The sequence below is a fragment of the Microbispora sp. H10670 genome (assembly GCF_014161385.1).
Classification (GTDB): domain Bacteria; phylum Actinomycetota; class Actinomycetes; order Streptosporangiales; family Streptosporangiaceae; genus Microbispora; species Microbispora triticiradicis.
On sequence record NZ_JABBWW010000004.1, the window covers coordinates 228,534 to 342,666 of the forward strand.

The 114,133-nt window shown below is 70.9% G+C and carries 108 protein-coding genes, 2 tRNA genes and 1 pseudogene (2 of these 111 only partly in view); 38 read left to right on the forward strand and 73 right to left on the reverse strand.

Features of this window, described 5'->3' with window-relative positions; all coding sequences use genetic code 11:
• The 19 genes from rplD to HHX33_RS08530 all read right to left on the reverse strand — a co-directional run.
• On the reverse strand, positions 1-367 hold the 5' portion of the coding sequence (rplD, locus tag HHX33_RS08440; RefSeq protein ID WP_111699910.1) for a 50S ribosomal protein L4. It extends 284 nt beyond the left edge of the window; only the first 367 of its 651 coding nucleotides appear in the window; the start codon lies at positions 365-367; the stop codon falls past the left edge of the window.
• Entirely contained in the window at positions 364-1,020 is a 657-nt protein-coding gene (rplC, locus tag HHX33_RS08445) for a 50S ribosomal protein L3 (protein WP_111699911.1), read from the reverse strand. The genes rplD and rplC overlap by 4 nt, the downstream gene beginning before the upstream one ends.
• Positions 1,021-1,033: 13 nt before the next feature.
• Positions 1,034-1,342 carry a 30S ribosomal protein S10 gene (gene rpsJ, locus HHX33_RS08450; protein ID WP_012887830.1) on the reverse strand — a complete coding sequence of 103 codons (309 nt, stop codon included), beginning with the start codon at positions 1,340-1,342 and terminating at the stop codon, positions 1,034-1,036.
• 244 nt (positions 1,343-1,586) lie between these two features.
• Positions 1,587-2,780, reverse strand: a complete 1,194-nt coding sequence (gene tuf / locus HHX33_RS08455) for an elongation factor Tu (protein ID WP_036328531.1) — start codon at positions 2,778-2,780, stop codon at positions 1,587-1,589.
• Between the two features lie 97 nt (positions 2,781-2,877).
• Positions 2,878-4,926: an elongation factor G gene (gene fusA / locus HHX33_RS08460; protein WP_220498784.1), complete on the reverse strand. Its 2,049-nt coding sequence runs from the start codon at positions 4,924-4,926 to the stop codon at positions 2,878-2,880.
• A gap of 84 nt (positions 4,927-5,010) precedes the next feature.
• On the reverse strand, positions 5,011-5,481 hold the full coding sequence (gene rpsG, locus HHX33_RS08465) for a 30S ribosomal protein S7 (RefSeq protein ID WP_030508317.1): 471 nt from the start codon (positions 5,479-5,481) through the stop codon (positions 5,011-5,013).
• A gap of 1 nt (position 5,482) precedes the next feature.
• Entirely contained in the window at positions 5,483-5,857 is a 375-nt protein-coding gene (gene rpsL / locus HHX33_RS08470) for a 30S ribosomal protein S12 (RefSeq protein WP_030508316.1), read from the reverse strand.
• Between the two features lie 568 nt (positions 5,858-6,425).
• Positions 6,426-10,301 (reverse strand): DNA-directed RNA polymerase subunit beta', encoded by a 3,876-nt coding sequence (locus HHX33_RS08475; protein ID WP_182874088.1) that lies wholly within the window; start codon positions 10,299-10,301, stop codon positions 6,426-6,428.
• A gap of 19 nt (positions 10,302-10,320) precedes the next feature.
• Positions 10,321-13,794 (reverse strand): DNA-directed RNA polymerase subunit beta, encoded by a 3,474-nt coding sequence (gene rpoB / locus HHX33_RS08480; protein ID WP_182874089.1) that lies wholly within the window; start codon positions 13,792-13,794, stop codon positions 10,321-10,323.
• A gap of 422 nt (positions 13,795-14,216) precedes the next feature.
• A complete protein-coding gene (locus HHX33_RS08485; RefSeq protein ID WP_310737948.1) occupies positions 14,217-14,723 on the reverse strand; it encodes a hypothetical protein in 507 nt (168 codons plus the stop codon).
• Positions 14,720-15,208, reverse strand: coding sequence for a hypothetical protein (locus HHX33_RS08490; RefSeq protein ID WP_111699916.1), 489 nt, complete (start codon positions 15,206-15,208; stop codon positions 14,720-14,722). Before HHX33_RS08490 ends, HHX33_RS08485 begins: the two co-directional genes overlap by 4 nt.
• Before the next feature lie 188 nt (positions 15,209-15,396).
• A complete protein-coding gene (gene rplL, locus HHX33_RS08495) occupies positions 15,397-15,792 on the reverse strand; it encodes a 50S ribosomal protein L7/L12 (RefSeq protein ID WP_111699917.1) in 396 nt (131 codons plus the stop codon).
• A gap of 76 nt (positions 15,793-15,868) precedes the next feature.
• Positions 15,869-16,393 (reverse strand): 50S ribosomal protein L10, encoded by a 525-nt coding sequence (gene rplJ / locus HHX33_RS08500; protein ID WP_111699918.1) that lies wholly within the window; start codon positions 16,391-16,393, stop codon positions 15,869-15,871.
• A 211-nt stretch (positions 16,394-16,604) separates the two neighbouring features.
• Positions 16,605-17,444, reverse strand: a complete 840-nt coding sequence (locus tag HHX33_RS08505; protein WP_182874090.1) for an LppX_LprAFG lipoprotein — start codon at positions 17,442-17,444, stop codon at positions 16,605-16,607.
• Between the two features lie 201 nt (positions 17,445-17,645).
• Positions 17,646-18,359 carry a 50S ribosomal protein L1 gene (gene rplA, locus HHX33_RS08510; protein ID WP_111699920.1) on the reverse strand — a complete coding sequence of 238 codons (714 nt, stop codon included), beginning with the start codon at positions 18,357-18,359 and terminating at the stop codon, positions 17,646-17,648.
• A 204-nt stretch (positions 18,360-18,563) separates the two neighbouring features.
• A complete protein-coding gene (gene rplK / locus HHX33_RS08515) occupies positions 18,564-18,995 on the reverse strand; it encodes a 50S ribosomal protein L11 (protein WP_182874091.1) in 432 nt (143 codons plus the stop codon).
• A 93-nt stretch (positions 18,996-19,088) separates the two neighbouring features.
• Entirely contained in the window at positions 19,089-19,862 is a 774-nt protein-coding gene (gene nusG / locus HHX33_RS08520; RefSeq protein WP_111699922.1) for a transcription termination/antitermination protein NusG, read from the reverse strand.
• Positions 19,863-19,918: 56 nt separating this feature from the next.
• Complete coding sequence (secE, locus tag HHX33_RS08525) at positions 19,919-20,176, reverse strand: preprotein translocase subunit SecE (RefSeq protein ID WP_111699923.1); 258 nt, start codon at positions 20,174-20,176, stop codon at positions 19,919-19,921.
• Between the two features lie 76 nt (positions 20,177-20,252).
• Positions 20,253-20,325: transfer RNA gene (locus tag HHX33_RS08530), tRNA-Trp, on the reverse strand.
• Positions 20,326-20,559: 234 nt separating this feature from the next.
• On the opposite strand from HHX33_RS08530, the gene HHX33_RS08535 reads away from it, so the two are divergent.
• Positions 20,560-21,765 carry a pyridoxal phosphate-dependent aminotransferase gene (locus tag HHX33_RS08535; RefSeq protein ID WP_111699924.1) on the forward strand — a complete coding sequence of 402 codons (1,206 nt, stop codon included), beginning with the start codon at positions 20,560-20,562 and terminating at the stop codon, positions 21,763-21,765.
• Positions 21,766-21,873: 108 nt separating this feature from the next.
• Here HHX33_RS08535 and HHX33_RS08540 read toward each other — a convergent pair whose 3' ends face one another.
• The 3 genes from HHX33_RS08540 to HHX33_RS08550 form a co-directional block, all read right to left on the reverse strand.
• The gene (locus tag HHX33_RS08540) at positions 21,874-23,115 is read right to left on the reverse strand and encodes an ATP-binding protein (protein WP_220501617.1); all 1,242 of its coding nucleotides are present in this window, start codon (positions 23,113-23,115) and stop codon (positions 21,874-21,876) included.
• Positions 23,116-23,270: 155 nt separating this feature from the next.
• Positions 23,271-24,281 carry a PASTA domain-containing protein gene (locus HHX33_RS08545; RefSeq protein WP_182874092.1) on the reverse strand — a complete coding sequence of 337 codons (1,011 nt, stop codon included), beginning with the start codon at positions 24,279-24,281 and terminating at the stop codon, positions 23,271-23,273.
• Positions 24,278-24,778, reverse strand: coding sequence for a SigE family RNA polymerase sigma factor (locus tag HHX33_RS08550; protein WP_111699927.1), 501 nt, complete (start codon positions 24,776-24,778; stop codon positions 24,278-24,280). Before HHX33_RS08550 ends, HHX33_RS08545 begins: the two co-directional genes overlap by 4 nt.
• A gap of 73 nt (positions 24,779-24,851) precedes the next feature.
• Here HHX33_RS08550 and HHX33_RS08555 point away from each other — a divergent pair, with 73 nt between their 5' ends.
• Positions 24,852-25,871 carry an adenosine deaminase gene (locus HHX33_RS08555; RefSeq protein WP_182874093.1) on the forward strand — a complete coding sequence of 340 codons (1,020 nt, stop codon included), beginning with the start codon at positions 24,852-24,854 and terminating at the stop codon, positions 25,869-25,871.
• A 23-nt stretch (positions 25,872-25,894) separates the two neighbouring features.
• Here the strand turns inward: HHX33_RS08555 and HHX33_RS08560 are convergent, their stop codons facing one another.
• Positions 25,895-26,038 carry a hypothetical protein gene (locus tag HHX33_RS08560; protein WP_182874094.1) on the reverse strand — a complete coding sequence of 48 codons (144 nt, stop codon included), beginning with the start codon at positions 26,036-26,038 and terminating at the stop codon, positions 25,895-25,897.
• A gap of 259 nt (positions 26,039-26,297) precedes the next feature.
• On the opposite strand from HHX33_RS08560, the gene HHX33_RS08565 reads away from it, so the two are divergent.
• On the forward strand, positions 26,298-27,692 hold the full coding sequence (locus HHX33_RS08565; RefSeq protein WP_182874095.1) for a WD40 repeat domain-containing protein: 1,395 nt from the start codon (positions 26,298-26,300) through the stop codon (positions 27,690-27,692).
• Between the two features lie 34 nt (positions 27,693-27,726).
• On the opposite strand, the gene HHX33_RS08570 is transcribed toward HHX33_RS08565, so the two are convergent.
• Both HHX33_RS08570 and HHX33_RS08575 read right to left on the reverse strand, forming a co-directional pair.
• The gene (locus tag HHX33_RS08570; RefSeq protein WP_182874096.1) at positions 27,727-28,566 is read right to left on the reverse strand and encodes a hypothetical protein; all 840 of its coding nucleotides are present in this window, start codon (positions 28,564-28,566) and stop codon (positions 27,727-27,729) included.
• Positions 28,550-29,092: an RNA polymerase sigma factor gene (locus tag HHX33_RS08575; RefSeq protein WP_182874097.1), complete on the reverse strand. Its 543-nt coding sequence runs from the start codon at positions 29,090-29,092 to the stop codon at positions 28,550-28,552. The genes HHX33_RS08570 and HHX33_RS08575 overlap by 17 nt, the downstream gene beginning before the upstream one ends.
• A 196-nt stretch (positions 29,093-29,288) precedes the next feature.
• Between HHX33_RS08575 and HHX33_RS08580 the strand changes: the two genes are divergently transcribed.
• From HHX33_RS08580 to HHX33_RS08595, 4 genes are all read left to right on the forward strand, one after another.
• Complete coding sequence (locus HHX33_RS08580; protein ID WP_111699931.1) at positions 29,289-30,020, forward strand: class I SAM-dependent methyltransferase; 732 nt, start codon at positions 29,289-29,291, stop codon at positions 30,018-30,020.
• Positions 30,021-30,108: 88 nt separating this feature from the next.
• Positions 30,109-30,807 (forward strand): response regulator transcription factor, encoded by a 699-nt coding sequence (locus HHX33_RS08585; RefSeq protein ID WP_111699932.1) that lies wholly within the window; start codon positions 30,109-30,111, stop codon positions 30,805-30,807.
• Entirely contained in the window at positions 30,807-32,192 is a 1,386-nt protein-coding gene (locus tag HHX33_RS08590; RefSeq protein ID WP_182874098.1) for a sensor histidine kinase, read from the forward strand. Before HHX33_RS08585 ends, HHX33_RS08590 begins: the two co-directional genes overlap by 1 nt.
• Before the next feature lie 40 nt (positions 32,193-32,232).
• Positions 32,233-34,110 (forward strand): acyl-CoA dehydrogenase family protein, encoded by a 1,878-nt coding sequence (locus HHX33_RS08595; RefSeq protein ID WP_182874099.1) that lies wholly within the window; start codon positions 32,233-32,235, stop codon positions 34,108-34,110.
• A 105-nt stretch (positions 34,111-34,215) separates the two neighbouring features.
• On the opposite strand, the gene HHX33_RS08600 is transcribed toward HHX33_RS08595, so the two are convergent.
• From HHX33_RS08600 to HHX33_RS08625, 6 genes are all read right to left on the reverse strand, one after another.
• Entirely contained in the window at positions 34,216-34,374 is a 159-nt protein-coding gene (locus tag HHX33_RS08600) for a hypothetical protein (protein ID WP_182874100.1), read from the reverse strand.
• A gap of 597 nt (positions 34,375-34,971) precedes the next feature.
• Entirely contained in the window at positions 34,972-36,117 is a 1,146-nt protein-coding gene (locus tag HHX33_RS08605; RefSeq protein WP_111699935.1) for an acetyl-CoA C-acetyltransferase, read from the reverse strand.
• A gap of 103 nt (positions 36,118-36,220) precedes the next feature.
• Positions 36,221-37,294: a hypothetical protein gene (locus tag HHX33_RS08610; RefSeq protein WP_182874101.1), complete on the reverse strand. Its 1,074-nt coding sequence runs from the start codon at positions 37,292-37,294 to the stop codon at positions 36,221-36,223.
• Between the two features lie 81 nt (positions 37,295-37,375).
• The gene (locus HHX33_RS08615) at positions 37,376-38,290 is read right to left on the reverse strand and encodes a class F sortase (protein ID WP_111699937.1); all 915 of its coding nucleotides are present in this window, start codon (positions 38,288-38,290) and stop codon (positions 37,376-37,378) included.
• Between the two features lie 9 nt (positions 38,291-38,299).
• Entirely contained in the window at positions 38,300-39,208 is a 909-nt protein-coding gene (locus tag HHX33_RS08620; RefSeq protein ID WP_182874102.1) for a hypothetical protein, read from the reverse strand.
• A 156-nt stretch (positions 39,209-39,364) separates the two neighbouring features.
• A complete protein-coding gene (locus HHX33_RS08625) occupies positions 39,365-40,531 on the reverse strand; it encodes a hypothetical protein (protein WP_182874103.1) in 1,167 nt (388 codons plus the stop codon).
• A gap of 151 nt (positions 40,532-40,682) precedes the next feature.
• On the opposite strand from HHX33_RS08625, the gene HHX33_RS08630 reads away from it, so the two are divergent.
• Entirely contained in the window at positions 40,683-41,495 is an 813-nt protein-coding gene (locus HHX33_RS08630) for a hypothetical protein (RefSeq protein ID WP_182874104.1), read from the forward strand.
• A 55-nt stretch (positions 41,496-41,550) separates the two neighbouring features.
• Here HHX33_RS08630 and HHX33_RS08635 read toward each other — a convergent pair whose 3' ends face one another.
• Both HHX33_RS08635 and HHX33_RS08640 read right to left on the reverse strand, forming a co-directional pair.
• Positions 41,551-42,558 carry a class F sortase gene (locus HHX33_RS08635; RefSeq protein WP_182874105.1) on the reverse strand — a complete coding sequence of 336 codons (1,008 nt, stop codon included), beginning with the start codon at positions 42,556-42,558 and terminating at the stop codon, positions 41,551-41,553.
• Positions 42,559-42,569: 11 nt separating this feature from the next.
• The gene (locus HHX33_RS08640) at positions 42,570-43,973 is read right to left on the reverse strand and encodes a hypothetical protein (protein WP_182874106.1); all 1,404 of its coding nucleotides are present in this window, start codon (positions 43,971-43,973) and stop codon (positions 42,570-42,572) included.
• 238 nt (positions 43,974-44,211) lie between these two features.
• Here HHX33_RS08640 and HHX33_RS08645 point away from each other — a divergent pair, with 238 nt between their 5' ends.
• Positions 44,212-45,357, forward strand: coding sequence for an acyl-CoA dehydrogenase family protein (locus tag HHX33_RS08645; protein WP_182874188.1), 1,146 nt, complete (start codon positions 44,212-44,214; stop codon positions 45,355-45,357).
• Here HHX33_RS08645 and HHX33_RS08650 read toward each other — a convergent pair.
• The gene (locus HHX33_RS08650) at positions 45,354-46,880 is read right to left on the reverse strand and encodes an FAD-dependent oxidoreductase (protein ID WP_182874107.1); all 1,527 of its coding nucleotides are present in this window, start codon (positions 46,878-46,880) and stop codon (positions 45,354-45,356) included. The genes HHX33_RS08645 and HHX33_RS08650 overlap by 4 nt on opposite strands.
• A gap of 73 nt (positions 46,881-46,953) precedes the next feature.
• On the opposite strand from HHX33_RS08650, the gene HHX33_RS08655 reads away from it, so the two are divergent.
• Positions 46,954-47,691: a TetR/AcrR family transcriptional regulator C-terminal domain-containing protein gene (locus HHX33_RS08655; RefSeq protein ID WP_182874108.1), complete on the forward strand. Its 738-nt coding sequence runs from the start codon at positions 46,954-46,956 to the stop codon at positions 47,689-47,691.
• On the opposite strand, the gene HHX33_RS08660 is transcribed toward HHX33_RS08655, so the two are convergent.
• The 3 genes from HHX33_RS08660 to HHX33_RS08670 form a co-directional block, all read right to left on the reverse strand.
• Positions 47,657-47,818, reverse strand: coding sequence for a hypothetical protein (locus tag HHX33_RS08660; protein WP_165900601.1), 162 nt, complete (start codon positions 47,816-47,818; stop codon positions 47,657-47,659). The genes HHX33_RS08655 and HHX33_RS08660 overlap by 35 nt on opposite strands.
• A gap of 75 nt (positions 47,819-47,893) precedes the next feature.
• On the reverse strand, positions 47,894-50,116 hold the full coding sequence (locus HHX33_RS08665) for a SpoIIE family protein phosphatase (RefSeq protein WP_111699945.1): 2,223 nt from the start codon (positions 50,114-50,116) through the stop codon (positions 47,894-47,896).
• Positions 50,117-50,235: 119 nt separating this feature from the next.
• Complete coding sequence (locus HHX33_RS08670; protein WP_111699946.1) at positions 50,236-50,940, reverse strand: metal-dependent transcriptional regulator; 705 nt, start codon at positions 50,938-50,940, stop codon at positions 50,236-50,238.
• 75 nt (positions 50,941-51,015) lie between these two features.
• Here HHX33_RS08670 and HHX33_RS08675 point away from each other — a divergent pair, with 75 nt between their 5' ends.
• Positions 51,016-51,321 carry a uracil-DNA glycosylase family protein gene (locus tag HHX33_RS08675; protein WP_182874109.1) on the forward strand — a complete coding sequence of 102 codons (306 nt, stop codon included), beginning with the start codon at positions 51,016-51,018 and terminating at the stop codon, positions 51,319-51,321.
• On the opposite strand, the gene pdxH is transcribed toward HHX33_RS08675, so the two are convergent.
• A complete protein-coding gene (gene pdxH / locus HHX33_RS08680) occupies positions 51,299-51,943 on the reverse strand; it encodes a pyridoxamine 5'-phosphate oxidase (protein ID WP_111699948.1) in 645 nt (214 codons plus the stop codon). The genes HHX33_RS08675 and pdxH overlap by 23 nt on opposite strands.
• A 170-nt stretch (positions 51,944-52,113) precedes the next feature.
• On the opposite strand from pdxH, the gene HHX33_RS08685 reads away from it, so the two are divergent.
• The gene (locus HHX33_RS08685) at positions 52,114-53,220 is read left to right on the forward strand and encodes a citrate synthase 2 (RefSeq protein ID WP_111699949.1); all 1,107 of its coding nucleotides are present in this window, start codon (positions 52,114-52,116) and stop codon (positions 53,218-53,220) included.
• 92 nt (positions 53,221-53,312) lie between these two features.
• Here HHX33_RS08685 and HHX33_RS08690 read toward each other — a convergent pair whose 3' ends face one another.
• Together HHX33_RS08690 and HHX33_RS08695 are read right to left on the reverse strand one after the other, a co-directional pair.
• The gene (locus HHX33_RS08690; protein WP_182874110.1) at positions 53,313-56,063 is read right to left on the reverse strand and encodes an ABC transporter substrate-binding protein; all 2,751 of its coding nucleotides are present in this window, start codon (positions 56,061-56,063) and stop codon (positions 53,313-53,315) included.
• A 96-nt stretch (positions 56,064-56,159) separates the two neighbouring features.
• Positions 56,160-57,344 (reverse strand): RNA-guided endonuclease InsQ/TnpB family protein, encoded by a 1,185-nt coding sequence (locus tag HHX33_RS08695; RefSeq protein WP_182874111.1) that lies wholly within the window; start codon positions 57,342-57,344, stop codon positions 56,160-56,162.
• Between the two features lie 281 nt (positions 57,345-57,625).
• Here HHX33_RS08695 and serC point away from each other — a divergent pair, with 281 nt between their 5' ends.
• A complete protein-coding gene (gene serC / locus HHX33_RS08700) occupies positions 57,626-58,738 on the forward strand; it encodes a phosphoserine transaminase (RefSeq protein ID WP_182874112.1) in 1,113 nt (370 codons plus the stop codon).
• A gap of 42 nt (positions 58,739-58,780) precedes the next feature.
• Here the strand turns inward: serC and HHX33_RS08705 are convergent, their stop codons facing one another.
• The 8 genes from HHX33_RS08705 to HHX33_RS08740 form a co-directional block, all read right to left on the reverse strand.
• Positions 58,781-59,401 (reverse strand): rhomboid family intramembrane serine protease, encoded by a 621-nt coding sequence (locus HHX33_RS08705; RefSeq protein WP_220501618.1) that lies wholly within the window; start codon positions 59,399-59,401, stop codon positions 58,781-58,783.
• A gap of 73 nt (positions 59,402-59,474) precedes the next feature.
• Positions 59,475-60,272 carry a crotonase/enoyl-CoA hydratase family protein gene (locus HHX33_RS08710; protein WP_220501619.1) on the reverse strand — a complete coding sequence of 266 codons (798 nt, stop codon included), beginning with the start codon at positions 60,270-60,272 and terminating at the stop codon, positions 59,475-59,477.
• 14 nt (positions 60,273-60,286) lie between these two features.
• On the reverse strand, positions 60,287-61,066 hold the full coding sequence (locus tag HHX33_RS08715) for an SDR family NAD(P)-dependent oxidoreductase (protein WP_111699954.1): 780 nt from the start codon (positions 61,064-61,066) through the stop codon (positions 60,287-60,289).
• 33 nt (positions 61,067-61,099) lie between these two features.
• Positions 61,100-61,444: an STAS domain-containing protein gene (locus tag HHX33_RS08720; RefSeq protein WP_111699955.1), complete on the reverse strand. Its 345-nt coding sequence runs from the start codon at positions 61,442-61,444 to the stop codon at positions 61,100-61,102.
• 38 nt (positions 61,445-61,482) lie between these two features.
• Positions 61,483-62,235, reverse strand: a complete 753-nt coding sequence (locus tag HHX33_RS08725) for an energy-coupling factor ABC transporter ATP-binding protein (protein ID WP_111699956.1) — start codon at positions 62,233-62,235, stop codon at positions 61,483-61,485.
• Positions 62,232-62,996, reverse strand: coding sequence for a cobalt ECF transporter T component CbiQ (cbiQ, locus tag HHX33_RS08730; protein WP_111699957.1), 765 nt, complete (start codon positions 62,994-62,996; stop codon positions 62,232-62,234). Before cbiQ ends, HHX33_RS08725 begins: the two co-directional genes overlap by 4 nt.
• A gap of 184 nt (positions 62,997-63,180) precedes the next feature.
• Entirely contained in the window at positions 63,181-64,230 is a 1,050-nt protein-coding gene (locus tag HHX33_RS08735) for an energy-coupling factor ABC transporter permease (protein WP_182874113.1), read from the reverse strand.
• A gap of 75 nt (positions 64,231-64,305) precedes the next feature.
• On the reverse strand, positions 64,306-66,189 hold the full coding sequence (locus HHX33_RS08740) for a glycosyltransferase family 2 protein (protein ID WP_182874114.1): 1,884 nt from the start codon (positions 66,187-66,189) through the stop codon (positions 64,306-64,308).
• 178 nt (positions 66,190-66,367) lie between these two features.
• Here HHX33_RS08740 and HHX33_RS08745 point away from each other — a divergent pair, with 178 nt between their 5' ends.
• The 3 genes from HHX33_RS08745 (at position 66,368) to HHX33_RS08755 (ending at position 69,108) form a co-directional block, all read left to right on the forward strand.
• Positions 66,368-66,589 (forward strand): EF-hand domain-containing protein, encoded by a 222-nt coding sequence (locus HHX33_RS08745; protein ID WP_111699959.1) that lies wholly within the window; start codon positions 66,368-66,370, stop codon positions 66,587-66,589.
• A gap of 94 nt (positions 66,590-66,683) precedes the next feature.
• A complete protein-coding gene (locus HHX33_RS08750) occupies positions 66,684-67,316 on the forward strand; it encodes a TetR family transcriptional regulator (RefSeq protein ID WP_310741271.1) in 633 nt (210 codons plus the stop codon).
• Positions 67,317-67,533: 217 nt separating this feature from the next.
• Positions 67,534-69,108 (forward strand): FAD-dependent monooxygenase, encoded by a 1,575-nt coding sequence (locus HHX33_RS08755; protein ID WP_182874116.1) that lies wholly within the window; start codon positions 67,534-67,536, stop codon positions 69,106-69,108.
• A 12-nt stretch (positions 69,109-69,120) separates the two neighbouring features.
• Here the strand turns inward: HHX33_RS08755 and HHX33_RS08760 are convergent, their stop codons facing one another.
• The gene (locus tag HHX33_RS08760; protein ID WP_220501622.1) at positions 69,121-70,398 is read right to left on the reverse strand and encodes an MFS transporter; all 1,278 of its coding nucleotides are present in this window, start codon (positions 70,396-70,398) and stop codon (positions 69,121-69,123) included.
• Positions 70,399-70,501: 103 nt separating this feature from the next.
• Complete coding sequence (locus HHX33_RS08765; protein WP_182874118.1) at positions 70,502-71,434, reverse strand: nitroreductase/quinone reductase family protein; 933 nt, start codon at positions 71,432-71,434, stop codon at positions 70,502-70,504.
• 558 nt (positions 71,435-71,992) lie between these two features.
• On the opposite strand from HHX33_RS08765, the gene HHX33_RS08770 reads away from it, so the two are divergent.
• From HHX33_RS08770 to HHX33_RS08785, 4 genes are all read left to right on the forward strand, one after another.
• Positions 71,993-72,541 (forward strand): GNAT family N-acetyltransferase, encoded by a 549-nt coding sequence (locus tag HHX33_RS08770; RefSeq protein WP_182874119.1) that lies wholly within the window; start codon positions 71,993-71,995, stop codon positions 72,539-72,541.
• A 105-nt stretch (positions 72,542-72,646) separates the two neighbouring features.
• Positions 72,647-74,497 (forward strand): flavin monoamine oxidase family protein, encoded by a 1,851-nt coding sequence (locus tag HHX33_RS08775; RefSeq protein ID WP_182874120.1) that lies wholly within the window; start codon positions 72,647-72,649, stop codon positions 74,495-74,497.
• A gap of 98 nt (positions 74,498-74,595) precedes the next feature.
• Positions 74,596-75,621 carry an ATP-binding cassette domain-containing protein gene (locus HHX33_RS08780; protein ID WP_182874121.1) on the forward strand — a complete coding sequence of 342 codons (1,026 nt, stop codon included), beginning with the start codon at positions 74,596-74,598 and terminating at the stop codon, positions 75,619-75,621.
• Positions 75,618-76,454: an ABC transporter permease gene (locus HHX33_RS08785; RefSeq protein WP_182874122.1), complete on the forward strand. Its 837-nt coding sequence runs from the start codon at positions 75,618-75,620 to the stop codon at positions 76,452-76,454. Before HHX33_RS08780 ends, HHX33_RS08785 begins: the two co-directional genes overlap by 4 nt.
• Before the next feature lie 1,731 nt (positions 76,455-78,185).
• Here HHX33_RS08785 and HHX33_RS35715 read toward each other — a convergent pair.
• Positions 78,186-79,649 (reverse strand): annotated as a pseudogene (locus HHX33_RS35715) (BTAD domain-containing putative transcriptional regulator); the annotation flags it as partial.
• Positions 79,650-80,022: 373 nt separating this feature from the next.
• Between HHX33_RS35715 and HHX33_RS08795 the strand changes: the two are divergent.
• Entirely contained in the window at positions 80,023-80,604 is a 582-nt protein-coding gene (locus tag HHX33_RS08795; protein WP_182874123.1) for a hypothetical protein, read from the forward strand.
• Between the two features lie 281 nt (positions 80,605-80,885).
• Positions 80,886-81,104 (forward strand): hypothetical protein, encoded by a 219-nt coding sequence (locus tag HHX33_RS08800; protein WP_182874124.1) that lies wholly within the window; start codon positions 80,886-80,888, stop codon positions 81,102-81,104.
• An 89-nt stretch (positions 81,105-81,193) separates the two neighbouring features.
• Here the strand turns inward: HHX33_RS08800 and HHX33_RS08805 are convergent, their stop codons facing one another.
• Positions 81,194-82,015, reverse strand: coding sequence for a 5'-nucleotidase C-terminal domain-containing protein (locus HHX33_RS08805; protein ID WP_182874125.1), 822 nt, complete (start codon positions 82,013-82,015; stop codon positions 81,194-81,196).
• A 569-nt stretch (positions 82,016-82,584) separates the two neighbouring features.
• Between HHX33_RS08805 and HHX33_RS08810 the strand changes: the two genes are divergently transcribed.
• Both HHX33_RS08810 and HHX33_RS08815 read left to right on the forward strand, forming a co-directional pair.
• Positions 82,585-83,040, forward strand: a complete 456-nt coding sequence (locus HHX33_RS08810) for a DinB family protein (protein ID WP_220501623.1) — start codon at positions 82,585-82,587, stop codon at positions 83,038-83,040.
• A gap of 268 nt (positions 83,041-83,308) precedes the next feature.
• On the forward strand, positions 83,309-83,701 hold the full coding sequence (locus HHX33_RS08815) for a hypothetical protein (protein WP_182874126.1): 393 nt from the start codon (positions 83,309-83,311) through the stop codon (positions 83,699-83,701).
• A 430-nt stretch (positions 83,702-84,131) separates the two neighbouring features.
• Here HHX33_RS08815 and HHX33_RS08820 read toward each other — a convergent pair.
• From HHX33_RS08820 to cysS, 3 genes are all read right to left on the reverse strand, one after another.
• Positions 84,132-84,204 (reverse strand) — tRNA-Thr (locus HHX33_RS08820).
• Between the two features lie 50 nt (positions 84,205-84,254).
• The gene (rlmB, locus tag HHX33_RS08825; protein ID WP_182874127.1) at positions 84,255-85,214 is read right to left on the reverse strand and encodes a 23S rRNA (guanosine(2251)-2'-O)-methyltransferase RlmB; all 960 of its coding nucleotides are present in this window, start codon (positions 85,212-85,214) and stop codon (positions 84,255-84,257) included.
• A gap of 22 nt (positions 85,215-85,236) precedes the next feature.
• Positions 85,237-86,631 (reverse strand): cysteine--tRNA ligase, encoded by a 1,395-nt coding sequence (gene cysS, locus HHX33_RS08830; protein ID WP_182874128.1) that lies wholly within the window; start codon positions 86,629-86,631, stop codon positions 85,237-85,239.
• A 295-nt stretch (positions 86,632-86,926) separates the two neighbouring features.
• Between cysS and HHX33_RS08835 the strand changes: the two genes are divergently transcribed.
• Positions 86,927-88,468, forward strand: coding sequence for a DUF2637 domain-containing protein (locus tag HHX33_RS08835; protein WP_182874129.1), 1,542 nt, complete (start codon positions 86,927-86,929; stop codon positions 88,466-88,468).
• Between the two features lie 116 nt (positions 88,469-88,584).
• Here HHX33_RS08835 and HHX33_RS08840 read toward each other — a convergent pair whose 3' ends face one another.
• The 3 genes from HHX33_RS08840 to HHX33_RS08850 form a co-directional block, all read right to left on the reverse strand.
• Positions 88,585-88,854, reverse strand: coding sequence for a GlsB/YeaQ/YmgE family stress response membrane protein (locus tag HHX33_RS08840; protein WP_182874130.1), 270 nt, complete (start codon positions 88,852-88,854; stop codon positions 88,585-88,587).
• Positions 88,855-89,045: 191 nt separating this feature from the next.
• Positions 89,046-89,504 (reverse strand): 2-C-methyl-D-erythritol 2,4-cyclodiphosphate synthase, encoded by a 459-nt coding sequence (gene ispF, locus HHX33_RS08845; protein WP_182874131.1) that lies wholly within the window; start codon positions 89,502-89,504, stop codon positions 89,046-89,048.
• A gap of 17 nt (positions 89,505-89,521) precedes the next feature.
• The gene (locus HHX33_RS08850) at positions 89,522-90,004 is read right to left on the reverse strand and encodes a CarD family transcriptional regulator (RefSeq protein WP_030510364.1); all 483 of its coding nucleotides are present in this window, start codon (positions 90,002-90,004) and stop codon (positions 89,522-89,524) included.
• 256 nt (positions 90,005-90,260) lie between these two features.
• Between HHX33_RS08850 and HHX33_RS08855 the strand changes: the two genes are divergently transcribed.
• Complete coding sequence (locus HHX33_RS08855) at positions 90,261-90,917, forward strand: copper chaperone PCu(A)C (RefSeq protein WP_182874132.1); 657 nt, start codon at positions 90,261-90,263, stop codon at positions 90,915-90,917.
• Positions 90,918-91,022: 105 nt separating this feature from the next.
• On the opposite strand, the gene HHX33_RS08860 is transcribed toward HHX33_RS08855, so the two are convergent.
• Positions 91,023-91,712, reverse strand: coding sequence for a response regulator transcription factor (locus HHX33_RS08860; protein WP_111697679.1), 690 nt, complete (start codon positions 91,710-91,712; stop codon positions 91,023-91,025).
• On the reverse strand, positions 91,709-92,899 hold the full coding sequence (locus tag HHX33_RS08865) for a sensor histidine kinase (protein ID WP_182874133.1): 1,191 nt from the start codon (positions 92,897-92,899) through the stop codon (positions 91,709-91,711). Before HHX33_RS08865 ends, HHX33_RS08860 begins: the two co-directional genes overlap by 4 nt.
• A gap of 104 nt (positions 92,900-93,003) precedes the next feature.
• Between HHX33_RS08865 and phoU the strand changes: the two genes are divergently transcribed.
• Positions 93,004-93,663, forward strand: a complete 660-nt coding sequence (phoU, locus tag HHX33_RS08870; RefSeq protein ID WP_111697758.1) for a phosphate signaling complex protein PhoU — start codon at positions 93,004-93,006, stop codon at positions 93,661-93,663.
• 110 nt (positions 93,664-93,773) lie between these two features.
• A complete protein-coding gene (locus tag HHX33_RS08875; protein ID WP_182874134.1) occupies positions 93,774-95,222 on the forward strand; it encodes a hypothetical protein in 1,449 nt (482 codons plus the stop codon).
• Positions 95,223-95,306: 84 nt separating this feature from the next.
• On the opposite strand, the gene HHX33_RS08880 is transcribed toward HHX33_RS08875, so the two are convergent.
• Genes HHX33_RS08880 through mshA form a run of 3 tightly spaced genes read right to left on the reverse strand, consistent with a single transcriptional unit; the run spans position 95,307 to position 97,907 of the window.
• Positions 95,307-96,050: a phosphoglyceromutase gene (locus HHX33_RS08880; RefSeq protein ID WP_138460544.1), complete on the reverse strand. Its 744-nt coding sequence runs from the start codon at positions 96,048-96,050 to the stop codon at positions 95,307-95,309.
• A 39-nt stretch (positions 96,051-96,089) separates the two neighbouring features.
• Positions 96,090-96,575 (reverse strand): YbjN domain-containing protein, encoded by a 486-nt coding sequence (locus tag HHX33_RS08885; protein ID WP_150930995.1) that lies wholly within the window; start codon positions 96,573-96,575, stop codon positions 96,090-96,092.
• 9 nt (positions 96,576-96,584) lie between these two features.
• Positions 96,585-97,907 carry a D-inositol-3-phosphate glycosyltransferase gene (mshA, locus tag HHX33_RS08890; RefSeq protein ID WP_182874135.1) on the reverse strand — a complete coding sequence of 441 codons (1,323 nt, stop codon included), beginning with the start codon at positions 97,905-97,907 and terminating at the stop codon, positions 96,585-96,587.
• Between the two features lie 114 nt (positions 97,908-98,021).
• On the opposite strand from mshA, the gene HHX33_RS08895 reads away from it, so the two are divergent.
• From HHX33_RS08895 to HHX33_RS08905, 3 genes are read left to right on the forward strand one after another with little or no spacing between them, the layout of a single operon-like run.
• On the forward strand, positions 98,022-98,798 hold the full coding sequence (locus HHX33_RS08895; RefSeq protein ID WP_182874192.1) for an SDR family NAD(P)-dependent oxidoreductase: 777 nt from the start codon (positions 98,022-98,024) through the stop codon (positions 98,796-98,798).
• Positions 98,795-99,631, forward strand: coding sequence for a class I SAM-dependent methyltransferase (locus tag HHX33_RS08900; protein WP_182874136.1), 837 nt, complete (start codon positions 98,795-98,797; stop codon positions 99,629-99,631). Before HHX33_RS08895 ends, HHX33_RS08900 begins: the two co-directional genes overlap by 4 nt.
• Positions 99,632-99,641: 10 nt before the next feature.
• The gene (locus HHX33_RS08905; protein WP_182874137.1) at positions 99,642-100,169 is read left to right on the forward strand and encodes a GNAT family N-acetyltransferase; all 528 of its coding nucleotides are present in this window, start codon (positions 99,642-99,644) and stop codon (positions 100,167-100,169) included.
• 16 nt (positions 100,170-100,185) lie between these two features.
• On the opposite strand, the gene HHX33_RS08910 is transcribed toward HHX33_RS08905, so the two are convergent.
• A complete protein-coding gene (locus tag HHX33_RS08910) occupies positions 100,186-100,716 on the reverse strand; it encodes an O-acetyl-ADP-ribose deacetylase (protein ID WP_182874138.1) in 531 nt (176 codons plus the stop codon).
• A 51-nt stretch (positions 100,717-100,767) separates the two neighbouring features.
• Between HHX33_RS08910 and HHX33_RS08915 the strand changes: the two genes are divergently transcribed.
• The 5 genes from HHX33_RS08915 (at position 100,768) to HHX33_RS08935 (ending at position 103,434) form a co-directional block, all read left to right on the forward strand.
• The gene (locus tag HHX33_RS08915; protein ID WP_111697688.1) at positions 100,768-101,124 is read left to right on the forward strand and encodes a BlaI/MecI/CopY family transcriptional regulator; all 357 of its coding nucleotides are present in this window, start codon (positions 100,768-100,770) and stop codon (positions 101,122-101,124) included.
• The gene (locus HHX33_RS08920; RefSeq protein ID WP_182874139.1) at positions 101,121-102,047 is read left to right on the forward strand and encodes a M56 family metallopeptidase; all 927 of its coding nucleotides are present in this window, start codon (positions 101,121-101,123) and stop codon (positions 102,045-102,047) included. Before HHX33_RS08915 ends, HHX33_RS08920 begins: the two co-directional genes overlap by 4 nt.
• A gap of 101 nt (positions 102,048-102,148) precedes the next feature.
• The gene (locus HHX33_RS08925) at positions 102,149-102,583 is read left to right on the forward strand and encodes a helix-turn-helix domain-containing protein (RefSeq protein ID WP_182874140.1); all 435 of its coding nucleotides are present in this window, start codon (positions 102,149-102,151) and stop codon (positions 102,581-102,583) included.
• A 3-nt stretch (positions 102,584-102,586) separates the two neighbouring features.
• The gene (locus HHX33_RS08930; RefSeq protein WP_182874141.1) at positions 102,587-102,973 is read left to right on the forward strand and encodes a hypothetical protein; all 387 of its coding nucleotides are present in this window, start codon (positions 102,587-102,589) and stop codon (positions 102,971-102,973) included.
• A 131-nt stretch (positions 102,974-103,104) separates the two neighbouring features.
• Entirely contained in the window at positions 103,105-103,434 is a 330-nt protein-coding gene (locus HHX33_RS08935; RefSeq protein WP_182874142.1) for a DUF2516 family protein, read from the forward strand.
• Positions 103,435-103,447: 13 nt separating this feature from the next.
• Here the strand turns inward: HHX33_RS08935 and HHX33_RS08940 are convergent, their stop codons facing one another.
• Positions 103,448-104,419: a magnesium transporter CorA family protein gene (locus HHX33_RS08940; RefSeq protein WP_182874143.1), complete on the reverse strand. Its 972-nt coding sequence runs from the start codon at positions 104,417-104,419 to the stop codon at positions 103,448-103,450.
• A gap of 60 nt (positions 104,420-104,479) precedes the next feature.
• On the opposite strand from HHX33_RS08940, the gene HHX33_RS08945 reads away from it, so the two are divergent.
• Positions 104,480-106,159, forward strand: a complete 1,680-nt coding sequence (locus tag HHX33_RS08945; protein WP_182874144.1) for a DUF2207 domain-containing protein — start codon at positions 104,480-104,482, stop codon at positions 106,157-106,159.
• Between the two features lie 156 nt (positions 106,160-106,315).
• Here the strand turns inward: HHX33_RS08945 and HHX33_RS08950 are convergent, their stop codons facing one another.
• Complete coding sequence (locus HHX33_RS08950; protein ID WP_182874145.1) at positions 106,316-107,257, reverse strand: asparaginase; 942 nt, start codon at positions 107,255-107,257, stop codon at positions 106,316-106,318.
• A gap of 45 nt (positions 107,258-107,302) precedes the next feature.
• On the opposite strand from HHX33_RS08950, the gene dtd reads away from it, so the two are divergent.
• A complete protein-coding gene (gene dtd, locus HHX33_RS08955; RefSeq protein ID WP_111697694.1) occupies positions 107,303-107,728 on the forward strand; it encodes a D-aminoacyl-tRNA deacylase in 426 nt (141 codons plus the stop codon).
• 119 nt (positions 107,729-107,847) lie between these two features.
• On the opposite strand, the gene HHX33_RS08960 is transcribed toward dtd, so the two are convergent.
• From HHX33_RS08960 to HHX33_RS08990, 7 genes are all read right to left on the reverse strand, one after another.
• On the reverse strand, positions 107,848-108,939 hold the full coding sequence (locus tag HHX33_RS08960) for a YgfZ/GcvT domain-containing protein (RefSeq protein ID WP_182874146.1): 1,092 nt from the start codon (positions 108,937-108,939) through the stop codon (positions 107,848-107,850).
• 84 nt (positions 108,940-109,023) lie between these two features.
• Positions 109,024-110,598: a fused response regulator/phosphatase gene (locus HHX33_RS08965; protein ID WP_182874147.1), complete on the reverse strand. Its 1,575-nt coding sequence runs from the start codon at positions 110,596-110,598 to the stop codon at positions 109,024-109,026.
• Positions 110,591-112,276 (reverse strand): ATP-binding protein, encoded by a 1,686-nt coding sequence (locus HHX33_RS08970; RefSeq protein ID WP_310741272.1) that lies wholly within the window; start codon positions 112,274-112,276, stop codon positions 110,591-110,593. Before HHX33_RS08970 ends, HHX33_RS08965 begins: the two co-directional genes overlap by 8 nt.
• Complete coding sequence (locus HHX33_RS08975; protein WP_182874148.1) at positions 112,273-113,268, reverse strand: ATP-binding SpoIIE family protein phosphatase; 996 nt, start codon at positions 113,266-113,268, stop codon at positions 112,273-112,275. Before HHX33_RS08975 ends, HHX33_RS08970 begins: the two co-directional genes overlap by 4 nt.
• A 32-nt stretch (positions 113,269-113,300) precedes the next feature.
• Positions 113,301-113,684, reverse strand: a complete 384-nt coding sequence (locus tag HHX33_RS08980; protein WP_182874194.1) for an anti-sigma regulatory factor — start codon at positions 113,682-113,684, stop codon at positions 113,301-113,303.
• Between the two features lie 14 nt (positions 113,685-113,698).
• On the reverse strand, positions 113,699-114,064 hold the full coding sequence (locus HHX33_RS08985; RefSeq protein WP_208758908.1) for an STAS domain-containing protein: 366 nt from the start codon (positions 114,062-114,064) through the stop codon (positions 113,699-113,701).
• Positions 114,064-114,133, reverse strand: the 3' end of a protein-coding gene (locus HHX33_RS08990) for an STAS domain-containing protein (RefSeq protein ID WP_182874149.1). The gene runs 764 nt beyond the window's last position; 70 of the gene's 834 nt are visible here — the last part of the coding sequence; the start codon falls outside the window, past its right edge — the gene reads right to left on this strand; the stop codon is at positions 114,064-114,066. Before HHX33_RS08990 ends, HHX33_RS08985 begins: the two co-directional genes overlap by 1 nt.

The window sequence follows — 114,133 nt, forward strand, 5'->3', positions numbered from 1 at the left end:
GGCCGCCGCCGGCGCGGTCGGACAGCGCGCCCTTCAGGGCCGCCGCCTTCATCTTCTTGGGCGTCCGCTGCTCGTACGAGCGCGGCTGCGGGCCGTGGACGACGCCGCCACCGGCGAACTGCGGAGCGCGGGTCGAACCCTGGCGCGCGCGGCCGGTGCCCTTCTGCCGGTACGGCTTCTTGCCGCCGCCGGAGACGTTGCCGCGGGTCTTGGTGGCGTGGGTGCCCTGCCGGCGCGCGGCGAGCTGGGCGACGACCACCTGGTGGATCAGCGGGACGTTGACCTTGGCGCCGAAGACCTCCTCAGGGAGGTCGACGGTCCCCGCCTTGGCGCCGCTGGCGTCGAGGACGTCGATGGTCGTGGTCACTTGGCAGCAACCCCCTTCTTGGCGGCGGTGCGGAGGAGAACCAGGCTGCCGTTGGCGCCGGGGATCGCACCCTTGATCAGGATGAGGCCCTTCTCGGCGTCCACGGCGTGCACCTTGAGGCTCTGGACCGTCGTGCGCACGTTGCCCATCCGGCCGGCCATGCGCAGGCCCTTGAAGACGCGGCCCGGGGTGGCGCATCCGCCGATGGAACCCGGGGAGCGGTGCTTGCGCTGGGTACCGTGCGAGGCGCCGAGACCGCGGAAGTTGTGGCGCTTCATGACACCGGCGAAGCCCTTGCCCTTGCTCTTGCCGGTGACGTCGACGTACTGCCCGGCCTCGAAGGCGTCGGCGAGGATCTCCTGGCCGAGCGTGTACTCGGAGGCGTCGTCGGTGCGGACCTCGGCGAAGTAGCGGCGCGGCGTGATGTCGTGCTTGCGGAGGTAGTCGCCCAGGGGCTTGTTGACCTTACGAGGGTCGATCTGCCCGTAGCCGAGCTGGACGGCGGAGTAGCCGTCCTTCTCCGGAGTGCGGACCCGGGTCACCACGCACGGACCGGCCTCGACGACGGTGACCGGGATCACCCGGTTCGTCTCGTCGAAGACCTGGGTCATGCCGAGCTTCTTGCCCAGGACGCCCTTGATCTGCTTAGCCATGTCAGTGCGTTCCTTAGAGCTTGATCGAGATGTCGACACCGGCGGGAAGGTCGAGACGCATGAGCGAGTCGACCGTCTTCGGCGTCGGGTCGATGATGTCAATCAGCCGCTTGTGCGTACGCATCTCAAAGTGCTCGCGGCTGTCCTTGTACTTGTGCGGCGACCGGATGACGCAGTACACGTTCTTCTCGGTCGGCAGCGGCACCGGGCCAGCGACCTTGGCGCCGGTCCGCGTCACCGTCTCGACGATCTTCTTGGCCGAGCTGTCGATGACCTCGTGGTCATACGCCTTGAGCCGGATGCGGATCTTCTGTCCCGCCATAATGGCCTCGGTGTCCTTCGCTGTCGTCCTATAAAGCTTCACGCGGCCTGGTGCCGCAGGTCGTTTCCACGCGACCGACGCCCCGGAATTTGTCCGGTGTTCCGTGATCTGGCAGTGGCTTCGGTCGAAGTGCGGCCGAAAGCACTGCGAGATCACGGTCTCGTCGTCCGTGGGGAGCCGTTTCCGGCCCCTCGTGGTGCGGCGGTCAGGCCCTCACGGGCCCGACCGCCACCCAGCGGTGCTACTACTTGATGATCTTCGTCACACGGCCGGCGCCGACGGTGCGGCCACCCTCGCGGATCGCGAACTTGAGGCCCTCCTCCATCGCGATCGGCTGGATGAGCTGGACGGTCATCTCGGTGTTGTCACCGGGCATGACCATCTCGGTGCCCTCCGGCAGGTTCACGACACCGGTCACGTCCGTGGTACGGAAGTAGAACTGCGGCCGGTAGTTGTTGAAGAACGGCGTGTGGCGGCCGCCCTCGTCCTTGGACAGGATGTAGACCTGCGCCTCGAACTCGGTGTGCGGGGTCGTCGTGCCCGGCTTGATGACACACTGGCCGCGCTCGACGTCCTCGCGCTTGATGCCACGGAGGAGCAGACCGACGTTGTCACCGGCCTGGCCCTCGTCGAGGAGCTTGCGGAACATCTCGACACCGGTGACGGTGGTCGTGGTGCTCTTCTCCTTGATGCCGATGATGTCGACGGTCTCGTTGACCTTGACGACACCGCGCTCGATACGACCGGTGACGACGGTGCCGCGACCGGTGATCGAGAACACGTCCTCGATCGGCATGAGGAACGGCTTGTCGGTGTCACGAACCGGCTCGGGGACGTTCTCGTCCACGGCGTTCATGAGCTCGATGATGGAGTCGCCCCACTTCTCGTCGCCCTCGAGGGCCTTGAGAGCGGACACGCGCACGACCGGCAGGTCGTCGCCCGGGAACTCCTGGGCGGACAGCAGCTCGCGGACCTCGAGCTCGACGAGCTCCAGGATCTCCTCGTCGTCGACCATGTCGGCCTTGTTGAGGGCCACGACGATGTAGGGAACGCCGACCTGGCGGGCCAGGAGGACGTGCTCCTTCGTCTGCGGCATCGGGCCGTCGGTCGCGGCGACCACCAGGATCGCGCCGTCCATCTGGGCGGCACCGGTGATCATGTTCTTCACGTAGTCGGCGTGACCGGGGCAGTCCACGTGGGCGTAGTGGCGCTTCTCGGTCTGGTACTCGACGTGCGCGATGGAGATGGTGATTCCGCGGGCCTTCTCCTCGGGCGCCTTGTCGATCTTGTCGAACGGGGTCGCCTCGTTGAGCTGCGGAAAACGGTCGTGAAGCACCTTGGTGATCGCCGCGGTCAGAGTGGTCTTGCCGTGGTCGATGTGCCCAATGGTGCCGATGTTCACGTGCGGCTTGTTCCGCTCGAACTTGGCCTTGGCCACTGGTCTGTCTCCTTAGAGATTCTGACTTGACTTGCGTCCTGCAACTCAGGCTGTGCGCGGCGGAGGGATCGCTCCCCCCGCCGTGCACCGAGCGGAACTATTCGCCCCGAGCCTTCGCGACGATCTCCTTGGCGATGCCCGGGGGCACCTCCGAGTAGGAGTCGAACTGCATGCTGTAGCTCGCCCGCCCCTGGGTGCGGCTGCGCAGGTCGCCCACGTAGCCGAACATCTCAGACAGCGGCACAAGCGCCTTGATGACACGGGCGCCGGACCGTTCGTCCATCGCCTGGATCTGTCCGCGACGACCGTTGAGGTCGCCGATGACGTCTCCCATGTAGTCCTCGGGCGTGGTGACCTCGACGGCCATCATCGGCTCGAGGAGTACAGCGTCCGCCTTGCGCGCGGCCTCCTTGAAGGCCATCGAGCCGGCAATCTTGAACGCCATTTCCGACGAGTCGACCTCGTGGAAGGCGCCGTCCTGGAGCGTGACCTTCACGCCGACCATCGGGTAGCCGGCGAGCACGCCGAACTCGGCCGCCTCCTGCGCGCCCGCGTCCACCGACGGGATGTACTCCCGCGGGATGCGGCCACCGGTGACCTTGTTCTCGAACTCGTAGCCGTCGTTGCCCTCGCCCAGCGGCTCCAGGTTGATGATCACGCGAGCGAATTGGCCGGAACCACCGGTCTGCTTCTTGTGCGTGTACTCGACCTTCTCCACCTTGCGGCGGATGGTCTCGCGGTAGGCGACCTGCGGGCGGCCGACGTTCGCCTCGACCTTGAACTCGCGGCGCATCCGGTCGACGAGGATCTCCAGGTGGAGCTCGCCCATACCCCAGATGACCGTCTGGCCGGTCTCCTCGTCCCGGCGGACCTGGAAGGACGGGTCCTCCTCGGCCAGCCGCTGGATCGCGGTGCCCAGCTTCTCCTGGTCGCCCTTGGTCTTGGGCTCGATCGCGACGTTGATGACCGGCGCGGGGAACGTCATCGACTCGAGGACGACCTGCTTGACCGGGTCCGACAGAGTGTCGCCGGTGGTGGTGTCCTTCAGGCCCATGACGGCCACGATCTGACCAGCGGTCGCGGACGGGCGCTCCTCGCGCTTGTTCGCGTGCATCTGGTAGATCTTGCCGATCCGCTCCTTCTTGCCCTTGACCGAGTTCACCACGGTGGTGCCGGTCTCGAGCGTTCCGGAGTAGACGCGGATGTAGGTGAGCTTGCCCAGGTGCGGGTCGCTCATGATCTTGAACGCCAGCGCCGCGAAGGGCTCGTTCGGGTCCGCGTGACGCTCGACGATCTCCTCCTCCTTGCCCACCGCGTGGCCCTTGAAGGCCGGGATGTCGGTGGGGGCGGGGAGGTAGGCGACGATCGCGTCGAGCAGGGGCTGCACGCCCTTGTTCTTGAACGCGGTGCCACACAGGACCGGGTTGATCGCGCCGGCGACCGTCGCCCGGCGGATGGCCGCGACGAGCTGCTCCTCGGTGGGCTCGACGCCCTCCAGGAAGAGCTCCATGAGCTCGTCGTCGTTCTCGGCGACCGTCTCGACCAGCTTGTCGCGCCACTCGCGGGCCGCGTCGGCGTGGTCGGCCGGGATGTCGACGGTGTCGTACATCTCGCCCTTGGCCGCCTCGGCGCTCCAGAGCAGGCCCTTCATCTTCACCAGGTCGATGACGCCCTTGAAGTCGGCCTCGACGCCCCAGGGAAGCTGGATGACCGCCGGGCTGGAGCCCAGCCGGCTGATCATCATGTCGACGCAGCGGTGGAACTCCGCACCGACCCGGTCCATCTTGTTCACGAAGCAGATGCGGGGCACACCGTAGCGGTCGGCCTGACGCCACACCGTCTCGGACTGCGGCTCCACGCCGGCGACGCCGTCGAACACCGCGACCGCGCCGTCGAGAACACGCAGCGACCGCTCGACCTCGATGGTGAAGTCCACGTGTCCGGGCGTGTCGATGATGTTGATCGTGTGATCAAGCCAGCTGCAGGTGGTCGCGGCGGAGGTGATGGTGATGCCGCGCTCCTGCTCCTGCTCCATCCAGTCCATGGTGGCAGCGCCCTCATGGACTTCACCGATCTTGTAGTTGATGCCGGTGTAGAACAGGATGCGCTCAGTCGTCGTGGTCTTGCCCGCGTCGATATGGGCCATGATCCCGATGTTGCGGACCCTGGCCAGGTCAAGAGCGGTCGTGGTGGCCACTTCTTCGCGTCCTTAACTCGTCGTCGGTGCTCACTACCAGCGGTAGTGGGCGAAGGCCTTGTTGGACTCGGCCATCTTGTGCGTGTCCTCGCGCCGCTTGACGCTGGCGCCGAGGCCGTTGCTCGCGTCGAGAAGCTCGTTCATGAGCCGCTCGGTCATGGTCTTCTCGCGGCGCGCCCGGGAGTACTGGACGAGCCACCGCAGGGCCAGCGTGGTGCTGCGCGAGGCCTTCACCTCGACGGGCACCTGGTAGGTGGCGCCACCGACGCGGCGGCTCTTCACCTCGAGCGTCGGCCGGACGTTGTCGAGAGCGCGCTTCAGGGTGACGACCGGGTCGTTGCCGGTCTTGTCCTTGCAGCCCTCGAGGGCGCCGTAGACGATCGACTGCGCGAGGGAGCGCTTGCCGTCCAGGAGAACCTTGTTGATGAGCGCGGTGACCAGCGGCGAGTTGTGCACCGGGTCAGCGACCAGCTGGCGGCGGCCAGGGGAACCCTTGCGCGGCATGTCAGCTCTTCTCCTTCTTCGCGCCGTAACGGCTGCGGGCCTGCTTGCGGTTGCGGACGGCCTGGGTGTCCAGCGAACCACGGATGATCTTGTAGCGAACACCCGGCAGGTCCTTCACACGACCACCACGCACGAGCACCATCGAGTGCTCCTGGAGGTTGTGACCCACCCCAGGGATGTAAGCCGTGACCTCGATGCCGTTGGTGAGCCGAACACGGGCCACCTTGCGCAGCGCCGAGTTGGGCTTCTTGGGGGTGGTCGTGTAAACGCGGGTGCAAACGCCGCGCCGCTGCGGGCTCCCCTTGAGGGCAGGAGTCTTGGTCTTGCTGACCTTGTCCTGCCGGCCCTTGCGGACCAACTGCTGAATGGTGGGCACCGCGTCTCCGTTTCGTGCCTAGCCGGTGATACGTCGTCCCGATCCTGGCGATGCCGCCCCTCACGGGTTTGCAGGTGCTGCCGGTGTCATGACCTGCGGATTTTTCATCCCCGCCGACCCACGCGCTCGGGCGTGTCGCGCTCTGCGCGCCCCACACCCGGACAGACCCGGTCGATCTGGAGGATTCACACGGCGCCCCCGCCCGCCTCCCACATGGGAGAACGGCTGTCAAGCGCACGCATGCGAGCCCACGAACCCATGGGCACGAAGGAAAAGACTACCCAGCGGTTCGCAAGTCGTCAAAACGACCGCCGCCGGATCGTCGGGTCCGTGTCATGGTTCCCGCCGCCTGCCGGGTGGCAGACAGCCAGAGGGCTCGGGAAGAGTGTACTCGCCCACCACCCCTCCCCTCGCCATTTCCGCCCTACCCCACACGGCTCCAACGGAAAACCCCGACCAAGCCGGAGGGGACGTGAGCGCCCCGACGAGCGAAGCGGGAAACACAGAACCGCCCGGAGAGCGGGTGCTCTCCGGGCGGTTCGGCGTTCGGGACTCAGCCGTCCGGGACTCAGCGGCCGTACTGGCCGAAGTCGTACTCCTCCAGCGGGACGGCCTCGCCGCTGCCGGAGCCGAAGGTGTAGTCCGCGGCGGAGCCGTCGTAGCCGCCGACCGTGTACATCGCGGCCTTGGCCTCCTCGGTGGGCTCCACCCGGATGTTGCGGTACTGGGGCATGCCCGTACCGGCCGGGATGAGCTTACCGATGATGACGTTCTCCTTGAGGCCGAGCAGCGAGTCCGACTTGGCGTGGATCGCCGCGTCGGTGAGGACTCGCGTCGTCTCCTGGAAGGACGCCGCCGACAGCCAGGACTCGGTGGCCAGCGAGGCCTTGGTGATGCCCATCAGGACCGGACGGCCGGAGGCCGGCTGGCCACCCTCCGCCACGGTCTGCCGGTTCATCGCCTCGAAGCGCGGCCGCTCGACCAGCTCGCCGGGCAGCAGCTCGGTGTCGCCCGACTCGAGCACGTTCACGCGCTTGAGCATCTGCCGGACGATGACCTCGATGTGCTTGTCGTGGATCGACACACCCTGCGAGCGGTAGACCTGCTGCACCTCGTCCACGAGGTGGAGCTGGACGGCCCGCGGGCCGAGGATCCGCAGGACCTCGTTCGGGTTGCGCGCACCGGCGATCAGCAGCTGACCGACGTCCACGCGCTGTCCCTCGGAGACCAGCAGCCGCGACCGCATCGAGACCGGGTACGCGATCTCCTCGGAGCCGTCGTCCGGAGTGATGACGATCTTGCGGGTCTTGTCGGTCTCGTCGATCCGCACCCGGCCCGCGACCTCGCTGATCGGGGCGACACCCTTGGGGATGCGCGCCTCGAAGAGCTCCTGGACACGCGGCAGACCATGGGTGATGTCCGCGCCCGCCACACCACCGGTGTGGAAGGTACGCATGGTCAGCTGGGTGCCGGGCTCACCGATCGACTGGGCCGCGATGATGCCGACGGCCTCGCCGACGTCCACGAGCTTGCCGGTGGCCAGCGAGCGGCCGTAGCAGGTCGCGCAGACACCGATCTTGGCCTCGCAGACCAGCGTGCTGCGGGTCCGGACCGTCTCGATGCCGGCGTTGACCAGCGCGGTGACGGTGTCGTCGTTGATGTCGACGCCCGCCGCGGCGACGAGCTTGCCGTCCACCTCGACGTCCTCGGCCAGGATGCGGCCGTGCACGTTGCTCTCGGCGTTCTCGGCCTTGACCAGGGCGCCCTGGGAGTCGCGCTCGCCCACGTGCAGCGGGACGGCGCGGTCGGTGCCGCAGTCGATCTCGCGCACGATGACGTCCTGGGCGACGTCGACGAGACGACGCGTCAGGTAGCCGGAGTCGGCGGTCCGCAGGGCGGTGTCCGCCAGACCCTTCCGCTGGCCGTGGGTCGAGATGAAGTACTCCAGCACCGACAGGCCCTCGCGGAAGGAGGACTTGATCGGCCGCGGGATCGTCTCGCCCTTGGTGTTGGACACCAGGCCGCGGATGCCGGCGATCTGCCGCACCTGCATGCGGTTGCCGCGGGCACCGGAGTTGACCATCATCCAGACCGGGTTGGTCGCCGGGAACGCGTTGACCATGTCGGTCTCGACGTCCGCCGTCGCGTGGGTCCAGATCTCGATGAGCTCCTGACGGCGCTCCTCGTCGGTGATCAGACCACGGTCGTACTCCCGCTGGACCTTGTCGGCGCGCCGCTCGTACGACTCCATGATGGCGGCCTTGTTCGGCGGCGCCACGACGTCCTCGATGGAGATCGTGACACCGGCGCGGGTCGCCCAGTGGAAGCCGGCGTCCTTGAGCGCGTCGAGCGCGTTGGCCACGTCCACCTTCGGGTACCGCTCGGCCAGCTCGTTGACGATCGCCGAGAGCTGCTTCTTGCCGACCTGGTAGTTCACGAAGGGGTAGTTGGCGGGCAGCGTCTGGTTGAACAGGCACCGGCCCAGCGTGGTCTCCAGCCGGATCGCGTCACCGGCCTCCCAGCCCTCCGGGGCCTCCCAGCCGCGCGGCGGCGGGACGTCCTTGAGCCGCACCTGGATCTTGGCCTGGATGTCCAGCTCGTGCCGGTCGTGGGCCATGAGGGCCTCCGACACGGTGGTGAACACCCGGCCCTCGCCCTGGCCGCCCTCCTTCTCGGTGGTCAGCCAGTACAGACCGATGACCATGTCCTGGGTGGGCATCGTCACCGGCTTGCCGTCCGCCGGCTTGAGGATGTTGTTGGTGGACAGCATCAGGATCCGCGCCTCGGCCTGGGCCTCGGCCGACAGCGGCAGGTGCACCGCCATCTGGTCGCCGTCGAAGTCCGCGTTGAACGCGGTGCAGACGAGCGGGTGGATCTGGATGGCCTTGCCCTCGACCAGCTGCGGCTCGAAGGCCTGGATGCCCAGGCGGTGCAGTGTGGGCGCGCGGTTGAGCAGCACCGGGTGCTCGGTGATGACCTCTTCCAGCACGTCCCACACGACCGGCTTGGACCGCTCGACCATCCGCTTGGCGGACTTGATGTTCTGCGCGTGGTTGAGATCGACCAGGCGCTTCATCACGAACGGCTTGAACAGCTCCAGCGCCATCTGCTTGGGCAGGCCGCACTGGTGCAGCCTGAGCTGCGGGCCGACGACGATGACCGAACGGCCGGAGTAGTCGACGCGCTTGCCGAGCAGGTTCTGCCGGAAACGGCCCTGCTTGCCCTTCAGCATGTCGCTCAGGGACTTCAGCGGGCGGTTGCCGGGGCCGGTGACCGGACGGCCGCGGCGGCCGTTGTCGAACAGGGCGTCGACGGCCTCCTGGAGCATCCGCTTCTCGTTGTTCACGATGATCTCGGGCGCGCCGAGGTCGAGCAGACGCTTGAGCCGGTTGTTCCGGTTGATGACCCGGCGGTACAGGTCGTTCAGGTCCGAGGTGGCGAAGCGGCCACCGTCGAGCTGGACCATCGGCCGCAGGTCCGGCGGGATCACCGGGATGCAGTCGAGGACCATGCCGCTCGGGGAGTTGCGGGTGTTGAGGAACGCCGCGACGACCTTGAGCCGCTTGAGTGCGCGGGCCTTCTTCTGGCCCTTGCCGCTGCGGATGGTCTCCCGCAGGTTCTCCGCCTCGGCCTCCAGGTCGAAGCCGCCCAGCCGCTCCTGGATGGCCTGGGCGCCCATGCCGCCGCGGAAGTAGCGGCCGAACCGGTCGCGCATCTCGCGGTAGAGCAGCTCGTCGCCCTCCAGGTCCTGGACCTTGAGGTTCTTGAAGCGGCTCCAGACCTCCTCCAGCCGGTCCAGCTCGCGCTGGGCCCGGTCACGGAGCTGGCGCATCTCACGGTCGGCGCCCTCGCGCACCTTGCGGCGGGCGTCGCCCTTGGCGCCGGAGGCCTCCAACTCGGCCAGGTCGGCCTCGAGCTTCTTCTGGCGGGCCTCGATGTCGGCGTCACGGCGCTGCTCGACGTGCTGCCGCTCGACGGAGATCTTCGCCTCCAGCGACGGCAGGTCGCGGTCACGCATCTCGTTGTCGACATGCGTGATCATGTAGGCCGCGAAGTAGATGACCTTCTCCAGGTCCTTCGGGGCCAGGTCGAGCAGGTAACCGAGGCGCGACGGGACGCCCTTGAAGTACCAGATGTGGGTGACCGGGGCGGCCAGCTCGATGTGGCCCATCCGCTCACGGCGCACCTTGGCGCGCGTGACCTCGACGCCACAGCGCTCACAGATGATGCCCTTGAAGCGGACGCGCTTGTACTTACCGCAGTAGCACTCCCAGTCCCGGGTCGGACCGAAGATCTTCTCGCAGAAGAGCCCGTCCTTTTCCGGCTTGAGGGTGCGGTAGTTGATGGTCTCCGGCTTCTTCACCTCGCCGTGCGACCACTGCCTGATGTCGTCGGCGGTCGCGAGGCCGATGCGCAGCTCGTCGAAGAAGTTGACGTCGAGCACTAGATAATCCCCTTTTGAATCAGACCTCGTCGACGGTCATCGCGCCCTCGTGGGGACGCCGGGACAGGTCGATGCCAAGCTCTTCTGCCGCGCGGAAGACATCCTCGTCGGTGTCCCTCATCTCGATCGACATGCCGTCGCTCGAAAGGACCTCGACGTTCAGGCAGAGCGACTGCATCTCCTTGATGAGAACCTTGAAGGACTCGGGAATGCCCGCCTCTGGGATGTTCTCGCCCTTGACGATGGCCTCGTAGACCTTCACCCGGCCCAGGACGTCGTCGGACTTGATCGTCAGCAGCTCCTGCAGGGCGTACGCCGCGCCGTAGGCCTCGAGGGCCCACACCTCCATCTCGCCGAAGCGCTGGCCGCCGAACTGCGCCTTACCACCCAGCGGCTGCTGGGTGATCATCGAGTACGGGCCGGTCGAGCGAGCGTGGATCTTGTCGTCGACCAGGTGCAGCAGCTTGAGGATGTAGATGTAGCCGACCGAGATCGGGTGCGGGAACGGCTCGCCGGAGCGGCCGTCGAACAGCCGGGCCTTGCCGTTCTCCCCCACCATGCGGGAGCCGTCCCGGTTGAGCAGTGTGCTGTCGAGCAGGCCGACGATCTCCTCCTCGTGGGCGCCGTCGAAGACCGGCGTGGCGACCTTGGTCCAGGGCTCGACCCTGTCCATCTCCTTCTCACGCAGGCGCTCGGCCCAGGCCTCCTCGATGCCGCTGACGTCCCATCCGCGGGCGGCGATCCACCCGAGATGGGTCTCCAGCACCTGGCCGACGTTCATCCGGCCGGGCACGCCCAGCGGGTTGAGGACGATGTCGACAGGGGTGCCGTCCTCCAGGAACGGCATGTCCTCCACCGGAAGGATCTTGGAGATGACACCCTTGTTGCCGTGGCGGCCGGCGAGCTTGTCGCCGTCGGTGATCTTGCGCTTCTGCGCCACGTACACGCGGACCAGCTCGTTCACGCCCGGAGGAAGCTCGTCGCCCTCCTCGCGGCTGAACACCCGGACGCCGATGACCTTGCCGGACTCGCCGTGCGGCACCTTCAGGGAGGTGTCGCGGACCTCGCGGGCCTTCTCACCGAAGATCGCGCGAAGCAGGCGCTCCTCGGGGGTCAGCTCCGTCTCACCCTTGGGGGTGACCTTCCCGACGAGGATGTCGCCGGTCACCACCTCGGCGCCGATGCGGATGATGCCCCGCTCGTCGAGGTCGGCAAGCGCGTCCTCGGAGGCGTTGGGGATGTCCCGCGTGATCTCCTCGGGGCCCAGCTTGGTGTCGCGGGCGTCGACCTCGTGCTCCTCGATGTGGATCGAGGAGAGCACGTCGTCCTGCACCAGGCGCTGGGACAGGATGATCGCGTCCTCGTAGTTGTGGCCCTCCCACGGCATGAACGCCACGAGCAGGTTCTTGCCGAGCGCCATCTCGCCGTTGTCGGTGCACGGACCGTCCGCGATGACCTGGCCCTGCTCGACCCGGTCGCCCTCGGCCACGATCGGCTTCTGGTTGAAGCAGGTGCCCTGGTTCGACCGCTTGAACTTCGCGACCCGGTACGTCGTACGGGTGCCGTCGTCGTTCATCACGGTGACGTAGTCGGCGGAGACCTCCTCGACCACACCGGCCTTCTCGGCGCTGATGACGTCACCGGCGTCGGTGGCGGCGCGGTACTCCATGCCGGTGCCGACCAGCGGGGCCTCGCTCTTCAGCAGGGGCACCGACTGGCGCTGCATGTTCGAGCCCATGAGCGCGCGGTTGGCGTCGTCGTGCTCGAGGAACGGGATCATGGCGGTCGCGACCGACACCATCTGGCGCGGCGAGACGTCCATGTAGTCCACCTCGGACGGGTGGACGGCCTCGAACTCGCCGCCCTTGCGGCGGGCGAGCACCCGGGACTCGGCGAAGCTGCCGTCGGCGTTCAGGACCGTGTTGGCCTGGGCGACGACGTGCCGGTCCTCCTCGTCGGCGGTGAGGTAGTCGATCTCGTAGGTGACGCGGCCGTCCACCACCCGGCGGTACGGCGTCTCGACGAAGCCGAACGAGTTGACCCGCCCGAAGGACGACAGCGAGCCGATCAGACCGATGTTCGGGCCTTCCGGCGTCTCGATCGGGCACATGCGGCCGTAGTGCGAGGGGTGCACGTCGCGGACCTCGAAGCCGGCCCGCTCACGGGACAGACCACCGGGACCGAGGGCCGACAGACGCCGCTTGTGCGTCAGGCCGGCCAGCGGGTTGGTCTGGTCCATGAACTGCGACAGCTGGGAGGTGCCGAAGAACTCCTTGATCGACGCCACGACCGGGCGGATGTTGATCAGGGTCTGCGGCGTGATCGCCTCGACGTCCTGGGTCGTCATGCGCTCGCGGACGACGCGCTCCATGCGGGCCAGGCCCAGCCGGACCTGGTTCTGGATGAGCTCGCCCACCGTGCGCAGACGGCGGTTGCCGAAGTGGTCGATGTCGTCGGTCTCGACGACGACCGACCCGTTCTCGCCCATCGTCTCCTCGCCGGCGTGCAGCCGGACGATGTACTCGATGGTCGCGACGATGTCCTCGTCGGTCAGCGTGCCCTGGGTGATGTCGGAGCCGACGCCCAGCTTCTTGTTGATCTTGTAGCGGCCGACCTTGGCGAGGTCGTAGCGCTTGTGGTTGAAGTACAGGTTCTCCAGCAGCGCCTGCGCCGACTCCTTGGTCGGCGGCTCGCCCGGCCGCAGCTTCCGGTAGATGTCGAGCAGCGCGTCGTCCTGGCCGGAGGTGTGGTCCTTCTCCAGGGTGGCCCGCATCGACTCGTACTGGCCGAAACGCTCCAGAATCTGGTCGCTGGTCCAGCCCAGCGCCTTCAGCAGCACGGTGACCGGCTGCTTGCGCTTGCGGTCGATGCGCACGCCGACGCTGTCCCGCTTGTCGATCTCGAACTCGAGCCACGCGCCGCGCGACGGGATCACCCGGCAGCCGAACAGGTCCTTGTCGGAGGTCTTGTCGACAGAGCGGTCGAAGTAGACACCCGGCGACCGGACGAGCTGCGAGACCACCACGCGCTCGGTGCCGTTGATGATGAAGGTGCCCTTCGAGGTCATGAGCGGGAAGTCGCCCATGAACACCGTCTGGCTCTTGATCTCACCTGTGGTGTTATTGATGAACTCCGCCGTGACGAACATCGGGGCGGAGTAGGTCATGTCCTTGTCTTTGCACTCATCTACGGAGTACTTGGGTGGCTCGAACCTGTGATCCCGGAACGACAGGGACATGGTTCCGGAGAAGTCCTCGATCGGACTGATCTCCTCGAAGATCTCTTCGAGACCTGATTGGGCCGGAACGTCCTTGCGCCCGGCCTGGCGAGCCGCCTCGACCCGGCCCTTCCATCTCTCGTTCCCGAGCAACCAGTCGAACGACTCGGTCTGCAGGGCGAGAAGGTCGGGTACTTCGAGCGGCTCCTCGATTCGTGCGAATGACACGGTACGGGGACCGGCGGGTACGGCGGAGGCGTTGCGCGAGGCTGCCAACAGATGTCCTTCCGAGGGCTCGCGGACTGACTACACGCACGCCAGACGACCAAGATCAGAGGTTACTCAGAGAAGCGGTCGTCAAAGGGCAGCGCAAAGGGGCAGTGTAGCCGATCGGCATACACCTGTCCACTCCGCTCTCGCTCTGCGCTCCACGTTGCTGGCAGCATCACCCGTCCGCGCCGAAACGTCAAGCCCGAGAGCCGACATTTCGCCTAACCGACAGGGGTCACGCTGGGTTTTCCCGCCCTCGGGACCATAGCGAACGCCGGGGATCCAGTCCCTACCCGGGACCGGAGACGGGTAACGCTCAGTCACGCGAACGGCCCAACGCTGACCGTGGGTCTACGCTGCCGTGCCCTTGAATACCCATCTACAACCCTGGCTCAAACGCCTTCTTTGCTAACAATTTAGCCACGCGCTCAGGGGGCGGGCGTGTCCCCCAGAAGGGTGGACAGCCGGGAGGCCCGCCAGCCGTCGCCCTGCGTCACCATCACCAGACGCGCCCTGCCCTGGCTGACCTGCTGCTTCGGCTCTTCCTCGCCCCCGCCGGACCGTGTCGTGACCATGTTCACGAACAGCAGCACGCGGACCTCGTCGGGCGTCGCCGACTCCACGCCCGCGGCCGCCACGACGGTCTGCTGGACCGTCCGCCGCTCCCGCGCCTCCGGGCCCAGCGTCGCCGCGAGCGTGCGGTAGTGCTCGGCCAGCTCCCCGGTCGCGTGGCCGCCCGCCCGCGCCATGTCCCGGTCGATCGTACGGTAGTCGTACGACAGCATGTCGGGGGCGTACGACCGGGCGGCCGCGAGGGCCTCGCGGGCGGCCGTGTCGGCGGCCTGGAGACGGCGCAGGTCCAGCAGCAGCCACACGGCGGCGACGGCCAGCCCCACGGCGGCGAGCGCCGGCAGCGCCCGAAGCAGGCGCCTCACTGCACCAGCTCCGCCCGGGAGACCAGCCACAGACCCGACGCCTTGGTCACGTCCATCCGCCAGCGGAAGAAGCGCTCCTCCGGCGCGGCCTTCCTGCCGTCCTCCCAGTGGATCACCGCGTCGGCGACGACCAGGACCTGCGCCGTACGCCGGTCCCCGGCGATGGAGGCGAGCGCGGAGGCCCGCAGGACGCCCGTCTGGACGGCCTTGTTCTTCAGCGTGGCGGACCTCAGGGCCGCCTGACCCGCGGCGTAGCGCGCCCTCTCCGTGCCGGTGGAGGTGGCCAGCGCGCGTTTGATGTCGTCGTCGATGCGGTGGTGGTCGATCGTCATGAGGCTCACGGCGTGCGCCATGGCGGCCCGGACCGCCATCTGCCGGTCCTGCACGGCCGCCTCGGCCTCCGTACGGGCCCCGGCGAGGCGCTGGACCACCAGGGCCAGCACGACCGCGACGAGGACGAGCCCGACGGTCAGCGCGCGCCGCATCCCCGTCCACCTCCCCCAGCACCCGACCGTCTCGGCCTGATCACGTCGCGCCGGATCCTACGTCCCGACCATAGATCAACGGGCCCGCCCTGCCCATAGGGTCTGGATTCCGTAGGGGTCCGGGCACGCGAAAGGGGCGGTCCCATCCGGCACCTGGATGGACCCGCCCCTTCGGTGAAGCGTGAGAACTACTTGACCGTGACGGTCGCGCCGGCGCCCTCCAGGGCGGCCTTCGCCTTCTCGGCCTGCTCCTTGTTGACCTTGCCGTCGAAGACGGGCTTCGGAGCGCCGTCCACGAGGTCCTTGGCCTCCTTGAGGCCCAGGCTCGTCAGGGCCCGGATCTCCTTGATGACCTGGATCTTCTTGTCGCCGGCGGCCTCGAGGATGACGTCGAACTCGTCCTGCTCCTCGGCCTCCTCGGCGGCGGCACCGGCGCCACCGGCGGCCGGGGCGGCGGCGACGGCGACCGGGGCGGCGGCCTTGACGTCGAAGGTCTCCTCGAAGACCTTCACGAAGTCGGACAGCTCAAGGAGAGTCATCTCCTTGAAGGTCTCGAGCAGCTCGTCGGTGCTGAGCTTCGCCATGATGTTCCTCCAGTGGATCTAGCAGAAAACGTGTAAGGGGACCGCGGTGCGCGCTTCCCCCGCCCGCTGCGCGGACCTACTCGCCGGCCTCTTCGCGCTTGGCGCGCAGAGCCTCGGCCAGTCGAGCCATGGTGGTGGGCAGCGCGGCGAAGGTGGCGGCAGCCTGGGACTGCTTGGCCTTCAGCGCACCGGCCAGCTTCGCGAGGAGCACCTCACGGGACTCAAGGTCGGCAAGCTTGGTGATCTCGTCGGGGGTCATCGACTTGCCGTCGACGACGCCACCCTTGATCACCAGGAGGGGGTTGGCCTTGGCGAAGTCACGCAGCCCCTTGGCCGCCTCCACCACGTCGCCCTTGACGAACGCGATGGCGGTCGGGCCCTGGAACAGGTCGTCCAGAGCGGTGATCCCGGCGTTGTTGGCCGCGATCTTGGTCAGCGTGTTCTTCGCCACGGCGAACTTCGCATTCCCACCGAGAGAAACACGCAGCTGCTTGAGCTGCGCGACGGTGAGACCGCGGTATTCGGTCAGAACGGCGGCGCTGGATCCCTCGAACTCGCTCTTGAGCTCGGAGATCGCGACGCTCTTCTCCGCCTTCGCCATGGGCCTCCTTCCAGATGTGCCGCCGGCGGAAGGCCCTCGGAAAACAGACAAGCCCCGGCGCAGGCGCACGGGGCTTGGGCGGACATCACACGTCCTCAAGCGTCTCCACACCTACGCGGGCCGTCCACTCACGTGGATCCTTCAGTCATCGGGCTGCACGCCCGGTGACGACCGGCGGTCTTCGGCAGGAGACAGACTACGTTGTCAACCGTCAGGACGGCAAATCGGCGGTGGCGCGCTGCGGCAGCTCGCCCACCTGGTCGGCCGCCGGCGCCTTGATGGAGACCGGCTCGTTGAACGACTTGAACATCGCCGTGGCCTTGAACGCGCCGGCGTCCGGCTTGCCGCCGTTCAGCTCGACCTTCCGCGGCAGGCCCTGGGCGTCGATCCACGCGTCGAACTTGACGTCCTTGGCGCCGGCCAGCTCGCCGCGCAGCTGCGAGCGCTGGTCGTCGGACAGCTGCTTGACCGCCTCGTCCACCGGGAACGTGCCCGCGTAGTGGGTCGTGTCCACCCCGCCGACCTGCTCGCTGCCCACCGACTTGACGTCCTTGGACGCCGTGAGCAGCGCGGTGCTGGTCTTCAGGTCGAACTGCCGGGCCTGGGCGAGGTACTGGTCGACGTCCACGCCCGCCTGCGAGCCGAGCTGCTTCAGGTCGAGCCTGATCCACGGCTTGGTGGCGCCCAGCAGGTTCTTGAGCATGTCGACCTTGACGTACGCCACTTCGCCGTCGACGATGACCCGCACGCCGCCGGGCAGGTTCTGGCCGTTGAACGACACCTGGCTCAGGTTGATGTCCGTGGCGACCTGCGGGCTCTTCTGGTAGAGCATCGTGCCCTGCACGACCCCCGCCTGGGCACCCTTGGCGTCGGTGACGTTGACCACGAGATCCGCGGCGTACGTGTTGACGTCGTCGGCCTTCTGCGCGCTCTGCTGCAGGACCTCGGACGCCGAGAGCGTGACGTTCTCGAGAGACGGAGTCGCGGTCGTCCCGCATCCCGCGACCGTGATCGCGGCAACCGCCCCCGCGGCCACTAGTAGTCGTCGCATTTTTCCATCCCTTTCTGGGTTCCCCCTTTACCTGCCCTTGACCCTATTCGCCTAACGCCCTCCGTGCGTCGCGCCTGTCGCAACCCTCATGACATGTGCACAAAACCTCCACATGCGCATGGACAGACAGAAGCCCCCGCCCGATGTCTCGGGCGGGGGCTTCCGTCAGGCTCGGCGGCCTGTCCGGCCGTCGTGGAACGGTCAGGCGTCGATCTCGGCGGTCATCGCCCGCGTCACGTTCGGGTCGACCGGGATGCCGGGGCCCATGGACGTGGTGAAGGTGACCTTCTTGAGGTAGCGGCCCTTGGCGGCCGACGGCTTGAGACGAAGCACCTCGTCCAGCGCGGCGGCGTAGTTCTCCACCAGCTGGCGGTCGTCGAAGGACGCCTTGCCGATGATGAAGTGCAGGTTCGCGTGCCGGTCGACGCGGAACTCGATCTTGCCGCCCTTGATGTCCGTCACGGCCTTGGCCACGGCGGGCGTCACGGTGCCGGTCTTGGGGTTCGGCATGAGGCCACGGGGGCCGAGCACGCGGCCCAGGCGGCCGACCTTGCCCATCATGTCCGGCGTCGCGACGACGGCGTCGAAGTCCAGACGGCCCTTCGACACCTCGTCGATCAGCTCGTCGGAGCCGACGATGTCGGCGCCCGCCGCGCGGGCCTCCTCGGCACGGTCACCGGTCGCGAAGACCAGGACCCGGGCGGTCTTGCCGGTGCCGTGCGGGAGGTTGACGGTGCCGCGGACCATCTGGTCGGCCTTGCGCGGGTCGACGCCCAGCCGCAGGGCCACCTCGACGGTGGCGTCGAACTTCGTGGTCGCGGTCTTCTTGGCCAGCCGCACACCGTCCAGCGGGGCGTACAGGGCCGCGCGGTCGACCTCGGCCGCCGCGTTCTTCCAGCTCTTGCTGCGCTTCACTTCATACTCCTAAGGAGATCGTGGTCCGGGCCGCGCATCGGCCCTCCCACAGCGTTTGATTGCCTCGCCTCCGGCGAGGCGGCTCGGGGCGCCCGCAGTCTCGGTCGTGCTGGAGGCACGCGATAGGCGCTTCCCTCGGTGCGTGCTCGCTCGTTCCTCGCTCCGCGCGCTCCTCAGTCCAGACGCGGCCGCGCCCCTCGCGGGCTACTCGGCGATGGTGATGCCCATGGAGCGGGCGGTGCCGGCGATGATCTTCTCGGCGGCCTCGACGTCGTTGGCGTTGAGGTCCTGCATCTTGGTCTCGGCGATCTGGCGAAGCTGCTCGCGGGTCAGCTTGCCCACCTTGTCCTTGTGCGGGTTCGCGCTGCCCTTCTGCAGACCGGCGGCCTTCTTGATCAGCTCGGGCGCCGGCGGCGTCTTCGTGATGAAGGTGAAGCTGCGGTCTTCGAAGATGGTGATCTCAACGGGGATGATGTTGCCCCGCTGGGACTCCGTCGCCGCGTTGTACTGCTTGACGAAGTCCATGATGTTGACGCCGTGCGGACCGAGCGCGGTACCGACCGGCGGCGCGGGGGTGGCCTGGCCAGCGGGAAGCTGGACCTTCACCAGGGCCGCGACTTTCTTCTTTGGAGGCATTAGTCCTTCTCCGGGTCCTTGGTCCTACAAAAGCCTCACGGCACGCCGGAACACGGCGTGCGTGAGGACGGCTATCGAGTCTACGCGAGCCGGTCAGATCTTCGAGACCTGGTTGAACGACAGCTCAACCGGGGTCTCCCGGCCGAAGATGGAGACGAGGACCTTGAGCTTCTGCGACTCGGCACTGATCTCGCTCACCGTGGCCGGAAGCGTGGCGAACGGCCCGTCCATGACGGTGACCGACTCGCCGACCTCGAAGTCGACGGTCGCGGTGGTCGTCTTGGCCGCGGCCTTCTTGACTTCCTCGGACGGCTCCGGGGCGAGCAGCTTGGCGACCTCGTCGAGGTTCAGCGGGCTCGGCTTGTTGGACAGCCCGACGAAGCCGGTCACACCGGGCGTGTTGCGCACGGCGGCCCAGGACTCGTCGGACAGCTCCATCCGGACCAGCACGTAACCGGGAAGCACCCGCTCCTTGATCGGAGTCTTCTTGCCGCCCTTGAACTCGGTGATCGTGTGGGTCGGCACCTCGACCTGGAAGATGAAGTCCTCCATGTTGAGGGACCCGATACGGCTCTCGATGTTCTGCTTCACGCGGTTCTCGTAACCGGCGTAGGAGTGGATGACGTACCACTCGCCGAACTGACCGCGAAGCTGGCGCTTGAACTCCTCGACCGGGTCGACATCGGGGAGGACGTCGCCGTCCTCGTCGACCTGTGCGGCGGCCTCGGCCGAGTCTTCGCCGCCGTCACCGCCGTCAGAGTCGGCGGCCGTGGTCTCCTCGACCTCTTCTACGGCCTCGTCCTGCTCGGTGCCCCACTCGTCATGCTCGTCATGGGAGCGGTCGGCCGGCATCGGGGACTCGGACACGGGACTCTTCCTTCTTCGCTTGGTGTCGTGGACGTGCTACGACGTCTCGGGCCGGATCAGGATCCGCCGAAGACCCACAGCACAGCCTTACCCAGCACGGTGTCGATCCCGAAAACGAGCGCAACCATAATCACGACGAAGACCAGGACGACCACCGTGTAAGAGATCAGCTCAGTGCGCCTCGGCCAGATGACCTTACGCAACTCGGCGACGACCTGCCGGTAGAACAGAGCGGGCGAGGTACGCCTTGCCTTCTTCTCGCCGGTTGGCTTACCGGGCTTTCCAGCGGTCTCGCCGCGGGTGTCGATCGCCACAGTCCTCACCTGATCCGTCGTGTCCGTCGCAGCTTGCGGCGCGCTTTCACGCCATTGTTGCGCGGACCGCACTCCGCAGGGCACGAGGGACTCGAACCCCCAACCGCCGGTTTTGGAGACCGGTGCGCTACCAATTGCGCTAGTGCCCTAGGCCGTGCACCACGATACCCGAGAAACGCGTTGACGCATCCGTCCGTTGCTCACGTGGCCCACTAGTCGGTGAAGTGTACGCGGGAATCACCACTCCGTCGAACCAGAACGCTCGCACGCCGTCCGGAGACGCCCCGGCAGCGCTCCGGTTCGGACCCAAAGTTACCGTGCGGACCCGCCCGCGGGCCGGATATGGATGCGAAACCGCGCGGCGCGTCTGGAACGATGGAGGCATGACCCGACCTCGCATCTCCGCACGCATATCCGCGATCTCCGAGTCCGCGACTCTGGCCGTGGACGCCAAGGCCAAGGCGATGAAGGCGGCCGGTCGGCCGGTCATCGGCTTCGGCGCCGGCGAGCCCGATTTCCCCACTCCCGGCTACATCGTCGAGGCGGCCGTCGAGGCGTGCCGGAACCCCAGGTTCCACAAGTACACGCCCGCCGGGGGCCTGCCCGAGCTCCGGCAGGCGATCGCCGACAAGACACTGCGTGACAGCGGGTTCCGGGTCGAGGCCGCCCAGGTCCTGGTGACGAACGGCGGCAAGCAGGCGGTCTACGAGGCGTTCGCCACCCTGCTCGACCCCGGTGACGAGGTGCTGGTCGTGGCGCCGTACTGGACGACGTACCCGGAGGCGATCAAGCTCGCGGGCGGCGTCCAGGTCGACGTGGTCACCGACGAGACGACCGGCTACCTCGCCTCGGTCGAACAGTTCGAGGAGAAGCTGACCGACCGCACGAAGGCGCTGCTGTTCGTGTCGCCGTCCAACCCGACGGGGGCCGTCTACTCCCCCGCCCAGGTCGAGGAGATCGGCCGCTGGGCGCTGGACAAGGGCCTGTGGGTCGTCACCGACGAGATCTACGAGCACCTGGTCTACGGCGGGACGGAGTTCTCCAGCATCGCCACCGCCGTGCCGGAGCTGCGCGACCGGGTCGTCGTGCTGAACGGCGTGGCCAAGACGTACGCGATGACCGGCTGGCGGGTGGGCTGGCTGATCGGCCCGTCCGACGTGGTCAAGGCGGCCACCAACCTGCAGTCCCACGCCACCTCGAACGTCTCCAACGTCGCGCAGGCCGCCGCGCTCGCCGCGGTCTCCGGCGACCTGTCGGCCGTCGCCGAGATGCGCACGGCCTTCGACCGGCGCCGCCAGACGATGGTCCGGATGCTCAACGAGATCCCCGGCGTGGTCTGCCCCGAGCCGTTCGGCGCGTTCTACGCGTACCCGTCGGTGAAGGCGCTGCTCGGCAAGGAGATCCGCGGCAGGCGCCCGGCGTCGTCGGCCGAGCTGGCCGAGCTCATCCTGGAGGAGGCCGAGGTCGCGCTGGTGCCCGGTGAGGCCTTCGGCACCCCGGGCTACTTCCGTCTCTCCTACGCCCTGGGCGACGACGACCTGGCCGAGGGCGTCAGCCGGCTGGCCAAGCTCCTGTCCGAGGCGCACTAGCACTTCGCCCACCCGGCACGAAGGCCCGGCCCCCACGCGGGACCGGGCCTTCGCCATGCCTGCGACAAGGTGAAACGACGGGTTGCGGCCGAACCGCCGTGGCCGCGTTCAGGACCAGAGGACGCAGATGGGCGCCGCGACGATTCTCTCGTCCAGTTCGATGACACGCGGACCGGTGTGCAGCACGACACCGGCCACGAAGCGATCGCCCAGTTCGTCCCGCAACCACCGCAGGTGCTTCGCGTCGTCGTGCCGCGGAGTGGCGGCGGCCTTCACCTCGATCCCGATCACTCGTCCCATGCCGAGCTCCAGGATGATGTCGACCTCGTGCCGTCCCTGGTCCTGCCGCAGATGGTAGATGCGGGGCCGGCTGTCGCAGACCGGCGCCTCCGCGCGCAGTTGCTGAACCACGAAGGTGTCGAGCAACCGGCCGAGCAGATCGCCGTCGCGGAGGATCGCTCGTTCGTCCACCCGCAGCAGGGCCGCGACCAGTGCAGGGTCGACGAGATAGCGCTTGGACCCGCGGATCAACCGCTTCAGGCGATTGCTGAACCAGGCGGGAACCTTGTCGGCGACCAGGAGATCGCGGAGGAGGCGCTCATACGCCTCTCCCGTACGGGCGTTCACGGCGGCCGCGTCATAGAGCGTCTTGTCCGTGACCACACCGGCGGTGTTCAGAGCCAGCGCCTCCATGTACGCCCGGAGACGGACCGGGTCGCGCCGTCCGTCGAGTGTCTCGATGTCCCGCGTCAAGGTCTGCTCGATGTAGCTGTCCAGCCACCGGGCCCGCACCGAAGGCGGCATCCACTGAGCCTCGGGGAAGCCGCTGCGCAACGCCAGATCCACATAGTCGGCCAGATCGGGCGGCTGCGCCGGTGTGGCGAGTTCCCGCACCCGTCCCTGCGCGAGCAGATCGGCGAAAGCGGGTCTCCTCGTGTTGCGCTCAAGCTCCTTGACCGCGAGTCCCATCATGTCGATGCGGACCACCCGTCCCGTGCCGGGCCAGGTCCGGCCGCCGAAGTCGGACCATACGGAGCCTGTGAGGATGAATCGGCCCGGGCGGTGGTCGCCGTCCACCGCACGCTTCACCGCTCCGAGCACGTCCGGCACGATCTGCCACTCGTCCAGCAGGACCGGCTCCGCAAGCCGTCCCAGGGCCGCATCCGGATCGGCGAGGAAGGCGGCGTTCTCCCTGTCCCGGTCGAGCCGCACCACGGTTTCGACGTGCCGGACGGCCGTGGTGGTCTTGCCCGTGGCCCGCGGGCCGACCAGCATGATCGCGGGTAGCGTCCGAAAGAGTTCATCGATGATCGGATCCACCATGCGCGGGATGTAGGAATCACGGCTCACGCAGGCACGTTACCAATTTGACCCAGTGCTGAGTACCAATCTCCCCCGGCTCTGAGTACAAATTCGACCCACGTCATGGTGCGACGACGACCCAGTCGGGGGTGGGCCACGCCTCCGGTTCGGAGAGCCGGCCGGAGGCGTCGCGGGGCGGAGTGTCAGCGGTCGAGAGCGACGCCGGCGGCGATCTTCCGCAGTTCCCGGTCGGCCGCGGCCCGGCCGATCTTCGCCTCGTAGTCGGGGCTCATCATCACCTCGATCCCGACGCCGGGAGCGAGGGTCCACGTGATCGTCCGGGTGCCCCCGTCATTGATCTCGTCGCCGCCCTCCGACAGGCTGATCAGGTACGCCTTCTTTCCGTCGACGTCGACCGGCTTGGCGCCCTGCCCGGCGTAGCCTCTCAGCCGCTTCGCGAACAGGCTCGCCGCCGCCTTCCGGTAGACGATCATCTGGACGCTGTACACGCCGGGCTCAAGCCCCGGCTCCACCCAGCTCGTGGTGTAACTCTCGGTGCCGAACCCGTCCTTGCCGGACCACTTGCCCCATTCGAGGTCCTTGGGCAGGTAACCGACGTGGACGCCGCCGAGGGTCCGGCCGTCCCCGAGGTCGCCGAGGTCCTGCGGCGTCCACGAGGTCTGCGCGTCCGGCGCGGTGTCGGACGTCGAGACGACCGTCGTCGCGATGGTGATCATGACCGCCGCCCCGGCGGGCGCGGTCGTCCCGGGGGACGGCGTCTGCGCGATGACCGTCCCCTCCGGGGCGTCGCCGGTGACGACCTTCACGATCCGCACCGTGTATCCGGCGTCGTCCAAGAGGGTCATGACGTCCTCGGCGCTCTTGCCAACCACGTCGGGGACGACGCCCTCGGGCACGGCGACCGTGTCACCGGAGCCGGTCTCGGCCGGGGCCGCCGTCTTCTTGGTGGTGACGCCGGCCCCGCTCCCCGGTCCGGCGAGGCCGCCGGCGACGGGATCGGTGCCGGGCTGGGCGGTCAGCGCCACGGGCACCCCCACCGCGACCGCCGCGGTGAGCACGGCGGCTCCCGCCGTACGAAACCGGACGGCGGCACGACGGCTGCGCCGCCGCACCGCCTGGCCCAGGGACGGCGGCGCGTGCACACCGGCGACGCGCGCGGCCATCGCGTCCCTCAGCGCCTCCTCGACGTTCATGCCGACACTCCTTCCAGGTTCTCCATTCGTGCCCGCACGCGGGCGAGGCCGCGGGCGGCCTGGCTCTTGACGGTGCCGACCGAGCAGCCGAGCAGCGCGGCGGTCTCGGCCTCCGACAGGTCCTCCCAGTAGCGGAGGACCAGTACGGCCCGCATCCGGGCCGGCAGTTTCCTGAGTTCGGCGACCAGCACGTCCCGCAGGCCGAGGTCGGGCGACTCCACCGGCGTCTCCGGCGGCTGGGCGAAGGTGATCTCCTTGATCACCCTGCGCCGCCTGGCCCTGCTGATCGCGCCGTTCACCACGACCCGTCGCGCGTACGCCTCCGGGTTGTCGTGACGGATGCGCGGCCAGTGGCGGTAGACCTTCTCCAGCGCGCTCTGGACCATGTCCTCGGCGTCGGTGGCGGAGGCGCCGCAGACGAGGATCGCGGTGCGCAGGAGGGCGGTGCTGCGCGCGGCCAGGAACTCGTCGAAGGCCGCCTCGTCTTCATCGGTCATGAGCTCCCCTTTCTCCCGTCCACAACGCGCGAGCCCGGCGGCGGGTTGAGAGCGGATACGGCAGGATATGGAGATGGCACGCCCACTCGAAACGCTCCCCAAGGCACACCTGCATCTGCACTTCACCGGCTCGATGCGGCACTCGACGCTCATCGAGCTCGCCCGGGATCAAGGCGTCCACCTGCCCGACGCGCTGGTGCAGGACTGGCCGCCGAAACTGCGGGCGACCGACGAGCGGGGCTGGTTCCGGTTCCAGCGGCTGTACGACATCGCGCGGTCCGTGCTGCGCCGCCCGGAGGACGTGTACCGGCTGCTGCGCGAGGCCGCCGAGGACGAGGCCAGGGAAGGCTCTCGCTGGCTGGAGATCCAGGTCGACCCGTCCGGGTACGCGCAGCGTTTCGGCGGGCTGACCGAGACCCTGGAGCTGATGCTCGACGCGACGGAGAAGGCGGCGCGGGCGGCGGGGATCGGGATGGCGGTGATCGTGGCCGCCAACCGTACCCGGCACATGCTCGACGCCAGGACGCTGGCCCGGCTCGCGGTGCGGTACGAGGGCCGGGGCGTGGTGGGCTTCGGGCTGTCCAACGACGAGCGGCGGGGCCGGGCCAGGGACTTCGAGCACGCCTTCCGCATCGCCAGGCGCGGGGGCCTGCTCGCCGTACCGCACGGGGGCGAACTGCTGGGGGCGGCGAGCGTCGCCGAGTGCCTCGACGAGCTGGCCGCCGACCGGATCGGGCACGGGGTGCGCGCGGCCGAGTCGCCCCGGCTGATGGAACGGCTGGCCGACCGGCAGATCACCTGTGAGGTGTGCCCGCTGTCGAACGTCGGGCTGGGGGTCGCCGAGCGGCCCGAGGACGTGCCGCTGCGGCGGCTGTTCGAGGCGGGAGTGCCGATCGCGCTCGGCGCCGACGACCCGCTGCTGTTCGGCGCCCGGCTGCTGCCGCAGTACGAGCTCGCCAGGGAGGTGTACGGCTTCGCCGACGCGGAGGTCGCCGAGCTCGCCCGGCAGTCCATCCGGTCGTCGGCCGCCCCCGAACCGGTCCGGAAGGAACTCCTGGCCGAGATCGACGCCTGGCTCGCCGCTCCCGCCTGATCTCCCCCATCCGGCCCGAGGCATCAGCGCCGCAGCAGCAGTCGCAGCACGCGCATGGCCCGGGCACGGCGGGCGGAGTCGGCGGAGAACAGGTAGACCACCGTGAGAGCGGCCGGCAGCGACAGGCCGGCGACGCCGATGGCGGCCAGCTGGGACAGGATCGTCATGGGTGTATCCCTTCGCGTAGGCGGCGTGCGCCGCCGGGACCAGCGGTCATCCCGCGGGCCCGCACGGCGACAGCCGGCCGCCGGTGATCCGGCGGTGATCCCAGGGTGAAAGACGCCGGAGGCCCGTTGACGGTTACGGCCGATCTTTGACACCACCGGACGAAGTCGTACGCCCCCTGACAGGCGCCGTACGTCCTGCGGCGGTGGCGTCACGCGAAACGCCGTGTGTTGTGCGATGGTCTGGGATGCTCGGTCCACGATGTCCGAGAACTCGTCACCCACCTCCGGTGAGGAGGCGCTGGCCGCGCTGCGCGACCGGTTACAGGAGCTGTACCGGCGCCGGGGCAGGCCCAGCTACCGCGAGCTGGCCAGGCTGACCGGCCAGGCGCTCAGCCACACCACGGTCGGCATGGTGATCCACTGCCGGAAGCTGCCGCGCCTCGGCCAGCTCGAACTCGTCGTCGAGGCTCTGGACGGCGACCCGGAGGCGTACCAGGCCCTGTGGCTCGCCGCCGACGAAGCGGACTCGGCAGCGGCGGGCACGAGCGCCCCGGCGCGACTCGGAGGGCCATACCGGCCCACCGGCACCGCATTCCCTCATACCGAAGCGATCGGCGGCGTGGCGTTCCATCCCGACGGCCGTCTCCTGGCCACGCGCACCGAGGGCAGGAACGCGACGGTGCGACTGTGGGACGTGGCCACCGGCGAACCGGTCGGCGACCCCCTCACCGCTCGCAACGGCTGGGTCCACGAGCTGGCCTTCCACCCGGACGGACACCTTCTCGCGGCCGCGGGCGACGCGGCGCTGCGTCTGTGGGACGTGACCACCGGCGAACCGGTCGGCGCCCCCCTGACCCTCCACTCCGCGGGCCACCGGACCGTTGCTTTCCACCCCGGCGGCCGACTGATCGCCGTCGGCGGAGGCGACGACACCGTGCGGCTGTGGGACGTGACCACCGGCAGACCCGCCGGCGACGTCCGTACGGGCCACAGACATCCGGTCTTCGCCATCCGGTCTCTGACCTTCCACCCGGAGGGCCGGCTGCTGGCGACCGCGGGCAACGACGCGACCGTACGGCTGTTCGATGTGATCACCGGCGAACCGGTCGGCGGACCTCTGGTCGGGCACAAGAGCGAGGTCACCGGGGTGGTCTTCCATCCGGACGGTCATCTGCTCGTGTCCACCGGCAACGACGCGACCGTGCGGCTGTGGGATGTGATGACGGGCGAACCGGTCTGCTCCCCGCTCATGGGACACATCGGCTTCGTCTCCGAACCGGCCTTCCACCCCGACGGCCGGCTGCTCGCCACCGCCGGGCTGGAGGACGGGGACGTGCGGCTGTGGGATGTGTCCGCTCACCGGCCGGTCGGCGAGCCCTTCTCCCACAGCGGCGCCGTCCGCGCGCTGGCCTTCCACCCCGACGGTCACCTGCTGGCCACCGGCGGCAACGACGCGACGCTGCGCCTGTGGCGGGGCGAGTCCACGCCCGAGCCGCACCTGTCACGCCGCCGCGCCGACCGGCTGCGCGCCCGGCTCACGGCCGTACGAGAGGATCGTGACCGGCTGGCGCGCGAGGTCGCCGCCTTGGGAGCCGCGCCGGGAGCGGAGCGCGACGGGCCGTCGCGGCAGGTGCAGCGCGGCGGCGGCCGATAGCCGGCCCCTCCGCTGCTCCCCCGCGTGTTCCGCTTCAGCGGACGGAGGAGGCGATCCGTACGGCCTCGTCGCGGCCGGGGCCCTCAAGGCGCAGCCCGACCAGGCCGTGCTGCCAGATGAGCGTGGGCCCGGCCACCCGCTCCTCCCGCGCCCGGCCCTCCGCCGAGACGTACGACACCCCGTGGTTCCGGGAGATCCACCAGCCGCCGACCGCGCTCACCTGCTCCGGCCACGGCTCGCCCAGTTCCTTGTGCCAGACGACGGTCAGCGTCCCGTCGTACTCGTCGAGCCGGATGCCCGGCCACAGCAGCGTCACGACGCGGCCGCCGTCGGCCACGCGGACGTCGGCCGGTTCGCCCAGCGCGGACGGCACGGCGACGGGGAACCGCACGGCCCGCCGCGCCTCGGCCAGCGTGACCCGGCGCTCGCCGGGGAGCGGGCCGGGCAGTCCCGTCGGCAGCGGCCCTGCGCCGCCGACGTGGATCTCCACCCCGGCGAACCGGAGCACCGACACCACCGCGGCCCGTCCCTGCGGGGTCGCGCCGAGCAGGGCCGCCACCAGCACCGCCACCAGGGCGGCCGCGAGGCGCGGCGACGGCCGCCTGAGCCACCACCTGGGCCGCCAACCGATCCGGCGAGTGGGCAGGATCGGCGCGTCGTCGTTCTCCAGCCGGGCCCGGACGGCGAGCGCCACGTCGGCGGGAGGCGGCCCGGAAGCGCCCAGGTGCTCTCCGAGCGCCCGCAGCCGCTCCTCCAGCGCTTCCACGGTCGTCTCCGCCGGCTCCGTCGTCTCAGGGCCGTCCGAGGCGTCGGGGGCGTCCGGCGTCTCCGGGGTGTCGGGGTCGCCGGGACGGCCGTCATCCGAGATGCTCACGGCCCACCTCCTCCCGCAGGCGTCGCAGGGCCCGGAACGTCCGCGACTTCACCGTGCCGAGCCGTACGCCGAGGACCTCGGCCGTCTCCGCCTCGGACAACTGCAGGAAGTACCGGCACACCACCGCTTCGCGTTCCCCGTCGGGCAACCGCCGCACCGCCTCGTACAGGCGGCTCCTGCCGTCCGCGCCCATCGCCGCGCTCTCCGGGTCGTCCGGCTCGTACGGCTCCCGCTCCCGGCCCAGCCGTACGGCGAGGTCGGAGCGGCGGCCACGCGACCGGGTGAGGTCGTGGGTCACGTTGGCCACGATCCGCAGGAACCACGGGCGGAACGACGCGTCCCTGCGGAAGCTCCGCAGATGGCGGAACGCCTTGACGAACGCCTCCTGGACGACGTCCTCGGCCTCGTCGCCCGCGCCGAGCAGGCTCGCCGTACGGTGCGCGATCGTGCTGTAGCGGGTGACCAGCACCTCGTAGGCGCCGAGATCACCGGCCAGCGCGCGGGTCACAGCCTCGTCGTCGTCCATCGGGGGGAAATGTCACTCGGGGGGCGTCGGGAAGGTGAAGACTATGGGGGGACGGATGATCCGTCCACGAACTACGGGGAAAAGACCGTCGAGAACCCCGAAGCGTGTCCCGGCCCACCCCCGCGCGAAGCGGATACCGGCCGATAGGACGGGCACTACACTTTCCACGATCGTCAGCGCTGCAAACGAGGATTCTATGTCTGGGTATGACCGAGTAGTCCAGCCGGCCGCCGGCGACGAGGCTCTGGAGAACCACCTCGGCGGCGACGAGGCCAAGAACTACCGGCAGTACGAGTTCGACATGGTCGCGCCGCACGTCGGGCGGTCGTTGCTGGAGATCGGTTCGGGGCTCGGGCACTTCGCGGAGCAGTTCCTGCCGCGTCTCGACCGGCTCGTGGTGAGCGACTTCGATCCCTACTGCGTGGAGCAGCTGCGGAAGCGGTTCGCCGACCGCGACGACGTGTCGGTGCTGCAGTTCGGCCTGCCGACGCGGATTCCGCTGGACGAACCGGTCGACACTGTCGTGATGATGAACGTCCTCGAACACATCGAGGAGGACGCCGAGGCGCTGCGGTCCCTGGCCAGGGTGACCGCCCCCGGCGGCCGGATCGTCATCTGGGTGCCGGGCTACATGCAGCTTTACGGGGACTTCGACCGCAAGGTGGGACACGTCACCCGCTACACCCCGGCCACGCTCCGCAAGACGGTCACCGACGCCGGCCTCGGCGTCGAGGTGCTCAAGCCGATCAACTTCCTCGGCGGCATCGCCTGGTGGGCGGCCGTACGGCGGGGCGGCGTGGGCTACCCCGACCCCCGGCTCGTCAAGATCTACGACCGGACCGTGGTGCCGGTGACCCGGTTCATCGAGCGGTTCGTCACCCCGCCGTTCGGCCAGACCGTGTTCTGCGTCGCCCGCGTCCCGCGATAAGTCGCACACGTCCTGAAGGAAGTCGCTCGCGTCTCGGCATGACCGGCGAAATGCGACCAAGGACGTAGACCTGCACAATGGGTCCCCAATGAGTGAAACCAGGATCCTCGTCGTGGAGGACGAGCCGAACATCAGAGACATCGTGGAAGTCGCGCTCCGGTTCCACGGTTTCACGGTGACGGCCGTCGGCACCGGGGCGGCCGCGATCGACGAGGTCGGCAGGGACCAGCCCGACCTGGTCGTCCTCGACGTCATGCTGCCCGACATCGACGGCTTCGAGGTGTGCCGGCGGATCCGCGTGGACGGCGTCCACCCCCCGGTGATCTTCCTCACCGCCCGCGACGCGGTCGCCGACACCGTGCGCGGGCTGGGCCTCGGCGGGGACGACTACGTGACCAAGCCCTTCTCCGTCGAGGCGCTGGTCGCCCGGATCCGTGCGGTGCTGCGCCGTACGACCGTGCCCGCCGCGGCCGAGCGGGGACAGGGGCCGACCCTCCGGGTGGCCGACCTGGAGCTCGACGAGGCGCGGTGGGAGGTGCGCCGCGGCGGCGTGCCGGTGGACCTGTCGCCGACCGAGTTCCGCCTGCTGGCGTTCCTGATGGCCAACGCCGGGCTGGTGCTGACCAAGAGGCGCCTGCTGGAGGAGGTCTGGGGCTACGGCGGGAGCTCCCAGGTGCTCGAAACCTACATCTCCTACCTGCGGCGCAAGCTCGACCCGCTCGGGCCGCCGCTGATCCACACCCAGCGCGGCATCGGGTACGCGCTCCGCCCGCCCCAGGGTTCGTGATGTCGCTGCGGACGCGGCTGCTCGCCGGGCTGCTCGGCGTCAGCGCCGTCCTGCTCGTCGTGCTCTCCCTCGCCAGCGTCGTGGTCCTGCGCGGGCACCTGCGAACGCGCCTGGAGGGACAGGTGCAGGCGGCGACGGTCACGGCGGCGCGGCGGGTGGTCGAGGACGACCCGCTGGCGCAGGCGCTCACCGGCTCCACCTACGCCGTCGCGGCCTACGACATGGCCGCCGGGAGGGCCCATCTGGTCAGCGGCGACGCCGACAACGCCGCGGTGGTCCCCGGGCTGGCCGAGGCGCTGGGCAGGAGCCGGCTGCTGGCGTACGCGGCGCAGGGTGACACCTTCGACCTCGATCCCGGCGGGGAGAACGAGATGATCGCGGCGGCCGCGCTGTCCCGGAGCGGCCTGCGGCTGATGGTCGTCGCGGTGCCCCTGGACGCGGTCGACGATCCGGTGCGCCACCTGCTCGTCAGCGAACTGGCGACCGGCGGGGTGCTGATCCTGCTGCTGGCCGCCGGCGGGCGGCTGCTGATCGCCGGTGGTCTGGCTCCACTGGGCAAGATGGCGCGGACCGCCCACCTGGTGGCCGAGGGAGGCGACCTGTCGGCCCGCATGCCCGAGGGGTCGTCGGAGGTGGGCAGGCTCGGCGCCGCGATCAACCTGATGCTCGACCGGATCGCGGACGCCTTCCGGGACCGCCAGGCGTCGGAGGACCGGGTGCGCCGCTTCGCCGCCGACGCCTCCCACGAGCTGCGCACCCCGCTGTCGACCATCTCCGGGTACGCCGAGCTGTACCGCGCGGGGGCGATCCCGTCCGGGGACCTTCCGAAGATCATGGGAAGGATCGAGGCCGAGGCCAACCGCATGGGTCGCCTCGTGGGCGAGATGCTGGAGCTCGCGCGGCTCGACCGCGGCGCGGCCCTGGCGCTCGCCGAGACCGACCTGGCGCAGTTGGCCCGGGAGGTCGCGGCCGACTCGGCCGCTCTCGACCCGGCGTACCCGGTGACCGTGGACGCTCCGTCCTCGCTGGTCGCGGTCGTGGACGAGGCCAGGATCCGCCAGGTGCTGGTCAACCTGCTCGGCAACGTGCGGGCGCACACCCCCGAGGACACCAAGGCCACCGTACGGATCCTGCGCGCCCCCGGCGCGGTGACGATCCAGGTGTCGGACACCGGCCCCGGCATGAGCCCGGAGCAGGCCGAGCGCGCCTTCGACCGGTTCCAGCGGGGAGAGGACCACCTGTCGGGCGGCGCGGGGCTCGGCCTGTCGATCGTGAAGGCCATCGTGGAGGCGCACGGCGGCCGGTGCCGGATCATCTCCTCCCCCGGCGGAGGCACGGCCGTACATATCGGGCTCCCAGTGGTGCAAAAGGCTACTGGCGGGTAGTTAACGAGCACAGCTCGCTTCACCGCCGAGGAGGTCGACCATGACGACCGATTACGCCAGGGCCAGGGAGGTGGCCGAGCAGGCGCGCGAGACGGAGTGGACCCGCCCGAGCTTCGGCAGGCAGCTCTTTCTCGGGGACTTCCGGCTGGACCTGGTGCACCCCGCTCCCCGCCTGAGCGAGGAGGAGATCAAGAAGGGAGACCACTTCCTGCGCGTCCTGCGGACGTTCCTGCAGGAGAAGGTCGATCCCGCGCTCATCGAGCGCACCGCCGTGATCCCGGACGAGGTGATCAAGGGCCTGGCGGCCATCGGCGCGTTCGGGATGACCACCGAGGAGGAGTACGGCGGGCTGGGGCTGAGCCACCTGTACTACTGCCGGGCGCTGGCCCTCGTGACCTCGTGCTCCCCCGCGCTGAGCGCGCTGCTCTCGGCGCACCAGTCCATCGGGGTGCCGCAGCCGCTGCGGCTGTTCGGCACCGAGGAGCAGAAGCGGCGCTTCCTGCCCAGATGCGCGCGCGGGGAGATCTCGGCGTTCCTGCTGACCGAGCCGGACGTCGGCTCCGACCCCGCCCGCCTGTCGACGACCGCCATACGGGACGGCGACGACTATGTGATCAACGGCGTCAAACTGTGGACGACCAACGGCGTCGTGGCCGGCCTGCTGGTCGTGATGGCGCGGACCGGCACCAAGATCTCCGCCTTCGTGGTCGAGGCCGACTCCCCCGGCATCACCGTCGAGCACCGCAACGCGTTCATGGGGCTGCGCGGCATCGAGAACGGCGTGACCCGCTTCCACCAGGTGCGTGTGCCCGCCGAGAACCTCATCGGCCGCGAGGGCCAGGGCCTGAAGATCGCCCTGACCACGCTGAACACCGGACGCCTTTCCCTGCCCGCCACCTGCGTCGGCGCGGCGAAGTGGGCCACCAAGATCGCCCGGGAGTGGGGCCGGGCGCGGGTCCAGTGGGGACGCCCCGTCGGCGAGCACGAGGCCGTCGCCCGGAAGGTCGCCTTCATCTCCGCCACCGCGTACGCGATGGAGTCGGTGGTCGACCTGGTCGGCCGGCTGGCCGACGACGAGCGCAACGACATCCGCATCGAGGCGGCGCTGGCCAAGCTCTACGGCTCGGAGATGGGCTGGCGGGTGATGGACGACCTGGTGCAGATGCGGGGCGGCCGCGGTTACGAGACCGCCGAGTCGCTGCACGCCCGCGGCGAGCGCGGCGTGCCGGTCGAGCAGATGCTGCGCGATCTGCGGATCAACCGCATCTTCGAGGGCTCGACCGAGATCATGCATCTGCTCATCGCCCGGGAGGCGGTGGACGCCCACCTGTCGGTCGCGGGCGAACTCATCGACCCGAAGTCCGACCTGCGGGCCAAGGGCCGGGCGGCCACCCGGGCCGGCGCCTTCTACGCCAAGTGGCTGCCGGGCCTGGTCACCGGCCCGGGCCAGATGCCCACGTCGTACGCGGAGTTCGGCCCGCTGGCCCGGCACCTGCGGTACGTCGAGCGGACCAGCCGCAAGCTGGCGAGGTCGACGTTCTACGGGATGTCCCGGTGGCAGGGACGGCTGGAGCACCGGCAGGGGTTCCTGGCGCGGATCGTGGACATCGGCGCGGAACTGCTCGCGATCACCGCGGTCTGCGTGCGCGCGCAGGAGGACTCAGCCGAGTTCGGGCTCAAGCCGTACGAACTGGCCGACACCTTCTGCCATCAGGCCCGGACGCGGGCCGAGGCGCTGTTCGACCGGCTGTGGGAGAACACCGACGCCGAGGACGTACGGCTGGCCCGGCGGGTGCTCGACGGCCGGTACACGTTCATGGAGGAGGGGATCGTGGACCCGTCGCTGGAAGGGCCGTGGATCGCCTCGCAGCGCACCGGACCGGCCACGTTCGACGACGTGCACCGCCGCATCGGCTGAGCCGTTCGGCCCGTCTGAACGACTTCGCCCGGAAACGGGACGGGCCCCGCCCCGCGACGCTGCGGGACGGGGCCGGGCCCGTGGAGCAAGGACGAGCCGGGTGGCTCACACGTCGTAGCAGTACATCCAGCCGTAACCCGAGATGTAGCAGCGGTACCAGCCTTCCGGCTTCATCGCGTGCGCCGGGGAGGACAGGACGCCGAAGGTGGTGACGGCCACGGCCGTGGTGGCGAGAACGGCGGCGGCGCGCTTGATGGACTTCACTGGGATCACTCCTGGTGGGACTGTGTCTCTCTGACGGATATGAGTAGACACGACCGGACTTGGGATGATCTGGGAGTCGACTTGGACTCCGCTTGTACGCCGACGGCCCACACTTGGTGACGATTAGACGCGCGAAAAATCCTTTGTGCCCGGTTGCGCCACCTTGTTAGGGTCACCGGCATGTGGATTCTCTACGGCGACCGCTGATCAGCCCACGCTGATCCGCTCAGCTTTCCGGCCCTGTCCATCCGACGCGGCGGCTGAGTGACGGCACCTCGGTGCCGCGTCTCGACGTACCAGGAGATCCCTTATGCGTACTCGCGTGTCCGGCAGAAGCGGTGACGGCGGCAAGCAGAACCCGCGCACCCCGCAGCCCAGGCGTTCCTTCCCGCCCCCGCCACGCCAGATCCCGGCGCCGCCCATGAGGCCCGTACGGCAGCCTCGGCGACTCCCGAAGGCCAAGTAGGCCGTCCGCACATCGAAGGGCACTCCGGCCGGCCCGGAGTGCCCTTCTTCTCGCCGCCCGGCGGTCGCCTCAGACCGAGACGAGCACCGATGGATCAACGGTGAGCTCCACCGGCGTGCCGGGCCGGTGGGTCAGAGTCGCTCGATGATGGTGACGTTGGCCTGGCCACCGCCCTCGCACATCGTCTGCAGGCCGTACCGGCCGCCGGTGCGCTCCAGTTCGTGCAGGAGCTTGGTCATGAGGATCGCGCCGGTGCCGCCGAGCGGGTGCCCCAGGGCGATCGCGCCGCCGTTGGGGTTGGTCCTGGCCGGGTCGGCGTCGATCTCCTTGAGCCAGGCCAGCGGCACCGGGGCGAAGGCCTCGTTGATCTCGATGACGTCCATGTCCCCGATCGACAGCCCGGCCCTGTCCAGCGCCTTGCGGGTGGCCGGGATCGGGGCCGTCAGCATGTAGACCGGGTCGTCCCCGGCCAGCGCCAGGGTGACGATCCGGGCGCGCGGGACGAGTCCGTGCTCGCGCACCGCCCGCTCGGACGCGATGAGCAGCGCGCCGGAGCCGTCGGAGATCTGCGAGGAGGTGGCCGCGGTGATCCGGCCGCCCTCGCGCAGCGTCTTGAGCCCGGCCATCTTCTCCAGCGTCGTGTCAGGCCGCGGCCCCTCGTCGTCGGCCACGTCGCCGACCGGGGCGATCTGCTCCCTGAAGTGGCCGCCCGCGATCGCCTTGGCCGCCCGCTGGTGGCTCTCGTAGGCGTAGACCTCCAGGTCCTCCCGCGTGAGGCCCCACTTCTCGCACATCAGCTCGGCCCCGCGGAACTGGGAGATCTCCTGCGTGCCGTACCGCTCGACCCACTTGTCGCCGAACGGGAACGGCATGCCCTTCTCCAGGGCGGCCGTGATGCTCGACCCCATCGGGACGATCGACATCGACTCCACGCCGGCCGCCACGACCAGGTCCTGGGTGCCCGACAGCACGCCCTGCGCGGCGAAGTGGACGGCCTGCTGCGACGATCCGCACTGCCGGTCGATCGTGACGCCGGCCACCGTCTCCGGCAGCCCCGCGCTCAGCCAGGCGTTGCGCGCGATGTCCATGGACTGCGGGCCGAACTGCATCACGCAGCCCATGATCACGTCGTCGACGGCGGCGGGGTCGACCCCGGTGCGTTCGACCAGCGCGGAGAGCGTGTGCGCGGCGAGGTCGACCGGATGGACCGTGGAGAGCCCGCCCTTCTTCCTGCCGACCGGAGTACGGACCGCCCCGACGATGTACGCCTCTGCCACAGTGCCTCCCGAGCAAAACCGAGCAATGTTCGGTTAGTGAGAGGTTACACCAGAGCTTTCGTCGGGGCAGGCGCGGTACAGGCAGGATTCAGGTGAGCAGGGTTCAGGCGAGCGGGGTTCCGGCATATCCCCCGGGCAGCACGTCGGCGGGCTCGGCGAGCTGGAAGCCCCGGCTGTCGGCGGCGATCCCCTGCAGCCGCTGGGCGATCTCCAGTGCCACCGCCGCCCGCCCGACGAGCGCGTCCCGCGCGACGGCGACCGCGTCGTCGCCGGACCCGGCACCGCCTTCCACCACCCCGGTTTCCGTAGCACCGGTCTCCGCAGCACCGGTCTCCGCAGCACCGGTCTCCGCGGCGTCGCTCTCCAGGGCGTCCGGATCATCCACGTCCTCAGGACGCGCGGTCTCCTCGCCCGGCGCGACGGGAACCTCGTCGCCGGAGGCGACGGCGGCCGTGTCGTCGGCGTCCGCGGTGTCTCCCGTTCCTCCGGTCGCCTCGGCGGCGGGCCGCGTCTCCTCCGTACGGCCGGCCGGCGAGACTCTCGCGACGGCGATCTCGGTGAGGTACGGCCAGCGGGCCTGGGCGACGGGCGGGACGCGGTGACCCTCCTCGATCGTGATCACCAGGTCGTCGTCCGCGTACACGTCGGCCACCCTGCCCCGGCGCACGGGGACGTGGACGACGCCGTCGACGAGTTCGCCCTCCGGCCACCTGGCACCGTCCACGGCGTCCGCGTGGAGCAGCCCCGCCAGGACCGGCAGGACCTCCTCGGGTTCCGGTACAGCCGGCAGGTAGACCACCGGATCGCCGCCGTCCTCCTCGGCGGGGTCGACCGGCTCGCCCTGGCAGACCGACCAGCCGCCCAGCCGGTACGCGATGCCCTCGGCCAGGCTCTTGTCGAAGAAGTCCACCGGCAGCGGGCCGTCGGCGGCGATCCGGCACGCCCAGAGCGGCTCCTCGCCGGGGACGCCGAGCTTGGCCAGGAGGTCCGGGCCGAGCTCGATCGGGGGCTGGACGCGCGAGCCGCCCGCGAGGACGTCGTCCCCGTCCGGCCTCGCCTCGGGATCGGCGAGCTGCGCTATCGCCAGCAGTGTCTTCGGGTCCGGCCGGGCGGGCAGCAGTGCCGTGGGGCCTGTGCGCAGCCGGCCGGGGAGCAGGAGATTCGACAACCAGCCCACAAGGCCCTCCTCATGATCGGTCGAAGAGACGATAGCCCTCCTGGGGCGTTCTCCACGACCCTTTCCGGCGGGCCGCCCGGTTCAGGACTTCGACTTCGCCAGGCGGGTGCCGGTCATCAGTGCGTAGACGATGACGTTGTCGGTGTAGTGACCGGTCGTGCGGTTGTACGAGCCGCCGCAGGTGATCAGCCTGAGCTCGGCGTCCGCGGCCTGGCCGTACACCCGGTTCGTCGGGAACGTCTGCTTGTCGGCCTGCTCGATGCCGCCCACGGTGAAGACCGCGATCGTCCCGTCCATGCGGAGGACCTCGATCGTGTCGCCGTACGCGAGCTCGTGCAGGCGGCTGAAGACGGCGCTGCGCGAGACGGTGTCCTTGTGGCCGAGCATGACGGCCGGACCGGCCTCTCCCACGGTCGGGCCGCCCCGGTACCAGCCGACGAGGTTGTGGTTGTTGATCGGAGGGGTCTGGATCGCGCCGGCGCGGTCCAGCCCGACCGAGCTGATCGGCGCGTTCACGCCGATCTTCCGGATGACCAGACGCTTGGGCGTGGACGGCTGCAGGGCCGGGGCGGCCGGGAGCTTCGGCAACGGCGCCGGGGCGCCCGCGACCGCCTGCGTCAGCGGCTGCCCCACGCCGCCCGGGCCCACCGACGGAGCCAGGCCGTTCTGTGGAACCACCATCTTCAGCGACGTACGGCTCGACGGAGCGTACTCGTCCGGGTGGTTCACCATGATCACCACACCCACGAGCACGGTGACCAGCCCCACGATGGCCGCGGTGATCAGCACACGGCGGGCCGTCTGCGCGGCGCCGCCCGTGGGCGGCTCCTGCCGCGGCTGCGGCTGCTGCTGTACGGGCTGCATCTGGGGGGGCAGCACGACCGGCTGGAAGACGGGCTGGCCGTAGGCCGGCTGCGGGTACCCCTGACCGCCCGGCCCGGGAGGCATGCCGTACGGCTGGCCCGGCGGGTACTGTCCAGGTGGCGGGGTCGTCATGGCACCGTCCTACTGCCGCGCCGGCCTGCGCCGGGTCCGGAGCACGAGCCCGCCGCCCGCCGCCGCCAGCATCAGCGCGGTGCCGGTGAGCACGAACAGGCGCGCGTCGGGGCCGGCGTCTCCTCCGCCGCCGGTGGCGGCGCCGCCCGCGGGCGTGTGGGGAACCTGCTCCTGCCTGGTCGTCGCCTTGTCGGTCGCGGTGTTCGCGGTGACCGTCTCGTACACGGTGCGGGTACCGCGCGGCGTGGGCGTCGCGCTCGGCGTGGCGGAAGGGCTGGGAGTGGGGGTCGCGCTGGAGGAGGCCGTCACCGCGATCGTCGCCGACGCGGGCGTCGTGTTGGTGCCCGACGCCGCGATCGCGCACGTGTAGAGCAGGGTCGGCGTCGTCGTGACGGTGCCCGTCGCGGCGGGCGCGAGCATGTTGATCGTGAAGTTCTTCGCCGTGAGGGCGACGGACGTGGCCCCGGTGGACGGGGTGACGGTCAGCGTCGCCACCGGCAGCGGGGGCATAGTCCCCTGGGCCGCCACGTTCGCGGTCACCGAGTTGGTCGGCGATGGCGTGGAGACGCCCGCGGTCGCCGTGGCGGGCAGCACCGTGGCCGCCACGCTGGGCTGCAGCTGGATCGACGCGCCGCTCTCGATCGCCACCGGCGCCGGGAACGGCGACTGCGCGACCGCCGCGATGCTCAAAGTCGCGGTGTACTGCGTGCCGGTCGCCGCCGTGTTCGCGGTGAGCGACACGGTGAAGTCATGGTTGACGGGCGTGGCCCCGGTGGCGGACGGGGTGCAGGTGTAGCTGACGGTCTTCACGTCGGCCTGCGCGCCGAGCGCGGTCAGGCCGAGGAGGACGCCCGCGCTGACTACTCCGGCCGCGGCGGCCCTCCCGGCGACACGGCCCCGCGCCTTGGACTTCAGCACTGACTTCTCTCCCCTACTTGTGCTCAGGATGAACAGGCGTACCAGCATTCCAGAGTACGGTCACGACAGGGTAGAGATTTTACGGACAAAAGCCCCATCGTCGCCGCCGATTCCCCAAACCTGGTCATGTTTTCGTCATATCCGCGTCACGCCACGCTACCGCCCGCCGTACGGACGCGCGCCCGGGCCGAGCCGGCGGAGCAGCAGGCCTCCGGCCGCGGAGGCGGCCATCAGCAGCAGGCCGGTCAGCACGACGACCCGGGCGTCCGGGCCCGCGTCTCCGCCCGCGCCCGTCTGCGCGCCGCCGACCGGGGTCGTCCTGACCTGCGCGGTCACCGTGTGGGAGACGGTCGTGGTGGCCCTGGCCGTGGCGGTGTGCGTGACCGTCGCCGTCGCGGTCGCCGTCGTCGTGGTGGTCTCGGTCGGGCTGGGCGTCGTGGTCGTGTCGTCGTCATCGGTGTCCGACGGGCTCGGCGACGCGGACGAAGAGGCGGAGGGCGACGCCGAGGCGGCGACGGTGAGCGCGAGCGAGGCCCCGGCCGCGGAGGCCGGCAGCGTGCACGTGTAGAGCGCCGCTCCCGTGCCGGTCCCGGACGGCAGCAGACGCAGCGTGAAGTCGCCGGCCTCCACCCCGACGACCCCGGTGGCCGTCGGGGTCAGCGTGACGACCAGATCGGGGATCGGCGACAGGGTGGCCTGCGCCGCCACGGGCGTCTCGGCGGTCACTCTGGCCGAAGGGCTCAGCGTGCGGCCGCCTTCCGCGGCGAGGGACCCCGTCGCCGGATCCGACTCGTCCGGGGGCGGCGTCGTGTCGGTGTCTCCCTGCGGATCCGTGTCACCGGCGGGCGGGCTCGGGCTCGGAGTCGCGCTGGGACTGACGCTGGGGCTCACACTGGCACTGGCACTGGCACTCGCACTGGCGCTGGGACTCGCACTTGCGCTGGGGGACGGCGAGGGAGACCCGCTCACCACGGGGGTGCCGGTCACCTTCATCACGCCCTCCGCGACCACGGCGTCGCCGGACGCGACGGCCGTCGGCGCGAGCATCGGCGTCTGCCCCTCGGCGGTCGTGGCGGGGGCCATCCGCCAGGTGACCGGGACGTTGCCGCCCACCGTCGGGCTGTCGGGCCCGAGCAGGGTCACGCTCACCGGGTAGGTCCCCTGGCCGCCGCCCATCGCGGTGCAGGAGTAGAGGACGGTCTTGGTCCCGCTCGCCGCGAGCACCGGCCACGTCATCAGTGCGAACGCCGCCGTCGCTCCCGCCGCCACCCGCGCCGCGATTCGTCGCCGGCCACTCCGCTGCCGGACGCTCGGGTCGGCCACGCCGTCTCTCCCGCCACCTCAGTCGCGTACAGGTTGGCCATCAGTCTTCCAGGAGTTGACCACCGCCATAACCACATGCAGCGGGAAGTCAGGAAATTCTCAGGGAACCCCCACGGACTTCCGGCGGTAAGCAGGACGGAGGTTGACTGAGATGAGACGACTGATCATGGCACTCGCCGCGCTGGCGGCGGTCCTGGTGACGGCGCCGCCCGCACACGCCCGCGCGGGGTTCTGGGCCGTCACCGAACTCGATCCGCTGCCCGCGACGTTGCGGCCCGGTGTGTCCTACACGGTCGGCTACTGGGTGCTGCAGCACGGCACGCATCCGTACGACGACTACGGCGCGCTCGGGCCGACCGGCCTGCTGCTGACGGGAGAGGACGGCACGACCCTGAGCTTCGGCGGGACGCCGTTGCCGGATCCCGCCCACTACGCGACGACGATCACGGTGCCGGCCGGGCGGTGGCGGGTGCAGGGCGTGCAGGGCAAGTTCGCGCCCTACGAGGTGGGGACGCTCACCGTGCCGGGGACGCTGAAGCCGGCCCCGCCGCAGTACGCGATGCAGGCCGGATCGGAGATCACGGACTACTGGGGCCGGGTGAAGCCGCCGGGGTTCCCCTGGAAGGCGGCGACCGTGATCCCCGCCCGTGCGCCGTTCGCCACCCCGCCGGGTTCCTCGTCCGAGCAGGGGTCCGGGCAGGCCGCGGAGCAGGCGGGGCTCGCGCCACCGACCCCGCAGGCCGCACGATCGATGCGGCCGGACGGAGCCGCGGCCGCGGACGACGGCGGCTCCCCGCCCTGGCGGGAGCCGTACGCGCTGGTCGTGGTGGCCCTCGCGGCGGTGGCCGGAACGCTGCTGGTCCAGCGCGCGGCCCGGGCCGCGCGTGCGGCCGGACGCCGCGAGCCGGTCGACCCGCCCGAGCGCGAGGCGCGGGAGGGCGAAGAGGTGATCGGGCTGGGCTGACCACCCGCCGGAGTGAGGGGCGCGACGGCGCCCCTCACGGGCGAGCGGACTCGGGCTACTTACCCTTGCCCTTGGTCGCCGTCAGCGTGGCGTAGACGACGATGTTGTCGGTGTAGCTGTGCTGCTTGGCGTTGAAGACGCCGCCGCAGGTGATCAGCCGCAGCGAGGAGGTGATCGTGTTGCCGTAGACCCGCTTGGTCGGGAACGCCGACTTGCTGACCTGCTCGATCCCGTCCACCGTGAAGATCGCCGTCTTGCCGTCCGCGCGCAGTACGGCGATCTTGTTGCCGCGCTTGAGCTCGCGCAGGCGGCTGAACACGGCCGCGCCCTTACGGGTGTTGACGTGCCCGAGGATGATCGCCGGCCCCTGGTCGCCGGGGGCGGGCCCGAAGCGGTACCACCCGGTGAGGCTCGGCCGGCTCAGCGGCGGCGCCTGGATGGCGCCGGACTTCTGCACTCCCACGGAGCCGACGGCGGCCTTCACGCCGATCGACGGAATGCTGATCTTCAGCGGCCTGCCGGTGACCTTCTTCGCCGTCGCCGTCTTCGCCGTGCTCGTCTTCGCCGTGTTCGAGGACGAGGACACCGGCGAGGAGGACGACGAGGCCGTGGTGGTGGTGAGGGTCAGCGGGCCGATCGGCTGGATGGCGGGCTGCGGCGGCGGCGCGGTCGCGTTCGCCGCCGTCAGCGGCACGCCCGGCCCGCCCGGGCCTACGGTCGGAGGCAGCAACGCCACGCTGCCGGCGTCCTGCACGTTCAACTGCACGCCCGGCGTCTGACCGGCGTCCTGGGAGCCGCCGGGCGACAGCACGGCGAGCATGCCCGCCATCACGGCGGCGATGCCGCCGAACGACCCGGCCACGAGCAGCGTCGCGAGAACCGGCTGCGGAAGGCCCCTACGCTTCCCCGCCGCGTCCCCCTGGACGCCCTGCGGGCTCGTGCCGCCCTGCGCGTCCGGCACGCTCTGGGAGCTCTGCGCGGCGTGGCCGCTCTGCGCTTTCTGCGCGGCTTGGCCGCTCTGTGGGTCCTGGGCGGGGGTGCCGCCCTCAGGAGTCGGGTTCATCGTCATCCTCCTCAGCCCCGCTCGCCCGCGTGCGCCGCCCTGCGCCGCAGCAGTGCCACGCCGCTGAGCACGCCGATCATCAGTAGCGCGCCGCCGGAGCCGAGCAGGAGCGGGCCCGATGCGGCCATCCGCTCCGGAGCCTCACCGGTCTGCGCGCCGCCCTGCGGAGTGACCGCCACCTGCGCCACCGTCGGCGTCGCGGTCAGCGTCACGGTACGCGTCGCCGTCGGCGACGGGCTGCCCTTCACGATCACGCTCGTCAGATAGCTCTGCGTCGCCGCCGCCGACGGAGAAGAACTCGGCGTCGTGCTCGGCGACACCGACGGAGACGGCGAGCCTCCGCTCGGCGACGGGCTGTTGCCGTCAGGCGTGCCACTCGGCGAACCGCTCGGCGACACCGACGGCGAGGTGTCCCCGGACGGGCTGCCCGAAGGACTGCCCGGCGTGTCACCGCCGCCGATGGTCACCTGCACGGCGACCGGAGCGCTGATGAGCGTGCACGTGGCGCGGTACTGCGGCGGCGGGCCGGGCAGCTCACCGGTGATGACGCGGAAGGCGTCCAGCAGCGTCCGCTTGTCCTCGACGTTCTTGATGGTGATCGTGTGCTGGCCGTAGTCGAGCCCCTTGAAGCTCCACAGGGTCTGGCCCCCGACGTTCGAGTCGTTCACCATCGTGTCGTCGTCGTTGCGGGAGGGGTTGACCCGCGGCGGCGTCCCCAACTGGTTGTCGACCCAGAACTCGACCGGTCCCGCGCGCCGGTCCCGCTGCGTGACGTACTCGATCCCGGTGCCGGTGAAGGTGAGCGACGCCCACGCGCCGGCCTTGGTGGTCCGGTGGAAGTCCAGGTGGTAGTCGTTGTCCCCGCTCGGCCGGTCGTCGACGTTGTTCCAGTCGCCCGGGCTGTAGGTGATCGAGGGGTCGTCGTCGTTGACCATGATCTCTGAGGCGGGCGGCCGGAAGTCCACATAGAGGTTGCCCGGCTTCACCGTCACCGTGCCGGCCCTCGTGGTGTACGCGAAGTCCGAGATCGTGGTCGGCAGGGTGAGGGGGGTGCCCTTCTTCATCGCCTCGGTCTGGTCGATGCTCCCCACCGGCTGCAACTGTCCCTGCCAGCCGTCGCTGAGGTTGACCTCTCCGGTCACGTAGATCCTGCCGCCGTTGGGCAGCAGGGTGGGCGCCCCGAAACGCGTCGCGTCCCGGTACGCCAGGTTCCAGGCGACGTTGAGGGGATCCTTGACGTTCAGCGTCGTGGGAACAGTGAGCTTCGTCCGGAGATAGACCGTGCCCGATCCCGTCCCCGCGATGCCCTGGTTACAGGCGTAGTCGACGACGAGGTCGGCGGTACTGGCCGTGGCCGTCACCGCCGGTACGACGATCGCCGCCGTGCCGGCCAGGCCGAGGGCCAAGGCGGCCATGGTCCTAGGGAGACCCGCTCTCCACCGTTTCACCACATACTCCGATCAAAGGTCCGCGCCCTGGCGGGCCTACAGCAAACGCGAGCTAGATCTTAGAGGTACGGAAGTGGTCAAAGGGGTCGTTATGGCGATGGTGTCGGAGTTGTGACCCGCCGTACGAGAAAGAGCCGATCGACCGGGGCGGGACCAGAATCGTATTCTGGTGGCGCTGACCGATCCTGCCCCGGAGGCGTACCTGATGCGGCGAGACCTCTTCGACGAGGAGCACGACCTCTTCCGTGAGACCGTCCGTGAGTTCATGGCCCGTGAGGTCGTCCCCCACCACGCGCAGTGGGAGAAGGACGGCATCGTCCCCCGCGAGGTGTGGAAGAAGGCCGGTGAGCTGGGCATGTTCGGCTTCTCCGTGCCGGAGGAGTACGGCGGCTCGGGCATCTCCGACTTCCGCTACAACACGGTGATCGTCGAGGAGATCATCCGTGTCGGCGCGACGGGCCTGGGCTTCGGCCTGCACAACGACATCATGGCGCCGTACCTGGTCGACCTCACGAACGACGAGCAGAAGCAGCGGTGGCTGCCGGGCTTCGCGTCCGGCGAGCTGATCACGGCGATCGGGATGACCGAGCCGGGGGCCGGCAGCGACCTGCAGGGCATCCGCACCACCGCCGTCCGTGAGGGTGACCACTACGTGGTGAACGGGCAGAAGACCTTCATCACCAACGGGATCAACTCCGATCTCGTCGTGGTCGTCGTCAAGACCGACCCCTCGGCGGGCGCCCGCGGCACGTCGCTGCTGATGGTGGAGCGCGGCATGGAGGGCTTCACCCGGGGCCGCAACCTGGAGAAGGTCGGCATGCACGCCCAGGACACGGCCGAGTTGTTCTTCCAGAACGTCCGGGTGCCGGTGGCCAACCTCCTCGGCGACGAGGAGGGCCAGGGGTTCTTCCAGCTGATGAACAACCTGCCGCAGGAGCGGTTGTCGATCGCGGTCGCGGCGGTGGCGGCGGCGGAGACCGTCCTGGAGGAGACGATCGAGTACTGCCGCAGCCGCACCGCCTTCGGCCGGAACATCGGCAAGTTCCAGAACACCCGGTTCGTGCTGGCCGAGCTGGCCACCGAGGTCGACATCGCCCGCCACTATCTGGACAAGTGCGTACGCGCGCTCAACGCCGGGGAACTGACGGCGGTGGACGCGGCCAAGGCCAAGTGGTGGACGACCGAGCTGCAGAACAAGGTCGTCGACCGGTGCGTCCAGCTGCACGGCGGTTACGGCTACATGCTGGAGTATCCGGTCGCCAAGGCCTGGCTGGACAGCCGGGTCCAGACGATCTACGGCGGCACCACCGAGATCATGAAGGAGATCATCGGCAGGTCGTTCGACTTCTAGCCGTCCCGCCCGCGGGCCAGCAGGCGGTCGAGCACGCCGCCGAGCCGTTCGGGGCCGCCTTCCGCCCGCCAGGCGACGTACCCGTCGGGGCGCACCAGCAGCGCGCCGCCCGGCGGGATCGCGGCCAGATCGACGGCGTGGGCGGTCAGGCCGAGCCTGGCCGCCTCGGCCGGCCACGCGGCCCCGCCCGCCTCGTCGCGGTCTCCGCCGGGCCGCCTGGTGAAGACGGTGAACCGCGACCGTACGAGGTCGAGAGTGGACACGCCCTCGGACACCCAGGCGTGCGGCATCCGGGAGCCGGGGGAACCGTCGAGGCAGGCGACCACGTCCTCGGCCGAGGGCAGTTCGGGCCGCGGGTCGATCACGGCCGCGGAGACGTACCGCTGGCCGAGGTGCACGACCGGGGCGTTGAGAACGCCCGCCGCCGCCCGCGCCTCCGCGGCGGCGGGGCCGTGGCCCCAGTGCAGGGCGGGGTCGGACATCCGCACCAGCGCCTGCTCCATGGTGAGCGACGCCACCGGCCGGCGTTCGGTGTCGTAGGTGCCGAGCAGCGCGGGGCCGGCCTCGCCGCGGAGCACGAGGGCCAGCTTCCAGGCCAGGTTGTGCCCGTCGGCGACACCCGTGTTGAGGCCGAAGGCGCCGAGCGGCGGCACGGCATGCGCGGCGTCTCCGGCCAGGAACACCCGCCCCTGGGCGAACCGCTCCGCGACCTGGGCCCGCACCCGCCAGACCAGCGTGCTGAGGATCTCCACGTCCAGATCCGGCACGCCGGTCGCGGCGCGGATCAGCGCGGGGGCCGGTTCCCGGTCGAGTCCGGTGAGGAACACCCACTCCTTCTCGCCGTCGATCGTGATGAGCATGCCCGGCGCGGCCGGATCGGTGATCTCACAGGCGACGAAGTGCCGTCCGCGGACCAGTTCCCGCAGGTCGGCGCGGAACAGGATGTTCTGCCCCGGTTCCGTGAGCGCGCCCGGACCGGTCAGGCCGATGCCCAGCGCGGCCCGGACCTCACTGCGGACGCCGTCGGCCGCCACCAGGTAGCGGGCCCGCACCCGCTCTCCCGTGGACAGCACGGCCGTGACGCCCTCCTCGTCCTGGGTGAACGAGACCAGCCCGGTGCCGTACGACACGGTCGCGCCACGCTCGCGGGCGGCGGCGAGCAGTACGGGATCCAGCCGGTTCTGCGGGCAGGGGCCGCGTAACGCGGCGGGGCTGTAGGGCGCCTGCCGGGGGACGGCGGGCGCGGGCGGGGCGGTCTCCGCCAGGTCGGCCAGGGTCCGCGCCCTCGCCTTGCCCAGGGCTCCCGCCGACCAGTCGAGGGCGACCGCGTCCACCGCGCCGGCCAGGCCGGTCTCCCGGAGCATCTCCACCGTCCGGACGCCGATTCCCGTGGCCCGTGGGTGCGACCGCGGACCCTCGTCGCGCTCCACCAGCAGCGTCCTCACTCCGTGGTGGCTCAGGAAGACCGCCGTGGCCAGTCCCACCGAGCCGCCTCCCACGACCAGCACCTCTGTCGTACGCATAGGTCCCCCTCCAATTTCGGGTACGGTGTTCCCGTAATGGGAACACCGTACCCGCACCGGTACGATGGGCGCCATGGGTGCGGAGAGCTCACTTCCAGGCCGGGTGTGGGGCCGGGAACGGCCCACGCCGCGGCGGCAGGCGCCGACGGTCGGGCGCATCGTGGAGGCGTCGATCGCGCTGGCCGACGCCGAAGGGCTCGACGCGCTCTCCATGCGGCGCGTCGCCGCCGATCTCGGCTCGGGCACGACCTCGCTCTACCGGTACGTGACCGGGCGGGACGAGCTCCTGGAGCTGATGGTCGACGCGATCGCGGGCGAGACGGAGCCCGCTCCGCTGACCGGGGACTGGCGGGCCGACCTGGCGGCGATGGCGCGCGCGCATCGGGCGACGCTTCTGCGTCATCCCTGGCTCGGCGCGGTGATGGCGACCCGGCCCGCGCTTGGCCCGAACTCCCTACGCGGCATGGAGCACGCGCTCGCCGCCGCCGGGCAGCTCACCTCCGACATCACGCTGGCGGCCGGCGTCGTCGCCCTCGTCGGCGACTACGTGGCGGGAGCCGTCTCCCGCGAGGCGGCCGAGCAGGAGGCGCAACGCCGGACCGGCCTGACGGAGGAGCAGTGGCGGGCCGGGGTCGGCCCGTACATCCGCGAGGTGATCGAGAGCGGCGCCTACCCGCAGTTCGCCCGGCGGGTCGTCGAGGCCCGGGACCAGACCTACGGCGAGCGGTTCGAGTTCGGGCTGGCCTGCCTGCTGGAGGGGGTCGCCGCGACGTGCGTCAGCGGTGCTGCTGGCCCCACAGGAGCAGCATGACCAGTACGAAGACGATCATCACCCCCGCGTAGGCCACCGTGCCCAGCCGGAAGAACCGGCGCACCTTGTTCAGCAGCCACGCGAACAGGAACGCCAGGAAGACCAGAAGGATGAGTCCGGGGTCCATGACGATCAGTATGCGCGTCTTTCCGCGCCGGCGCGCGCCGAGCGCGGAGGGCGACCGGCCGCCGACGAGGATCGGTCACCGGCCGCCGATGGGGATCTCGAACCAGACCGCCTTGCCCTCCCGGGTCGGACGGGAACCCCAGCGCCGCGCGAGCTGGTCCACGAGGTAGAGGCCGCGGCCGCCCTCGTCGTTCTCCCCCGCGCTGCGGATGCGCGGCAGGCGCAGGTCCTGGTCGAAAACCTCCACCCAGACGGACTCCCCGCCCCGGCGCAGCCGGAGGGTGAACTCCTTGTCGCCGGCCATCTCCTCCTCGAAGCCCGGCACGTCCCACGACTCGTCGAACGGCAGCGGCGGGCCGTCGAGCACCAGCTCGCGGCGTGGCACGCCCGCGCTCGCGGCGTGCAGGACCACGTTGGTCACGACCTCGGAGACCAGCAGGCAGGCCAGCTCCGCGCGTTCCTCGGGCACCTGCCACGCCTCGAACGCCTCGGACGCCATGCGCCGGGCCTCGCTCACCATGATCGGTTGCGCCGGGAACGTCCGCTCCTGCGACTGCAGTTCGGTGCCGGCCGCGCGGACGACGAGAATGGCCATGTCGTCGTCGATCTCGCCGGGGACCGCGCCGGTGGCGAGGTCGGCGATGCGCTCGACGGACTCCCCCGAGGACTTGGCCAGCTTCTCGCGGAGGACCGTCAACGTCTCGTCGTCGTACACACCCGCGGCCGCGTCGCGCGGCGGCCTGCGGTCGACCAGGCCGTCGGTGTAGAGCAGCAGGGTCGCCCCGGCCGGCAGGATCCTGGTCTCCTCCTTGTAGACCAGGTCGGCGTGCATGCCCTTGGCCCGCACCCCGAGCGGCTGGCCGACCTCGGTGATCTCCAGGTCCCTGACCTCGCCGTCCACGAGCAGCAGCGGTGGCGCGTGCCCGGCGTTGGCGAACCACAGCTGCCTCGACCAGGCGTCGTACACCATGTACTGGCAGGTGACGATCGGCGGGTTGGTGATGTCGGCGCCGAAGTCGTCGTGCTCCGGCGAGGCGACCACGCGGGTCCACTCGTCCAGCCGGGCGAGGATGTCGGCGGGCGGCTTGTCGTCCTGGGCGAAGGCCCGCAGCGCGGCCCTGAGCTGGCCCATGACCGCCGCGGCCTTGGCTCCCCGGCCCTCGACGTCGCCGATCACGATGCCGACCCGGCCCGCCGACAGCGGGATCACGTCGTACCAGTCGCCGCCCACCTGGGTCTGGATGCCCTGGCCGTGGGTGGCGAGCGGGGCGGCGGGGAAGTAGCGGTGGGCGATCTCCAGCCCGTCGAACGACGGCAGCACACGCGGAAGCAGGTGCTTCTGGAACGACTCGGCGGTGTGCCGTTCCTCCTCGAACAGCAGCGCGTTGTCGACGGCGAGCGCGACGCGGGTGGCGATGGCGCCGACGAAGTCGCGGTCGAAGGTGTCGTAGTGGGGCGAGTGCCGGTTCGTGAGGTTGGACAGGAGCAGGTACATCAGCCCGAGCGTCTCGCCGCGCACGCACAGGGGGGCGACGATGGCGGAGGTCACCCCGATCTCGGCGAACAGGCGGGCCTCGCCCTCGCTCGGCGCCGGATAGCTGACCTGGGAGAAGTCCTCGACCAGGATCGTCTCCTGGCGGCGCAGGGCGGTGTCGGCGTAGTGCCCGAGGGGGTAGGCGATCTCCGCGCCCACCGGCGGCCAGGAGCCCGGCGGCGGCGTCCAGCCGCTCACGTGGGTGGAGACCTTGCGGACCAGGCGGTCGCCCTCGGCCAGTTCGATGAAGCAGTGGTCGGCGAACTGCGGGACGAGCGACTCCGCGACCCGGTTGAGCGTCTCCTCGACGTAGAGGGAGCCGGCCAGCCGTTCACCGATGCGCTCCAGCAGGCCGAAGCGGTCCTTCTCGCGCTCGTTGCTGCGCATCGCCTCGCGCGCGGTGATCACGATGCCCGTGATCGAGCCGGAGGGATGCCGCAGCGGCACGGCCTGGGCGCGTACGTAGATCAGTGTGCCGTCGCCGCGGACCACGTCGAAGGTGCCCTCCCACACCCCGCCCCGCAGCACCTGCTTGGCGAGGTCGGCCGCGAGCGGGTGGTCGTGGTCGGAGATGCCGAGGGTACGCAGCGACTCCCGGCCCGGATTCGCGCCCACCCGGCCGAACAACCGCTCGGCGAAGGGGTTCCAGTAGAGGACGTTGCTGAACCGGTCGGTCACGACCACGGCCATCTCCGCGTGGTCCAGCACGGAACCGGCGGTGAGGCGGTCGTCCGCGTCCTGTGACAAGTCTCCCCAGCGCCTCATGCCACGACCATCCCTTGACGAGGCGGGTTCGCTATGCCGGGCACGGGCGCTCCTGCGAAGGCTGGGTCGCGAGAAATGAAGGACTCCCTACGGGATTCAACCAGGCACAACTCTTTCCGTCATCGTCTGGTGACGAAAACGTGAGAGGCCACATCGCGCGGAAGGTCCGCGGTCGTGCTACCCACCTCACCATCACCTGTCACCCGTACACCGTTGTCGCTCGCCGCGAGCGTCACCTCGCGTCCGGGTTGTATCCCAACTTGCTTGAGTTTAAGCATCACAGCCGGGTCGCTTTGCACTTGTTCGCTGATTCGCCGCACGACGACGGGCACGGCGCTCGGACCCGCGAGGGTCACCATGGGAGACACCATCTCATCCCCGCCCGAACCGGGCTGCGGCACCCCCAGCTCGTCGAGACCGGGGATCGGATTGCCGTGAGGGCAGAACCGGGGGTTCTGCAGCAGGCCGACGAGCCGGGTCTCCACCGACTCCGACATCACGTGCTCCCACCGGCACGCCTCGATGTGGACCTCTTCCCAGGGCATGCCGATCACCTGGGTGAGCAGGCACTCCGCCAGGCGGTGCTTGCGCATCACGCGGATCGCGAGCGTACGGCCAAGATCGGTCATGCTGAGGTGTCTGTCCCCCTGCACCTTGACCAGGCCGTCGCGTTCCATCCGCGCCACCGTCTGGCTGACCGTCGGGCCGCTCTGCTGCAGGCGTTCGGCGATCCGGGCCCGGAGCGGCACGATGCCTTCTTCTTCGAGTTCGAAGATCGTGCGGAGATACATCTCCGTCGTGTCGATCAGGCCATGTGCGGTCAAGGCTCCTCCACTACTACAACGATGCTACGACCTCCCCCGCGTTCGCAGCCGACCCTATTGGGGAAGCGACCCAGGATGGGAAACATCGGAGCCCAGCGATTCCTTCCTGACGAGGTCAGTCTGCCCGCCCTCAGGGAGGCCGCGCGCCACTGCGAGGGCTGCGACCTCTACCGCGACGCCACCCGGACGGTCTTCGGCGAGGGCGTCCCCGACGCACGGTTCATGCTGGTCGGCGAGCAGCCGGGCGACCAGGAGGACCACGAGGGCGCGCCGTTCGTCGGGCCCGCGGGCCGCGTGCTGGACCGGGCCCTGGAGGAGGCGGGCATCGACCGCGAGGCGGTGTACGCCGCCTCCGGGGTCATGGGGCCAGGCGCTCCATGACCCAGGAGCCGCGGGCCAGCCGGTATCGGAGCCGGTCGTGCATGCGATCGGTCTGACCCTGCCAGAACTCGACCTCCGCGGGCGCCACCCGGAAGCCGCCCCAGAAGTCCGGCATCGGCGGGTCCTCGGGCCAGCGCTCGGCCAGCTCCCGGTAGCGGGCGTCGAGCCGTTCACGCGACTCCACCACGGCGGACTGACGGGAGGCCCACGCGCCGATGCGCGAACCGTACGGCCGGGAGTGGAAGTAGGCCGCGCTGTCCTCGCGCGAGATCCGGGTGACCGGGCCCTCCACGCGGACCTGCCGCCGGATCGGATGCCAGGGGAACAACAGACAGGCCCGCGGGTTCTCGGCGAGGTCGCGGCCCTTGCGAGACTCGTAGTTGGTGAAGAAGACGAACCCGCGTTCGTCGAACCCCTTGAGGAGGACGGTGCGGGCGGAGGGACGGCCACCGGCGGAACTGGTGGCGACGACCATGGCGTTCGGTTCGGGCAGGCCCGCGGCGACGGCGTCCGCGAACCACAGCGCGAACTGCGTCACCGGGTCGTCGGCCATGCCGGTTTCGAGCAGGGGCTCACCCTCGTAGCTGTGCCGGAGCCCGGGCAGGTGCGAAGCGCTGTCCACGGAAAGGTATTGTCGCGCGCCCGGCGCACTTCTCACCCGGTGGCCCCCAACAGGGGGAACGGCGTGGGGGAGGGGCGGCGACACGACAGCGTCACACTGCGGGTTAAATTGACCCGCCGGTATCTCGACATCAAGGCTCTGGACTTCACAAGAGAGGGAGGCGGCCGAGAATGTCCGACTTCAAACCCGGGCTCGAAGGCGTGGTGGCGTTCGAGACCGAGATCGCGGAACCGGACAAAGAAGGGGGCGCCCTGCGATACCGGGGCGTCGACATCGAAGAACTCGTGGGCAACGTCTCCTTCGGGAACGTCTGGGGCCTGCTCGTCGACGACAAGTTCCAGCCGGGTCTGCCCCCGGCGGAGCCGTACCCCGTTCCCGTCCATTCCGGCGACATCCGAGTAGACGTACAGAGCGCGCTGGCCATGCTGGCGCCCGCGTACGGCTTCCGCCCGCTGCTCGACATCGACGACGACCAGGCCCGCGACGATCTCGCACGCGCCTCGGTCACGGCTCTGTCGTTCGTCGCGCAGTCGGCCCGCGGCCTGGGGCTGCCGATGGTCCCGCAGAAGCGCGTGGACGAGGCCGAGAGCATCGTTGAACGTTTCATGGTCCGCTGGCGCGGTGAGCCCGATCCCAAGCACGTCAAGGCCATCGACGCGTACTGGACGTCCGCCGCGGAGCACGGCATGAACGCCTCGACGTTCACCGCCCGCGTGATCGCCTCCACCGGCGCCGACGTCGCCGCCGCCCTGTCGGGCGCGGTCGGCGCGATGTCCGGCCCGCTGCACGGCGGTGCCCCGGCGCGGGTGCTGCACATGATCGAGGGCGTCGAGCAGATGGGCGACGCCCGCAAGTACGTCCAGAGCGAGCTGGACAAGGGCAACCGCCTGATGGGCTTCGGCCACCGGGTCTACCGGGCCGAGGACCCGCGTGCCCGCGTCCTGCGCCGTACGGCGAAGGAACTGGGCGCCCCGCGCTACGAGGTCGCCGCCGCGCTGGAGACCGCCGCGCTGGAGGAGCTGCACGCCCGCAAGCCGGACCGGGTTCTCGCCACCAACGTGGAGTACTGGGCCGCGGTCGTCCTCGACTTCGCCGAGGTGCCGTCGCACATGTTCACCTCGATGTTCACCTGCGCCCGTACCGCCGGCTGGGCCGCCCACGTCCTGGAGCAGAAGCGCACGGGCAGGCTGGTCCGCCCCAGCGCGAACTACGTGGGCCCGAAGCAGCGCTCGATCAACGACGTGCCCGGCGCCGGCGAGGTCGTCGGCAGGGTCTGAGCCGCCCGAGGGGCTGCCGAGGGCCCGCGGCTTTCCGAGAGGGCCGCGGACCCTCGGCCGTCCCCCGCGCCCGCTCAGCTCAGCGTCAGGGCTCAGCGGCGGGGCTCGCCGTCCTCGCCGTACACGTCGGGGAGGTGGTCGCAGACTCCGCCGGGCGGCGCGGACTCCCGCAGGCTGAGGCGCCCGCAGCGGACCGCCACCTTCACTCCGCCACCGGCCTGCACCCGCATGATCGCGATGGTCTTGTCCACGGGGTCGTGGGCCTCCCGGCCGCCGAAGTCGATCACTCCGCTCGAACCGTTCCTGGCGAGCCGCCCCGAGACGAGCGCGAGCCGGTAGAGGAGGTCTCCCCTGCTGGGCAGCCTCCTGCCCTGGTACGCCCGGTTGGCCGAGTCGTAGAAGAGTTCGACCGCGTCGTAGCCCAGGATGAGGTTGTCCTCCGACTCGGTCGAGGTCCGGCCGAAGAGGGCCTGGATGAACCCGGTCGGCTGCGTGCCGTGGTCCCGCGACGGATCCCGCCACAGTTCCCGGCTCGCGAGCGCGGCGTAGTACACCTGCACGCGCCCGTAGTCGCCGATCTCCTTGCCGTGGTCGGTGACCACCTTGATCACGTCGTCCCCCGCGATCACCTTGACCTGGCCGTCGCTGCACTTCTCGACGGCGTCGACGAAGCCGAGGAACTCGGTGGCCCGGCCCGCGTACAGGATCACGTCGGGATGGCGCCCGCAGGCGACCGACGTCGCCTCGGCGATCCCGCCGCCGTCCACGGTGTAGTAGACCTCGTCGCGCTCGGAGATCTCGATCCCCTGGTCGCCGGCCGCCTCCTTGTAGTCGCGGGCGAGGTTGTTGGTGTAGCTGTCTCCGGGTGACCGGTCCTGGACGATCACCGCGGTGGGCGAGGACTTCCCGGGCAGCAGCGTCCGGCGGATGAACCGGGCGACGAGCTGCGCCTCACGCCAGTTCGTCGGGCCGATGCGGAAGTAGTAGGGGGACGGCCGCCTGGGCGCCGTCCCGATCTCGCCGGCACCGGTGACGTCGGGCACGTACCCCAGGTCGTCCGCGGTCGCGGTGGTGGAGAGCATCGGGATCTTGGCCTGATGCAGCACGCTGATCGCCTCTTCGACGCCCTTGACACTGCGCGGGAAGCCGATGACGCCGAGCGTGTGCGGGTCCTCGGCCGCCAGCCTGCTGACCAGCCGGGCGGCCCGGCGCCCCTGGCGGAAGTCCGTCCCGGCGTTGGCGATCAGGACCTGGAGGCGGGGAACGTTCCGGACGGTGCGCTGGTACTGCTCCACGGCTTTCAGCTCCGCGAGCGCCCCGGACACCCTGCTGTCCTCCTCCGGCGCGTCCTCGCCGGGCTCGGCGGGCTCGCCGTCCGGCCGCGGGCTCCTGATCGAGTACTCCCCGAACAGGACCACGTTCACGTACGCTCCGACGTTCCGGGCGGCGGCGTTGTTCTCGTCGATCCGCTTCACGACGGCGCCGATGTTCCTGCCGAAGACGTCTTCGGGGGCCCGGCCGTCCGCGTTGACGACGCCGACGCACTCGTCGCCGACCAGCTCGGCCCAGGACAGGCCGCCACAGCGCGCCTTCTGGTCCTGGTAGATGCTCCAGGCCAGGGTCACCGGACCGACGACGAGCAGCGCGATCACGCACCAGTACCCGATCGCCCGCATCCGGCTGGGCAGCAGCCGCGGCCGGTGGTCGTCGTCGGGCGCCGGGCCGGACGTGGCGGCCAGCAGGCGCAGGGGCGGCACCTGCCGCCGCACCCGGGCCCGCCAGGCGTCGGCCAGCGCCGGCAACTCCGTCAGGCGGCCTCCCGTGACCGCCCTCGCCTCCGCCGCCTTCGACTCCGGCACCGCGGCCAGCACCAGCATCGGCGGCAGTAGACCGGTCTCCTCGGTGGTCTCCTCCAGGACGCGCAGGAACCGCTCGTTGGCGCACCCCGGCAGGGTGGCGTCCAGGACCAGCAGGCCGTACAGGCCGCGGCCCCAGCTCGGCCACGGAATGATCCACTTCTGGTACGCCTGGTGGAGGTCCTGGCACAACGCGTGCACCAGCAACCGGTCGGCGTCCTCGTCGCTCGCGCTCGCCACCCGCAGCGCGTACTGCGACAGCCGCTCGAACGGCTTCCTGGTCAGGTACGGCTGCCGCCGGAACCAGCCGTTGAAGAACGATCCACGGACCGACAGCAGCCCCTGGACGACCGTGCCGGCCGCGAAGACGAGCAGGCCGAGCGCCCACGGGAGCACGCCGACCAGGTCCGGCGCGCTGTCCAGCCACCAGGGCGCGTGGTCGCCGGCCACCTGGGTGCTCAGCAGCACCGCGGCCAGGGTGCCCACCGGCAGCCAGGTCGTCGCCGCGCGCCCGAAGAAGTCGGCCGCCGTCCTGCGGCCCTGGTGCCCGCCGTGCCTGCCGCCCCGCCAGAGCTTGAGCCGCTCCTTGAACTCCTCCAGGCTCCCCCGCGACTGCGGGTCGGGCCAGCGCGGGAGCGGCGTTCCGCCGCGGTCCGGCTCCGGCGGCAGGCCGCGCTGCCTGCGCGCCCACAGCACGAACTGCACCAGCGAGAAGCGCGGCGGCGGCAGGAACGAGCCGCCCACCGGCCGGCCGAGCTGCCCCTGCTCCCCGGCCAGCGCGTCCACGAGTTCGTGCAGCGTGCCGTACCGGCCGGCCGCCACCGACGCGTACGGGAGGCAGTCCTCGAACGGCGCGGCGAGACGGCGCGCGGCCTCGAACGCGTCGCCGTCCCGCTCGACGACGAACACCAGGGGAAGCGGCTGGTCCGGCAGCCAGAAAAATGGCCTGCGGACGAGTTTCTCGATGACGCCGTGCACGTCGGCCACGTGGATGTCTCCCGGGAGGCGGAGTCCGTTTTCGGGGTGGTGCGCGCTTGAAACTCGACCGTGACTCCTCCGCTCCCCGAAGGGAGCGGCTTCTCGCTAAGCCGCTTGTACGGCGTCGCGAAGGGCAAGCCCTGCCCTGAGGATGTTGGTTGCCGCGTTCACGTCGGCGTGCGCGGTATGCCCGCAGGCCGTACAGGCGAATTTGGCTTGGGTGTGGCGGTTCTCCTTGGCGACGTGCCCGCAGCGGGCGCACGTGCGGGAGGTGTCGGCGGGGTTCACCGCGATCAGCTCGCGACCGGCGCTTTCAGCCTTGTGCGCGAGCACACGCAGGAACACCCCCCAACCCGCGTCCAGGATGCTGCGGTTGAGCCCGGCTTCGGCGGCGACGTTCCGGCCTGGGGCCTCGATCGTGCCGGACGCCGACCGGGTCATGTTCACGATCGGCAGGTCCTCATGCACGATCACGCCGTAGGCTCCTACCAGCCCGAGCGCAACCTTGTGCGCGCCGTCCAGCCGCTGACGGCGGACCTTCGCATGCTGGGCGGAAACCCTGGCCACAGTCTTACGACGGCGATGGGAGCCGCGCTTTTTACGGGCGAGGTCCCGCTGAGCGGCGGCCAGCTTGTCAGCGGACGCGGCCAGATGACGCGGGTTGGCCAGATGCTCCCCGTCCGAGGTGGTGACCAGGGACGCCACACCCATATCCAGGCCCACGGCCGCGTCGGTCGCCGGCAGAGGTCCTGGGGGGACCTCGTCGCACGCCACGACCACGTACCAGCGGTCACCTTCCCGCTTCACCGCGATCGTCTTCACCCGCCCGCGCACGGGCCGGTGCCGGTGGACGCGGACGTGGCCGACGCCCTGCAAGCGGACGTAGGTCGCCGTCGGGTGCTCAGGCTGGGAGTCCCACCGGCAGCCGTCGCCGTCCTTGGGCCACTCCACCGTGCCGAACCACCCGCGGCCCTTGAACCGCGGGAAGCCGGGCTTGTCACCGGCTTTGACACGGCGGAAGAACGCCGCGAACGCCCTTTCCAATCGGCGCAGAGTGGCCTGCTGAGAGGAGAACGACCACCGGCCCTGCCCATCAGGGTCGTCGGCGCGAATGTGCTTCAGCTCCCCCGACTGGTCGCCGTACCCGACACTCACCCCCGCCATCCGATAGGCCGTACGACGGTGCTCAAGCGCCGCGTTGTAGAGCTGCCGGTGATCCTCCAGGCACGCGGCGAGCGCAATGCGCTGATGGCGGGTCGGGCGCAGCAGGAACGTGAAAGACCTACGCACGGCCGCTCGCCCTACGAGCGCGCCCGTACCGCGGTGCAGTACAGCGGAATGCCGGGGGAGGTAGGCACTCGACGAGTCACACGACCAGTATCACAGCACTGGGCATCCAATGCCTGGAAGATGAGAAGACAGGAAAGGGCCCGCGGGGGACCAAAAGACAAGCCCGGCCAAGGACGGCATGCCCCCGTTGCCTCAAGCGACGGTCCGCTGCCGAGGTCGTGAGGTGTCTCATAATCCGGACCATGGTCTAGAGCATTCGCAGGTCTCACTACGCTTGAACCGTGGCTGACATCGTGATTCCCGCTGACATCAAGCCCGCCGACGGCCGTTTCGGCTGCGGGCCCTCGAAGGTACGCCCCGAGCAGCTCGCCGCCCTCGCCGGCGAAGGCGCGAAGGTGATGGGCACGTCCCACCGGCAGAAGCCCGTCAAGAACCTCGTCGCCCGCGTCCGCGCCGGGCTCACCGACCTGTTCTCCCTCCCCGAGGGGTACGAGGTCGTGCTCGGCAACGGCGGCACCACGGCGTTCTGGGACATCGCCTCCTTCGGGCTGATCCGGGAGAAGTCGCAGCACCTGAACTTCGGTGAGTTCTCCTCGAAGTTCGCGACGGTCGCGAAGAAGGCCCCCTGGCTCGCCGACCCCTCGGTGATCAAGTCGGAGCCGGGCACCCACCCGCTGCCGGTCACCGAGGAGGGCGTGGACGTCTACGCGCTCACCCACAACGAGACCTCCACCGGCGTCGCCATGCCCATCAAGCGCGTGGGCGACGACGGGTCGCTCGTCCTCGTGGACGCCACCAGCGGCGCGGGCGGCCTGCCGGTCGCCGCCGAGGACTTCGACGTCTACTACTTCGCGCCGCAGAAGAGCTTCGCCTCCGACGGCGGCCTGTGGATCGCGCTGTTCTCGCCCAAGGCGCTGGCCCGGGTGACGGAGATCGCCGAGAGCGGCCGGTTCGTCCCCGAGTTCTTCAGCCTGCCGACCGCGATCGACAACTCGGTCAAGGACCAGACCTACAACACGCCGGCGGTCGCCACGCTGTTCCTGCTGGCCGACCAGCTCGACTGGATGAACGGCCAGGGTGGCCTCGGCTGGACCACCGCCCGCTCGGCCGACTCCGCCTCGCGCCTGTACACCTGGGCCGACAAGACGTCGTACACCTCGCCGTTCGTGGCCGACCCGGCGCAGCGCTCCAACGTCGTCGGCACGATCGACTTCGACGACTCCGTGGACGCGGCGGCGGTGGCGAAGGTGCTGCGGGCCAACGGCATCGTGGACACCGAGCCGTACCGCAAGCTCGGCCGCAACCAGCTGCGTATCGCGATGTTCCCGGCCGTCGACCCGGCCGACGTCGAGGCGCTGACGGTCTGCGTCGACTACGTGGTCGAGCGCCTCTGACGGTTCTCCCGGCGGCCGCCGCCCGGGTCCTGAGCTCGCGCCTCAGTAGGCCCGGCGGCGGCGGAGCAGCCAGGCGGCGATCACGCCGCCGATGAGGCCGAACAGGTGGCCCTGCCAGGAGACGCCCGGCTGGGTGGGCAGAGCCCCCCACAGGATCGAGTAGTACAACACGGCGACCACGACGCCGAGGACGATGTCGAGAGCCCGGCGGTCGAACAGGCCCCGGGCCACGACGAAGCCGAAGTAGCCGAAGACGAGGCCGCTCGCGCCGATCGTGAGCGTGTCGGGCGGGCTGGTGAGCCAGACGCCCATGCCGCTGACCAGGATGACGATCAGGCTCGCGGCGAGGAACCGGCCGATGCCCCGGATGGCCGCCACGAACCCCAGGATCAGCAGCGGCACGGAGTTGGCCATCAGGTGGGCGAAGCCCGCGTGCAGGAACGGGGCGAAGAAGATCCCGGGCAGCCCGTCCGGTTCGTGGGCGACGATGCCGTACCTGTCGAGTCTGTTGTTCTCGACGTAGTCGAGGATCTCGATCGCCCACATCGCCGACACGAGCACGATCATCAGGATCGCGCTGCCGAGGGCGCCGGTGAGCAGCTCGGACGCGCGCTCCCGCATCGACCGGCCGGACGGGGGCAGCCCGGGCTCGGATACACTCATGGATTCACCGTACGCAGTCACGCCCATGGACGAGCGGACTGCCCGGAACCACCCCGATCATGCCTGTCGGCGGCTATTCGCCCTTCCAGACGGGAGAGCGCTTCTCCGCGAAGGCCGCCGCGCCCTCCATCGCGTCGCCGGACGTGAAGACCGGGCCGATGATCTCGCCCTGCTTCCGGAACATCTCCTCCCTGGACCAGTCGGCCGACTCGACGACGACCCGCTTGGTCGCGGCGAGGGCCAGCGGCGCGTTCGCGGCGATCGTGCGGGCCAGTTCGAGCGCGCCGTGCAGGGCCTCGCCCGGGTAGGTGACCCGGTTGACCAGCCCCAGCTCGTACAGCCGGGCGGCCGGGTAGTGCTCGCCGGTCAGCGCGATCTCCATCGCGACGTGGTACGGAATCCGGCGCGGCAGCCGCATGATCCCGCCCGCGGCTGCCACGAGCCCGCGCCTGGGCTCCGGCAGGCCGAACTTGGCGTCTTCGGACGCGACGACGATGTCGCAGGCGAGCGCCAGCTCGAACCCGCCGGCCAGCGCGTACCCCTCGACGGCCGCGATGATCGGCTTCTTCGGCGGCGCCTCGGTGATGCCGGCGAAGCCCCGGCCCTCGACCGTGGGCATGTCGCCGGTGAGGAACCCCTTCAGGTCCATGCCCGCCGAGAACGTGCCACCGGCCCCGGTCAGGACGATCACCGACACCTCGGGGCTGGCGTCGAGCTCGTCGAGGGCGGCCGCGATGCCGCGCGCCACCGCGCCGTTCACGGCGTTCCTGACCCTCGGCCGGTTGATGGTGACGACGGCCACCCCGCCGTCGACGATCTCTACGAGCACCTCGTCCGGCGCGGTGGCCGGCCCGGAGTCAACCTCGGACAACCTGACCTCACCTGTCACTTGGGCTGGAAGCGGATGCCGCCGTCGAAGCGGATGACCTCGCCGTTCATGTAGTCGTTCTCGATCAGCGTGCGGACCAGGTGGGCGAACTCGGACGCCTTGCCCAGCCGCTTCGGGAACGCCACCGGCCCGATCAGCTTGGCCTTGAACGCCTCGGCGTCCTGGTCGCCGATCTTGCCGTAGATGGGGGTGTCGATGATGCCCGGCGCGATCGTCAGCACGCGGACGCCGACCACGGCGAGGTCGCGGGCGGCGGGCAGGGTCATGCCGATGATCCCGCCCTTGGACGCGGAGTAGGCGACCTGGCCCGTCTGGCCCTCGATGCCGGCCACCGACGCGGTGTTGACCACGACGCCGCGGGCGCCGTCCTCGTCCGCCGGCTCGGTCCTGGCCATGGCCGCCGCGCCGATGCGCATGAGGTTGAACGTGCCGATCAGGTTGACGTCGATCACCTTGCGGTAGGACGCCAGGTCGTGCGGAGAGCCGTCCCGCCCGACGGTGCGCTGGGCCCAGCCGATGCCCGCGCTGCTGACCACGGCGCGCAACGGCTTCCCGGTGGCGACCGCCGTCTCCACCGCGGCCTGCACCGACGCCTCGTCCGCCACGTCGGTGTGGGCGAACACGCCGCCGATCTCGTCGGCCAGCGCCTTGCCGCGCTCCGCGTTCAGGTCGGCCACGACCACGGTCGCGCCGACACGGGCCAGCTCGCGGGCGGTCGCCTCGCCGAGGCCGCTGGCGCCGCCCGAGATGATTGCTGCTGCTCCGTTCAGATCCATAGCCGGACCCTAACGCGACAACCGAATGAAGTTCTACTCGGGGTGGCGCAAAATCGCGGTATCGACGTCCGGATAGACCTTGATCCGCCGGTCCAGCCCGGTCGTGCGCAGGATGCGGGCGACCGGCGGCTGCGGGGAGGCGAGGCTCACCCCGCCGCCCTCGCTCGTGGCCAGCCGCCAGGCCTCGATCAGCACGCTCAGGCCGCTGGAGTCCATGAACGACAGCTCGCCGAGGTCGAGCACGAGGGTCGGGTTGTCGTTCGTTATGGCGTCACGCACCTCGTCGCGCAGGAACGGCGCCGTGAACAGGTCGAGCTCACCCTCTACGGCCACCACGACGGCGTTGGAGAGCGATTGGCGCGCGAGCCGCAGCTTCAACGTGTGACCTCCTCCGCTGCGCCCACTTTACTTATTCATCACCCGGGGTGAGCGGGCACGGCGAAGCCGTACGGCAGTTCGAGCCGATGGTCGGCGAGCAGCCGCCCGTCGGCGAGGAGCGTGTGTGTCGGCCCGTCCGCGGCGATCACCCCATCGGACATGACGAGCGACCGCTCGCACAGCTCCAGCGCGTACGGCAGGTCGTGGGTGACCATCAGCACGGTCACGTCCAGGCTTCTGAGGATCTCGGCGAGCTCGCGGCGCGAGGCGGGGTCGAGGTTGGAGGAGGGCTCGTCGAGCACGAGGATCTCCGGCTCCATCGCCAGCACGGTCGCCACGGCCACCCTGCGCCGCTGGCCGAAGGACAGGTGGTGCGGCGGCCGGTCGAGCGCGTCGAGCATGCCGACCCGCTCCAGGGCGTCACGGACGCGGCGGTCGAGTTCGGCGCCGCGCAGGCCGAGGTTGGCCGGCCCGAACGCGACGTCCTCGCGGACGGTCGGCATGAAGAGCTGGTCGTCGGGATCCTGGAACACCAGCCCGACGCGGCGGCGGATCTCCCGCAGCGTGTCGGCCCGCACCGGAAGGCCGCCCACCTCCACCGTGCCGTGCCCGGCGGTGAGGATGCCGTTGAGGTGCATGACCAGCGTGGTCTTGCCCGCGCCGTTCGGGCCGAGGAGGGCCACCCGCTCCCCCCGCCGGATCGTCAGGTCCACGCCGTACAGCGCCTGCGTCCCGTCGGGATAGGCGTACGCGAGCCTGCTCACCACGAGCGAGGGGCTGCCGGAGGTCATGTGGTGCTCCACGCCAGTAGGGCCGTCGCCGCGGCGAGGCAGGGAAGGATAGCCGCCGTCCCCCAGTCTCGCCCAGACGCCGATATATCCCTAATCGTCGGCATCTCGCCGGTGTAGCCCCGGCTCAGCATCGCGAGGTGGACCCGCTCCCCCCGCTCGTACGCCCGGATGAACAGGGCGCCGGCCGACTTCGCCAGCACCGGGGCCTGCCGCAGGTCCCGGGCGACGAATCCGCGCGACTCGCGGGCGACCCGCATGCGCCGCATCTGGTCGAGGATCACGTCGAGGTAGCGCAGCATGAACGTCGCGATCTGCACGAGCAGCCGGGGCAGCCGCAGCCGTTCGGCGCCGAGCAGCGTCATCCGGGGCTCGGTCGTGGCCGCGAGCAGGATCGAGGCGACCACGCCCAGCGTCGCCTTGGCCAGGATGTTCCAGGCGGCCCACAGGCCGGGGAGGCTGAGCGACACCCCGAGCACCTGGACCCGTTCACCGGTGCCGATCACCGGGATCGCCAGGGCGAACAGCACGAACGGCACCTCGATCACCATCCGCCGCGCGATCGCCCCCGCGGGCACCCGCGCGACCACCGCGACCGCGGCCAGCAGCAGCGCGTGGACGGCGAACGCCCAGAAACGCTCGCGCGGCGTGGCGACCACGCACACCGCGAACGCGACGACCGCCACCAGCTTGCACTGGGGCGGCAGCCGGTGGACGGGCGTGTCGGCGGGCCGGTAGATCGGATGATGGTGCCCGGCGCTCATCCGGCGCCCGTCACTTCGCCACCGTCACTTCGCGTCCATCACTTCGCTCGTCACTTCGCACTCACACCGCCATCATGGCCGACCCGCCGCCGCCCGCCGCGCGTGAGGGGCGGCAGGGCTCGCGGAGAGGCGCACGCGGGTGCTCACGAGGCGTGGAAGAGCTCACGGGACACTCGGAAAGGGCTCACGGAGCGCCCGCGGGCGACACCCCGCCGGTCGGGCGCCTGCGTCGCCGGACGGCGTAGAAGACCCCGCCTCCGGCCGCCACGGTCAGCGCGACGCCCGCGACCCCGGCCAGCCCGCCGGAGAGCCGCTGGTCACTCAGGCCCCTCACGGAGTATCCGGCCAGCGGGGCGTCCCCCGCCGCGTGCGGCTTCTCCTGCGCGCTCAGCCCCTTGTCGGACGCCACCTTCTCCAGCCCGTCGGGGGCGCTGGAGGCGTAGAACGACACAACGCCGGCCAGCAGCACGGCCACGATCGCGCCGCCCGCCAGGACCGGACGCAGCCCGATCCCCGCCGAGGGCGTCTCGGCGGGCCGCCCGCCGACCTCGACCTCCCCATCGGCCGTACGCAGCACCAGCGGCCCGGCCGTCCCGCGCGCGCCGTAGACGAGGTCGGGCCGTACGGCCAGCACGCTGCTCACGGTGAGCGCGGTGATGAGGCCCTCCCCCAGCCCGATGAGCAGGTGTACGCCGCCCATCGCGGCGGCCACCGCGCCCAGGTCGATCGGCGCGGTGCCGCCGAGCCAGAACAGAACCGTGAAGACGAGCGCCGCGGCGGGCACCGAGACCAGCGCGGCGAGGAACGACGCGGCCACCAGCGTGCCGCGCCGGCGCGGGCCGGTCCGGGTGACCAGCCGGAACACCGCCCAGCCGACGACCGAGGTGACGATCGCCATGAGCGTGATGTTGACGCCGAGGGCGGTCAGCCCGCCGTCCGCGAAGAAGAACCCCTGGACGAGCAGCACGACCGCGACGCACAGCACGGCGGTGTACGGCCCGACGAGTATCGCGGCCAGCGCCCCGCCGAGCAGGTGACCGCTGGTGCCCGCGGCGACGGGGAAGTTGAGCATCTGCGCCGCGAAGACGAACGCGGCCACCAGGCCCGCCATGGGAGCGGTGCGGTCGTCGAGCTCCCGGCGGGCGCCTCGCAGGCACACGGCCACGCCGGCAGCCGCGAAGACCCCGGCGCCGACGGACACGGGAACGTCGAAAAACCCATCGGGTACGTGCACGATCAAACCCCTCTGAAACGGGCAGTTCTCAAATCCACTTTAGAGCACGGGGTTGTAGTTGCAAATAATTCGCAATTAGCGCCGGCGCACGGTCCGGATCGCCCGCTTGACCAGGGTCAGCGGGGTGTCCACGCGTACCGACAGGCTGAGCCGCCGGTTGACCGCCGTCGCGTACGGCCTGGCCGTCCACCGCAGGGGGCCACGCCACCACCGCATCGTCCGGGCGGGCGCGTCCATCGCGGCCTCCACCTTGACCGGGAGGCGCACCGGCGGCCCGCCGAGGTCGAGTTCGAGGTAGGCGTCCCAGGTGCCGGGCGGTGGAACGTCCGTCTCGGCCGCGAACCCCTCCGACGAGACGGCCACCGCTCGCTCCCGGTACTCCCGTCCCGGCCCCCGCTCACGCCACACCAGGTGCCGTACGGCCGGAGCGGCGGGCTCCTCGCCGACCCGCACGTGCCCCTCGACCAGCAGCCGCCGGGCCCGCCTGCGGGCCCGGGTCAGCCGTGCGGCGGCCGGGACGCCGGCCGCGTGCCCTCCGGCGTCGATCGACAGGTGGCCGTGCGACCGGGTGAGGAAGGGCACCACGGCGACGCCGTTCACCAGACGGGGGCCCGGGACGCCGGCCCCCGGGCCGCGGCTGGAGCCGAACCGGGCCGGCCTGCGCACGCCCTCGCACTCGACGAACACGTGGACGTCCCACACGCCCGGCGGCAACGCGGCCACGTCGATCAGGACGGTGAAGAAGCCGGTGGCGTGGAGCGCGGGAAGCGCCCGCTCCTCCCGGGAGAGGCGCTCACGCAGCACCAGCCCCACCACCCCGCCCAAGCCGCCCACGTCCGGTGCGGCGGCGGGAGCATCGGGGGCGGGGGCGTTGGTGGTGGCGGGTGGTCCGGCCAGGCAGGCATGTCCGCCGACCAGCAGATGATCGCCGCGCCAGGAGACATCGGTCAGGCGGTGGCGCAGCGGCGCGGCCTCGACCCGCGCGAGCCGTACGAGACGGGCGGTGTCGTCGAGCGCGGCGAGCCTGGCGACGTCCATGTCGTCGAGGGCGGCCCGCACACCGGGCGTCAGCCACTGGCCGCAGATGTCGGCCACCTCGACGGCGATCTTCTCGCGGTCCGCCTCGTCGTCGTCCAGGAACGGCGCTCCCAGCAGGGCCAGCACGTCACGGCGCAGATGCCGCAGGAGCAGCCGGTCGCGCAGCGCGCCGGGCGGCACGTGCCGCGCCATCACCTCGATGGGCGTGCGGACCAGGCGCAGCCGGGTCAGGGGGTCGGCCACGCACCCCGCCTCGGCGCCTCCGGTTCCCGCGCCCTCCGCTCCGGTGGCCTCGGCGTGGTAGCAGTCGTGGTCCGCCACCACGGAGACGACCCGGGCGTGACAGTAGGCGTGCACGGTGAAGGCCATGTCCTCGCCGGTCCGCTGCGTCTCGTCGAAGCGGAGGGCGTGCCGTTCCAGGAAGGCGCGGCGGAAGAGCTTGAAGCACGTCAGGTCGTCGTAGACCGCGGCTAAGGAGGCCCGGTCGGCGCTGTCCCGCAGCCCGTCGCGAGCGCCGGAGACCCTTCCGACGACGACGTCCGAGCCGTTCCGGTCGGCCGCGGCGACCAACGGCGTCAGCGCGTCCGGCGCGAGACGGTCCCCGGCGTCGCAGAAGAAGACGTACCGCCCGGCCGCGCGGGCGAGCCCTCTGTTGCGGGCGGCGCCCGGAGTGCAGGGGTGCCGGTCGTGGATCACGGTGATCACTCGCGGGTGACAGGCGGCGTAGAGGTCGAGCAGCTCGCGGGTCCCGTCGCGGGACCCGCCGTCCACGACGACGATCTCCTTCGCGACCCGCTGGACCAGCAGCGAGGTGAGGCAGCGGTCGAGGGACGCCCGGCAGTTGTACGCCGGGACGACGACGCTGACGTCGATCATCCCGCGGGCCCCCCGGTCGACGCGCCGGTCACTCTCCGTGTCCATCGCCTTTCATTATGTGCCCCTGACCCTCGCGAACAGCGCCTGCGCCGCTCGCCCGGCGCGTCACGCCTCTCCGGGACGGCGTCCCCGGGCCCGGCAGGGGAACCGGCCGTCGATCTTTGGCAGGCCACCGCATAGGTTGTCTGGAGTTCCAGCCAACTCACGGCAAAGGCAGGTCACTGTGACTCACGAGCTCAGTCACGAGCGGTTCGAGACCCTGAAGCGTGAATTCGACGCGATCGACCGCGACGGCGACGGCTTCATCACCGAGGCGGAGCTGCTCTCCTACTTCCCCGGCCTGCCGCCGGAGGCGATCGCCGCGCTGGACCGGGACGCCGACGTGGACGCCGACGGCCGGTTCTCCCTGGAGGAGTTCGTCCGCCTGGCCGGCGCCCGCGACTGACACGCCCGCGCCACTCGCCCGAAAATTGCATATTCCGCAAACTTGCGCGCTACGCATCTTTGCGTAGCGCGCAATTAGTTGTATGGTGGTCCGTGTGAGCGGGGATGACGGGCGCCCGGGGCTGCGCGAGCGCAAGAAGCAGGAGACGCGCATCGCGCTGAGCTGGGCGGCGATCAAGCTTGTCGCGGAGCGCGGGCTGGAGAACGTTCGCGTGGAGGACATCGCGGCGGCCGCGGGGGTGGCGCCGCGGACCTTCAACAACTACTTCTCCAGCAAGGGCGAGGCGATCGCCGCCAGGCACCTCGACCGCGCCCGCCTGATCGCGCAGGAGCTGCGCCGCCGTCCGGTGTCGGAGCCCCTGTGGGAGGCCATCACGAGCGCCGTGATCACCCAGCTCGCGATGGGTGCGGACTACGACGACCGGCGGCCGGACCAGCAGTGGCAGGCCGGCATCCGGCTCATGATCGGCGAACCCTCGCTGCAGGGCGAGATGCTCAAGGCCAGTGCCGTCGCCGAGGAGGAACTGGCCGCCGCGATCGCCGAGCGGACCGGCACCGACATCGCCCACGACCTCTACCCACGCCTGGTGGCGGGCGCGGCGGGGGCCGCGATCAGGGTGGCGATGGACCAGTGGTTGCGGGCCGACCCGCCCGTGCCTGTCAGATCACTCGTCGAGGACGCACTCGGCCTGCTCGCCGCCGGCCTGCCCGAACCCCGATCGTCGTAGTCGTCACCGGAGATCCGCAGGCCGCCGGATCTCACCGATCCAGTTCCAGGAGCACCGGAACGGCCGTACTCGGGGTGAGTGACGTGCCGTGTCTCCGGCCCGCCGCCCGGCCGTTCCCCATCCCCTGATCCGCGGGCACCGTCGTCCACCGATGCCGTCGGCTCGATGCGCCATGCCCGAAAACTTCGTCATGCCCGGAAAACCAGGAGGAACCACCATGACCGTCGACGTCCTGATCGCCGGAGCCGGGCCGAACGGGCTGATGCTCGCCTGCGAGCTGAGCCTGGGCGGCGTACGGCCGATCGTGCTGGAGCGCCTGCCGGACAACACCAAGGAGAACCGGGCCAACGGGCTGGTCGGCCAGGTCGTGCGGGCCCTCGACCGGCGCGGCCTGTACGAGCGCCTCAGCGGCGGCGCCGAGCCGCCCCGGCCGAGCCCGGCCTTCGTCTTCGGCGCGCTGCCCCTGGAGCTGAGCAGGCTCGACGACAACCCGATGTACGGGCTGGCGGTGCCACAGCGCCGGGTGGAGCAGGTCCTGGAGGAGCGCGCCCGGGAACTCGGCGTGGAGATCCTCCGGGGTCACGAGCTGACGGGGCTCGCCCAGGACGAGGACGGGGTCACCGTGGAGATCGCCGGACCCGAGGGCCCCTACACGCTGCGTACCCGGTTCCTCGTCGGCGCGGACGGCGGACACAGCCGCGTCCGCAAGCTGTGCGGCATCGGCTTTCCCGGAGTGACCAGGGACGGCTCGGTCTCCATCGGCGCGCACGTCACCGTGCCCGCGGAGCTGGTCGACGCGGCCACCGGCGGGTTGAACGTACCCGGTTACGGGCTGATCCCCCCGTTCATGCACCACCGCACCGATCACGGCCTGTTCGTGTACGCGCCGTTCCCCACCGGAACGCTCGTGAACACCACGGAGTGGAACCGGGACGGCGGCGGCGACCGGCCGCCGACGCTCGACGAACTGCGGGAGAGCGTACGCCGGGTGCTCGGCGCCGACCTGCCGCTCGGCCCGCCCGAGGGGGACGGCCCGCACCTGCTGCGCCGCCTGAGCGGCGGCAACACCCGCCTGGCCGAGCGGTTCCGGGACCGCCGCGTGCTGCTGGCCGGCGATGCCGCCCACGTGCACAGCGCGATCGGCGGCCCCGGCCTCAATCTGGGTCTCCAGGACGTGGTCAACCTGGGCTGGAAACTCGCCGCCGAGATCCGCGGGTGGGCGCCGCCCGGCCTGCTCGACACGTACGAGACCGAGCGGCGGCCGGCCGCCGAGCGCGTCGTCATGCACACGCAGGCCCAGTCGGCGCTGATCGCGCCCGGGCCGGAGGTCACCGCGCTGCGCGTGCTGTTCACCGAGTTGCTGCGGGACGAGCGCACCATCAAGCACATCGCCGACATGATGTCCGGCGCCGACATCAGGTACGACCTCGGTGGGGACCACCCTCTCGCCGGCCGGCCCGCCCCCGATCTCACGCTGGAGACGGAGACCGGCCCGGTACGGCTGGCCGAGCTGACCAGGGCGGCCCGCCCGCTGCTCCTGAACCTGACGCCGGACGCCGCGCCGGCCGCCGCGCTGGACGGAGCGCTGGAGGGGTGGCGCGACCGCGTCGACCTCGTGACCGGCAAGGCGGACCGGGACGCCCCTGCCGCGCTGCTCGTGCGGCCCGACTGCTACGTGGCCTGGGCCTCCGACTCGCCCCGGCTCGACGAGAAGGAGCGTGACGCCCTGCGCGCGGCCCTGACCGCCGCGTTCGGCGCCCCTTCCGGCACCTCTTCCGGCGCCGGGGGCTGAGAGGGGTGAACGTCAGCCCGCGGCGCCGGACAGCTCGGGGTTCGGCTGCCGGATCGGGGTGAAGAACGCGGCGAGCGCGATCAGCAGGCAGGCCGCCCCCGCCAGCAGGCAGACCACCGCCACCCCGTGGCGCTGCGCGCCCCAGGTCAGCACGGCCGCCCCCGCAGGCCCGAGCGAGAAGTGGATGGTCCAGAAGGCGGAGGTGACCCTGCCGAGCAGGTGGTCGGGGGTGACCTGCTGACGCAGCGACATCGAGGCGATCCCGGCCACGCTGACACAGCCGAGGTAGACCGCGGCCGCCACCGCGGCCCCCACGACACCGCCGGACGCGCCGAGCCCCACGATGGCGAGCCCGGCGACCGCGATCGCCCCGATCCAGGACGCGCCGAACCCCAGCCTGAGGCGTACGGGGCCGACGAGGAGCGAACCGGCGACGGTGCCGAGCGCGGCGACCGCGAGCACGGCTCCGACGGCCCCGTCCGGCCGGCCGAGGTCGTGCTTGAGGTGGTAGATCAGCACGTCGGTCAGCCCGAGGGTCAGGAAGATGAAGAACGACAGCAGCACGGTCAGGGCGCGCAGCACCGGCTGCCGCCAAAGGAAACGGGCCCCGGCGAGCAACTCCCGCCAGTGCCCCCGGGCCTCCTGGCGCTCCCGGTCCTCGCCGGCCTCCCCCGCCCCCGACGCCTCCGGCGAGGACGGTGACGGCCGACGCCCGAACCTGATCAGCAGGACGCCGAGCGCGGAGATCCCGAAACTGGCCGCGTTGACCGCGATCGCGGCCGTCGGCCCGGCCCAGCCCGCGACCACCCCGGCCAGCAGCGGCCCGCCGATCCCCGCCGCGGCGGAGGTGGCGCCGAGCCGCCCGTTCGCCTCGGTGATCCGGCCCGGCTCGACCAGGTTGCGCACCACCGTGACGTACGTGACCTGGAAGACCATGCCGATCGCCTCGGCGGCCGGCAGCACCACGTAGAGCAGCCAGATCTTCGGCCCGAACGCCCAGGCGACGGGCACGATCCCGTACAACGCCATCCTGGCGAGGTCGCACCAGATCAGCAGCCGCCTGCGGTCCAGCCGGTCGGCGAGGATCCCGGCGAAGACCCCCGCCGCCACCGACGCCGCGCTCGCGAGGCCGGTCAGCAGCCCCATCCGCGCCACCGACCCGGTCACGTGCAGCACGAGCAGCGGGACGGCGATCAGGGCGAACGAGTCGCCCGCCACCGACAGCGTCTGCGATCCCCAGAAGACCATGAAGTTCCGGTCACGCCACAGCGGTGATCCTTTCCCTTCCACCTCCGTCATGCTGCCGCATTGAGCGACGCCGGGGGACCCGCGCCCGGGAACCGTACGGTCCCCGAGCGCGGGAGGAGCGACGCAGCCGCGTGCGGCGCGACCGTCAGTCCTCCGGCGCGGCCGGCGCGCGGAACGGCGGCGCCGCAGGCACCGGCGGAAACGGGATCAGCGCCAGGACCGGGAGGAGCGACCGCTCCTCGTCGTCCAGGTGCGCCCGCAGTTCCTCCGACATACGGTCGAGTTCCGCCATGAACCGCCGGGGTTCGGCCGTGCCGATCCCGTCCAGCAGGGCGACCAGCTCCCCCTGGACGCGTGCGATCACCTGGTGCTGCTCGCCGAGACGGCCGAGGGCGTCGCGCAGGTGGGGATGCCGGTCCGCGAGCGTGGGAAAGACCGCGGCGTCCTCACCCCGATGATGGAGCGCCAGCCCCTGGCAGAACGCCAGGCAGTGCTGCCTGAGCCGCAACCCGAGCCCGAGGTCGCTTCGCTCCGCCCGGCTGTGTGCCTGCGCGGCGAAGTGGGCCTCGGCCTCCTCCCGTACGTGCCGGAGCTGGGCGCGCAGCCAGGCGTGGATCTCCAGCAGCTTGCCCGCCATGGTGGTGACGTCCTCGGGCACCTCGGCGGGCACCTCCGGGCGCTCCAGCACGACGACCGGCAGGGTGCGGGCCGTACGCGCCTGGTAGTCGCCGTATCCCGGGGCCACCCGCACGACGCGCTCGAACAACCGCTCGCGCGCCGCGCCCTCGGCCGGCACCGCGATCGCGTCGAAGACCTCCTCTCCCACCTCGACCCGTACGGCCGGACGCGCGAGCAGGTTGTGATACCAGGCGGGGTGGCGTGGCGCGCCACCCGCGGACGCCACGACCAGCAGCAGGTCGCCGTCGCGGACGTAACCGAGCGGAACGGTGTGCTCCTTTCCCGACTTCGCGCCGACGGTGGTCAGCAGGAGCAGGTCGCCGCCCTCGAAAGGGCCGCCGACCCTGCCGCCGTTGGCGCGGAACTCGTCGATGACGGACTGGTTGAACGATTCGGGCACTGAATGAACTCCAAGAGATCGGAAGAACGAACACGAAGACGGGCGCGGTGACGGCGCGTACCGGCAGGCCGCTCGGGGCACACCCGCGCGCGGAAAGGCCGGCAGGCGGAGACTCCCGGACGTCAGAGGACCGGAAAAGGACCGGATCGACGGCACGGCGCTCACCGTGAGGAACGACGGCTCACGAACGACAGGCCGGCGAACGACGGCGGACGAGCGGCCGTGGCCGACGGCGGCGAGGGAGTGCGCTCGCCCGTGGCGTACACGGGCGTGGCGGCTCAGCCGCGACGTGCGAGCACGGAGCGCGGCGTCAGGCGGGAGATGCGGAGTGTGTACTCACGGCGGAGGTCCCTTCACGAAGGTGCGGCCCGGCTGCCGATCGGCCTACCGCTGCCTCCCTGGGGCAGCGTCCATTTGATCGGCGCCACGCGGCACGCCGATCATTAGAACCGGCCCGTTCTCCCCCTGTCAATGCGGTCGGATCAGCCCCGCAGGTCCAGCGCCGGCTCGTCGTGGACGCGGAAGCGGAGAATGTTTCGATTCGGAGAAGGAGACCGCATGGCGGATCAGACCACCTCGATCCGGCTCGTCCGGGTGGACGACGCCGAGATCATCGCCGCGCATCGGGCCCGCGACAGGCGGGCGTACGCGCAGTGGGAGCCCGCGCAGCCCGACGAGTTCTACACCACGGCCGGGCAGCGGGCCCGCATCGAGGGACTGCTCGCCGACCATCGCCGGGGCGACCGGTGGCCCGCCGTCATCGTGGCCGGCGGCGAGGTGATCGGCCAGGTGACCGTGAGCACGATCCTGCGCGGCCCCTTCGGCAAGGGCTTCCTCGGCTACTGGGTCGCGACGGCCGGCCAGGGCCAAGGGCATGCGACCCGAGCGGTGGGCCAGACCCTCGCGGTGATGCGCCGGGACCTCGGGCTGCGCCGCGCGGAGGCGCACACGCGGCTGGAGAACCTCGCCTCGCAGCACGTGCTGCGCGCCAACGGCTTCCGGCCCTGGGGGATCGCCCACGCGCACATCCTCGTCGACGGCGCGTGGCGAGACGAGATCTTCTGGGAACGGCTGCTCGACGAGGAGCCGCCCTTGACCCGCGCCTGACCATTTCCTGGGACACCAGTTACCTTTTCGCGGCGCGTCGCGCGTCGCCGCACGGCCACGACTTCGAAACTCACTCTCCGCAACCATCACGTGGAGGAGGAGTTCGTGGTCACAATCGACCGGCGAGGATTCGCCAAGCTGGCCGGGCTGGGCGCGGTGACGTCCGTCGTCAGTCCGTCCCTGGGCACGGCCGCCCCCGCATCGGCGGCGCGGGCGCCGTACGCGGGAGAGCGCCGGCAGACCTGTCTTCGGGTGGCGCGCGATCTCCTGCTCGTGGAGGAGAACGGCACCGACCTCAAGCACCGGTACCTTCAGGTGCTGATCGACAAGGGTCTCCCCCGGGCCCGTACGTCCAAGAGGGTGCTGATCGTGGGGGCCGGCATCTCCGGGCTCGTGGCCGCCACGCTGCTCAAGCAGGCGGGGCACCGGGTCACCGTCATCGAGGCCAACGGGAACCGCATCGGCGGCCGGATCAAGACCTTCCGCACGGGGTTCCGCGACCGGCGCCAGTACGCCGAGGCGGGGGCGATGCGCATCCCCGACTTCCATCCGCTGACGCTGGCGCTGATCGACAAGCTGGGGATCACCCGCCGCCCCTTCTACAACGTCGACGTGACGCCCGGCGTCCCGCCCAAGGGACCGGTGCCGCCGGTCGTCTACGCCTCGCGGCAGGGACAGGTGTGGCGATCCGCCCCGCCCAAGGGCGACTTCACCGCTCCGCCGCGCATGAACCACACCTTCGTCCACGTGAACGGCGTCACCCAGCGCCGGGACGAGTACGCCGCGGACCCGCGCAGGGTCAACGCCACGTTCGGGCTCAAGGACAGCCGGACCGCGGCCCGGATCCTCGACGAGGCACTCGACCCGGCGAGGGACTACTTCTCCGTGGTCCGGGGCGGCGACCGGGTCGACAAGCCGCTGCCGGAGCTCGTCGACGGCTGGGCCCGGCTGCTGCACGACTTCGACGGCTACTCGATGTACGCCTACCTGAAGGAGCACGCGAAGCTGAGCGACGAGGCGATCGACGCCATCGGCACGCTGGAGAACCTCACCTCTCGCCTGCCGCTGTCGTTCATGCACACGTTCCTCACCCGCAGCCTCGTCAACCCCGGCGTGACCTACTGGGAGATGGCCGGCGGCAGCGGATCGCTGCCGTACGCGCTGGAGCCCGGGCTGCGCGACGAGATCCGCATGGACCGCAGGGCCATGCGCATCGACACCTCCGGCCGGGGCGTGCGGATCTCGACCGTCAGCGAGGCGGGCAGCACCGAGGACGAGTTCACCCGGCAGGGGCGGCACGAGACGTTCGAGGGCGACGTCGCGATCATCACCGTGCCGTTCTCCGCGCTGCGCCACGTCGAGATCGCGCCGGCCCTGTCCTACGCCAAGCGCCGCTCGATCATGGAGTTGCACTACGACTCCGCGACGAAGGTGCTGCTGGAGTTCGGCAGGCGGTGGTGGGAGTTCACCGAGGAGGACTGGAAGCGCGAACTCGGCGGCCGTTACCGCCCCGGGCCCGTGACCCACGTGACGGGCGGCGGATCGGTCTGCGACAACGCCAACCGGTTCATGTACTTCCCCTCGCATCCGGTGCCCGGCAGTGAGGGCGGGGTCGTGCTGGCCAGCTACTCGTGGGCCGACGACGCGACCCGCTGGGACTCCATGGACGACGAGGAACGGTACGGCTACGCGCTGCGCGGGCTGCAGGAGGTGCACGGCGACCGGATCGCGGAGTTCTACACCGGCCACGGCCAGACCCAGAGCTGGATGCGCAACCGCTACGCCTTCGGCGAGGCCGCGGTCTTCACCCCCGGCCAGATGACCGAGATCCACCCCGCCATCGCCGTCCCCGAAGGCCCGCTGCACTTCGCCGGGGAGCACACCTCGCTCAAGCACTCCTGGATCGAGGGCGCCCTGGAGTCGGCCGTACGCGTGGCCCTGGAGGTCAACGCCTGACCCGTACGCCTTCGGTGTCCCCGGCGGGGTGAGGGCAGCGGCAACGGGTGAAACCTGGTCGAAGGCGCCGTGAAACCCGGGCCGCCGAGAGTGATGCCATGAGCATCACAGAATTCCGACCTTCCGGGGGCGGCCCGTCCGCGGCCGGGGGCACCGATCTGGCCGTACGGGTGAGAGGGCTCGTGAAGACGTTCGGCGAGCACCGCGCCGTCGACGGCATCGACCTGGACGTGCGTTCGGGTGAGATCTTCGGCGTGCTCGGCCCGAACGGCGCCGGGAAGACCACGACGCTGCGCATGCTGGCCACCCTCCTGAAGATCGACGAGGGCCGTGCCGAGATCTTCGGGGTCGACGTGGCCGGCAACCCGCACGTGATCCGGCAGCTGGTCGGCGTCACCGGGCAGTACGCGTCGGTCGACGAGAACCTGACCGCCCGCGAGAACCTCTGGCTCTTCAGCCGCCTGCAGGGCGTCGCCGCGCCCCGTGCCCGGCGCATCTCCACCGAGCTGCTCGGCCAGTTCGGCCTGGAGGACGCCGCCGACAAACCGATCTCACAGTTCTCCGGCGGCATGCGCCGGCGTCTCGACCTGGCGGCCAGCCTGATCACCAGGCCACCGCTGATCTTCCTCGACGAGCCGACCACCGGTCTCGATCCCCGTACGCGCGGCCAGATGTGGGACACCATCCGCGGTCTGGTCGCCGACGGCTGCACGGTGCTGCTGACCACGCAGTATCTGGACGAGGCCGACCAGCTCGCCGATCGCGTGGCCGTCATCGACCACGGCCGCAAGGTCGCCGAGGGCACCCCCGACGAGCTGAAGACCGCCGTCGGCGACTCCACCCTCCAGTTGCTGCTCGCCGACCCTGGCGAGGTCCCCGCCGCCGTGGAGGTCGTACGGCGCGTCCTCGGATCCGAGCCGGTCCTCAGCCCGGAGAAGGGCCGCCTCAACGTCGCCCTCGACCAGGCCGACCTCGCCGCGGACGTACTGATCGCGCTGCGCTCCGCCGGGGTGTCGATCACCTCGGTGAGCGTGGACAAGCCCAGCCTGGACGAGGTGTTCCTGGCCCTCACCGGCCACGGGACGGACGGGGACGCCGAGAACGGCAAGAAGGAGAACCGATGAGCACCGTGATCGCACCCTCCCGCGAGGTGGTCCGGGCCGCCGAGCGCGTGGCGGCAGCCCGGCCGCGTGTCTCCATCGGGGACACGTTCAGCCAGACCCTGATGATGGCGTGGCGAGCGCTCAAGAAGATGCGCCGCAACCCGGAGCAGTTCTTCGACGTGGCGCTGCAGCCGCTCCTGTTCACGGCCATGTTCGCCTTCATCTTCGGCGGCGCCATCGCCGGCGACGTGGCGAGCTACCTTCCCCTGATGATCCCCGGCATCGTCGCCCAGACGGTGCTGACGACGTGCATGGCCACGGGCACCCAGCTCCGCGAGGACATGGAGAAGGGCGTCTTCGACCGGTTCAAGTCGCTGCCGATCGCCCGGATCGCGCCGCTCGCCGGCCCGATGGTGGCCGACCTGCTGCGCTACACGATCGCGGCCACGCTGACCTTCGCCATGGGCCTGGTGATGGGCTACCGCCCGGACGGCGGGCCGGCCGGAGTGCTCGCCGCGATCCTGCTGGCGGTCGTCACGGGCTGGTCGCTGGCGTGGGCCTTCACCTGGGTCGGCACGATCGCCCGGAGCGCCCAGGCCGTGCAGGGCATCTCGATGATGATCCTGTTTCCGCTGACGTTCCTGTCGAACGCGTTCGTCCCGGTCGAGACCCTGCCCGGCTGGCTGGCCGCGTTCGTCCGGATCAACCCGGTCTCACACCTGGTCACGGCCACCCGCGACCTCGCCAACCACGCACTCGTCAGCGGAGAGGTGGGCTGGACGCTCCTCGCGTGCGCCATCGTCATCGCGATCTTCGCGCCGCTGTCGGTACGCAGCTACAAGCGGCACATGTGACGTTCGTCCGTCGCGGCCGAAGACCTGCTCGACGAGACTCCGCGCCTCGGGGAGCAGGTCCGCACCGCGCCGATCGCCGTACTCGGCCCGGACGGCGGCGATCGTCCCGGGCGCGGCCCGCTCCGCGTACGGCTCTATCAGCTCGATGGCCATGCTGGGCATGCTGTTGTGGTACGTGAACCGCTCGGCCAGCACCAGCAATCCGATCGCCTCATGGGGAGCCATCGCTCCCCGCAGCAGCCCCCAGGCGCCGAGCCCGAAGAGCACCGTGCCGCACAGCGGGTAGTCGAAGGCGGGGTCGTCCACGCTCCACAGGGCGGGGCTCCAGGTGTCGGAGAAGGACCCCTCCAGGGCCAGCGGGTTGTAGCCCTGGGCGATGGAGAACAGCGTCTCGCCGTACCCGGCGTCCTCCGGCGACGCGTGGTGCGCGTACGCCGTGAGGGCGACCGACACCGCGATGATCACCCACGGCGTCTCCGCCGGCTGGTTGCTCTTCGGCAGGCGCAGGTCACGCGCCCGCTCGACGGCCAGGCGATACTCCCCGAGAGCGGCGGCCGTCTCGCCGCGGATGAGGGCGAGCTCGGCCGAGCACATCGAGGCGATCGCCGACACTCCGAGCACCGCCTCTCGGGCGTTGATCCGGGTGATCTCGGCGAGCTCGGCCTCGGCGGTGCCGAGATCGCCACCGGCGAGGGCGGAGGCCAGCAGCACCGTACGGAGCTGGGTCTCGTCCTCGGTCGCCGCGAGCCGGTGCAACACCGGAATGGCGGTTCGCGCGTGCTCGACCGCCCCCCGGTGATCGCCGCGCCGCATCACCAGATGGGCGAGCGCGGCGTGCAGGATCGCGGCGAGCCACGGCCCGTCGTCCACGGGCAGCATCGTCAGGGTCTGCTCGGCGGCCTCGATCGCCCCGGTCACGTCTCCCGCGTTCTCCAGGATGTAGACGCTCATCTGCGTCGCCATGGAGGCGACGTGCCGGTCGCGGCTCCGGCGCAGCTCCATCAGCCGGCGGTGTATCTCGGCCCCGTCGCCCGTATGACACGCGAACAGCACCGTGGCCATCGCCGCCAGCCGGGGGTCGGTCGTGGGGCCGACGGGCAGCGTCTGGATGACGTCACGTACCGGATCCACCCGCCGATCGGTGACCATGCTGTTCATGAGTGTGATCAGCATGGCGCCCCTGGTCACCTCGACGAGGTGCGGGGGCGGCGTCCAGGCGGTGACCACCTCACAGATCGCGTCCAGGTGGACGAGGAGCCGGGAGTGCTCGCCGCGGATCGACCACAGCGCCCCGAGGCCGGCCAGCAACTGGACCGTCGCGACCGGATCGGCCTCGCCGAGTGCCTGCCGGAGCAGATCGGCGAGGTTGCCCTCCTCCGCCCGCATCGCGTCGACCGCCGTGAACTGCGCCGAGGTGAACATCGCACTGCCGTTCTCGACGGCGTACGCCGTCGCCCAGGCCCGTTGCGCCGCCTGGGCGTCCGCCTCCTCGCCTGCCTCCCTCAGCCGCATCCGCCCGAACTCCCTGACGGTCTCCAGCATCCGGTAACGGAGACCGTACGTCGTCTCGGAGAGGCTCAGCATCGACTGCTCGGTCAGCGCGGCCAGGACGTGCAGGGCGTCCGGGCCGAGCACCTGCTCGGCCGTGGCCAGCGTGAAGCCGTCGCCGAACAGCGACAACCACCGCAGCGCCCGCCGTTCCGGCTCGTCCAGCAGGTTCCACGACCAGTCGATGACCGCGAGCAGCGTCTGGTGCCGGTCGGGGGCCGTACGGTTCCCGCCGCGCAGCAGGGCGAACCGGTCCGCCAGCCGCCGCGCGATCTCCTCCACCGACATCACCCGCACCCTGGCCGCGGCGAGCTCGATCGCGAGCGGCAGCCCGTCGAGGCGGGCGACGATCTCCTCGGCCACGCCTTCGTCGATCCGTACGCCGGGGCGGGCGGCGGTGGCGCGCTGGCGGAACAACTCGACGGCGTCACGCGCCGGCAGCGCGCCGAGCGGATAGACGCGTTCGGCCGGGATCGACAGGGCGGCGCGCGAGGTGGTGAGCACCCGCAGGTCGCGGGTCGTCACGGTCAGGAAGCCCACCAGGTCGGCGACGGCCTCGATCACATGCTCGCAGTTGTCCAGGATGAGCAGCGCCGGGGCCTGGCCCAGATGCTGGGCGATGCGGGCGCGGACGTCGGAGCGCTGCTCGGCGGTCAGGGCACGACGCCCGCTGACCGAGTCGCGGACCCCGAGCGCCGAGCCGACCTCGCCCACCACTCCTTCGGGCGAGGAGACGCCGACGAGCTCGACGAAGTGCGCGACGGGCTGCGCGGCGTTCCTGCCGACGATGTGGGCCAGCCGCGTCTTGCCCAGCCCTCCGGGGCCGATGATGGAGACCACCCGGTTGGTCCGCAGCAGGGCGTGCACCGCGCGGATGTCGCCGTCGCGGCCGAGCAGCGAGGAGCCGTCGAACAGGATGCCCTCACGCACCGGCCGGTCGGCGACGAGGAGTTCGGCGTACACGCGGGTGAGCTCGGGCCCGGGTTCCGCGCCGAGCCGCTCCGCCACGGCCGCGCGATACCGCTCATAGCGCTCCAGCGCGGCGGCGGCACCCCGTACGGCGGCCTCACTGCGCAGCAGGCAGGCGAGCAGTTCCTCGTCGTGCGGCCGATCGGCGGCGGCCTCCTCCAGCAACGGCAGCGCGCCCTCGTGCGCGCCGCTCCGGCCACGCGCGATCGCCGCCACCCGTCGCGCCTCGGCCGCCCACCCCGCCGCGGCGCCCCTGAGCTCGGCCAGCGGGCCCACCGCGCCGTCCGATCCGCTCTTCCCGAGATCGATCGCCTCTTCGGCGCGGCTGCGCGCGAGCGCCACATCGCCTTCGCCCAGCGCGGCGCGTGCCTGCTCCACCAGCGCGGCGAGCAGCAGCGCGTCCACCTGGTCGGCGGTGAGCCCGAGCCGGTAACCATGCGGAATCCGGACCACGACATCGGCGTGGGTCGCCGCCCTGGTCCGCGAGACGACCACCTGCAGCGCCTTCGCCGGGTTGGCCGGCGCCTCCTCAGGCCACAGCTCCTCGATCAGGCGCTCGTCACGAACCCCCGCACGCCCGTGCGTGGCGAGCACGGCCAGCAGGGTCTGCGCACGGAAGCCGACCACGCGCGCACCCCGCCAGCGGACGCCGTCGAGCAGGACGAGTTCAGGGGACACACCTTCAGCTTACGGACGAGCCCCCCTTGACGGGCGTGCCCGCGCGCATCTCGCGGCGACCTGGAGGACTTCGTCGTAGCCCTCCCCCACCATTGCCGCATATCGCGACCCCTCGGCGAACGTGCCGTCGCGACTCTGAAAGCGTGGAAGTCACTGCCGAAGAGAGGGCTCGACGAGAACCACGTGTCATCACGAAGAGGCATCTTTTCCCCGGAAACTTCTGCAACCCGCGGGACACACCTAAGCTTGGTTCGATCGACTCAGGCCACAGATCAGGCGAGGCGCGGTGGGTAGAGCCGAGTGGTCCGCACTCGCCATTGGAATCGCCGGCGTTCTGGCGGGGATAGCCGGGGCTTTCGCAAGCAATCAACGCGTGAAAGTTCTCCTCAGCCTGCTGGCCGCATTGTTCATTCCCGCCGCCATCGTGATCGCTGTCATGGGTCCCGAAGAGCCAGGCACCGCGCCACCGCCCACCCCTTCTTCGGCCACCGGCCCACTGAATGCCCTGTCGCAGACGCCACCCTCCTCGCCGCCTCGCCGCACGGCAACGGATACCCGCGTGGAAACCGGCGATCCCGCCGTCTACTACGACGGAGTGAGCAGACTGCCCGGGTCGGTGGATCTGGACCAAAGCCCGATGGTGGTTACGGGAGACCACGGCATTCTCGATCTCGATTTCACCGATCAGCGGTCTTTACACCTCGGAGACGGTGTGCGAGGCACTCCACTCATCGACATTCTGCCCAGAGAATATCCCTACCGTGAATGCGTCGACCTGCTTCGCCGAGAGGGCGCAGGACAGAGGGATTATGGAGAATACACAAATCTGTCGACTTCGTCCAAGGCCTTCTGTATTGAGACCCAGCACGGCCGCATCGCCTATGTGCTGCCGCTTCCCCATCTGTACGAGGCACCGATAGTAAAAGTGGTCACTTGGGACAAGGAGCAGGATTGAAGGCCCTGCGTCTCCACTCCATCGGGTCCTCAGAGCACTCTCAGGGACGTAGGCCGCTCCGTAGTGCTTTGTGACCGCCCTGGCTGCGCGAGCGCCGGCGGACCGACAGCCCTCATGTTGATCCACGGAAGATTCGCAGGGAAAGTTTCAGTCCTTGCCCCGTATAGCCGCAGGTCACCCCGTCGGGGAACGACGGCGGGGAACGTGACCTGTACTGATATCACCCGCACTGCAATGCTTCCAGTGGCAGTCCGGCACGACATCCACTCCAAGGAGGGTAAGTGCGGAAACTCAGATCTTTGGCCGTCGCCGGCGCTTTGGTCAGTGGGCTGGTGGTCGTCGCCAACGCCGCCCCCGCGCACGCCGATACGCTTCGCAACGTCTACTACTACTCCTCCGACTGCTATCGGTACGGGGACTACGGCGTCCAGAATCACATGTGGAGCTGGTACCACTGCGATTACCAGTACAACCTGTGGTTCCTCTGGAGCGTCCCCTAAAAAGGTCCTTCACGGCCGCGACCGACTCAGGTCCACTGATCGCCGGGCGGAACGAATTCCACCCGGCGATCAGCTCGTTCACGTGATGCTCATCGAACGGTGACCCGGTCGCCGGCCGGTGCGCCGACCGGCGAGTTCTTCACCAGATAGGTGGCCAGGGCCCCTCTGTCGTCCGGGCCACCGCGATAGACGTTGGTGACTCCGGGCCATCGGGGGAAACCTTCGTAGCCGCCCACCAGGACGTAGTTGGCCGCGATTCTGATGACCTGGTCGTCGGCCACCGGAACGCCGTTCAACGTCATCTCGGTGACGGCGCCGCCCTGCAACGTGTAGCGGAGCGAGGACGACGGCGTGAGCACCCAGCCCTGCGCGTTCGGGTAGGCGAGGACGGACTTCAGCGCGGCGCCGGTGATCTCCCACACATCCACCGCGAACCCGGCCGGAAGCGTCGCGAACACCTCCTCGTAGGTGACCGGGCCCGCGTCGAGGTCCAGGTGGAATCCGTACCTGCTGACCAGGGCGGCCTCCGCGCCCGACCGGGCCTGGACCGCGTCGAGGTTGGCATCGGCGACCAGTTCGGCCAGCGGGCCGCCGCTGGGCGTCCGAACGATGGGCTCGGAGGTCTCGCCGAAGGTTTCGTCCGCGCCGACCATGCCACACTCGAAGTAGTAAAGCTTGTTGGACACGAGACCGTCGGGCTGCCTGAGCTCGATCTGGACTGACGTCTGTCCTGACGTCTGTGTCTCGGGGTCCCATTCCCAGTCGAGCGTCGCGAGCAGGGCGGTGAAACTACCGTTGTGCTTGAACGGGGATTTGAGGCTCTTCCATTGCTCGGTGCCGACGATGCGGTATTGAATGAGTTGCAGGCCCGGAGGGAGTCCTTCGAAGGTCCCGTAGACCTTGAAGGTCACCGGACACTTCGACGCAGTGGTTCGCTCGAATGAGAGGGTGAGCTTCCGCACCGGATTGTCGGCCGATGCGAATTGGGCGGAAGCCGTACCCGAGAATGCTCGCTGGGGTGCGGCTTGTGCGGCGGGAACGAAAGCACCGGCCGACAGAACCGCGATTCCCGCCAGCCCTCCGATCCGACGCCCGGCCCTACTGGGTAATCCCACAGTCTTCCCATCTGTCGATGACGACAAGGACGAGCAGACCCTAGCCACGCCTACCGACAATTCCGCGCGCCGAATGAACCGGTAATACCGGCACGGCACCCGGCGAGACCGTGGCGGGTAATCGCGTCACGGTCGGCTGACCGGGCTGTCAGGGCGGCGTACCCGCGGGCGGCCGGACCGCCGGCCGACGCGGCCAGAGCCAGTTTTCGCGGGTCGTCGAACGCCGGTGCCTGAGAGATGTCGGTGTCGCTTGCTACCGTTCGGCACCTGCCGATGACGATGCCGCACGGCGTTTCTCGCCGACCCTTCATCAGGTGATCAGAGAGGGCGTGGACCCAGTGGATGACAGTGAGAAGGACACACTGATGATGTTCCTGGAGGCGCAACGCGCCAGCGTTCTCGCCATCATCGAGGGACTGGACGACGAAGCCTTGACGACTCCTCTCCTGCCCTCGAAATGGACGCCGCTGGGTCTCGTGGAGCATCTCGGCTACGCCGAGAGGCACTGGTTCCAAGAGATCGCGACCGGCTCCGCCGAGCCACTGCCCTGGCCCGATGGCGATGTGCCACTGACCACTCCGCGACAGCCGGCCGAGGTCTTCGCGTTCTACCGCGACCAGTGCGAGCGGTCCGACGCGGTCCTTGCCTCCATGCCACTGTCGACACCCCCGCGCGGACGGCACCTCGCTCCGCTCGGCGACGAGATCACCGACCTGCGTCGGATCGTCCTCCACATGATCGAGGAGACCGCACGTCATGCCGGCCATCTCGACATCGTCCGTGAGCTCATCGATGGGAAGACGGGGCTCGGACCTCGATAGGGTGCGGGCGATTCCCCGGGGGCTTGCCCGGGAACCTTGACGGACCCATTCGCGCACAGCGGTTTCGGTGGAAATCCCCAGCGGGCCATCCCGACCGACCAAGCACGGCGGACACTTTCATGGTGATGCTCTCAGCGACAGCGCCCGACTCGCTCCTGCGCAAGCACTGTGGTGGACCAGTTTGAAGAAATTCGGGAAGGTGCCCCCGGCCGACGGGATGTGTGCCAGCCAGTGAAGTTCATGCACCAGAGCCAGTACCGTCGCCGGTATGGGACTGCTGCTGATGTTGCGTCCTCCGCAGCCTCGTCCGAAGAGCCTACGTCGGGCTACTCGTGCGCAGCGTCGTGAACACCGCCGTACCGACGCCGAGGAGTGGGGGACAGCGCAACAGCGAGGTTGGCTGCTGGACATGGAGGTGGAGAAGCTACTGCTGCTGGTGACCAATGCCGGGGGCAGCAGGCTGCCGATTCTCGGGCAACTCGACCCGTGGTCGGACACCATTCTCAGTCGCCGCGAGCTACCTCAGCTTGAGGCCGATATCGATCGTCTGGAGGCAGCTGCCGGCGATGACGCACAGCGTGAGTTGGTGACGGCCATGCGGAAACTGCTGATGAACTGGCGTGCAGAGCCCGATTTGATGTTGCACTGCTACGGGGATTGACCGCGCGTCACAAGCCCTCGTGATGAGTCCGACAACCGGGAGATGCTCTGCTGTCCAGATCCGCTGGAGCTTTGCGAGTTCTTGGACGCCGTCATCCATGTCCTCCCGACGAGGGATGCGCGCGTGCTACGCAAGAAGATCGGCGAACTCGGCGACCGCCGGCGAACGTGCCTCTTGACCCAAGCGCAGTGAACCGGTCGCGATGATGCGGTGCTGGCATATGCAGGCGGAGTACGGCGGGCGGCCCGAGCTGCCGGCGGCCGAGACCGGCCCCCGGGCCGCATGCTGAGGCCATTGCCGGCGCTCTGCTGGGGCTACGGAAGCGGGTGGCTCCCAGGGTGGCTCCCAACGACGCCGAAGGGACCGGATGAGCCGCCAAAGCACAAGGCCCCTGACCGCGATGACGCTGATCAGGGGCCTGTCGTACGAGAGCCGCCTTGGGGAATCGAACCCCAGACCTTCTGTTTACAAGACAGATGCTCTGCCGATTGAGCTAAGGCGGCCTGCTACCAGACGAGTTTAGTGGGCCGGGGGCCGTACCGTCACGACGGAATCACCGGCGGCGGTGGCGGGCGACCTCGTAGAGGGCGATCCCGGCGGCCACGCCCGCGTTCAGCGACTCGGCGGCGGCGTTCATGGGGATGCGGGCGATCTGGTCGCACGACTCCCTGACCAGGCGCGACAGGCCCTTGCCCTCCGACCCGACGACCACGACGAGCGGTTCGGAGGCCAGCTCGACGTCGGCGATGTCCACAGTGGCGGTGCCGTCGAGGCCGACCACGAAAAGGCCCTCTTCCCGGTACGTCTGGAGCGTCTGGGTGAGGTTCGACGCGCGGGCGACGGGCAGGGTGGCGAGGGTCCCCGCCGAGGTCTTCCAGGCGCCCGCGCTGACGCCCGCGGAGCGGCGTGACGGGACGAGCATCCCGTGCGCGCCGAAGGCGGTCGCGGAGCGGGCGATGGCGCCGAGGTTGCGGGGGTCGGTCACGCCGTCCAGGGCGACGATCAGCGGCACCTCGGCCGCGTCCCTGGCCAGCTCCACGAGCTGCTCGGGATGCGCGTACTCGTACGGCGGGATCTGCAGCCCGACACCCTGGTGCACCGTGCTCTCGGTCAGCCGGTCGAGCCTGTCGCGGCCGACCTCCAGCAGCGCGATCCCGCGGTCGGCCGCGATCTTGATGGCCTCGCGGACCCGGTCGTCGCTGTCGATCCGCTGCGCCACGTACAGCGCGCTCGCGGGTACGCCGGCCCGCAGCGCCTCGACCACCGGGTTACGCCCGCCGATGACCTCGGGCGCGTCGTCCCTGCGCGTACGGCTCGGCGTGCGCGAGGACGAGGCGCCGCCGCCCCGGGACTCCCGCTCGATCCGCTCGGCGCGGGCCTTGTCCTTGTACCAGTGCCGCATGTGCGCGGGTGGCGTCGCTCCCTTGCCTTCCAGAGAGCGCCTGACCTTGCCGCCCGTGCCCTTGGTCGGCCCCTGCTTCTTCGACGGCTTCCCTGAAGCCCTACCCGCCATGGTCTCTAGCGTAGGGCCACGTTCAGCGTGCCAATTCCCACCGCGGGCCCTGCGGGGTGTCCTCGACCACGATGCCCGCGGCGGCGAGCTGGTCGCGGATCGCGTCGGCCGCCGCGTAGTCCTTGCGGGCACGGGCCGCCTGCCGCTGCTCCAGCGCCACCGCCACGAGCGCGTCCACGACCTCCCGCAGCCCGGAGTCGCCGGTCGTACGCCACTGCTCCGACCTCGGGTCGAGGCCGATCACGTCGAGCATGTTCTGCGTCTCGGCGAGCAGCCGGGCGACCTGCTCCTTGTTGCCCTGGGCCAGGGCGACGTTGCCCTCGCGGACGACCTCGTGGACCACGGCGAGCGCCTGGGAGACGTTCAGGTCGTCGTCCAGTGCGTCCACGAAGGCCTGCGGCAGCGGCGCGGCGGCGTCCACGTCGTGGATCACCTCGGCCGCCCGGGTGACGAACCCCTCGATCCGGCGGTAACCGGCCGCCGCCTCCTGGAGCGCCTCGTCGGAGTAGTCGATGGCGGAGCGGTAGTGGGCCGCGACCAGGTAGTAGCGGAGCTCCACGGCGCGCACCTTGCGCAGCATGTCCGGGATCAGCAGCGAGTTGCCGAGCGACTTGCTCATCTTCTCGCCGCCGAGCTTGAGCATGCCGTTGTGCAGCCAGTAGCGCGCGAAGCCGTCGCCCGCCGCCTGCGACTGGGCGATCTCGTTCTCGTGGTGCGGGAAGATCAGGTCGACGCCGCCACCGTGGATGTCGAACGTGCCGCCGAGATACTTGGTCGCCATGGCCGAGCACTCCAGGTGCCACCCCGGGCGGCCCCGGCCCCACGGCGTCGGCCACGTCGGCTCGCCGGGCTTGGCGCCCTTCCACAGCGCGAAGTCGCGCGGGTCGCGCTTGAGCGAGTCGGTGTCGGTGTCGCCCGCCGCCCGCATGTTCTCCAGCTTCTGGTTGGAGAGCTTGCCGTAGCGGTCGGCGTAGGAGACCACGTCGAAGTAGACGTCGCCACCCGACGCGTACGCGTGCCCCTTGTCCATCAGGCGCCGCATGAGCTCGACCATCTCGGGCACGTGGCCCATCGCGCGCGGCTCGACGGTCGGCGGCAGGCAGCCGAGCTGGTCGTACGCCCAGGTGAAGGCGCGCTGGTTGCGTTCGGAGACGACGAACCAGGGCACGCCCTCCGAGGCGGCCACCCTGATGATCTTGTCGTCGAGGTCGGTCACGTTGCGGCAGAAGATCACGTCGTAGCCCTGCCGCAGCAGCCACCGCCGCAGGACGTCGAAGTTCACGCCGGACCTGATGTGACCGATGTGCGGCGGAGCCTGAACGGTCGCACCACACAGATACATCGAGACCCGGCCGGGCTCGACCGGTACGAATTCACGGACCGTACGCGTGCTGGTGTCGTAGAGGTGCAGGCTCACGAAGGCTAGGCTAACGCCTGACGCCACAGCACAGGGCTACTTGGGCGCCGGTGAATGCCTCGGCCTGGCGGAGCAGTGAAACATACGTCACATAAGTCCCGATTTAAGCCGCAGCAAAACCGGTATTGATCTCGTGGCCCCGCCGAATCTCTCACGGTCTGTCCCGGACACACGCCGCGGGACACGCGGGCGAAGCCCGGACGATCTCCGCCGCGGCACGCCGCTCACGACACGAAGCGGGCCGTCACCCCAGTGCGATCAACCCGCCGGTCCGATTCTGTAGGCTCGAAACGCCATGGACGTCACTCCCCCCGGCGCGGCAGGCAGGGCCTCCCGCCCGTCCCGAAACACTTATTCCGGTATCCCGCTGGTGCTGCGCCGCCTTGCCGTCGGCCTCGCGGGCGCCGCCCTCGCGATGCTCGCCGGAGCGGCCTGCGCGCTCTCCTTCGAGGATCTGCGGACGCTGGCCGTCTCCGGACGCGCCGAGCCCCGCCTCGCCTACCTCTATCCCGCCGCGTTCGACATCCTGCTGGTCGTCGCCCTGGTCAGCGTGCCCCTGCTGCGGGGCGCGCGTCTCCTGGTCCGGGTGCAGGCGGGCTTCGTCCTGCTGGTCCTCCTCGCGTCCGCCGCCGCCGCGAACGCCTCGACCGCCATGGGCGTCTCCTTCGATCCCGAGGCCGCGGCGCTCGTCGTCGCGCTGCTGCCCTGGGTGATGCTCACCGTCGGCCTGTGGCTGCTGCTGCTCCTGCTGAAACACGTGCGGACCAACCGGGCCGACCTGGACCTGGACGGCGACTCCGACGAGGGCCTCCTGCCGTTCGACGGCGAGCCCATGAGCCGGCGCGCCCCCCTGCCGGCCGCCACCGCCCCCTATCCCGTCGTCCGCGAGGAACGGCGCACTCCCCCGCCGCCTCCCGCCGAGGAGCACGCCGCTCCGATGAATCCCGTGCCCGAGGCCGTGGCGCCCCCCGGCTACGTCCCTCCGCTGCCGGTCAGCCCGGTCTCCGAGACGGTCGCACCACCCGAGTACGCCCCGCCCCTGCCGGCCACCGCTCCAGCCGACGGCGAAGCGACCGGCGTCGTCACCCCTGACACCGACGAGGACGGCGTACGGCTGCCCGCCGAGGCGGTCCACGGCACTGTCACCGAGACGGGATCCGAAACGGCCCCCGAGACCGACGAGGAGCGGGACGACCCCGAGGCCCTGGCCGTTGTGCCCCCGACGGCGGCGCCCCCGACGCCCCCCGTGACGGAGCTTCCCGTGGAGGAGCCCGCCGAGGCGGCTTCGCCCGCGCCGGAGCGCCCGGCCGACGACACGCCCGGGAACCCCGGCCCGGCCGGCACCGGCTCCACCGAGATCCCCGCGAGCACCGAGATCCCCGCGAGCCCCGAGAGCCCACGCCCGGCCGAGCAGGCGGCCCCGCCGCGGCGGAACCGGCCGGTGCGCTGGGGCGATCTCGTCCGGCCCCACACCGGCGACGTCCTCGTGCATCCCCGGCCGAAGCCGGCCGAGGAGACTCCCGGGACGGACGACATCGTGGCCGGCTCACAGGGGGAAGACCCGCAGGACGAGGCGGGCATCGACACCCAGCCGCTCCGCACCATCCGCGACGTCCCCGATCCCGCTCACGCGGCGGACTGCGCCGAGCCGGACGAGCAGGCGAGACGGCACGACCCGTACGTCGCCGAGGGCGGCGAGCGGTCCTCGCAGGAGACCGCACAGGACACGGAGACCGCACAGGACACCGGGCAGGAGGCCGCGGAGGACGGCGAGGAGTCCGTGCCCACGGCACCGCCGTCGGGCCGGATGCGCAGCACCCCCCGCCCGCCTGCCTGACAGGCGTCACCGGCAGACGCGCGGCGGCCCGAACGCGGTGCAGGCCCGCCCGGCTGGGGAGCCGGACGGGCCTGCGCCGTTGATTGGGGCGGGAGCCGCCCTACCAGGCGAGTGTCTTACACTCGCGACCCTCGCTTCAGGCCGGCGACGATGCCGACACCGACGACGGCCAGTACGACCTGCATGACCAGTTCGATCCAGTCGATGCCATCAGTCGTGGCGACACCCATGACCTGCGCGATCGCGGTACCGATGAGGGCCGCGACGATGCCGACGACGATCGTCAGCAGCCAGCCGATCGGCTGCCGCCCGGGCAGGATCAGACGGCCCACGGCGCCGACGATCGCGCCGATGATGATAGCGCCGAGAATGGACTCGATTGTCATATCGACCTCCCGTTGAGGGTGACCCTTTCATCCTCGAACTGTGGGCTACCCCATGGGACGGGAATATGCATCCCACGAAAGAAAAAAGAGGGCGGCGGCTCGATTCCGCGCCTGGTTCGTGCCGCCGCCCACGTGTTAGTGAGACGCGCCGGGCCTCAATCAGGTTGGCATGTCCGATTGGAACGGGACATTCACGCCGGCACGATCAGGGCGGTCGCGACGGCCGCGATCCCTTCACCCCGGCCCGTGAGCCCGAGACCGTCGGTCGTGGTGGCGCTGACGCTCACCGGCGCCCCCGCGGCGGCCCCGAGGGCCTTCTCCGCCTCCGCGCGGCGGGGTGCCACCTTCGGGCGGTTCCCGATGATCTGAACCGCCAGGTTGCCGATCTCGAAGCCGGCCGCCCGCACCTGACGGGCCGCCTCCTCCAGGAGTGTGACGCCCGCGGCGCCGGCCCAGCGGGGGTCGGCGGTACCGAAGAGCGCGCCGACGTCTCCGAGCCCGGCCGCCGACAGCAGCGCGTCGCAGCACGCGTGGGCCGCCGCGTCACCGTCCGAGTGGCCGGCCAGCCCGGTCTCGCCCGGCCAGAGCAGCCCGGCGAGATGAAGATCTCTCCCAGATGCGAAAGGGTGGACGTCGACTCCGACGCCCACCCTTGGCAATGTCGTGTTCAGGAGTTGAGCACCTCGTCGAGCAGGGCCTCGGCCTTGTCCTCGTTGGTCTTCTCGGCCAGCGCGAGCTCGCTGACGAGGATCTGGCGCGCCTTGGCGAGCATGCGCTTCTCACCCGCGGACAGGCCGCGCTCCTTGTCGCGCCGCCACAGGTCGCGCACCACCTCGGCCACCTTGTTGACGTCTCCCGACGCCAGCTTCTCAAGGTTGGCCTTGTAGCGGCGGGACCAGTTGGTGGGCTCCTCCGTGTGCGGCATGCGCAGCACGTCGAAGACCCGCTCGAGTCCTTCTTGGCCGACGACGTCGCGCACACCGACGAGCTCGGCATTCTCTGCTGGTACCTGTACGGTCAGGTCGCCCTTGTCGACCTTGAGCACCAGGTAGGTCTTTTCCTCACCCTTGATGGTTCGGGTCGTGATGGCCTCGATCCGAGCAGCCCCATGGTGGGGGTAGACGACAGTGTCGCCGACCTGGAAAGTCATGTGACGAGTACCCCTTCCGCTGTACTCCAGAGTACCACGCGGTTCCCGCCTCCCGGAACAGTGAAAGAAACATAACTGCAGGTCAAAGCCCCGTTTTGGGGCTTGACAAGCAATCCACTCTGTGAATGGGCCGGTGCGACACAAGGGGTGACCTGCGGTGCTACGGGCCACGGGCGGGAGCCGACGCCGGACCGGGGACCGGCGCGGATAAGGTGATTGCTGCCCATACACGTGCGTACCAAGGAGACCTCGAACCGTGACCAGCAGCAGCCGTCGCAGGGCGATCGCCGTTGCCGCGCTCCTCGCCGCCGCCATCCCTGCGCTGGCCGCGTGTGGCGCCGGTTTCGACGCCAACACCAATGTGCCTTACGCCCCCGGCGAGGCCGGGGTCCTCATCTCCGATGACGGTTCCGGCCAGACCTACGGCATGAACGGCGTCAAGATCCCGCAGGCGTTCATCCTCGGGCCGGACTCCGGCGAGCAGATCGCCGCCGGCGGGTCGGCGCCGATCCACCTCACCCTCCTGAACGGCACGGGGGCCGCGGACCAGCTCGTCGGCATCGTGCCGGAGGAGCAGAAGGCCACCTCGGTGAAGGTGCCGAGCCCCATCACGCTGGAGCCCGGCACGCTCGCCAAGACCCCCGGCGTCACGATCGAGGGGCTGAAGACGGCCCTGCGCGGCGGCGAGACCGTCCAGCTCACGCTGCGGTTCCAGAAGGCCGGCGACATCCCGGTCATCGCGCCCGTCGTCACCCGCAGCCGGGAGTACGCCACGCTGCCCCCGGCCGCCCAGGCGACGCCCACACCGGCGGCCTCGGCCCCGGCCGGCGCGAGCCCGGCGCCGACGGACACCGCGCTGCCCGGGGCCGGCCAGGCCGCGCCCTCCGGCTCCCCGAGCGCCCCTGCCGGGTGAGCCGGCGCGAGAGAGCGCAGGCCACCCAGCAGGCCACCCAGCAGGACACCCGGAGGAACACGAGAGCCCCTGTCCGCGACCGGACAGGGGCTCATGCCGTACGGGTCACTCCTCGGCGGGGTCGAACTTGTAGCCCAGGCCGCGCACGGTCAGGATGCAGCGCGGGTTGGACGGGTCGGCCTCGACCTTCGCGCGCAGCCGCTTGACGTGCACGTCGAGTGTCTTGGTGTCGCCCACGTAGTCGGCGCCCCAGACCCGGTCGATGAGCTGGCCGCGGGTGAGCACCCGACCGGCGTTGCGCAGCAGCACCTCCAGCAGCTCGAACTCCTTGAGCGGAAGCTGCACCTGGCGGCCGCGCACCGCCACGATGTGCCGGTCGACGTCCATGCGGACCGGCCCGCCGGTCAGCACCGCCGACTCCATCTCCTCGACGTCGCCCTGACGGCGCAGCACCGCGCGGATGCGCGCCACCAGTTCGCGGGACGAGAACGGCTTGGTCACGTAGTCGTCGGCGCCCAGCTCCAGGCCCACGACCTTGTCGATCTCACTGTCCTTGGCGGTCAGCATGATGACGGGCACCTTGGACCGCTGCCGGAGCGACCGGCAGACCTCGGTTCCGGGCAGGCCCGGGAGCATCAGGTCGAGCAGGACGAGATCGGCTCCGTTGCGGTCGAAGGTCTCCAGGGCCTCGGGGCCGGTGGCCGCCACGGCGACCTCGAACCCTTCCTTCCTGAGCATGTACGACAGGGCGTCCGAGAACGACTCCTCGTCCTCGACGACGAGTACCCGAGTCACTTAGCGGCCTCCTGGGGGATGATCGTGCTTGGTACGGGGACCGCCTGACCGCCGAACGCGGGAAGGCGAAGCGTGAAGGTGGATCCGGAGCCTTCCTTGCTCCACACGGTGACCTCGCCCCCGTGGGCGCCGGCCACGTGTTTGACGATCGCGAGCCCCAGCCCGGTGCCGCCGGTGGCCCGCGACCTCGCCGCGTCGACGCGGAAGAACCGCTCGAAGATGCGTTCCTGGGCACTCTCGGGGATGCCGATGCCCTGGTCGCTGACGCTCACCTCGACGGCGTTCCCGGCCGGTCGGGCGCTGATGACGACCCGGGTGTGGTCCGGGCTGTAGGCGACGGCGTTGTCGATGAGGTTGCGCAGGGCGGTGACGAGAAGCTCCTCGTCGCCCCAGACCTTGAGCCCCTCGGTGCCGCCCGCCACCAGCGTGATGTCCTTCGCCGCCGCCTTGGTGTTGCACCGGTCGATGGCCTCGTGGACGGTCTCGTCCACCGGCACCTGCCCCGGCGCGGGGATGGGCTCGCCGCCCTGGATCCGCGACAGCGTGATGAGGTCCTGCACCAGGTACGTCAGCCGGGCGGCCTCGTGCTGCATCCGTCCGGAGAACCTCTTGACGGCCTCTGGGTCGTCGGCGGCGTCCTCGATGGTCTCGGCGAGCAGGCTCAGCGCGCCGACCGGCGTCTTCAGCTCGTGGCTGACGTTGGCGACGAAGTCCCGGCGTACGGCCTCGACCCGCTGGCGCTCGGTCTGGTCCTCGGCGAGCACGAGCACCTGCCCGTGGGAGCCCAGCGGGGCCACCCGGACCGCGAACGACGTGGACTCCTGCCCGAACTTGCGCCCGGCGGTCTCTATCTCGCTCTCGCGGATCTCGCCGTCCCGGCGGACCTTTCGGGCCAGCGCGAGCAGTTCGGCGGCCATCAGCGACTCTCCGCGTACGAGGCCGAAGGCACGCGCCGCCGAACTCGCGCGCAGCACCCGGTCCTCGCGGTCGAGCACGACCGCCGAGGACGGGAGCACGGCCAGCACCGACGCCACGCCCGGAGGCAGGGTGTCGTCCACCGGGTCGGGCTCTGGGGGCTTGTACGTCTGCCGTCGGATCGCGAGCATGACGAAGGAGCCGAGGACGAATCCGCCCATCGCCGCCAGGCTCGCCAGCAACTCGTTCACATTCAGCAGCCTAGGCGGCATTTCGGGTTCCTCCACCTGTCCGACCAGGCACGACCCTCCTCTTTCCGGAAAAGTTCATCCGGCGGTCGGAATTCGTTCATCGGCGCGCGCGTAGCGTGGCGGCCATGCGCGACGCCTATCACGAAGAGCTGGCCGGTCTGACCGACCGCCTGGTGGAGATGACACGCCTGGTGCGGTCGGCCATGTCGAGGGGGACGACCGCCCTGCTCGACGCCGACCTGCAGCTGGCGGAGAGCGTCATCGCCCAGGACGCCGAGGTCGACCGGCTGCACATGGAGCTGGAAACCTCGATCTACGAACTCATGGCCACCCAGCAGCCGGTGGCGGTCGACCTGCGCACCGTCATCACCGCGCTGCGGATGGCCGCCGACCTGGAGCGGATGGGCGACCTGGCCGAGCACATCGCCAAGCTGGCGCGGATGCGCCACCCCGAGTCGGCCATCCCGGCCGAGCTCCGTGAGACGTTCGTGGAGATGGGCGCCATCGCCGAGAACCTGATCACCAAGGCGGGCAGCTGCATCGCCTCCCGGGACATCGACCTCGCCAAGGAGCTGGAGGAGGACGACGACGCCATGGACCGGCGTCACCGCCGCCTGTTCCGCGTCCTGCTCTCCAAGGACTGGGAGCACGGCATCGAGGCCGCGATCGACATCACGCTGGCCGGCCGCTACTACGAGCGGTACGCCGACCACGCCGTACGCGTCGCCCGTGACGTGGTGTACCTCGTCACCGGCACCCGCGACGCGGACGCCCTCACCGGCTGACGCGCCACGGCGTACGGGGACGGCGAGAAGAAGCCGCGAAAGCCCCGGTCCTCGGGGGGCCGGGGCTCTCGCATCGGTTCTGTCGCACGGGTCGCGTAGTCTGCGCTCCCGTGCCGAGACGATCATGGGTGCTCTGGGCGGCGGCGGTGCTGATCTCGGCGGCCCCAACCCTCTACTTCTGGATCGCGTCGCTCCTGACCGGCGGCGAAACCGTCGAAAGCTTCTTCTCGACGGTGTCCTTCGGGTTCTCCTGCCCCGGGTGGGAGATCTACGAACGGGTCTATATCCCGGCATACCCGGTCATCGACTTCCTCCTCCTCGCGGCCAACGGAGCCCCGCTGGTCGTCCTGGGCTTCGCGGGCTGGTGGCTCGGCGTCCGGAGGGGACGGGCCCGGCTCGGCAGGATCATCGGCCGTTGCGTCGCCGTCGTGCTGCTCGTCCTCGCCCTCCCCGAGTTCCTGCTCCCCACGCTGGACGCCGCGCTCGGCCCCGGGTGCGCGCAGATGTGGGGACCACCGGAGGTGTTCTCCTCGCAGGTCGGGTGGGGGCTCTACGACGCCCTTCCGCCGCTGCTCGTCCTGCTCGCCGTACGCGTTCCACGGCGCGTGTTCGTGCGGCGCGGCCCGATCGCCCGTACGGCGGCGGCCGCCTTGGCGGTGGCCGCGGTCGTCCTGTTTCCGGCGGCGTCAGCCGCCTCCGGCAGGGTGAGCACCGATTCGGAACTCGACTGCGCCGGCTTCGGCGACGGCACCGTGAAAGGGTTGACCACGGGGGAACGGCACTTCCTCTGCGCGGTCCGCGGCTACGGCCTCCCGTCCGACCCCTCGTACGACTCCGGTGTCGAGGGGTGGGACGAGGCGTCCGACGCGGCCGTCCTGGCCCAGGGGCGGCACCTGTGCGCGCTGGCCGAGCGGCACGGCGGTGACATCGGCGCGCGGGTCGTCCAGGAGGCCCCGGAGGCGTCCCTGGCGATGAAGCTCGCGGTCCTGTGCCCGGCCGTGGCGAACAGGCAGCAGGCGGAGGAGGAGCGGCGGCAGGCGGAGTCGGACGCCTACGTCGCCGAGAAGGAGAAGGTGTGCGCGGCGCTGCCGCGGCACCGGCCGGAGATCAGGCCCGTACGGCAGCGCCGGGCCACGATGTGGACCGAGTTCTGGACCATCGACGGCTGGGAGGACGGCTACGAGGGCAATCCGCCGGACCTGGTGAGAGACCTGGTCGGAAGCGGCCGGGGCACGCTCGCGATCTGGGCCGCCGACGAGGCCGGGCACGCCTGCGTGACCGTCGAGTCCTACACCCGGCGCCCGCCCGTGGAGACCAGAGGCTGGGAGGAGGTGGTCGAGGTGGGGTACGAGAGCCCGGCCGGGGCCCTGGAGCTCGTCGACGGCGACGGACGGAGACTGACCGGGCTCACCACTCGCGGGCCGGGCTCCTACCGGGTCAGGGTCCACCTGCGCGGCCGCGAGCTCGTCTACCAGGTGCCCGATCCCCCCGACGGCGCCGTACGGATCCTGATCGAGGTCTTCCCCGGCAGGGCGAAGAAGACCGTCGTCTACAAGTAGGCCGCGCGCTGTGCGGGGCGACCCGCACACGGACACGGCCGCGTCCCCTCGGGAGGGGCGCGGCCGTGGTGACGGAAGCGGGAGTTACTTCTTGCCCTGGTTGGCGACGGCCTCGATGGCGGCCGCGGCGGCGGCGGGGTCGAGGTACTCGCCCTTGCCGACCGGCCGGAAGTCGTCGTCGAGCTCGTAGCGCAGCGGGATGCCGGTGGGGATGTTCAGGCCCGCGATGTCCTCGTCGCTGATGCCCTCCAGGTGCTTGACCAGCGCGCGCAGGGAGTTGCCGTGCGCGACGACCAGCACCGTGCGGCCGCCGGTCAGGTCGGGGACGATCTCGTCGTACCAGTACGGCAGCATCCGGCCGACGACGTCCTTGAGGCACTCGGTGCGCGGCACCAGCTCCGACGGCAGCAGCGAGTAGCGGCCGTCGCCGAGCTGGGAGTACTCGTCGTCGTCGGCGATCGGCGGCGGCGGCACGTCGTACGACCGGCGCCACAGCATGAACTGCTCGTCGCCGAACTCGGCGCGGGTCTGCGCCTTGTCCTTGCCCTGGAGCGCCCCGTAGTGACGCTCGTTCAGCCTCCAGGAGCGCTTCACCGGGAGCCACAGCAGGTCGGCCGCCTCAAGGGCGATGTTGGCGGTCCTGATCGCCCGGGTGAGCACCGAGGTGTGCACCACGTCGGGCCGGATGCCGGCCTCGAGGAGCAGCTGCCCGCCCCGCCGCGCCTCCTCCTCGCCGGTCGGCGAGAGGGTGACGTCCACCCAACCGGTGAACAGGCCCTTGACGTTCCATTCGCTCTCACCGTGCCGCAGCAGCACCAAAGTAGCCATGCGGCCAATCCTATCGGCGTACGGTTGACGGCCCGTTGGTCAGGAGTCGACCACGCGGGCGAACGCCTGGAGGTTCGCCAGCGACTCGCCGCGCTTGACCCGCCACTCCCATTCGCGCCTGATGGACGACGCGAAGCCCAGCTCAAGGGCACGGTCGAACGACTCGTCCGAGTAGGTGAGCACGCAGCCGAGGATCCGGTCGATCTCCTCGCCGGTCACCGCGCCGAGCGGCAGCCGGCCGACCAGGTGCACGTCGCCCACGGCGTCCACGGCGAAGTGGACGCCGTACATCGAGCCGTTCTTGTGCAGCAGCCAGCGGTAGAACTCGGCGTGGTTCTCGTCGGGCTGCCGGCAGAAGAACGCCTCGACGGTCAGCGCCTGGTCGCCGACGACGAGCCAGGTCATGGTGGCGAGCTTGTGCCGGCCCGGCAGCTTCACCAGGAACGCGCCCGGTCTGGGCTGTTCGTAGGACAGCTCGGCGGACTCCAGCGCCGACTCGATCACGGCTTCGAGCTCGGTTCTCATCTCGCCAGACTACGAGCTGACCGCGATGGGAGTGCGGTGGAGCTGGGCCTTGGCGCCGGCGTAGACCTCGGCGAGGCGGGCGGCGGTCGCCGACCAGCCGAAGGCGGTCGCGTGCTCCACGGCGCTGGCGGCGAGCGCGGCGAGCCGCTCGGGACGCCCGGTCAGCAGGCCCAGCTCCCGCGCCCAGTCGTGCGGGTCGTGCCCGTCCACCAGCACGCCGGACACGCCGTCCCGGACGGCGGTGCGCAGCCCGCCGACCGCGGCGGCGACGACGGGGGTGCCGCACGCCTGCGACTCCAGCGCCACCAGGCCGAACGACTCGTTGTGCGAGGGCACGACGGTCACGTCGGCGGCCCGGTACCAGTCGGCGAGCTCGTGCTGCGGGGCGGGCGGCGCGAGCCGTACGACGTCGGAGATGCCGAGCTCGGCGGCGAGGTCGCTGAGCAGCGCGGGACGGGCGAGGCCGTTGCCGCTGGGCCCGCCCACGCAGGCGACGACGAGCCGCGACCGCAGCGAGGGGTCCTCGACGAGCATCCGGGCGGCGGCCCTGAGCAGCACGTCGGGGGCCTTGAGCGGCTGGATGCGGCCCACGAACAGCAGCACGTGGGCGTCCTGCGGGAGGCCGAGGCGGCGCCGGGCGGCGCCCTTCGACGCGGGCTGGAAGACGGCGAGGTTCACGCCGGGATTGACCACGGCCACGCGCTCACGCGGCGCCTTGTAGAGGTCGATCAGCTCCTCCGCCTCGGCGGCGGTGTTGGCGACCAGGCGGTCGGCGACCTCCACGACCTGCTCCTCGCCCAGCACCCGCATCGCCGGCTCGGGCTTGTCGCCCTCCGCGAGCAGGGCGTTCTTGACCTTGGCCATCGTGTGCATGGTGTGCACGAGCGGCACGCCCCAGCGCTCCTTGGCCAGCCAGCCCACCTGGCCGGACAGCCAGTAGTGGGAATGGATCACGTCGTAGCGGCCGGGGTCGTACATCGCCTCGGTGCGCAGGACGCCGGACAGGAAGCCGCACAACTGGCCCGGGAGGTCGGCGCGGCCGAGCTCCTCGTACGGCCCCGCCGTGACGTGGCGGACCAGCACGCCGGGGCTCAGCTCGGCCTCCGGCGGCAGGTCGCGTGCGGTGCGCCGCGTGAAGATCTCCACCTCGATGCCGAGCGCGGCGAGCCGCTTGGCGACCTCGAGAATGTAGACGTTCATGCCGCCCGCGTCGCCCGTGCCCGGCTGGTCAAGCGGGGACGTGTGCACGCTTATGGTCGCGACGCGGTTGACCCGACGCCGAAAGACCGACACCCGAACCACCTCCGAAAGGCTTACAACCACCAAAATCATCACCGGATTCCCCGACACCTGTGAGCGCCGGGGGTCCTGAGAGGATGGCGGCTGCCTCAGGGGGACTCCCGGGGGCGCCCAGAGGAGCGGCGTAGAGGGAGGATGTCGGTGACGATGACCGATCCGACGGTGACCGATCCGGAGGTCAGGACCGCGGTGGTGACCGGCGCCAGCAGCGGCATCGGCGAGGCGACGGCCCGGCGGCTCGCCGCCGAGGGCTACCGCGTGGTGGCCGCGGCGCGGCGGCGGGACCGGCTCGACAAGCTGGCGGCCGAGGTGCCGGGCGTCCGCCCGGTGACGCTCGACGTGACCGACCAGGCGTCGGTGGACGCGCTGGCCGGCTCGCTCGACCGCTGCGACGTCCTGGTGAACAACGCCGGCGGCGCGTTCGGGCTGGAGCCGGTGGCGGGAGCCCAGGTGGACGACTGGCAGCGGATGTACGACGTGAACGTGCTCGGCGCCCTGCGGGTGACCCGGGCCCTGCTGCCGAAGCTCGTCGCGTCGGGTGACGGCGTGCTGGTGATGCTCACCTCGACGGCGGCCTTCGTGTCGTACGAGGGGGGCGGCGGCTACTGCGCGGCCAAGCACGCGCAGACCGCGATGACCGAGACCCTCCGCCTGGAGCTGTGCGGCGAGCCGGTGCGGGTGGTCGAGGTCGCCCCGGGCATGGTGAAGACCGACGAGTTCGCGCTGACCCGCTTCGGGGGCGACGCCGAGCGGGCGGCCAAGCTGTACGAGGGCGTCCCCGGCCCGCTGACCGCCGACGACATCGCCGACGTGATCGCCTTCGCGGTGACCCGCCCGGCCCACGTCAACATCGACCGGCTGGTCGTGCGGCCCCGGGCCCAGGCCGCCCAGCACAAGGTGCACCGGGTCACGTCCGGGTCATGAGGCCGGTCCGGCCCGGCCGGCCCGTCGGGGCGGTCACCCGCGGCACGACCGGGCACAACCGGCTGCGCCGCTGCGACCGCTGGATCGCCGCCGTGTACGGCCCGCTGCTGCGCTCGGGCCGCGCGGGGACGGCGCCGCCGCTGGTGGTCGACCTCGGCTACGGCGCGTCCCACGTCACGACGACCGAGCTGTTCACCAGGCTGCGCCGGGTCTGCCCGGTCGTCGAGGTGGTGGGCGTCGAGATCGACCCCGGCCGGGTCGCGGCGGCCAGGCCGTACGAGCGGGAGGGGCTGTCGTTCGTCAGGGGCGGCTTCGAGCTGCCGGTCCCCCGCCCGCCGCTGATCGTCCGCGCGTTCAACGTGCTGCGGCAGTACGGCGAGGACGAGGCGTGGGCGCACTGGGACCTGCTCCGCGCGGGCCTGCACCCCTCGGGAGTGGTCGTCGAGGGCACCTGCTCGGAGATCGGCCACCGGGCGACCTGGGTGGCGCTCGGCGCCGAGGGGCCGCGGACGCTGACCTTCGCGGCCCGCTTCACCGGCTTCGGGCGGCCGTCCGACCTGGCCGAGCGGCTGCCCAAGACGCTGATCCACCGCAACGTCCCCGGGCAGCCGGTCCACGCGTTCCTGGCGGACTGGGACCGCGCCTGGGCGACCTGCGCCCCCTTCGGCGCGTACGGCGCCCGGCAGCGCTGGATCAGGGCGGCCGAGCTGGTGGCGCGGGACTGGCCGGTGGAGACCCTGCCGCCGGCCGGGGGCCCGGGACGGTGGCGGCTCGGCGAGCTGACCCTGCCGTGGAGCGGTATCGCCCCGAGCGCCTCTCCCGGTGCTTGGTAACGTCCGGGCCATGCGTTTCGTCCTCGACCCGGAGATGACCCCCGAGCTCTTCGAGCAGCTCCTGCTCTGCTGGACGGAGGTGACCAACGCGGACGGCGCCGTCGGCTTCGTGCCTCCCGTGACGCCGGACGTCATCAGGCCGACGGCGGAGAAGGCGTTCGCCCGGACCCGCTCCGCGAGTGGGCCGGGAGCCCCGGACAGCCTCCTCGCCGGGTTCGGCGACGACGGCGAGGTCGCCGCCTGGCTCATCCTGGCCGACAACGACTCGCGCCTGCGGGCGCACTGGCGGTGGGTGCTGCGGGTCATGGTCCACCCCAAGCACCAGGGCAAGGGGTACGGCCGGGCCCTGCTGAGCGCGGCCGACGACGCCGCGCGGTCCCTCGGCCTGGAGGCGCTGCAGCTCACCTGCCGCGGCGGCACCGGGGTGGACGCCTTCTACGCGAGCGCGGGCTACCGGGAGGTCGGCCGGGTGCCCCGCTCGATCCGGCTGGCGCCCGGCGACGAGCGGGACGAGATCTACATGCTCCGGTGGCTCTGAATCCTTGGCCCAATGCTTAGGCCGGCTCCGCGAGAGCGGTCTCGAACGCGGCATAGGCTGCGTTACTGAACAGTACGAACCGCACCTCGCGGACGGCTGACCCGGCCTGCCGCAGGGTGGTCATTCGTACGGTGGTCAGCGCGATGCGGGCGGCGTCCTCCATCGGCCACCGGTAGACCCCGGTGGAGATGGCGGGGAAGGCCACGGTGGCGGCGCCCAACCGGCCGGCGACGGCCAGCGACTCCCGATAGCAGGAGGCGAGCAGATGGGATCGGTCCTCGTCCGGCGAGTACACGGGCCCGACCGTGTGGATCACCCATCGGGCGGGCAGCCGTCCGGCGGTGGTCTCGACGGCCTGCCCGGCCGGCAGCCCCCGGCCGTACCGGGAGGCACGCAGCGCCCGGCACTCCTCCAGGATCGCCGGACCGCCGCGCCGGTGGATGGCCCCGTCCACGCCTCCGCCGCCCAGCAGGGACGAGTTGGCCGCGTTGACGATCGCGTCGACCCGCTGCTCGGTGATGTCTCCCTCGACCAGAACGATGTTCATGTGCGTCACCTCTCTACAGGACGTAGTACTACCCCAGGTAGCCTTGGAGGTGTGAAGGGACTGGGAGAGCTCGAACGCAGCATCATGGACATTCTCTGGGCGGAGAACGCGCCGCTCACGGCCCGCGAGGTCGGGCGTCTCATCGAGGACCGCGATCTCGCGCCGACGACCGTGATGACCGTGCTCGACCGGCTCTCCCGCAAGGGGTTCCTCACCCGCACCCGGGACGGGCGGGCCTGGCGCTACCAGCCCGCCGCGAGCCGCGACGCGTACGTCGCCGAGCTGATGCTCGAAGCGCTCGACATGACCGGCGACCGGGACGCGGCGCTGACCCGCTTCGCCCAGGCCGTCTCCGGCACGGAGGCCGAGATCCTCCGGAAAGCGCTCACGGAGCTGGGGGAAGAGTGATCGCGGCGGCGGTCTTAGCCGCGCTCGCGACGACCTGCGCGCTGGCCGCGTGGCGGCTGACCTTCGCGCGCTGGACCTGGCGCGCCCCGCGCACGGCGATCCTGCTCTGGCAGTCGCTCGGGGTGACCTGGGGGCTCGCCTCCACCGGCGCCCTGCTCGCCTTCGCCCTCGGCCCTTACGGCAAGGGGGTCGTGCACGGCCTGGCCGAGTTCCTGGCGGGATTCCTGGCGAGCGTGGGGTCCAGCGTGCGCGACCCGTACGACATGGTCCGGCTGGCCGCGCTGATCGCGGGCCTGTCGCTGCTCGCGGTGCTGGTGGCCCTGCCGCTCGCGGCGGGGGCGCAGACGCTGCGGGCCCGCCGCAGGCACCGGCTGCTGCTCGCGCTGGTGGCCAGGGACGAACCGGCCGTGCCCGGCGTGCGGGTGGTCGACTTCCCCGGCGCCGCCGCGTACTGCCTGCCCGGGCTGAAGTCGCAGGTGGTGATCAGCGACGGCACCCTGCACCTGCTGTCGTCCGCCGAGTTGGAGGCCGTGCTCGCGCACGAGGCCGCGCACGTGCGCGAACGCCACGACCTGGTGCTGCTGCCGTTCGCCGCACTGCGCCGCGCCCTGCCGTGGTCGAAGCTGGTGCGCGACGCGCAGGCGTCGGTCGAGCTGCTGATCGAGATGGCCGCCGACGACCGCGCCCGCCGGCGTTGCTGCCCCCGCAGGCTGGCCACGGCCCTGCTGCGGTTCGGCACCTCGGCCGCGCTGCCCACGCCGCAGGGCGCGCTGGGGGCGTCCGCGTCGTCGAGCGTGATGGCCAGGGTCGACCGGCTCGTGCGTCCCGAGGTGTCGCTTCCCGCCGCGCAGCGCTTCCTGATCCTGATCGGGTCGGTGGTGCTCGCGACCAGCGCGCCGCTGCTCTGGCTGCTCCCCGGCTGAGACCGCCTCCCGGCCCGGCCGTTACCTGACCAACGCTTGGGTGTTAGCTGAAGTTAGCCACTCAGTTTGCAATTGCAAGCAGTGCGATGCAGACTGGGGACATGGAACTGCCCAAGGTCGGCTCGCTCGGTGAGTACATCCGCCAGCAGCGGCAGCAGGCGAAGATCTCACTCCGCCAGCTCGCCGCGCAGGCCGGCGTGTCGAACCCTTACCTGAGCCAGGTCGAACGGGGCTTGCGCAAGCCGAGCGCGGAGATACTGAACCAGATCGCCAAGGGTCTGCACATCTCCGCCCAGGCGCTGTACATCCAGGCCGGCCTCATCGAGGACCGCGAGCCACACAGCGACGTGCTGGCCGCGATCCGGGCCGACGTGGCACTCACCTCGCGGCAACGCCAGGTGCTCGTCGATATCTACGAGTCGTTCCGCAAGGAGAACCGGGCCGGCGCCGCGCAGCCGCCGCAATCGGCCGCGCATCTCGGGGACGACCCGGTTCCCTCGCGTGACGGCTTGACGCCGGATTCGCAGGAAGGATAACCCATGACCACCATCGTCACCCAGGCCAAGAAGATCACCGAGAGCAAGCCGTTCTACGCCCTCACCGGGGCCGGCGACTTCGCCGTGGAGAAGGCCCGCGCCTACGCCTCCACGGTGCAGGACAGGGCCGAGACCGTCGCGCGCGAGCTGCCGGAGAAGGCCCGCGGCTACGCCGACGCCGCCGCCACGCAGATCAACCGCCTGTACGACGACCTCGCCACCCGTGGCCGCAAGGTCGTCAGCCGGGTGAGCGGCGAGGCCGCGCTGGAGCTCACCGAGGTCTCGGAGACCGCCGAGCCGGCGATCGCCGCCGAGGTCACCAGCGGGGCCACCACCGGGAAGCGGACCACGGGCGGCCGCACCCGCGCCACCACCGCGAACCGCGGCTGACCTTCCGCCCACGCCGGCGACACCGCGGCCCGCCTTCCCCTGGGGGAGGCGGGCCGCCGCCGTCCACGCCACCTGTCGGCGGCGCCCATTAGTCTTGGGGTCGTCGGCCACCTTGACCATGCGGAGAACCAATGTTCGGGCTCCACGGAATCCTCTCCATCATCTTCTGGCTGCTCTCCCTGGCGGCCTTCCTGCTGTGCGTCGTGGCGCTGGTCCACGCCGTGCGCATCCCGGCCCGGGCCTTCCCCGCGGCGGGCAAGCAGACCAAGCAGCTCTGGCTGATCATTCTCGGCTTCGCGACGTTGTTCACCTTCGCCGCGGCGGTCCAGTACCTGGGCGCGCTGAGCATCTTCACGATCGCGGCGGTCATCGCGGCGGGCATCTACCTCGCCGACGTGAAGCCCGCGGTCAACGAGCACAAGGGCGGCGGCGGCAACCAGGGGCCGTACGGACCCTGGTGACGGGGGTGGCGCCTCAGAGCCAGTCGCGCGCCCGGAACACCCGGTAGAGCGTGGCGGAGGCGACGACGATCAGCACGCTGGACGTCCAGAAGCCCCAGTGATGCCCGAAGCCGGGGAACGGGATGTTCTGGCCGTAGAATCCCGTGATCAAGGTCGGCACCGCGATGATCGCGGCCCAGCTGGTCACCCGCTTCATGATCAGGTTCATCCTGTTGCCCTGCATGGTCAGCTGCGTCTCGCGGATGTTGCCCACCAGGTCGCGCAGCGACTCGGTCCACTCGGTGGCGCGCAGCACCTGGTCGTACACGTCCTGGAAGTACGGCGCCATCTCCCCGTCGCCGACCATGCCGTTGCGGCGCAGAAGCGTGTTCACCGCCTCCCGCATGGGCATCACGACCCGGCGGAGCGTGACCAGGCTCTTGCGCAGCTCGAACGTGCGCCGCTGCTCCTCCCGGCTCACCGGCCGCTCGCCGAAGACCGTGTCCTCCAGGTCCTCCACCTGCTCGTCCATCGCCTCGACGGTCGCGAAGTGGCTGTCCACCACGTAGTCGAGCAGGCCGTGCAGGAGGAACGCGACGCCGTGCCGGGCGAGCTCCGCCCCCTCGTCCCAGCGCCGCATCACCTCCTCGACGGAGAACTCGTCCGACTGCCGCACGGTGACCAGCGCGTTCGAGGTGATGAAGGCGGCGGCGTCGGCGACCCGCACCTCGCCGGTCCCGGAGTCGAAAGCGGACGCGTAGACGCTCAGGAACATGTGGCCGTCGTAGACGTCCAGCTTGGGCCGCTGCCGGCGTTGCAGCGCGTCCTCCACCGCCAGGGCGTGCAGCCCGAGCTCCTCGCTGATCGCGTGGAGGTCCTCCTCGGTGGGGTCGCACATGTCGAACCACACCACGGCCGCCGGATCCCTGACGTGCTCGGAGACGTCGGCGACCGGAAAGCCCTCGGCCTCCAGGACGCCGTTCCGGTACAACCGGGTGTGTCCCATGGACGGTAACCCTACCGACCCCGCGAAACGTGTCGGATGGGACCGATAAGGTTTCGGCTCATGCTGGATCTCGCGCGCCGGCTCGGACCGGCGGCACTGCTCGCCGCCCTCGCCGTCCTCGCCGTCTCCCCCGCGCACGCCTCGCCCGCACCCGCTCAGCCCGCACGCGCCGCGGCGGCGCCCGCCGACAAGGACGAGGTGGCCCTGGAGCTCCGCAAGGACGGCGTGCTCCACGTGAAGGAGACGGTCACCCCCGCCGGCGGGACCGTGCGGCGCACGCCTATCACCCGCACCCGCTTCGACGACGGCCACGACCGCGTCTACCGCCTCTCCAACGTCAAGGGCGGCTCGTACGACGGGGAGACCCTGACGTTCGGCGGCACGGTCGAGTACGACGTGACCGGCGCCGTCTCGCCCGTCGCCGACGGGGGCGAGGAGCTGCGCTGGTTCGCGGTGTCCGGCCCGGTGCGGGACGCGGTGGTGACCGTGACCGGCCCGGGCAGGGTGCAGAACCTGTCCTGCTTCGCGGGCGAGCCCGGCGCGGCCACGGCCTGCACCGGCGCGTCGGTCGACGAGACCGGCGCCACCGCCGTCTTCGAGCAGCAGGACCTCCGGCAGGGCCAGACGCTCACCGTCGTCGTCGGCTATCCGAAGGGCGCGACGGGCGCGGCCCCGATCCTGGAGCGCAGGTTCGAACTGTCCAACGCGTTCGCGCTGAACGCGGTGACCGGCGGGTCGCTCGCGGCGCTGCTGGTCCTGCTGCTGGGCGGCGTGGGGCTGCTGTACTGGACGCGCGGGCGCGACGCCCGGGTGATCGGCAGTGAGACGGCCGGCACCGGGACGGCAGGCGGCGGGACGACAGGCGACTGGCTGACCCAGGTCAGCGGCCACGGCGGGCGCTTCACCCCGCCGGACGGGGTGCGGCCCGGGCAGATCGGCACGCTGGTCGACGAGCAGGCCGACGTGGTCGACGTGACCGCGACCCTCGTGGACCTCGCCGTGCGCGGCTTCCTGCGGATCGACGAGCAGCCCCGGCAGACGTACGAGTCCCCCGACTGGTGCCTGGTCAAGCTGCCCGGGGCCCCGATCGGCGACCTGCTCCCCTACGAGCGCGCGCTCTGGGACGCGGTCTTCGACGGCCGCGACAGGGTGCTGCTGTCGCAGCTGCACGGGTCCTTCGCCACCCGCCTCACGGCGGTGCGCGACGCGCTCTACCAGGACGTGGTGGACCAGGGCTGGTTCGCCCGGCGGCCCGACTCGGTGCGGTCGCGCTGGACCACCCTCGGAGTGGTCGTGCTCGCGCTCGGGGTGGTCGCCACGGTCCTGCTCGCCTGGTTCACGTCGTACGGCCTGCTGGGACCGGCTCTGATCATCGCGGGGGCGGCCCTGGCCTTCGGCGGCCAGTACATGCCGGCCAAGACCGCCAAGGGTGCCGAGGCGCTGGCGCACACCCTCGGCTTCCGGGAGTACCTCGCCCACGCGAGCGCCGACGACGTGCCCCCGGACCGCCGGGTGGAGCTGTTCTCCCGCTACCTGCCGTACGCGGTGATCTTCGACAACGTGGACCGGTGGGCGGGGATCGTCGGCACGTTCACGGGCGACGGCCGGCAGGCCGACCACCTGTACTGGTACCAGGGGCCGGCGGAGTGGGACCTGTCCAGGTTCGCCGACTCGATGCGGACGTTCACGCTGACCACCTCCGGCGCGATCTCGTCCTCCCGCCAGTTCCGCTCCCTCTGATCCCCCCGCCCCCGGACCAGAGGGCGGGGGGATTCGGGCGGAGGGCACTCGGGCGGGGTGGGAGGCGCAGCGGGCCGCGACTCGGGCGGATCAGGCGGCTCTCACGCCCGGTGGGGTCGGACGGCGTGGACGCGGACCTCTCCCACGCCTGGCGGGTCAGGCGGCGTGGACGCGGACCTCCCCGACCGGGACGCCGCCGCCGAACAGCGGCGTGGTCGCGAGCCCGGCGAACTCGGGGGCGTCGATCCCGGCCGCGCGCAGGGCGGCGACGGTGACCGGCACGCGGGCCCGCCCGCCGCCGTCCACGATCTTCACGGCGCCGGCCCGGCCCTCGGCGTCGGCGAAGGCGTCGAACGCCTCCGCGCCCGACTTCACCAGCAGCCCGGGAACGGCCCGCATCAGCAGGGCCTCGGCCCGGGTCGTGCCGCTCGTCCACTCGGGGTGCGCGCGCATCGCGTCGGCGACGCGCCGCTCCGGGGTGCCGTCCGGGGCGAGCGTGAGGCGGCGGAAGGCGCGGGCGACCGCCGCCATCGAGACGAAGAACAGCGGTGCCCCGCAGCCGTCCACGCCGGTCGCCGCGACCCGTTCGCCGGTGAGTTCCTCCACCGTGGCGCGGATCGCGCGCTGCAGCGGGTGCCCGGGATGCGGGTAGCCGTCCACCGGCCAGCCGTTGACCACGCAGGTGGCGAGCATCGCCGCGTGCTTGCCCGAGCAGTTCATGAAGACGCGGCGGGCCTCGCCGTACTGCCGCAGGACCTGGCGGCTCGCCTCCTCGTCCAGCGGCAGGTCCTCGGGGCAGCGCAGGAAGGACTCGTCCAGTCCCGCACCCGCGAGGATCTTCCGTGCGCCGTCGACGTGGAAGGGCTCCCCGCTGTGGCTGGCGGCGGCCAGCGCGAGCAGTTCCCCCTCCAGCGGCAGGCCGGCCCGGACCATCGCGAGCGCCTGCAGCGGCTTCATCGCGGAGCGGGGCGAGGCGAGACTCGCCGTGTCCCCGCGCACGAGGGCCGGGGAACCGTCCGCCCCGATCACGTGCACGCGTGCGCGGTGCACGGACTCGACGAACCCCGAACGGACGACCTCCACCACTATCTCCGACATGGGGCGCAGTCTACGAAGGCCCGGGACATGGCAGAATCCGGGGGCATGCGTGCCGTCGTACAGCGGGTCAGTTCCGCGTCGGTTGTGGTGGAGGGGCGTGTCGTCGGAGCGATCGACGAGCCCGGCCTGCTGGTGCTCGTGGGCGTCACCCACACCGACGGGCGGGCCGAGGCGGCGAGGCTCGCCGCCAAACTGTGGGGGCTGCGGATCCTGCACGGCGAGAAGTCGTGTTCCGACGTCGGCGCCCCGCTGCTCGTCATCAGCCAGTTCACCCTGTACGGCGACGCCCGCAGGGGCCGCAGGCCCACCTGGCAGTCGGCCGCCCCCGGCCCGGTGGCCGAGCCGCTGGTGGAGGCGGTGGTGGCCGAACTGCGGACGCTCGGCGCGCGGGTCGAGACGGGCCTCTTCGGCGCCGACATGAAGGTGACCCTCACCAACGACGGCCCGATCACCCTCGTCCTGGACGTCTGAGCCGCCGCGGCCGGGGCGCGGCACGGATTCCGCACGAGGCTCAGATTCCGCCCGAGGCGTGATCCTCACCGGCCGAGGGAGTCCCAGCCGGCGGACGCGGGTGATCGGCAGGGGCGCCGTCAGCGGACGCGGCGGCGCAGGGCGGGGTCGATGTGCACGTTGCGGCCCGCGTCCGGCGGCACGACGACCTCCTGGCTCGCCGCCACGCCACCGGCCAGCAGGTCGATGTCCACCGGCACCGTCCGCTTGACGACCGCGAGGGCGATCGGGCCCAGCTCGTAGTGACGGGCCGATGAGCCCACGAACCCGAGCTGGCCTGGCTCGGCCGCGCCCTCCACGGCCGCCTCCGGCTCCGCCTCGACCGGGGTGCTCACGCCGAGCGTCACCGGGGCGCCGTGGGGAGGCAGGCTGTCGACGCTGCCGTCGAGGTGCAGGAAGACCAGGCGGCGGGGCGGGTGGCCGAGGTTGTGCACCCGGGCGACCGTCTCCTGCCCCCGGTAGCAGCCCTTGCTCAGGTGGACCGCCACGCCGATCCAGCCGACCTCGTGGGGGATCGTCTTGTGGTCGGTCTCGAACCCGAGCCGGGGCACGTGGGCCGCGATGCGCAGCGCCTCGTAGGCCCACAGACCGGCGGGGCGCAGGCCCAGCTCCTCCGGGAGACCGGCCAGCCGCCCGCGCGGCACGAGCAGGTCACCGTTGCCCATCACGACGGTCCCCTCAGGGAGCGCCCGGCCCTCCGCCCGGCTCTCCTCCTCGGCCACCGGCTCACCCGCGGGGGCGGGCGGCGCGACGGAGACCACCGCGTAGTCCGAGGTGAGCTCGGCGACCTCGACCCGCAGCATGAACCGCATCTTCTCCAGGAAGGCGACCAGCTCGGCCGCCGTGCCCGGTTCCACGTGCGCCCACACCGCCTCGCCGTCGTCCACCAGGGTCAGGTGGTGCTCGACGCGGCCCTGGCCGTCCAGCAGCAGCGCCTGGGCGGGCGTGCCCGGCTGGAGCGTGTCGAGTTTCTGCGAGCTGAGGCTGTTGAGCCAGCTCAGCCGGTCGGGTCCGGCGATGCGCACGACCTCGCGGTCGCTCCGGTCGACCAGCGCCCGCCCCTCGGCGAGCGCGCGCTGCTCGGCGTAGGGGTCGCCGTAGTGGGCCGCCACCGTCTCGTCCGGCGCCTGCGCGGCCACCGCGCCGGATGTGTCAAGCAAAGGGCTCCGCATGCCCCAAGGCTATTCGGTCCCCCGCGACCGTCGCGGCCCTGGCTCGCCCCTGTGGACAACGGGCCATGAGCGGCCGGCGTGACGTCATCGCGGCACGCGGCGGAAGGCGACCAGCGCCACGTCGTCCTCGCGGGCCCCGAACGTGGCGATGAGCCGGTCGCAGAAGCTCTCCAGGTCGTCGCCCACGTGTTCGGCCTGCTGGCGGGCGATCTCCAGGCTCTCGTCGAGCAGTTTGTCGCGGTCCTCGATCAGCCCGTCGGTGAACAGCACCATCGTGGCGCCCTCGGCCAGGTGGAGCCGGTCCACCCGGTACCGCTCCTCGGCCACGCCCAGCAGCAGGTTCCCGAACCTGTGGTAGACCGCGTCCCGGCCCGCCATCAGCGGCGGGATGTGCCCGGCGTTCACGAGCTCCAGCTCACCGGTCTCCGGGTCGAGCAGGAGCAGGCAGACGGTCGCCGTCATCCGGGGGTGATAACGCCGCAGGACCGCGTTGAGCAGGCTCATCGACCGGGCCGGATCGACCGCCTCGATCACCGACGCCCGCAGCGCGTACCGGAGCTCCGCCATCACGGTGGCGGCGTGCAGCGAGTGGCCCTGCACGTCGCCGAGCGCGATCAGCACCCGGTCGCCCAGGGGCAGGACCTCGTAGAAGTCCCCGCCCACCTCCACGTTGTCCACCGCGGGCTGGTACCGCACGGCGATCCGCAGGCCCGGCACGGGCGGGATCCTCTCGGGCAGCAGGCTGCGCTGCAGCGTCAGCGCGATCGTGTGCTCCTCGGCGTACGCGCGGGCCGCGTCGACGGCCAGGGCGACCGCCTGGCCGAACTGCCGCAGCAGGCTCACCTCGTCGCCGTCGAGCGGCGGGTCCGACTCCACGCCCAGGAAGACCGGCGGCCTGCCCGACTTGGTCCGGCACAGCACGCCCGACACGCCACCGGCCACATCCTTGTCGGGGACGACGGCGGCCCATCTCTCGCTGTCCAGGTCGAGCGCCCATACTCCGGTCGAGTCCCCGACGGCGATGGCGCTGAGCCGGTCGAGGGTGTCGGGCCGCACCGGCCGGGCCGCGGCGGCCTCGCCGGGCCGGGCGGAGAACCTGCGCAGCTTCCCGTCCGGCGACACCGCCAGCACCCGCGCGGACCGCTCCACCAGCCGGGAGCAGCCCTCGGCGGCCACCGACAGCAGCCGCTCGAAGTCGTCCGCCTCGTTCAGCAGCAGCGTGCTCTCGGCGAGCATGCTCAGCCGGGCCGCCATCCGCTCGGCCCGCTGCCGCGCCCGGTAGTAGCGCAGCATCGCCCGGACCGTCGCCGCGAACTCGTCGGGCTGGATCGGCTCGGAGAGGTACGCGTCGGCCCCGCGCTCCAGCCCCTCGGCGCGGTCGGCCGGGGTGATCGCGTTGCCGGACACCTGGATCACCGGGATCGAGGTGGTCTCGGGGTTGGCCTTGATCTTCTCGCAGACCTCCATGCCCCCGAGGTCGGGCATCCGCACGTCGAGGACGACCAGGTCCGGCCTGAGCGTGGCGACGAGGGCCAGCGCCTCCTCGCCGCCGCCGGCCTCCACGACGCGGTGCCCAGCCCGCCGCAGCCAGCTCGACAGGATGTAGCGCTTGGTCGGGATGTCGTCGACCACGAGCACGGTCGCCGCGGCGTCAATCACCGGCCCCACCTCCGCGCCGCTCGGCGACCGCCTCCCTGACCGTCTCCAGCAGCCGGTCCCGGCGCAGCCCGTGCTTGCTCAGCGACAGGTGCCCGCTCTCCTGCTCGTCCAGCGCTCCCGACACCGTGACCACGGGCACCTCCCGCAGGATCTCGTCCTCGGCCATCCGCTGCCGCAGAGCGGCGCCGTCCAGCCGGGGCATGAAGAGATCGACCAGGGCGACGTCCGGGACGTGCTCACGCATCCGTTCAAGGGCCTCGTACCCGTCGGCGGCCTCGTCCACGACGGCGGCGAAGCCGAACAGCAGGCGCCGGGCCAGCGCGCGGAACCCCGCGTCGTCGTCGGCCACCAGCACGTGGCCGATCTCGGGGCTCGCCATCCGGTGCGGCACCCGCAGCGTGACCGTCGTCCCCTCCCCCTCGGTGCTCGACAGCTCCAGGTCGCCGCCGAGCGCCTCGGCGAGCCTGCGGGCGTACGGCAGGCCGAGGCCGGTCCCCTTCGCCTTGAGCTGGAGCGGGCCGGGCACCTGGAAGAACTCCTCGAAGACGCGCTCCAGGAGCTCCTCGGGAATGCCGACGCCGGTGTCGGAGATGGTGAAGACGACCTCGGCCATCTCAGGGTCGACCTCGGCGCTGAGCCGCACCTCACCCTCCTGGGTGAACTTCAGCGCGTTGCTGAGCAGGTTGCGCAGGATCCGGGTGAGCATGACCTCGTCGACGAGCATCTCGCCGACCTCGGGCGACACGTCGATCACCAGGCCGACCCCCTCGGCCCGTACGGCGGTGTGGAGTGTCCCGCGCAGCGCCTCGGCCACCGCGACCACGTCCACCAGCGACGGCTCCGGGTCGAGCCGGCCCGACTCCGCCTTGGCCAGGTCGAGCAGCTCCCCCACCAGGACGAGCAGCGTCTCCGCGCTGCCGCCGATGAGGTTCACCTGGTGCTCCTGCTCCTCGGTCAGCGGCTCGCCCCCCGCGCCGACCATCAGCCGGACCAGCCCGATGATCGAGGTCAGCGGCATTCGCAGCTCGTGGCTCACGTTGGCCCAGAACCGCTGCCTGGCCTCGGCGGCGCTGCGCAGCTGGGACGACTTCTCGTCCAGCTCGGCGTACAGCGCCACGACGCCCCGGTTGGTCTCCTCCAGCTCCGCCGACAACTGGTTGTACAGCGCCATCACGCCCTGGTTGGTCTCCGCGAGCTCGGCGTTGAGTCGCAGGACCTCCTCCAGCGTCCGGGCCAGCTCCTTGTTCTGCTCGCGCAGCTCGTCCAGGGCGGTGGCGGGCGCCAGCGGGGCCAGACCGGCCCGTACGTCGGCGACCGTCAGGCTGCGCCGGTGCCCGGGCACCCGCTTCACGAGCGTGACGCGTCCCTCCTCCGCGGCCAGGGTGACCTCGTCGACGAGGCGGCCCGCGAGCGTCAGGCCCTCGCTGGGCCGCAGGCTCTGCCCCTCGCCGTACTCGACGGTGACGACCAGCCGGTCCTCCGCCAGGCTGAAGGTCACGTGGCCCTCGGCGCCCGAGGCCAGCACCTCGCGGCCGATCTCGCTGAGCGCGGTCGCCATGCGGATCTGGTCCTGCGACTCCATGCCCACGAGCTCGGCGATCCGCCTGCCGAGCCGCCGGACCGCGAAGACGTCCTGGTCTCCGCTGACGTCCGCGCGCGTGAGCACCTCGCCGGTCACGGCCCCTGCCTCAACGTCACCACGCAGGCGTCGTCCCTGCGGCTGCCGGCGTCCCGCAGCAGGGTGGCGCCGATCACGGCCGGGGAGCGGGCGAACAGGCCGGGGAAGGACGCCGGGTCCCAGCGGTCGGTGAGGCCGTCGGAGTGCAGCACCACCGTGGCGTGCGGCGGCAGCGCGTACTCGTACTGCTGCGGGCGCCTGCTCTTGTGCCCGGCGATGCCCGGCAGGGAGATCATGCCCTGGCGGCCCTCGGCGTGCGCGATCCAGCCCGAGATGTTGCCCAGCCCGGCGTACGACACGGTCTCCCGCTCGACCCTGACGACGGCCACGGCACCCCCTCTGGTGTGGCTCAGCCCGCGGTGCACGCGTTCCAGCGCGGCGACGGGCGGGGCGAGGGGGTCGTCCAGGAACACCCGTACGGCCTCGCGGGAGGCGTGCGCGGCGGCGGCGCCGTGGCCGAGCCCGTCACAGAGCACGGCCGTGATCACGCCGCCGGTGTCGACCACGGCGTAGGAGTCGCCGCAGATCGTCTCCTCGCCGATCGGGCGGCGGATCCCGCTCACGCGCGGCGGCGGCCCGGGCGAGCCGTCCGCGGTGAAGTGCGTCACCAGGACGGTGCCCCGGCCCGGCATGCTGTGCACGTCCCAGGCCGAGGCCATCCGGGCGATGGCGCCGAGCCCGATGCCCAGGGTCCCCGAGGTGGAGAAGCCGTCCCGCAGGGCGCGGGCGAGGTCGGCGATGCCCGGTCCGCGGTCGACGGTCACCAGTTCCACCACGCCCGCCCGCTCGCCGTGCGGGCGCACCAGGACGACGCCGTCCTCGGCGTGCTTGACCAGGTTCGAGACCGCCTCGGTGACCGCCACGGCCACCTGGCCCGTTCGGTTCTGGTCGAACCCTGCGGCCGTCGCCAGCGCGACCGCCGACCTGCGGACGGCGCCGATCACACTGGGGTCCGTGGCGCGGACCCAGATGTCCTCGTGACGGCCGGTCACGCGGCTCTCACCGGGCGGCTCGTCAGGGCCGCTCAACGGGCCCACTTGGTCACCGTGATGCGGGTGCCCTCACCCGGGGCGGAGACCAGGTCGAACTCGTCGACGAGCCGCCGCGACCCGCTCAGGCCGAGCCCGAGACCGCCCCCGGTGGTGAAGCCGTCGGTCATCGCCTGCGCGATGTCGGAGATGCCGGGGCCCTCGTCGGAGAAGACCAGACGCAGGCCCGGCCGTAGCCCGGTGGAGACCTTCTCGACCTCCACCCGCCCGCCGCCGGCGTGCACCAGGACGTTCCTGGCCAGCTCGCTGGCGGCGGTTACGATCTTGGTTTGGTCGACCAGGGAGAGCCCGATCTCGGCCGCCACGCTCCTGACCTTCTGGCGTACCAGTACGACGTCACCGTTGGTGGCGATGGGCATCTCCTGCGGCCCGCTCACCCCTCGGCGCTCCTCGCGTGCTCCAGCATCACGACTCCCTTTTCGAGGTTGAGGGCCGTGCGCACGCCGCCGAGCGACAGTCCCAGTTCCACCAGCGTGATCGCCACGGCGGGCCGCATCCCGACCACCACGGTCTCCGCGTCGAGCATGCGCGTCATCGCGGCGATGGTGGAGAGCATCCGGCCGATGAACGAGTCGACGATCTCCACGGCGGTGATGTCGATGATCACCCCGCGCGCCCCTCTGGACACCACCGTCTCGGCCAGGTCCTCCTGCAGAGTGAGCACGCTCTGGTCGTCCAGGTCGATCTGGATGGAGACGATCAGGATGTCGCCGAGCTTGAGGATCGGCACACGCTCCATCAGTCGCGCTCCGCCCTGACCGCGACCCGGGTGGTCGCGGCGCCCTTGACCTGCACACCGCTGCGTGTC

Coding starts and splice junctions, on each gene's coding strand:
- rplC (WP_111699911.1), bottom strand. CDS start 1,020: ATGGCTAAGCAGATCAAGGGCGTCCTGGGCAAGAAGCTCGGCATGACC.
- rpsJ (WP_012887830.1), bottom strand. CDS start 1,342: ATGGCGGGACAGAAGATCCGCATCCGGCTCAAGGCGTATGACCACGAG.
- fusA (WP_220498784.1), bottom strand. CDS start 4,926: ATGGCCCATATCGACGCGGGCAAGACCACGACGACTGAGCGCATCCTG.
- rpsG (WP_030508317.1), bottom strand. CDS start 5,481: ATGCCGCGCAAGGGTTCCCCTGGCCGCCGCCAGCTGGTCGCTGACCCG.
- HHX33_RS08490 (WP_111699916.1), bottom strand. CDS start 15,208: ATGCGGCGCGCGCTGACCGTCGGGCTCGTCCTCGTCGCGGTCGTGCTG.
- rplL (WP_111699917.1), bottom strand. CDS start 15,792: ATGGCGAAGCTCAGCACCGACGAGCTGCTCGAGACCTTCAAGGAGATG.
- rplJ (WP_111699918.1), bottom strand. CDS start 16,393: ATGGCGAAGGCGGAGAAGAGCGTCGCGATCTCCGAGCTCAAGAGCGAG.
- HHX33_RS08505 (WP_182874090.1), bottom strand. CDS start 17,444: ATGCGACGACTACTAGTGGCCGCGGGGGCGGTTGCCGCGATCACGGTC.
- rplK (WP_182874091.1), bottom strand. CDS start 18,995: ATGCCTCCAAAGAAGAAAGTCGCGGCCCTGGTGAAGGTCCAGCTTCCC.
- HHX33_RS08535 (WP_111699924.1), top strand. CDS start 20,560: ATGACCCGACCTCGCATCTCCGCACGCATATCCGCGATCTCCGAGTCC.
- HHX33_RS08545 (WP_182874092.1), bottom strand. CDS start 24,281: ATGAACGTCGAGGAGGCGCTGAGGGACGCGATGGCCGCGCGCGTCGCC.
- HHX33_RS08550 (WP_111699927.1), bottom strand. CDS start 24,778: ATGACCGATGAAGACGAGGCGGCCTTCGACGAGTTCCTGGCCGCGCGC.
- HHX33_RS08555 (WP_182874093.1), top strand. CDS start 24,852: ATGGCACGCCCACTCGAAACGCTCCCCAAGGCACACCTGCATCTGCAC.
- HHX33_RS08560 (WP_182874094.1), bottom strand. CDS start 26,038: ATGACGATCCTGTCCCAGCTGGCCGCCATCGGCGTCGCCGGCCTGTCG.
- HHX33_RS08565 (WP_182874095.1), top strand. CDS start 26,298: ATGTCCGAGAACTCGTCACCCACCTCCGGTGAGGAGGCGCTGGCCGCG.
- HHX33_RS08575 (WP_182874097.1), bottom strand. CDS start 29,092: ATGGACGACGACGAGGCTGTGACCCGCGCGCTGGCCGGTGATCTCGGC.
- HHX33_RS08580 (WP_111699931.1), top strand. CDS start 29,289: ATGTCTGGGTATGACCGAGTAGTCCAGCCGGCCGCCGGCGACGAGGCT.
- HHX33_RS08585 (WP_111699932.1), top strand. CDS start 30,109: ATGAGTGAAACCAGGATCCTCGTCGTGGAGGACGAGCCGAACATCAGA.
- HHX33_RS08590 (WP_182874098.1), top strand. CDS start 30,807: ATGTCGCTGCGGACGCGGCTGCTCGCCGGGCTGCTCGGCGTCAGCGCC.
- HHX33_RS08595 (WP_182874099.1), top strand. CDS start 32,233: ATGACGACCGATTACGCCAGGGCCAGGGAGGTGGCCGAGCAGGCGCGC.
- HHX33_RS08615 (WP_111699937.1), bottom strand. CDS start 38,290: ATGACGACCCCGCCACCTGGACAGTACCCGCCGGGCCAGCCGTACGGC.
- HHX33_RS08630 (WP_182874104.1), top strand. CDS start 40,683: ATGAGACGACTGATCATGGCACTCGCCGCGCTGGCGGCGGTCCTGGTG.
- HHX33_RS08635 (WP_182874105.1), bottom strand. CDS start 42,558: ATGAACCCGACTCCTGAGGGCGGCACCCCCGCCCAGGACCCACAGAGC.
- HHX33_RS08640 (WP_182874106.1), bottom strand. CDS start 43,973: ATGGCCGCCTTGGCCCTCGGCCTGGCCGGCACGGCGGCGATCGTCGTA.
- HHX33_RS08645 (WP_182874188.1), top strand. CDS start 44,212: ATGCGGCGAGACCTCTTCGACGAGGAGCACGACCTCTTCCGTGAGACC.
- HHX33_RS08650 (WP_182874107.1), bottom strand. CDS start 46,880: ATGCGTACGACAGAGGTGCTGGTCGTGGGAGGCGGCTCGGTGGGACTG.
- HHX33_RS08655 (WP_182874108.1), top strand. CDS start 46,954: ATGGGTGCGGAGAGCTCACTTCCAGGCCGGGTGTGGGGCCGGGAACGG.
- HHX33_RS08660 (WP_165900601.1), bottom strand. CDS start 47,818: ATGGACCCCGGACTCATCCTTCTGGTCTTCCTGGCGTTCCTGTTCGCG.
- HHX33_RS08665 (WP_111699945.1), bottom strand. CDS start 50,116: ATGAGGCGCTGGGGAGACTTGTCACAGGACGCGGACGACCGCCTCACC.
- HHX33_RS08675 (WP_182874109.1), top strand. CDS start 51,016: ATGGGAAACATCGGAGCCCAGCGATTCCTTCCTGACGAGGTCAGTCTG.
- HHX33_RS08685 (WP_111699949.1), top strand. CDS start 52,114: ATGTCCGACTTCAAACCCGGGCTCGAAGGCGTGGTGGCGTTCGAGACC.
- HHX33_RS08705 (WP_220501618.1), bottom strand. CDS start 59,401: ATGAGTGTATCCGAGCCCGGGCTGCCCCCGTCCGGCCGGTCGATGCGG.
- HHX33_RS08715 (WP_111699954.1), bottom strand. CDS start 61,066: ATGGATCTGAACGGAGCAGCAGCAATCATCTCGGGCGGCGCCAGCGGC.
- HHX33_RS08725 (WP_111699956.1), bottom strand. CDS start 62,235: ATGACCTCCGGCAGCCCCTCGCTCGTGGTGAGCAGGCTCGCGTACGCC.
- cbiQ (WP_111699957.1), bottom strand. CDS start 62,996: ATGAGCGCCGGGCACCATCATCCGATCTACCGGCCCGCCGACACGCCC.
- HHX33_RS08740 (WP_182874114.1), bottom strand. CDS start 66,189: ATGGACACGGAGAGTGACCGGCGCGTCGACCGGGGGGCCCGCGGGATG.
- HHX33_RS08755 (WP_182874116.1), top strand. CDS start 67,534: ATGACCGTCGACGTCCTGATCGCCGGAGCCGGGCCGAACGGGCTGATG.
- HHX33_RS08770 (WP_182874119.1), top strand. CDS start 71,993: ATGGCGGATCAGACCACCTCGATCCGGCTCGTCCGGGTGGACGACGCC.
- HHX33_RS08780 (WP_182874121.1), top strand. CDS start 74,596: ATGAGCATCACAGAATTCCGACCTTCCGGGGGCGGCCCGTCCGCGGCC.
- HHX33_RS08785 (WP_182874122.1), top strand. CDS start 75,618: ATGAGCACCGTGATCGCACCCTCCCGCGAGGTGGTCCGGGCCGCCGAG.
- HHX33_RS08810 (WP_220501623.1), top strand. CDS start 82,585: ATGATGTTCCTGGAGGCGCAACGCGCCAGCGTTCTCGCCATCATCGAG.
- HHX33_RS08815 (WP_182874126.1), top strand. CDS start 83,309: ATGGGACTGCTGCTGATGTTGCGTCCTCCGCAGCCTCGTCCGAAGAGC.
- rlmB (WP_182874127.1), bottom strand. CDS start 85,214: ATGGCGGGTAGGGCTTCAGGGAAGCCGTCGAAGAAGCAGGGGCCGACC.
- HHX33_RS08835 (WP_182874129.1), top strand. CDS start 86,927: ATGGACGTCACTCCCCCCGGCGCGGCAGGCAGGGCCTCCCGCCCGTCC.
- HHX33_RS08840 (WP_182874130.1), bottom strand. CDS start 88,854: ATGACAATCGAGTCCATTCTCGGCGCTATCATCATCGGCGCGATCGTC.
- HHX33_RS08850 (WP_030510364.1), bottom strand. CDS start 90,004: ATGACTTTCCAGGTCGGCGACACTGTCGTCTACCCCCACCATGGGGCT.
- HHX33_RS08865 (WP_182874133.1), bottom strand. CDS start 92,899: ATGCCGCCTAGGCTGCTGAATGTGAACGAGTTGCTGGCGAGCCTGGCG.
- phoU (WP_111697758.1), top strand. CDS start 93,004: ATGCGCGACGCCTATCACGAAGAGCTGGCCGGTCTGACCGACCGCCTG.
- HHX33_RS08880 (WP_138460544.1), bottom strand. CDS start 96,050: ATGGCTACTTTGGTGCTGCTGCGGCACGGTGAGAGCGAATGGAACGTC.
- HHX33_RS08885 (WP_150930995.1), bottom strand. CDS start 96,575: ATGAGAACCGAGCTCGAAGCCGTGATCGAGTCGGCGCTGGAGTCCGCC.
- mshA (WP_182874135.1), bottom strand. CDS start 97,907: ATGATTTTGGTGGTTGTAAGCCTTTCGGAGGTGGTTCGGGTGTCGGTC.
- HHX33_RS08895 (WP_182874192.1), top strand. CDS start 98,022: ATGACCGATCCGACGGTGACCGATCCGGAGGTCAGGACCGCGGTGGTG.
- HHX33_RS08900 (WP_182874136.1), top strand. CDS start 98,795: ATGAGGCCGGTCCGGCCCGGCCGGCCCGTCGGGGCGGTCACCCGCGGC.
- HHX33_RS08905 (WP_182874137.1), top strand. CDS start 99,642: ATGCGTTTCGTCCTCGACCCGGAGATGACCCCCGAGCTCTTCGAGCAG.
- HHX33_RS08910 (WP_182874138.1), bottom strand. CDS start 100,716: ATGAACATCGTTCTGGTCGAGGGAGACATCACCGAGCAGCGGGTCGAC.
- HHX33_RS08925 (WP_182874140.1), top strand. CDS start 102,149: ATGGAACTGCCCAAGGTCGGCTCGCTCGGTGAGTACATCCGCCAGCAG.
- HHX33_RS08930 (WP_182874141.1), top strand. CDS start 102,587: ATGACCACCATCGTCACCCAGGCCAAGAAGATCACCGAGAGCAAGCCG.
- HHX33_RS08935 (WP_182874142.1), top strand. CDS start 103,105: ATGTTCGGGCTCCACGGAATCCTCTCCATCATCTTCTGGCTGCTCTCC.
- HHX33_RS08940 (WP_182874143.1), bottom strand. CDS start 104,419: ATGGGACACACCCGGTTGTACCGGAACGGCGTCCTGGAGGCCGAGGGC.
- HHX33_RS08945 (WP_182874144.1), top strand. CDS start 104,480: ATGCTGGATCTCGCGCGCCGGCTCGGACCGGCGGCACTGCTCGCCGCC.
- HHX33_RS08950 (WP_182874145.1), bottom strand. CDS start 107,257: ATGTCGGAGATAGTGGTGGAGGTCGTCCGTTCGGGGTTCGTCGAGTCC.
- dtd (WP_111697694.1), top strand. CDS start 107,303: ATGCGTGCCGTCGTACAGCGGGTCAGTTCCGCGTCGGTTGTGGTGGAG.
- HHX33_RS08960 (WP_182874146.1), bottom strand. CDS start 108,939: ATGCGGAGCCCTTTGCTTGACACATCCGGCGCGGTGGCCGCGCAGGCG.
- HHX33_RS08980 (WP_182874194.1), bottom strand. CDS start 113,684: ATGCCCATCGCCACCAACGGTGACGTCGTACTGGTACGCCAGAAGGTC.
- HHX33_RS08985 (WP_208758908.1), bottom strand. CDS start 114,064: ATGGAGCGTGTGCCGATCCTCAAGCTCGGCGACATCCTGATCGTCTCC.